Raw genomic sequence first — 114933 nt, 5'->3', positions numbered from 1 at the left:
AGCGGTCGGCCAGCATGCTCAGGGCGCCGTCGGAGCGGCGGAACAGCAGCCACTGCTCGCCGAGGACGGTGACCTTGCGCATCGCGCCGGGCGCGACGAACGAGGACGGGACGACCGGGTGCCACTGGCCGCGCAGGCCCGTCGCGTACAGGTGATCGGCGGTCAGGGTGGTCATGGCGGTCACGCTCCCAGTCGGTGCATCTCGGCGGTGAAGGACTCCTCGGTCCACGGCGACCCGTCGGGTGCGTGAACCTGGCGGGCGTTCAACCCGCGTACTACGTGGGCGAGTTCGTGGCCCTCCTTGGTGAAGACCTCTTCGAGGGTGGCGGCCAGCTTGTACTCGTAGGGGCTCGGCTCGTGCGTACGGGACTGGTGGATGTCCAGGTAGGGCCAGTCGGTCTCGGTGCTCATACGTGTCTCCGCGGTGGTTTCGGGACGGGGGTCACAGGTCGAGGACGAGGCGGCCCGACGCGCGGCGCGAGACGCAGATCATCATCGAGGTGTTGGCGGCGCGCTCGGCGTCGGAGAGAAGGAAGTCGCGGTGGTCGGGGGCGCCGGCGAGCACCCGCGTCTCGCAGGAGCCGCAGATGCCGTCGCGGCAGGAGCTGGCGACGTCCAGGCCCGCCTGCTCGGCTGCCGCGAGGATCGAGGTGTCCGCGCCGACGGTGAGGGTCAGCCCGGACGTGCGGCATTCGACCTCGAACTCGTCGTCGTCCGCCGCCCGTTCGGTGACGGGCGCCGCGAACCGCTCGACCCGCAGAAGCTCGGCCGGGCACACCGCCTCGACGGCGGAGAGCAGCGGCTCGGGCCCGCAGCAGTAGACGAGCGCGCCCTCGGGCACGTCCGCGAGGGTCGCGGCCAGGTCGATGTGGCCGAGCTCGTCCTGAGGTACGAGCGTCAACGCGTCGCCCAGTGCGGCGAGTTCCTCGGTGAACGCCATGGAGGCGCGACTGCGGCCGCCGTACACCATCCGCCACGGAGTGCCCTGCCGTGCCGCTTCCCGGGCCATCGCGAGGAGCGGGGTGACGCCGATCCCGCCCGCGACGAACACGTACGCGGCGGCGTTCTCCAGGGTGAAGCGGTTGCGGGGCTCGGAGACCGTGATCCGCTGGCCGGGCCGGAGCGATGTGTGCACGTGGCGTGAACCACCGCGCGAGGACGGCTCGTTGAGAACGCCGATACGGTACGTGCCCGTCGCCGCGGGGTCGCCGCACAGGCTGTACTGCCGGACCTGCCCCCCGACGTGCACGTCGACATGGGCACCGGGCGCCCAGGCGGGCAGCGGCTTGCCGTCGGGGTGGGTGAGCTCGACGGACAGGACGCCGTCGGCCTCCCAGGTCATCCGCCGCACGAGCAGGGACAGTTGACGCTCTTCGGTCGTCGTCATGGCGCGGTCTCCCTACGCGGTGGGGATCTTCACGGGCGGAGTGAACGGGTTCTTCATCGGACCGAGCGCCGCCAGGTCCACCTCGACGAGCGTCGGCCCGTCCGAGGCGACCGCTTCCTCGATCACCGGCCGGGCGTGCGCGGCGTCCGCGATGCGCAGGTAGGGCAGGCCGCAGGCGCGGGCGAGGAGCTCGAAGTCGGGGGTGGTCAGGTCGACGCCGGAGCGGCGCTCGCCGTAGCGGTCCTGCATGTTGCGCAGTACGCCGTAACCGCCGTCGTTGAAGACAACGACGGTCAGCCGGGGACGTTCCTGGGCGACCGTGAGCAGTTCGCCCAGGTGCACGGCGAGGCCGCCGTCGCCGGCGATGACCACGGTGGGCCGCCCGGGCGCGGCGAGCGCGGCGCCGATGCCCATGCCGAGGCCCTGGCCGATACCACCGCCGCGCGGGAAGACGTTGGCGTGCGGCTCGTACATCTCCAGGAGCCGGTTGCCCCAGCTGCTGGAGGGGATGGTGACGTCCCGGGCGACGACCGCGTCCCGCGGCAGCGCGGCGCGCAGCGCGTCGCAGATCGCGGCCTGTGGGCCGATGTTCTCGTGCAGCGCGGCGCGGACGTCGGCGCGGACCTGCCCGACCCGGCGCGTCCACTCCGGGTCGGCCGTACGGGCATGGGGGAGCAGGGCGGACAGGATGTCGGCGGCGTCGCCGTGCAGGGGGTGCGAGGCAGGGTAGGCGCGGCCGAGCGCCGCCGCGTCGATGTCGATCTGGATGTGGGCCGAGGGCAGTCCGAGCCCGTAGTCCGCCGTCTCGTTGGACCGGAAGTGGGTGCCGATCGTCAGCAGGACGTCCGCGTCGGCGAGCAGGGCGCGGCCCTGCGGGGTCGTCGCGAAGTTGCCGATGACCTGCGGGTGGTCCTCGGGGACGGCGCCGCGCCCCGAGTTGGAGGTGAGCAGCCCGGCGCCGGTCGCCTCGACGAGCGCGGCGAGTTCGGTACGGGCCCGGACGGCGCCGCCGCCGGCCCAGATCAGCGGACGCCGGGCGGTGGCCAACAGGGCTCCGGCGGCGGCCGGTTCGGTCGGTTCGGGCGCCGGGCGCGTCGGCTCCCGCACCGGGCCGGCGGCATCGTGCTGGACCGCGTACTGGAGGTCGATGGGCCACTCCACGCTCGCCGGGCCGCCCGGTGAGGCGAGGGCCGCGCGGGCCGCCTCCCGCAGCACCCGGCCCGCGTCCTCCGCGGAGCCGACCGTCGCGGCGTACGCGGAGACGGCCTTCAACATGCCGAGCTGGTCCTGTGTCTCGTGGATGAAGCCCCGCCCGCTGCCCAGGAACGCGGACTCGACCTGGCCGGTGACGTGCAGCACGGACGTGCCGGAGGCCAGCGCCTCGACAAGCGACCCGGCCGCGTTGCCCGCGCCGGTCCCGGTCGAGGTGAGCGCGCAGCCGATCGAGCCGCGGGCCCGCCCGTACGCGTCGGCCGCGTTCACCGCGCTCGCCTCGTGCCGTACCGGGACGAAGCGCAGCTCGCGGTCGACGGCCTCGACCAGCGGCAGATTGTGCACGGAGACGATCCCGAAGACCGTGTCGACGCCCAGTTCCTTCAGGACGGCGACGAGGAGGTCGCCCCCATGGGCGTACCGCGGGGTGGCGTGCTGCGGGGTGGCGTGGTGCATGCGAACTCCTCAGAGGATGCCGCGGCCGATGCCGCCGCAGACGTCGATGCCGGTTCCGGTGATGTACGAGGCACGCGGCGAGAGCAGGGAGACGACCGCGTACGCGACCTCATCGGCCCGGCCGAGCCTGCCCAGGGCGACGCCCCGGTCGGCGGCCAGTTCCGCCTGCCAGTCCGCGTAGGAGAGACCGGAGTCCGCGGTGGCATGGCGGCGCGTCCACTGACCGGTGTCGATGAGCCCGAGGCACACGGAGTTGACCCGGATGCCGTCCGGAGCGAGCTCCGTGGCGAGGGATTTGGAGAGGTTGAGGATGCCGGCGCGGGCCGCGCTCGTCGTGATGAGACGGGGCTCGGGCTGCTTGGCGAGGACGGCGTTGACATTGACGACGGACGCCGCGTCGGACGCCCGCAGGTGGCCCCGGGCGGCCTGCAGGGGGTTCAGCACGCCCGCGAACTTCAGCTCGAGTTCGTCGCGCCAGTCGTCCGGGGTCGTCTCGTCGAGGCGCTTCATGCGGGACTGTCCGGCGTTGTTGACGAGCCCGTCGATCCGTCCGCCGAGCGCGTCGGCCGACGCGGTCACGAAGTCCCGTACGGCATCGGCGTCGCGCACGTCGCACACGTCGGTGAAGAGCCGTTCGTGTGCGCCGATCCGCCGCAGCCGCTCGGCGTCACGCCCGCACGTGGCGACCCTCGCGCCCTCGTCGAGCAGGGCGCGGACCGTGGCCAGGCCGACGCCCGAGCTGCCTCCGGTGACCACGTAGGTCCGGTCGGCGAGGCCCAGATCCATAACTCTCGTCTCCAGTACGTCAGTTGACAGTCGATGGCAGTCGATTGGCAGTCAGTCGACTGTCAGTTCATCGTGAAGCCGCCGTTGACGGCGATCACTTGTCCGGTGAGGTAGCGCGACTCCTCGGAGAGGAGGAAGGACGCGAGGCCGACCAGGTCGTCGGGTTGCTGGGCCCGCGGGATCGCCCGGTTCGCCGCGTAGAGTCCGTGCCGCTCGGCGGGCACCGTCTCGGTCGCCTCGCCTTCGGTGAGGCCGGGCGCGAGCGCGTTCACGGTGATGCCGCGCGCACCCAACTCCCGTGCCATGGCCCGGGTGAGGGCGATGACAGCGCCCTTGGAGGCGATGTAGTGGGCAAGGCGAGGGGATCCGTAAAGGGCGGCGTCCGAGGCGATGTTGACGATGCGTCCGGTCGGGCCGAACAGTGGGTGCAGCGCCTTCGCGACGAGCCATGGGCCGCGCGCGTTCACCGCCATCAGGCGGTCCCAGGACTCGATGTCGATGTCCTGGAACTCCTTGCCGCCGACACCGTTGGCGAGCGCGGCGTTGTTGACGAGCCCGTACAACACGCCCAAGTCGCCCACAGTGGAGGCGAGTTCGGCGACCGAGGCCGGGTCGGCGACATCGCACCGCACGAAGTGCGCGTCGAGGCCCTCGGACCGCAGCTCGTCCGCCGCCCGGGAGCCGCGCTCCGCGTCGACCTCGGCGACGACGACCCGGAAGCCGTCCGCGCCGGCCCGGCGGGCCATGGCCAGTCCCAGGCCACGGCCCGCCCCGGTCACGACGACCAGAGGGGCGTCAGTCACGGGTGACGCCGTGCATCGGCGAGTACTCGGGGTAGGACGGGACCTGCGGCTTCTGCGTGCCGATCACGACACAGAACAGGGCGTCGGTGTCGCCCTCGTTCTTCAGCGAGCGGGTCACCCCGGCCGGCACCACGATCATGTCGCGGTAGCCGAGCGTGCGGTACTCCGCCTCCTCCGCGCCGCGGTGGATGCCCACGCGGACCTCGCCCTCCAGGACGAAGAACGCCTCCTCCACGTCGTGGTGGGTGTGGGCCGGGCCCTCGGCGCCGGGCGGCAGCAGCATGTTGGAGAAGGTGAAGCCGCCGGAGGGGAGGATCCGCTTGTCGCCCTCGTGGTTGCCGGTGGCGCCGGAGCCGACGTAGCGGATCTGCCCGCGGCGGTACTGCGGGCCCGCCTTCTCCTGGAAGGAGAGCGTGTCGAAGTCGGCGATCCGCGAGTCCTTCGAGGCGATCAGCGAGTCGGTGTACGTGCCGAGGTCGCCGCCGTTGTCGTACTCGGTGGTGGTCAGAGGCATGATGGCCGTCCTTTCAGGCAGTGACGATGTGCAGGTGGGACAGGACCCAGGCGTTGAACCGCTCGGGTTGCTCCTGGTTGGCCAGGTGACCGGCGTCCTTGACGATCACGAAGGCGGTCTTGTGCAGGGCCCCGGCGAGGACCTGGGAGGCCTCGACGCCGGTGACCGTGTCGCGGTCGCCGCACACGACGAGCGCGGGGGCGGCGACCGCGGACAGTTCGGGGCGCAGATCCGCGCCCGCCATGGCTTCGGCGGCGTACCCGTAGCCGGGCAGCCGGATCGAGTCGGCCATGGTGTCGACGACCCGCTGGACGAGGGCGGCGGGGGCGAGGTCCGAGACGAGGCGCGGCCCGCGCTTCTCGGCGAACGCGCGGGGCCCGAGCGCGGCCAGCTCCTCGGCGCGCGCCCGCATTCCGGCGGCCTTCGCCTCGCCGGTACCGGACCCGGCGCTGGAGTCGGCGAGCACGATCGACTCGACGAGCTCCGGGTGCCGGGTCGCGAGCCGCACCGCGATCACGCCGCCCCAGGACACCCCGAGCACATGTGCCGAGGTCCCGTACGAGCGGATCACGTCGGCCGCCGCGTCCGCGAAGCCGTCCAGGTCCAACGGGGCGTCGGGATCAGGGGACTTGCCGTACCCGGGAGCGTCCCAGGCGACGACGCGGACGTGCTCCGCGAGGGCGTCGAGCTGTGGGGCGAACGCGGCGGACGAGGAGCCGATCCCGTGCAGACACAGCAACAGCGGCCCGTCCGTGCCCGCCTCCTCCACGTGCACGGCGGTCGCACGGGCGGTGTTCGCTTGGCCGGTGGTCACCTGGGCGGCGTTCCTCCGGGCGGCGGTCACAGGATCTGCCCCGACCGTCCGGCCAGCGCCGCCACCGAGCGCAGCACCGCGTACGGCACGATCTGACTGGTCGCCGGGTTGGCGGGGTCCGGCCGGTGCGCCACCTCGAAGCGGTACGCGCCGTGCGGCCCGGACGCCTCGATCACATGCGTGGTCCGCTCGGCCGCCGGATCCGCGACGACCCGGACCCGCACAGCGTCCAGGTCGCCGACGGCGAGGGCGACCGAGGCCGCGACGTTCGTCGACTTCGGAAACTTCACGGGCACGTCCCGCGCGGTCCCCGACATGACCTCCAAGGGCCCGGACGCCGCACGCATCCGGTCCAGCAACTCCGGCTCCATCCAGGGCTGTTCGAGGGTCGACGGCAACTTCGTCGTCGTCAGCCGCACCTCGTCGAGCGGGCCGAAGGAGCGGACGGCCTGGAGCAGATCGAGGCCGCCGACGGCGCCGCTCGTGAAGTAGACCCGGCCGGGCCCGGCGGCGAGCAGCCGCTTGGCCAGCTCGTCGTCGGTGAGGGCCCCGGTCGAGGCCACGAGGAGATCGGTGCCGGAGCTGAGGACGCGCTCGCCCCATTCCCGTACGACACCCTGACCCGCCGCCTCCACGATCAGGTCGCACCGCTCGACGGCGTCCTCGAAGGAGACCTGCGGCGCGGGGGCCGCCTCACCGAGCGGCCGGTTGTCGACGATGCACGTCAACTCGGCTCCCTGGACGTCCTGTTGCGCCAGGGCGGTGCCGACGACGCGCCCGATGGCGCCCCAGCCGACGAGCCCGACCTTGAGTGCGCTGGTCATACGTGAACCCCTTCCGGTTGGCCGGCCATGTGGCAGCGGATCTCCTTCGACGGCGCGCCCGCCGTACCCCAGAGGTCGGACAGCTCGGGGACACGCCGCCACACCTTGGCGATCCACCGGTCCTCGACGATCTGCGCGACCTCGGAGGTGTACTCGCAGACGAGCCCCGTCGGGTCGGTGAAGTAGGAGAAGGTGTTGTTGCCGGGGCCGTGCCGCCCCGGGCCCCACTTCGGGACGATCCCGTGGTGCCGCAGGCGCCCCAGACCTCGCATGAAGTGGTCGACCGAACTCATCTCGTACGCGACGTGGTTGAGGGAGACCCACTCGGCCTGGTTGAACGCGACGCAGTGGTGGTCGGCGTTGCAGCGCAGGAACGCCATCTGGTGCTCGGACCAGTCGGAGACGCGCAGGCCGAGCACATCGCAGTAGAAGGCGACAGCGGCATCGATGTCGGGCGTGTTGAGGACGGTGTGCGTGACGCCGACCGGTACGGCCTCCGCGCGGCCGCGTGGCCGGACCGCCCAGGTCTCGGCGGACAGCTCGACGAGCCGGCCCTCGTGGTCGTGGAACCGGAGGCCGTACCCGCCGCCGACCTGGTCGAGCGGTCCTGGCCCGGCGACCGCCGCGATGCCGCGCGCTTCGAGCCTGCGCGCCGCCTCGTCGATCTCGGCCGGGGTGGCGACCGCGAACACGAGCCGGCCGAGGCCGGTCCGCTCGGAGCGGGTCAGTTGCAGGGCGTGGTGCTCGTCGCCGGTTCCGCGCAGCCAGCTCGTGCTGTGCTCGGACTCGACGACCTCCAGGCCCCACGCGTCCTCGTAGAAGTCGGTGGCCTCGGCGAAGGAGGGCGTGAGCAGTTCGACGGAGCGCAGGGCGCGCAGCCGGGCTATCGGGGGATGGGGCATGCGGAACTCCGGGGAAGGGGTGGTCAGTTGGCCCAGGGAAGCGGGGCGTCGGAGGTGCCCCAGTACAGGGACTTCTGGCGTTGGTAGGCGCGGATGGCGTCGCGCCCCTTCTCCGTGCCGAGTCCGCTGTCCTTCATCCCGCTGAACGGGGTGGACGCGCTGAACTGCTTGTACGTGTTGATCCAGACGGTGCCCGCGTCGATCCGGCGGGCGAGGCGCCAGGCGGCGCGATGGTCTCGGGTCCAGATCCCGCAGGCCAGGCCGTACACCGAGTCGTTGGCCTGGCGCACCAGGTCGTCCTCGTCGTCGTAGGGCAGCGTGACCAGGACCGGGCCGAAGATCTCCTCCTGGCAGGTGCGCGAGGAGTTGGGCAGGCCGGTGAGGACGGTGGGCAGGTAGTACGCGCCGTCGCGGTACTCCGGGCCCTCGGGGGCGCCGCCCCCGCACAGCACCTCGGCGCCCTCGGATCGGGCCAGGTCCACGTACGCGGCGACCGAGTCCCGGTGCTTGTGGTGCACGAGGGGCCCCACCTGGGTGTCGGGATCGGTGCCGGGGCCGACCCGCAATTTCCTTACTCTCGACACGAGTTCGCTCACGAACTCGTCGTGGATCTCGCGGGCCACGAAGAGCCGCGACCCGGCGATGCAGGACTGCCCGCTGGAGGAGAAGATCCCGAACATCACACCGGCCAGGGCCTGTTCGAGGTCGGCGTCGGCGCGCACGATCGTCGGCGACTTGCCGCCCAGTTCGAGCGAGGCCGGGATGAGCTTCTCTCCGGCGATCGCCGCGATGGAGCGGCCGGTCTCCGTGCCGCCGGTGAACCCGATCCGGCCCACCAGCGGGTGCCGTACGACCGCGTCCCCGACCACCCGGCCGCTGCCCGGCAGTACCGACAACAGGGCGGTGGGAAGGTCGAGTTCGGTCAGAGCCCGGGTGATGACGCGGCCGAGCGCGAGGGAGACGAGGGGTGTCCAGGCGGCCGGCTTGAGCAGCACCGCGTTGCCCGCCGCCAGGGCGGGGGCGACCTTCTGCGCGTCGCTGGCGACCGGGGAGTTCCAGGGGTTGATCGCGCCGACGACACCGATCGGCTCGTGCACGCTCATCGTGACGTACGCGCCGCGCGACGGGGTGAGCGTCTCCTCGGCGGTCTCCAGCGCGGCCGCCATATAGCGGAACGTGCCGGCGGCGCTGAGTGCGAGCGCCTTCGTCTCGGTGAGGGTCTTGCCGGTGTCCGCGGTCTGCGTGGCGGCCAGCTCGTCCGCGGCATCCTCCGTCAACTCCGCGATGCGGTACAGGAGCCGGGCCCGCTGGTGGGGGAGCAGCTCGCGCCAGGCCGGGTCGGCCGCGGCCCGCGCCGCCGCCCGCGCCGCCTCGTCGACCTCGTCGGCGGACGCGGAGTGCACGGTGGCGAGCACCTTCCCGGTGGCCGGGTCGACGGTGTCGAGGGGCTCGCCGCCGCCGCGGCGCCACCGGCCCGCGACGAGGATCTCGGTGAGGGGATGGGACACGGCGAGGCCTCCAGAGAGGATGGCGGGCTGGGCTGGAATCGTTGAGGTGCTAGAAATCTAAGCGCTTAAATGATTCTCCGCAAGACCTCTCGTCCTCACGCTTCGTGCGCGACGATTCGCCACTGTGCAGCGAGAGTTACGCGGGGGTGACGGTGGCATCACTCTCTATATGCCTAAGTGCCTAACCATTGACCACTTAGGCGTCGGCTCCTACTGTCTGCGGAACTCCTCTGTTCGCGTGTTCGCGGAAGGACCCCTCCATGACGACTGTGGCCGGCAAACAGGGCCTCGGCTCGATCGCAGCCAGGCTCGAACGGCTGCCGCACTCCCGCTGGCACGTCAAGGTGCGCTTTCTGATCGGCGCCGTGACGTTCTTCGAGGCCTTCGACCAGCTCCTGTCCGCCTCCGCGCTGCCCGTTCTGATGAAGGACTGGCACCTCACGACGGGCCAGGCGACCTTCGCGGTCACCGCCGGTTCCATCGGCATGCTCTTCGGCGCACTGATCGCGGGCTGGTTGGGGGACCGGATCGGCCGGGTGCGGACCGTCGCCCTCGGCGTGGCGATCACCGGCGTAGCCAGTCTGGCCGTCGCGCTGGCGAACGGGATCGAGCTGTTCTCGCTTTTTCGCTTCGTGCAGGGCCTCGGCATCGGCGGCGTCGTCCCCGTCGCGGCCACGTACATCAACGAGATCGCCCGCTCCGACAAGCGCGGCCGCTTCGTCCTGCTCTACGAGATGATCTTCCCGGCCGGGCTGGCGGCAGCAAGCCTCGTCGCCGTGTGGGTCGTCCCGAACCTCGGCTGGCGCGCGATGTTCGTGCTCGGCGCGCTCCCCGTCGTCGTCGCCGTCATGCTGCCCCGGCACGTCGCCGAGTCGCCCCGCTGGCTGCTCTCGCAGGGCCGGGTCGAGGAGGCCGAGCGGGTCATCGCCCGGATCGAGGCGGAGGTGGAGAAGACGGTCGGCGAACCCCTGCCCCAGCCCTCCGACGCGCCTGCCGAAGAGGTGACGCGGGGCCGCCTGCGTGACTTGTTCACCGGCCGCTATCTGCGCCGCACGACGGTCCTCTCGGCCCTGTGGTTCGTCGCGTACTACGTCAATCACGGCATCTCGACCTGGCTGCCGTCGCTGTACACGAAGAACTTCGGCCTCGACCTGACCACGGCGCTCGTCTACACCCTGCTGAGCAACGTCACCGGCCTGCTGGGCACGTTCGCCGTCGCGCTCGTCATCGACAGGATCGGCCGGCGCCCCGCCCTGGTCGCCGCGCTCGGCGGCACCGCGCTGGCCCTCGGCACACTGGCGTTCGCCGGGGTCACCTCGGGACTCCAGGTCGCCGTCTTCGCCTCCTGCACGACCTTCTTCGTCTACGCGATCAACGCGGGCCTCTATCTCTACTCGCCGGAGCTGTACCCGACCTCCAACCGGGCCAGGGGCGCGGCGTTCGGCGGCCTCTGGAACCGGCTCGGGGTGATCCTCGGCCCCATCACGGTCGGCGCGATCCTCGGCTCCGGCGGCAGCCTCAGCCTCGTCTTCGTACAGCTGGCGTGTGTGGCGGGGGCCGGCGCGGTGATCGCGCTGTTCGCCGTGGAGACGAAGGGGCGGACGCTGGAGGAGCTGAACGCGTAGGTGATCCCCTGATGGCGCCGGGCCCCGTGCGGAGAGCCCGGCGCCGTCACGCGTTCAGCGCGTCTTCACCCGCTTCAGCCCGCTTCAACCCATTCAACCCCTTCAACTCGTTCAACGTGTTCACGGGGAGGCGGCGGGTTCGGCGAGTGTGCGGTCCAACGCACCCAGCAGCAGCCGCAGTTGGCGCCGCTCGTCCGGCCGCAGGCCATCGAGCAGCTGCCGCTCCTGGGCCCGCCGCTCCTCGGCCACCCGGTCGACCAGGTCGAGCCCCGCCGGTGTCAGCCGCAGCCGCACGACGCGCCGGTCCCGCTCGTCCCGCTCCCGCTCCAGGAAGCCGGCCCGCTCCAGCCGGTCGGCGTGCTGTGTCATGCCGCCTGCCCCGACCGTGCCCGCCGCGGCGAGCTCGCCCATGGTGCGGCGGTACGGCGCGCCCGCCCGGCGCAGCTCGGTCAGCACCTCGAAGGCGGCCAGACCGATGCCGTGCCGCTTGACGACCCGGCCGATCAGGGCGCGGTAGCGGGTCGCGCACTCGGTGAGCGCGGTGAAGACACGGGTATCGGCGTCGGTCGCGGGGGCGGCCGGCTCCGTGGGTGCGTTCGGCGGCGGCGCCGTGCCGACGGCCGCCGCGAGCACGGCGGTGAGCAGCGGCTCCAACGTGTCCGTCGGCACCGAGCGGGCCGGCTCATGGGCGAAGAGATAGCGCTCCATGATGACGCCGAACAAGATGCTGCGGACCAGGCCGGTCCGGGCCCGGCCGTCCGCAGAGTCGCCGAGCACACCTTGGAGCGGCCGGGTCACGAGCCGCTCCAGCAGTTCGGCCAACTGCTCTGCGCTGGGCGGGTGGTTGAGCGCCGAGCGGATCAGGGCCGCGAGGGGATCCTGGGCGGAGAGCCGGTCCCAGCGGTCGAGGTAGGAGTGGGCGAGGGCCTGCGGGAGCCCGGCCCGGTCGTTGCTCGCCTCGTCGAGCACGTGCGCCGTGACGCCGGTGCCCTCACCGACGACGGCGCGGAAGAGTCCGTCCTTGGACCCGAAGTAGGCCATGACGAGTCCGGGCGTCACTCCGGCCTCGGTGGCGATCGCCCGGATGCCGACTCCCTGGTAGCCGTGGGCCGCGAACAGGCGCCGGGCCGCCTCCAGCACGGCCAGCCGGTTGTTCTCGGGGTCGCGCGCGTGGGCGCGCCGCCGCGTCCGCTCCGGGGATGTCTCGTGCTCTGCGTCCATCTCGCCACAGTAGACGACCGTCCGGCGCCTCTGAACGGACGTTCAAGGGTCCCGGTCCGGTGTGACTGTTAAACGCACGTTCAAGAGCCGCTGGGCGCGCTCCGTTCGCCTGCATACCTGCTGTGCAGGGGTGGTGCACCGTCAGTACATGTATCCTCCTGCCTCTTGCCAAACAGATAGTTCACCATCAATTATTTCAGCTACTAGATAGATTGCTCGCTCTCCCAGGGGGCCCGGCTTGAAACCCACACCCTTCGACTACAGCGCCCCGCACTCCGTCACGGAGGCCCTGGTTCTCCTCGCCGACGAGGACCGCGAGCCCAAGGTGGTGGCCGGCGGCCAGTCGCTGATCCCCATGCTGAACATGCGGCTCGCCCGCCCCGGTCTCCTCGTCGACATCACCCGCATCCCCGGCCTCGACCGGATATCCGTCGACGCGCAGGGCGCCCTGCACATCGGCGCGGCCGTCCGGCAGGCCCGCGCCGCGGCCGACCCCGCGGTACGCGACGGCTGGCCGCTGCTCGCCGCCGCGATCGGATACATCGGGCACCCCCAGATCCGCGCCCGCGGCACCGTCTGCGGCAGCCTCGTCCACCACGACCCCGCGGCCGAACTCCCCACCGCCGCCCTGGCCCTCGACGCCCGCTTCGTGATCGCGGGCCCGTCCGGCACCCGTACCGTCGCCGCCGAGGACTTCTTCGTCGCCACCTTCCAGACCGCCGTGGAACCGGACGAACTGCTCACCGAGGTCGTCCTCCCACCGCGCCGGAGCGGCTGGGCGTTCGAGGAACTCGCCCGCAGACACGGCGACTTCGCCACGATCGGCGTCGCCGTCCTACTGGAGCGCACAGACCACGCCGTGGCCGCCGCCCGCGTCGTCTTCTGCGGCGCCGGCTCCGTACCGGTCCGGCTGCCCGCCGCCGAGCAGGCGCTGACCGGCACCGACGCGGGCCCCGCCGCCCTGGACGCCGCACGCTCCGCGGCGCTCGACCGCCTCGCCCCGTCCGACGACGTCCACGCCACGGCCCGCTATCGCCGCGAAGCCGCCGCCCACCTCCTCGTCCGTGCCTGCACCACCGCATGGGAGCGCGCCCGATGACCTCCACCACACACCGCATGGGAGCGCACCCGATGAGCTCCACCACCCCCGCCCCGCCGCCCCGGACCGTGCGCACACCGCCGCTCTCCGAACCCTCCGGCTGGCACGAGCTCCACCTCACCGTCAACGGCGACCCCGTCACCGCCCAGGTCGAGTCCCGGCTGCTGCTCGGCGACTTCCTGCGCGACCGGCTCCGCCTCACCGGCACACACGTGGGCTGCGAGCACGGCGTCTGCGGCGCCTGCACCGTCCTCGTCGACGACGAACCCGTCCGCTCCTGCCTCACCCTGGCCGTCCAGTGCGAAGGCGCCACCCTGCGCACGGTCGAGAGTCTCGCCCCGGGGGAGGAGCCGCTCACCCCCGTCCAGCGCGCCTTCCACGAGTGCCACGGCATGCAGTGCGGCTTCTGCACCCCCGGCTTCCTGATGACGGCCACCGCCCTGACCGAACAGGACGAGCGCCCCGACGCGACCGAGGTCGCCGACGCCCTCAGCGGCCACCTGTGCCGCTGCACCGGATACCGCAACATCCGCCGCGCACTGGGCCAGGCCCTCGACGAGACGTACGAGCAGGGGGAGTGACCATGTCAGGCAACGAGTCCGGCGGCTGGATCGGCCGCCCCGTCCCGCGCGTGGAGGACGACCGGCTGCTGCGCGGCAACGGCCGCTATGTGGACGACATCGACCTGCCCGGCGCCGCCGAGGCAGCCGTCCTGCGCAGCCCGCACGCCCACGCCGCCATCGACTCCGTGGACGTGACGGCCGCACTCCGGGCCCCCGGCGTCGTCGCCGTCTGGACCGGCGCCGACGTCGCCCACCTGCCCGCCCTCCTCAACCGCGAGGAACTGCGCACCCCGCCCCGCCTCGCCGAACTCCTCGGCCCACGTGTCGCCATGACGCCGATGCCGCTGCTCGCGACCGACAAGGTCCTGTACGTGGGTCAGCCGGTGGCGATCGTCTTCGCGGACAGCCGCTACCTGGCCGAGGACGCCCTCGAACTCATCGACGTGCGCTACCGCCCGCTGCCCGTCCTCGTCGACCCCGACCTGGCCCTCGCGGACGACGCCCCGCTGCTCCACGACGACCTGCCCGACAACACCGCCGTCGCCGTCGCCGCCCGGGTCGGCGACCCGGACGCCGCGTTCGCCACCGCGCACACCGTGATCAGCGAGGAGTTCCAGGCGCACCGCTACGTCGCCTCGCCCATCGAGACCCGCGCCGTCGCGGCCCGCGTCGACACCTACAGCGGCGACCTCACCGTATGGTCCAACACCCAGACCCCGCACCGCGTCCGCGAAGCCATCGCGCACACCATCGGCCTCGACTCCGAGACCGTCCGCGTCATCGCCACCGACGTCGGCGGCGGCTTCGGACAGAAGGGCATCCTCTACGTCGAGGAGCTGCTGATCCCTTATGCGGCACGGGAGTTGGGGCGACCCGTCGTCTGGCGCGAGGACCGCAACGAGAACCTCACCGCGGCCTCGCACGCCCGCGAGCAGATCCACCGCATCGAACTCGCCGCCGACGCCGAGGGCCGACTGCTCGCCGTGCGCGACCGGATCACCGTCAACTTCGGCGCGTACAACATGACCGGCCTCGTCGTCCCGTACAACTCGCTGTGCCACCTCCTCGGCCCCTACCGCATCCCGAACGTCGACATCGACGTCCTCGGCGTCCTCACCAACACCGCCTTCGCGACGCCCTACCGCGGCGCGGGACGCCCCGAGACGGTCTTCGCCATGGAGCGGGCCATGGACCGCCTCGCGGCGCAACTCGACCTAGAACCAGCCGAGTTGCGCGCCCGCAACCTCATCGGACCCGACGACATGCCGTACACGACCGGCCTCGTCGACCGCTCCGGAAACCCCCAGTCCTACGACTCCGGTGACTTCCCCGAGCTGCTGCGCCGGGCCCGCGCCAAGGTCCAGGTCCCGTCCGCCCCGGGCCCTGGCAAGCGCATCGGTGTCGGCTACGCCATGTACATCGAGGCGACCGGGCTCGGCCCGTTCGAGACCGCCCGCATCGACATCGCGCCCAGCGGCCGCGTCAAGCTCGCCATCGGCGCCCCCTCCCAGGGCCAGGGCCACCGCACCTCCATGGCGCAGATCGCCGCCGACGCGCTCGGCGTCCCGCTCGACGTCATCGACGTGGTCGGCGGCGACACCGACCGGACCCCGTTCGGCGTCGGCACCATCGCCAGCCGCGCCCTCGTCAACGCGGGCAACGCCACGCACCGCGCCGGAAAGCTCGTCCGGGAGAAGGCCCTCGACGCGGCCGCTCGTCGGCTCGGCGTACCCGTCGGCGAACTCAGCCTCACCGAAGGGGTGTTCACGACCAGGACGCCCGACGGGCCCACCCTCGCGCTTGCCGAACTCACGGGCCGCGCCCCGCTGCCCGGCACTTCCGAACCCACCGACGGGCGGCACGGCACCGAGCTCAGCGAGACCGTCCACTTCCGCCCGCCCGGCTTCGCCGTCGCCAGCGGCGCGCACGCCGCCGTCGTCGAGATCGACGAGGCCACCGGCGAGCTGAAGATCCTCCAGTACGTCGTCGTCCACGACGCGGGCGTCATCGTCAACCCGCTCATCGCCGAGGGCCAGGTCACCGGCGGCATCGCCCAGGGCATCGGCGGCGCCCTCTACGAGGAGATGATCTACGGCCCCGACGGGCAGCCCCGCACCGGCACGTACATGGACTACCTCGTGCCCACCTCGTCCGAGATCCCCGACCTCGACATGGACGAGATCCACTCGCCGAGCCCCATGAACGACCTCGGCGTCAAGGGACTGGGTGAGGGCGGCGCCATCGCCCCGCAGGCCGTCCTCGCGAACGCCGTCGAGGACGCCCTGCGCCCCTTCGGCGTCGTCGTCCGCCGCGGCCCGCTCTCGCCCAGCCGCATCCGCGCCCTGCTCCGCACCGCCCCCGCCGCCACCCACTGACCCCTGCCCCACGATTGGACGATTCCGACCATGCAGCTCGACCACTCCTTCACCGTCCCGGCCGCGCCCGACGACGCCTGGAAGCTCTTCCACGACCTCGCCCGCGTCGCCCCGTGCATGCCGGGCGCGGTCCTCGACACCCTCGACGGGGACTCCTTCACCGGGCGCGTGAAGGTCAAGGTCGGCGCGGTGCAGATGAGCTACCGGGGCGAGGGCACGGTGGCCCGCGACGAGTCCGCCCGCAGCATGCGCCTCGCCCTCAGCGGCAGCGAGACCCGCGGCGCGGGCACCGTCTCCGCCGCCGTCACGGCGGAGCTCGTCGCCGACCCGGCAGGAACGCGCGTCCGGGTCCGCACCGACCTCGACATCACCGGCCGGCCCGCCCAGTTCGGCCGGGGCATCATGACCGAGGTCGGCGACCGGATCGTGGGCCGGTTCGCCACCCGGCTGGAGGAGTTGCTGAGTGCTCCGTCGGCCGTGCCCGACGGCCCCGCACCGGCTCCCGCAGAGCCGGAGGCCGTCGACCTCGGCGCCGCGGCCCTGCCGGTCCTCCTGAGGAAGGCCGCCGTCCCGGCCGCCGCCGTGCTCGCCGCGATCGTCCTGATCCGGGTGCTCGGCCGCCGCGGCCGCTGACAGTCCACGCCGTCCGACCGGCAGGACGCGGGCGCTTCAGGGGTAGAATTTTCAGGGGCGTAGGACTCCGCGCCCACCCGGGAGCAGCGCGAGGGGACGGGATGGCCGAGCGGAAGGCGACGCGGCAGGACGCCGTGACACAGATCGTGGCGGACTGGGCGCGCGAGCGGCCCGAGCTCGACACCGCCCCGCTGGAGGTGCTCGCCCGCCTGCACCGCTCGTTCCTGCGGTACAACACCAAGCTCAACGCGTCGATAGAGCGGCACGGCCTGTCCGTCGCCGGGTTCGACGTGCTGACCGCGCTGCGCCGCTCGGGCAAGCCCTACCGGCTCACCGCGGGACAGCTCGCCGACTCGGGGCTCGTCTCCTCGGCCGGTGTCACCCTGCGCATGGACCGCCTGGAGAAGGACGGTCTCATCGTGCGGGAGCGCGACGCCGACGACCGGCGCGTGGTCTACTCCCGGCTGACGGACGACGGGCTCGCCAAGGTCGACGAGGTGTTCGCCGAGCACCTGGACAACGAGCGCCGGATGCTCGCCGGGATCTCCCCGGCCGAACGGCGTCAACTCGCCCGTCTCCTTGCCAAGTTGGAGCGCTCGATAGTCGACTCGGACGAGGAGTAGTAGTCGGCGGCCCGGCCCGGTCGGGGGTGCTCACTCCCAGAGCCGGCTCGGCGCCTCCTCGCGCACCACGGGCGCGATCTCCTCGGCGAACCGCTGCAACGTCTCGATCTGCTCGCCCGTCCCCTGCCCGAAACCGTCCACGGTGATCGACTGCAGGTCGTGCCGGTACACCTCGTGGTACCCGAGGATCTTGTCGATGATCTGCTGCGGCGAGCCGATGAGCTGCGGCCCGTCGGCGATGGCGTCCTCGATCCGGCGGAACGGTGTGTTGTAGCCCGCCTTCCCGGCCAGGTGCGGTCTGAAGGACTGGGCGACCTTCGCCTCGTAGAGCTCCTTGTAGCGTTCGACGGCCCGCTCGTGCGTGTCCGCGATCAGCAGTCCGCCCGAGCCCGCCGCCACATGCGCCTTCGCCGGATCATGGCCGTACGCCTCGAACCGCTCCCGGTAATGGTCGATGAGCTTCGCGTACGCGGCCCGCGGCTGGACGGCGTTCGCGGTGAACAGCGGATCGCCGTGCCTGGCCGCCAGTTCGGGGGAGTTGAGCGAGGTCGCCGAGCCGTGCCAGACGCGGGGGAGTCCCGCGTACGGGCGCGGCACCGTCGTCACCGCCTTCAGTGCGGGCCGGAACTCGCCCTCCCAGTCGACGCCTTCCTCCGTCCACAACCGGCGGAGCAGCTCGTACTTCTCCTTCTGCAGATCCCACTGGCGCGCCTCGTCGAGCCCGAACAGGTCGAAGTGGCCCGCCTCCGCTCCTTTGCCGATCACCAACTCGACCCGCCCGTGCGAGAGTTGATCGAGCGTCGCGTAGTCCTCGGCGACCCGCACCGGGTCGAGGATCGCGACGACCGTGACGCCCGTCAGCAGCCTGATCCGCGCCGTGCGCGCCGCGAGCGCGCCGAGCACCACGGTCGGGCTCGACGACAGGAACGTGCCCGCGTGCCGCTCGCCGACCGCGTACGCGTCGTACCCGAGCCGCTCTGCCGCGACCCCGACATCGACGACCTGCGTCAACCTGTCGGCCGCGGAGGGGAGTTCCCCGGTCAGCGGATGCGGCGTGTGGCCGATGATGGACAGGACCTGGAACTTCATGGTGCCCCCTCGCTCGTCCTCCCCACTCTCGCTCCCGGGCGTTGCGGCTGTGTGTACACGGCATGGCAGCGCCCCCGGACACGCGGGAGGGGCGGCCCCCGGGTGGGAGCCGCCCCTCAACTCAAGGACCCGCGGGCCTACTTCTCTTCGAGAAGGGCCTGCACCTTGCCGCGTACGTCGTCCGTGGCGAGGCCGCGGATCGTCAGCGTGGTGCGGCGGCGCAGCACGTCGTCGGCCGTCTCGGCCCACTCGTGGTCGCGCGCGTACGCGACCTGCGCCCAGATCTCCGGCGCGTCCGGGTGGACCCGCTCGCCGAGTGCCGGGTTCTCGTTGGCCAGGCGCGCGATGTCGAAGGCCAGCGAACCGTAGTGCGTCGCCAGGTGGTTGGCGGTGTCGGCGGCCATCCGCGGGCCGGGCGCCGGATTGTCCACCAGGAGGCGGTGCGCGACGGCCCGCGGGTTGGCGACACCGGGGAGCGGCATCCGCTTCGGCAGCTTGTCGATCGGCTCGAAGTCGTCACCGAGCGGGTGGCCCGGCAGCGCCTCCAGCTTCTTCATCACCGTACGGCCGATGTGGCGGAACGTCGTCCACTTGCCGCCCGCGACGGACAGCATGCCGCCCCTGCCCTCGGTGACGACCGTCTCGCGCTTGGCCTTCGACGTGTTGCCGGGGCCGCCGGGCAGCACCCGCAGACCCGCGAAGGAGTACGTGATCAGATCCCGGTTCAGCTGCTGGTCGCGCACGGAGAAGGCGGCCTCGTCGAGGATCTGGTCGATGTCCTTCTCATTGACCGCGACGTCCGCCGGGTCCCCCTCGTACTCCTCGTCGGTCGTACCGAGCAGCAGCATGTCCTCCCAGGGGAGGGCGAAGGTGATGCGGTACTTGTCGATCGGAGTGGCCAGCGCGGCCTTCCACGGCGAGGTGCGCTTCAGGACCAGGTGCGCGCCCTTGGAGAGGCGGATGGAGGGGGCCGAGTTCGGGTCCTCCATCTTGCGCAGGTGGTCGACCCACGGACCGGTCGCGTTCAGCACGAGCCGCGCGCTCACACCGAACTCGTCACCGCTCGTGCGGTCCTTGAGCTCCGCGCCCGTGACCCGGCCCTTGGTGAAGCGCAGGCCGGTGACCTCCGCGTGGTTGAGCACGACGGCACCGGCGTCGACCGCGGCGCGCACCGTCATCAGCGCCATCCGCGCGTCGTTCATCTGGTCGTCGCCGTACACGGCCACGGCCTTCAGGTTCTCGGTGCGCAGCTCGGGCACGTCCTGCTGCGCCTTGCCGGGGGAGAGCAGGTGCCCGACGCCGTCACCGAACGCCGAAAGGGCGCTGTACGCGAAGACACCCGCGCCCAGCTTGGCCGCGCCGTGCGGGCCGCCCTTGTAGACGGGCAGGTAGAAGGTGAGCGGGTTCGCGAGGTGCGGCGCCACGTTCCGGGACACCGCCCGCCGCTCGAAGTGGTTCTCCGCGACCAGCTTCACCGCGCCGGTCTGCAGGTAGCGCAGACCGCCGTGGAGCAGCTTCGAGGAGGCGGAGGAGGTGGCGCCGGCGAAGTCGCCGGCGTCGACCAGAGCCACCCTGAGACCGGACTGCGCCGCGTGCCAGGCAGTGGAGATGCCCAGGATGCCGCCGCCGATCACCAGTAGGTCGTACGTCGCCTTGGAAAGCTGCTCGCGGGTCTCGGCGCGGCTCGGGTTGGAGCCGGCGGCCGGGTGCGTTCCGAGGGCAGGCACGGTCTGCAGGGTGGACTGGGTAGTCATGGTGGGGTCTTACTCCTCGACAGAGCTGTCTTCGAGCCAGCCCATGGACCGTTCGACGGCCTTGAGCCAGCTCTTGTACTCACGGTCACGGGTCTCCGCGGCCATGTTCGGGGTCCATTCCGCGGCCCGGCGCCAGTTGGCGCGCAGATCCTCGGTGTTGGTCCAGAAGCCGACGGCGAGACCGGCGGCGTAGGCGGCGCCGAGGCAGGTGGTCTCGGCGACCATCGGGCGCACCACGGGGGCGTCCAGGACGTCGGCCAGGGTCTGCATCAGCAGGTTGTTGGAGGTCATGCCGCCGTCGACCTTGAGGGCCGTGAGCTCGACGCCGGAGTCCTTCGTCATGGCGTCGCTGATCTCACGGGTCTGCCAGGCCGTGGCCTCCAGGACGGCGCGCGCGATGTGCGCCTTGGTGACGTACCGGGTCAGGCCGGTGATCACACCGCGGGCGTCGGGGCGCCAGTACGGTGCGAAGAGGCCGGAGAAGGCGGGCACGAAGTACGCGCCGCCGTTGTCCTCGACCGACGACGCGAGCGTCTCGATCTCGGCGGCCGACTTGATGAGGCCCATCTGGTCACGCATCCACTGCACCAGCGAACCGGTGACGGCGATGGAGCCCTCCAGGGCGTAGACCGGCTTCTGGTCGCCGATCTGGTAGCCGACCGTGGTCAGCAGCCCGGAGTAGGAGTTGATGGCCTTGTCACCGGTGTTCATCAGCATGAAGGTGCCGGTGCCGTACGTGGACTTGGCCTCGCCCTCGGCGAAACAGGTCTGGCCGAACAGGGCCGCCTGCTGGTCGCCGAGCGCCGAGGCGACGGGGACGCCGCGCAGGACGTCGCCGAGCGTGCCGCCGGTGACCTCGCCGTAGACCTCGGCGGAGGAGCGGATCTCGGGCAGCATGTTCATCGGGACGCCGATGGAGGAGCAGATCTTCTCGTCCCACTGCATCGTGTGCAGGCTCATCAGCATCGTGCGGGAGGCGTTGGTGACGTCGGTGACGTGCTTGCCGCCGTTCACCCCGCCCGTCAGGTTCCAGATGACCCAGCTGTCCATCGTGCCGAAGAGGATGTCGCCGGCCTCGGCGCGCTCGCGCAGGCCCTCGACGTTGTCGAGCAGCCAGCGGGCCTTGGGCCCGGCGAAGTACGAGGCGAGCGGCAGACCGGTCTCACGACGGAAGCGGTCCTGCCCGACGTTGCGCCCGAGCTCCTTGCACAGGGCGTCGGTGCGGGTGTCCTGCCAGACGATCGCGTTGTGGACGGGCTCACCGGTGTTCTTGTCCCAGAGGAGAGTGGTCTCGCGCTGGTTGGTGATGCCGATGGCCTTGATGTCGTCCCGGGTGATGCCGGCCTTGGTGACGGCACTGGCGACGACTTCCTGGACGTTGGCCCAGATCTCCTTCGCGTCGTGCTCGACCCAGCCCGGCTTCGGGAAGATCTGCTCGTGCTCCTTCTGGTCGACGGAGACGATCCGGCCGTCCTTGTCGAACACGATGCAGCGGCTCGACGTGGTGCCCTGGTCGATCGCCGCGATGAAGGGTCCTGCGGTGTGTGCGTCGGTCACGGGGTGCTCCTGAAGTTCTCGATGCTCGGGCGGGGTGCTCGCGGTGCCGGGCCGGTCTACTTGAACGCGATGTTGTAGAGGCCACCGGCGATGGCGCCGCCGATCAGCGGTCCCGCGACCGGGATCCAGGCGTACGACCAGTCGGAGCCGCCCTTGTTGGGCAGCGGCAGCAGCGCGTGCACGATGCGCGGACCGAGGTCACGGACCGGGTTGATCGCGTAGCCCGTGGGGCCACCGAGCGAGAGACCGATGCTGACCACGACGAGCGCGGTGATCAGGGCGCCGAGGGTGCCCAGGCCGTTGCCGCCGTCGTTCAGGCCCTGCGTGAGGATGGCGAGGACCAGGACGGCCGTCGCGATGACCTCCGTGATCAGGTTCTGCACGTAGTGCCGGATCTCCGGGCCCGTCGAGAAGACACCGAGCACGGGGCCCGCCTTGGGCGCGGCCTTCTGGTCGACCAGACCGTCCTCGTCCGGCTGCGCGGCGATGATCTCCGGGTCGGTCAGGTGCGCGTGGAACTGTCCGTAGTACGTCGCCCAGACCAGCACGGCGCCGATCATCGCGCCGAGGAGCTGTGAGCCCAGATAGAGCGGTACGTCGCTCCACTTGGTGCCGCCCTCGATGGCGAGGCCGATGGTGACCGCCGGGTTCAGATGGGCGCCGGAGACGCCGCTCGCGAGGTAGGCGCCGGTCAGGACCGCGAAGCCCCAACCGAAGGCGATGGCGACCCAGCCGGCCTCGTACGCCTTCGAGCGCTTGAAAGTGACGGCGGCGCACACGCCACCGCCCAGCAGGATGAGCACGGCGGTACCGATGGTCTCGCCGATGAAGATGTCGGAGCTGGACACCCGCGACTCCTTTGTCCTTCGTCCAGGGAAAACCGAACCCCGGGTCCGTCTCCGGTGGTCCGCGCCCTCAAGTGAGGGCGGTTTCGGCTGGCCTCGTCACACTCTAACGCTTATTGCCGGTAGGTGTTCGACAATGCCGACCGATGGACGCGAGTCTCGCTCCGGGGTTACTCGATCGTCAAGGGTTCTGTTATTCAAAGCACGATCGTTATTGATAGATCGTGGTTATCGGTGACTGTGTGGTGATGGATGTTCATCGATGGTCGCGCGGAAAGGTGCACGCTGCACCTTGAGAAGACCCCGCAACGGCGAAAGCCCCGTCCGAAGACGGGGCTGACGACAGGGCAGGGGCCGGGGCGGCTCAGAACCGGCTGGCACCCAGATCACGGGAGACGGCACGGGCGCAGTCCCGCACGGCGGCGATCAGCTCGGGCCGCAGCGCGTCCTTCTCGTCGGCCTTGCAGACCCGCTCGACCGCCCCGGTGATCCCGACCGCGCCCACCGGCATCCGGTGCCGGTCGTGGATCGGCGCCGCGACCGAGGCGACGCCCTCCCAGGTCTCCTCGACGTCCTCGGCGTACCCACGCGCGCGGGTCAGATCGAGCACCGTCTCGAAACCCGCGAGGTCGGACACCGTCCGCGCCGTGAAGTCCTTCCGCTCGGCCTCCATCGCCTCGCTGTGCGCCACCGGGTCGTACGAGGTCAGAACCTTGCCCAGGGCCGTCGAGTGCAGCGGCTGCATCGCCCCGACCTCCAGGACCTGCCGGCTGTCGTCGGGCCGGAAGACGTGGTGCACGATCAGCACGCCCTGCTGGTGCAGCACCCCCAGATAGACGGCCTCCCCGCTGGAGCGGGCCAGATCGTCCGTCCACACCAGGGCGCGGGCCCGCAGCTCGTGCACGTCCAGATAGCTGTTCCCGAGACGCAGCAACTCGGCGCCCAGCTGGTAACGCCCCGACGCCGTGTCCTGCTCGACGAAGCCCTCGGCCTGCAGGGTGCGCAGGATGCCGTGGGCCGTGCCCTTGGCGAGACCGACGGCGGAGGCGATGTCCGAGAGACCGAGCCGCCGCTCACCGCCCGCGAGGAGCCGCAGCATCGCCGCGGCCCGTTCGAGCGACTGGATGTTGCGTGCCATCGCAGTCCCTTCCTCCCTCGGTTCCTCTCGCGACAGGGGTCGCCAGGCATCGTTCGACAATGCTGAACAGTATCGGTCGTTGCCGACCTCCTGCTAATGCGGCGTGAGCCTATATTTCGGCCCGTTTTCTGTCAGGAACCCCCGCCGGCTGCCGCGGGCCCGTGTCGGCGCAGCGCGACGGGCGACATTCCACGCCGTGGACGTCTTCACGAACGGACCTTGGTCCCGGCTACCCTGGCCGGGTGCGCCTCCAGGAGTGGAGCCGCAAAGCCGACAGCCGTCGCACCTCAGGGAGCACTTTCATGGCCTCGTTGCCAACGCCCGCCACCGATTCCCGAGCCCGCGTGGACGCCCTCCGCGAAGCCCTCGCCACCCGCGTAGTGGTGGCCGACGGCGCGATGGGCACCATGTTGCAGGCGCAGGATCCCACCCTTGAGGACTTCCAGCAGCTCGAAGGCTGCAACGAGATCCTGAACATCACCCGCCCCGACATCGTGCGCTCCGTCCACGAGGCGTACTACGCCGTGGGCGTCGACTGCGTGGAGACGAACACGTTCGGCGCGAATCATGCCGCGCTGGGTGAGTACGACATCGCCGAACGCGTCTTCGAGCTGTCGGAGTCCGGTGCGCGAGTGGCCCGCGAGGTCGCGGACGAGTTCACCGCGTCCACGGGTCAGCAGCGCTGGGTGCTGGGCTCGATGGGCCCCGGCACCAAGCTGCCGACCCTGGGACACGCCCCCTACGAGACACTGCGTGACGCGTATCAGCGGAACGCGGAGGGTCTGATCGCCGGCGGTGCGGACGCGCTGCTGGTGGAGACCACGCAGGACCTCTTGCAGACGAAGGCGTCGGTCATCGGCGCGCGCCGTGCCCTGGACGCCACCGGCACGAACCTGCCCCTGATCTGCTCGGTCACCGTCGAGACGACCGGCACGATGCTGCTCGGTTCGGAGATCGGCGCGGCGCTGACGGCCCTGGAGCCGCTGGGCATCGACATGATCGGCCTGAACTGCGCGACCGGCCCGGCGGAGATGAGCGAGCACCTGCGCTATCTCTCCCGGCACTCGCGGATCCCGATCTCGGCGATGCCGAACGCGGGTCTGCCGGTGCTGACCAAGGACGGCGCGCACTACCCGCTGACCGCCGAGGAGCTGGCGGACGCGCAGGAGACGTTCGTGCGCGAGTACGGCCTCTCCCTGGTCGGCGGCTGCTGCGGCACCACCCCGGAGCACCTGCGCCAGGTGGTGGAGCGGGTCCGCGGCGCGCAGCCGACGCGGCGCGAGCCGCGCCCCGAGCCGGGTGCCGCCTCCCTCTACCAGACAGTCCCCTTCCGCCAGGACACCGCCTACATGGCGATCGGTGAGCGGACGAACGCCAACGGGTCGAAGAAGTTCCGCGAGGCCATGCTGGAGGCCCGCTGGGACGACTGTGTGGAGATGGCCCGCGACCAGATCCGCGAGGGCGCGCACATGCTCGACCTCTGCGTGGACTACGTCGGGCGGGACGGCGTGGCCGATATGGCGGAGCTGGCCGGCCGGTTCGCGACCGCGTCGACGCTGCCGATCGTGCTGGACTCCACCGAGGTGCCGGTGCTGCGGGCCGGTCTGGAGAAGCTGGGCGGCCGCGCGGTCCTGAACAGCGTCAACTACGAGGACGGTGACGGCCCGGAGTCCCGCTTCGCGAAGGTCACGCAGCTGGCGCGGGAGCACGGTGCGGCGCTGATCGCGCTGACCATCGACGAGGAGGGTCAGGCGCGTACGGTCGAGCACAAGGTGGCCATCGCCGAGCGCCTGATCGAGGACCTCACGACCAACTGGGGCATCCACGAGTCGGACATCCTGATCGACTGCCTGACCTTCACGATCTGTACGGGTCAGGAGGAATCCCGTAAGGACGGCATCGCGACGATCGAGGCGATCCGCGAGCTCAAGCGCCGCCGCCCGGACGTGCAGACCACCCTGGGCCTGTCGAACATCTCCTTCGGTCTGAACCCGGCCGCCCGGATCGTGCTGAACTCCGTCTTCCTGGACGAGTGCACGAAGGCGGGCCTGGATTCGGCGATCGTGCACGCCTCCAAGATCCTGCCGATCGCCCGCTTCGACGAGGAGCAGGTGCAGACGGCCCTCGACCTGGTCTACGACCGCCGCAGTGAGGGTTACGACCCCCTGCAGAAGCTGATGGCGCTGTTCGAGGGCGCGACGGCGAAGTCGCTGAAGGCGGGCAAGGCCGAGGAGCTGGCGGCGCTGCCGCTGGAGGAGCGCCTCAAGGCGCGGATCATCGACGGCGAGAAGAACGGCCTCACCGACGATCTGGCGGAGGCGCTGGAGTCGCGCCCCGCGCTGGAGATCGTCAACGACACCCTGCTCGAGGGCATGAAGGTCGTCGGTGAGCTGTTCGGGTCGGGGCAGATGCAGTTGCCGTTCGTGCTGCAGTCGGCCGAGGTGATGAAGAACGCGGTCGCCTACCTCGAACCCCACATGGAGAAGTCGGACTCCGAGGGCAAGGGCACGATCGTGCTGGCCACGGTGCGCGGGGACGTGCACGACATCGGCAAGAACCTGGTCGACATCATCCTGTCCAACAACGGCTACAACGTGGTGAACCTGGGGATCAAGCAGCCGGTGTCGGCGATCCTGGAGGCGGCCGAGGAGCACCGGGCCGATGTCATCGGGATGTCCGGGCTGCTGGTCAAGTCCACGGTGATCATGAAGGAGAACCTGCAGGAGCTCAACCAGCGCAAGATGGCCGCCGATTACCCGGTGATCCTGGGTGGTGCCGCGCTGACCCGCGCCTATGTCGAGCAGGACCTGCACGAGATCTACGAGGGCGAAGTCCGTTACGCGCGGGACGCGTTCGAGGGGCTGCGGTTGATGGACGCGCTCATCGCGGTCAAGCGCGGTGTGCCCGGCGCCACCCTGCCCGAACTCAAGCAACGCCGGGTCAAGGCGGGCAACGCCGTGATCGAGGAGCAGGACGACGAGGGGCCCGCGCGCTCCGACGTCGCCGTCGACAACCCGATCCCGGAGCCGCCGTTCCGCGGCACCCGCGTCATCAAGGGCATCCAGCTCAAGGAGTACGCCTCCTGGCTGGACGAGGGCGCCCTGTTCAAGGGCCAGTGGGGCCTGAAGCAGGCGCGTACCGGGAACGGGCCCACATACGAGGAACTGGTGGAGACCGAGGGCCGTCCGCGACTGCGCGGCTGGCTCGACGAACTGCACACCAAGAACCTGCTGGAGGCGGCCGTCGTGTACGGCTACTTCCCCTGTGTGTCCAAGGGCGACGACCTGCTCATCCTGGACGACGACGGGAACGAGCGGACCCGGTTCACCTTCCCGCGCCAGCGCCGCGGCCGGCGCCTGTGCCTGGCCGACTTCTTCCGCCCCGAGGAGTCCGGCGCAACCGACGTCATCGGTCTGCAGGTCGTCACCGTCGGCTCGAGGATCGGCGAGGCCACGGCCGAACTGTTCGCCTCCGACTCCTACCGCGACTACCTCGAACTGCACGGCCTGTCCGTCCAGTTGGCCGAGGCGCTCGCCGAGTACTGGCACGCCCGCGTCCGCTCCGAGCTGGGCTTCGCCGGCGAGGACCCGGACGCCATGGAGGACATGTTCGCCCTGAAGTACCGGGGCGCCCGCTTCTCGCTCGGCTACGGCGCCTGCCCCAACCTGGAGGACCGCGCCAAGATCGCCGCACTGCTCGAACCCGAGCGGATCGGCGTGCAGCTCTCCGAGGAGTTCCAGCTCCACCCCGAGCAGTCCACCGACGCGATCGTCATCCACCACCCCGAAGCGAAGTACTTCAACGCGCGCTAGCTGTGCATCTGCGCCCGGCAGCTTTGAAGCCAGGGCGGAGATCCAGCCGAAGTCGCGCCGGGATATATAACGACGCGCGGTATTCCGCGACAGTCGTACACTGGTCGGTCCAGTGCAGGCCGGTCGCTCTCCCGCTCAGGGAGGGTGACCGGCCTTCTCGTCCCTCATGGAGGTGTACTCGGATGACCAGTACGGTCCCCGCATTCGGTACCCGAACGGCCGAAGGCTCCACGCTGCAGGCTGTGCTCCTCGACATGGACGGAACCCTCGTCGACACCGAGGGCTTCTGGTGGGACGCCGAGAGCGCTGTCTTCGCCGACCTCGGCCACACCCTCGACCCCGCCTGGAAACAGGTCGTCGTCGGCGGCCCCATGACCCGCAGCGCGGGCTTCCTCATCGAGGCGACCGGTGCCGACGTCACCATCGCCGAAGTGACCGTGCTGCTCAACGACGCCTTCGAACGACGCATCGGCCAGTCGCTGCCCCTAATGCCGGGCGCCGCGAGACTCCTCGCGGAGCTGGCCGCGCACCAGGTGCCGACCGCGCTCGTCTCCGCCTCGCACCGGCGCATCATCGACCGCGTCCTGCACTCGCTCGGCGCGCAGAACTTCCGCCTCACCGTCGCCGGTGACGAGGTCTCCCGCACCAAGCCGCACCCCGACCCGTATCTGATCGCCGCCTCCGGCCTGAGCGCCGAACCCGGGCGGTGCGCCGTCATCGAGGACACCGCCACCGGCGTCGCCGCTGCCGAGGCCGCGGGGTGCCACGTTGTCGCCGTACCGTCCGTCGCGCCGATCGAGCCGGCCCACCGGCGCACCGTCGTCCCCTCCCTCGAGCACGTCAACCTGCCTTTCCTGCATGGCCTGATGACGATCTGAAGGCTGCCGGTTGGCTGAATCCCAGCGCTCACCAACCCAGTTGAACATGTGACCTTTCCCACTTGACAGGGGGTCGACAGCTCCGGTCGGCCATGCTGCGCAACGGCCCCGCGCGCGCCCTGGCGTGACCTTGTGTCCCGATTGGTCGCCCCCTGTGCCTAACCTTCCTCCTGAGGTGTTTTCGGTGCGTCCACGCCTGATTCCGCTGCGTGATGGGCGACCGGCTCCAGCGCCCGCGGGCCACGACGGCGAGCCCATTAATGTCGTCGCGAGAACATCGCCTTAACCCACCCGTTGGCCCGCGCGCATCACCCCTTGCCCAGGTCCACGGGATCGACAGCTCTGGAGAACTTCGAGCATGAACCGCAAGACTTTGGTGCTGCCGGCCGTCATCGGTCTGCTTGCCCCCGTGCTCGTCGCGTGCGGCGGGTCCGACAGTGGGAGCGAGAGCGGCGACGGGATCGCCGTGGGCACCACCGACCGGTTCGTGGCGTCGAAGTCCACCCCCGCCCCGTTCGACCCGGCCGACGCCTACGACGTCGGCTCCTGGAACGTGCTGCGCCAGACCGTGCAGACGCTGATGGCGATGCCCCGCAGCGGCAGCGGCGACCCGGTGCCCGACGCCGCCGAGAGCTGCATCTTCACCGACAGCGGCAGCGAGCGGTACGTCTGCAAGCTCCGCAAGGACCTGAAGTTCGCCAACGGCGATCCGATCACCGCCGCCGACGTGAAGTTCTCCATCGACCGCGTCCTCAAGATCAAGAGCGCCAGCATGGTGTACGGCCTGCTCTCCACGATCGACACCGTCGAGACGCAGGGCGACGACCAGGTGATCTTCCACCTGAACACACCGGACGCGACCTTCCCGTACAAGCTGGCCACGCCCGTCGCCGGCATCGTCAGCCCCGACGACTACTCGAAGAACGCGCTGCGCAAGGGCTTCGAGATCGACGGATCCGGCCCGTACACGATGAAGGCCGAGGTCAAGGACAACACCCTCGTCAAGGCCGTCTTCACCAAGAACCCGAACTACAAGGGTCAGTTGAAGCCGAAGAACAACGAGGTGTCCCTGGTCTCCTTCGACGGGGCGGACGCCATGGGCAAGGCGCTGGAGAAGGGCGACGTCGACGTGATGACGCGCGCCATGTCCCCGGAGCAGATCAACACGTATTCGACCAACCCCCCCAAGAACATCAACCTGGTCGAGACGCCGGGCATGGAGATCCGCTACATCGGCTTCGACACCGCCGCGGGTAACACCAAGGACAAGGCCGTCCGCCAGGCCATGGCCCAGATCGTGGACCGCGGCGAGCTGATCTCGAAGGTGTACGGCACCACCGCCGACCCCTTGTACTCGATGGTGCCCGCGGGTGTCACCGGTCACCAGAACTCGTTCTTCAACAAGTACGGCGACCCGGACAAGTCGAAGGCCGCGGCGGCGCTGAACCGGGCGAACATCACCACGCCGGTCAAGCTCACCCTGCACTACACGACCGACCACTACGGCTCGGCCACGAAGAAGGAGTTCGAGGTCCTGCGGAAGCAGCTGAACGCGAGCGGCCTCTTCGACGTCACCATCAAGGGCGACGTCTGGGACACCTTCCGCGCCGATGAGCTCAAGGGCAAGTACGACGTCTACGGCATGGGCTGGTTCCCCGACTTCCCCGACGCCGACAGCTTCCTCGCGCCGTTCCTCGACAAGGACAACACCATCGCGTCCCCCTACGCGAACGGCACCATCCGCAACGACCTGATCCCGGCCGAGCGCCGCGAGGCCGACCGGCTCACCGCGTCCAAGAGCCTCCAGCAGATCCAGAACATCGTTGCCGAGGACGTGCCCGTCCTGCCGCTCTGGCAGGGCAAGCAGTACGTCGCCGCGCGCGACGACATCACGGGCGTGGAGCGGGCGCTGTCCTCCTCCTCGGTCCTCCAGCTGTGGGAACTGGGCCGCGGCATCAGCGGCTGATCCCTCCACGGCACACACGAAGGCGGCGGTCACCCGGAGGTGACCGCCGCCTTCGCCGTACGTCGTCGGTGCCCGCGTGACTACTGGGCGCCCGGCCGGACGAGGCCGCTCTCGTACGCGTACACGGCGGCCTGCACCCGGTCGCGCAGCCCCAACTTCGTGAGCACATGGCCGACATGGGTCTTCACGGTCGTCTCGCTCACGAACAGATCGGCGGCGATCTCCGCGTTCGACAAGCCGCGGGCCACCAGCTTGAGCACCTCCACCTCACGCTCCGTCAGCGTGTGCAGCGTGTCCGGCACCGGCTCGTCACCCGACGGCAGATGGTCCGCGTACTTGTCGAGCAGGCGGCGCGTGATGCTCGGCGCGAGCATCGCCTCGCCGCCGGCGACCACGCGGATCGCCTGTACCAGCTCGTTCGCCGGGGCGTCCTTGAGGAGGAAGCCGCTGGCCCCCGCCCGCAGCGCCTCCACGACGTACTCGTCGAGATCGAAGGTCGTCAGGACGAGCACCTTCGCCGGACCGTCCCGCTCGGGACCGGTGATCTGCCGGGTCGCCTCGACACCGTCCATCCGCGGCATCCGGATGTCCATGAGCACCACATCGGGCTGCAGCGCCCGGACTTGATCGAGAGCCTGCAGGCCGTCTCCGGCCTCACCGACGACCGCGATGTCCTGCTCGGCCTCCAAAATCATGCGGAAGCCGGTACGCAGCAGCGGCTGGTCATCGACCAGTAGGACGCGGATGGCCACGAAACACTCCTTCGATAGTCCGGGCCCATTCTGCCCTGCTAGGGCCTGCCGGACTCGGCCACCCTGACCTCGAGCGGCTGCGCCACCTCCGGAGCGGCCCCGGGGCTCCCGGCCGGAGCGTCCGCGGACAAGCGCACCGGCAGCGGATAGGGCGGGGGAGTCCCCCCGAATTCAGGACAGACCGCCCGGTGATCGCACCAGCCGCACAGCTTCGTCCGGCGCGGCCGCCACTCGCCGGTCTCGGTGGCCTGCCGGATCGCGTCCCACAGCGCGTGCAACTTGCGCTCCATGCGCTCCAGGTCGGCGATCACCGGGTCGTAGGTCAGCACATCCCCACTCCCCAGATAGACGAGCTGCAGCCGCCGCGGTACGACCTCCTTCAGCCGCCACACCACCAGCGCGTAGAACTTCATCTGGAACAGCGCGCCCTCGGCGTACTCGGGCCGGGGCGCCTTGCCCGTCTTGTAGTCGACGATCCGCACCTCGCCGGTGGGCGCCACGTCGACCCGGTCGATGATGCCGCGCAGCTTGAGGCCGGACTCCAGCTGGGCCTCGACGAAGAGCTCCCGCTCGGCAGGCTCCAGGCGGGTCGGATCCTCCAGCGTGAACCACCGCTCGACGAGCCGCTCCGCATCGCCGAGCCACCGCGTCATCCGCTCGCCCTCGGCATCGTCGGCGAACAGCTCGCCCAGCTCAGGCCTGGACTCCCGCAGCCGGTCCCACTGGCCCGGGATCAGCGACTTGGCCTGCGGCGCGGTCCGCTCCCCGGCCGGCGCGTCGAAAAGTCTCTCCAGTACGGCATGGACCAGCGTGCCCCGCGTCGCCGCCTCGCTCGGCTTCTCCGGCAGCTTGTCGATCACCCGAAACCGGTACAGCAACGGGCACTGCATGAAATCGCTCGCGCGCGAAGGCGAGAGCGACGCCGGGGCGACGGCGGCGACGGCCTTGGCCGGGCCGCTCTCGGGCCCGGGCTCCGGGCCGCTCTCCGCGCCCGTCTCGGTACTGGTCTCCATGACCCACGACGATACGGCCCGCCACTGACAGTCAGGCACCTGCGCGTCCACGGCGTCTTGCGTAGCGTGGCCCGGGGGAGTCGACGGGGGCCACCGGACACCGTCCGCATACCATCGACGCCAGAACGTCCCGCCCCGGCGGGAAACGCTCGAACGAGGGGACCGAGGGATCACCGTGGACGAGAGCGGGCAGCCGCAGTCCGGCACCGGCGAGGCGACGCCGCCCACGCGGGACACCGGAGGGCGTCTCGCACAGGCCCGGCCCGACTCCGCCGCGCCATCCGCCCCGGAGAACTCCGCTCCGGTCGACGCGGACGCGCCCCGGCCGCAGGAGCCCCCGGCCGACGCGGCCCCCGATGACCCCGGCGCGGGCCAGGACCCCGCCGCCGCGCCCGCTCCGGCGGACCCGGCCCCGCAAGACCCGGCCTCGAAGGACCCGGCCTCGACGGACTCGGCCTCGAAGGACCCGGCCTCGAAGGACCCGGCCTCGAAGGACCCGGCCTCGACGGACCCGGCCTCGACGGACCCGGCCTCGACGGACCCGGTTCCGCAGACCGAGACCCCGCAGGACGAGAACCCGGCGCACCCCTACGACAGTCACCCCGACCGCGCCGCCGCCACCTCCGGCAAGCGCACACGCAAGGGACCTGCCAAGCGCCCCGAGCCCCGGGGCGGCATCCTCATGGGACGCCCCTTCGGCGTACCGGTCTACGTCGCGCCCAGCTGGTTCCTCGTCGCCGCGCTCATCACCTGGGTGTTCGGCGGCCAGCTCGACCGCGTCCTGCCCGAACTCGGCGCCGCCCGCTACCTGGTCTCCCTCTTCTTCGCGGTCGCCTTCTACGCCTCCGTGCTCGTCCACGAACTCGCCCACGTCGTCGCCGCCCTGCGCTTCAAGCTCCCGGTCCGCCGGATCATGCTGCAGTTCTTCGGCGGAGTCTCCGAGATCGAGAAGGAGTCGGAGACCCCAGGCCGCGAATTCGTCCTCGCCTTCGTCGGGCCCCTGCTCTCCCTCGTCCTCTCCGGCGTCTTCTACCTCGGCATGATGGCGGTCGAGCCCGGCACCGTCCCGGGCGTACTGCTGGCCGGACTGATGGTGTCCAACCTCATCGTCGCCGCGTTCAACCTGCTGCCCGGCCTGCCCCTCGACGGCGGCCGCATGCTCCGCGCCGTCGTCTGGAAGATCACCGGCAAGCCCATGAGCGGCACCGTCGCCGCCGCCTGGGTCGGCCGCGCCCTCGCCGTCACCGTCCTCATCGGCCTGCCCCTGCTCACCCAGTCCGGCGCCCTCGGCCAGAGCGCCGAGGACGTCAGCGGCATGGACACCGTCACCGACGCCCTGCTCGCCGCCATCCTCGCCGCGATCATCTGGACCGGCGCCGGCAACAGCCTGCGCATGGCCCGGCTCCGCGAACACCTCCCGGAGCTGCGCGCCCGCACCCTCACCCGCCGCGCCGTCCCCGTGGAAGCGGCGACCCCGCTCTCCGAAGCACTGCGCCGCGCCAACGAGTCAGGGGCCCGCGCCCTCGTCGTCGTCGACGTCGACGGCGAACCCCGCTCCCTGGTCCGCGAGGCCGCCATCGTCGGCATCCCCGAACACCGCCGCCCCTGGGTCGCCGTCAGCGGCCTCGCCCAGGACCTCACCGACGGCATGCGCGTCTCCGCCGAACTGGCCGGCGAGGACCTCCTCGACACCCTCCGCGCGGCCCCCGCGACCGAATACCTGGTCGTGGAGAACAACGGCGCGATCTACGGCGTCCTCTCCGCGGCAGACGTCGAACGCGCCTTCGTCAAGGCGATGGCCCGCCCCACGTAGAACATCCCGAAAGCCGCGTGGTCGGCGGCCACCGCGAGGCCCGGTAGGCTGGTCACATGTCCGAACCGACCGGTGCCGCCCGCCGACGCGGGCCCTTCAAGGTCGGGGACCAGGTACAGCTGACCGACCCCAAGGGCCGCCACTACACGTTCACGCTCGAGGCCGGGAAGAACTTCCACACCCACAAGGGTTCCTTCCCGCACGACGAGCTGATCGGCGCTCCCGAGGGCAGCGTTGTCCGCACCACCGGAAACGTCGCCTACCTCGCGCTGCGCCCCCTGCTCCCCGACTACGTCCTGTCCATGCCCCGCGGCGCCGCCGTGGTCTACCCCAAGGACGCGGGGCAGATCCTGGCCTTCGCCGACATCTTCCCCGGCGCGCGCGTCGTCGAAGCGGGCGTGGGCTCCGGCTCGCTCAGCAGCTTCCTGCTGCGCGCCATCGGCGACGAGGGCATGCTGCACTCGTACGAGCGCCGAGAGGACTTCGCCGAGATCGCCAAGGGCAACGTCGAGCGCTACTTCGGCGGCCCGCACCCGGCCTGGCAGCTGACCGTCGGCGACCTCCAGGACAACCTGACCGACGGTGACGTCGACCGCGTCATCCTCGACATGCTGGCCCCCTGGGAGTGCCTGGACGTCGTCAAGAAGGCGCTCGTCCCCGGCGGCATCCTCTGCTGCTACGTCGCCACGACCACGCAGCTCGCCCGCACCGTCGAGTCCATCCGTGAGATCGGCTGCTTCAACGAGCCCACCTCGTGGGAGTCGATGATCCGCAACTGGCACGTGGAGGGCCTCGCTGTCCGCCCCGACCACCGGATGATCGGCCACACCGGCTTCCTGCTGACCGCCCGCCGCCTCGCGGACGGCGTCGAGCCGCCCATGCGCCGCCGCCGCCCCGCCAAGGGCGCGTACGGCGACGACTACGACGGCCCCAACGCCGACGGCGGCAACCGCGGCCGCTGAGCCACCGGTCGGCCAGTCGTCAGGGATGTACAACCTCAGAACGCACCGGCGCCGCCGCCGAGTTCCCCACCGCATACGGGAACTCGGCGGCGGCGTCCGTTCGTTGACACAGCGGCAGCACCACAACCAGGAGCCACGGCGGAAAACCCCTGACCCCGGCGTTCCCCCGCACTGTGACGTATGGCACGATGCTCGCCATCCCCACCGGCACAGCCCTCACGGGAGACACTCCTAGTGCAGCAACCCGCCGTCCCGGAACTGGCGCACACCACCACCCGACCCATCCACTGGCTGGCCACCGCGGCAGCGCTCGCCGCCGTCGTCGCGGCCTCCGGCTTCCTTCAGCCGGGCGCCGCCACCGCCGCCCAGGCCGACTCCAAGACGCCCACCGTCACCTCCAGGGCCGTCGCCCCGCCCGATCCGGCCGGGGTCCACTTCCCGCTCAACTGCGGCCCGGTCAAGGTCGTCGTACAGAAGAAGGCCTCCGGCGACCTCGACGGCGACGGCAGACCCGAGACGGTCGCCGTCGTCCGCTGCGACGCCGGCTCCGGTACCCCGCCCAACGGGGTCTATGTCCTCACCCAGCCCCCCGGCGCCAAGCCCCGGATCGTCGCCACACTCGTCGACCCGAAGGACCGCTTCTCCGTCAGCGCCTTCCGCGTCCATGACGGAGCCGTCACCGCAACCCTCGACGGCTACTCGTCCGACGCGGTCCCGCGCTACCGCCCGGACGTCCACGACCAAGCCAAGTGGCAGTGGCAGGGAGGGCGGTTCGTCCGCTCCACCCCGGCCAGGGCCAGTAGCGTCTGACCGCTCGCAGGTACGGCCAGGGGCCCCGCACACCGACATTCCGGTGTGCGGGGCCCCTGGCCGTACCTGCAAGCGGTCACCGCGGCGTCACGCCGCGTCGGGACCGTACACCTCGACGCTGTCCGAAACGCGTCGTACATGGATGCAGTCACCCGGGCACTCTTTTGCGGACGCCACGACATCCGTGAGAAGCGGAAGCGGTACGGGTGTTGAGGCACCCACGTCCTGCAGCAGCTCGTCGTCCGCGCTCTTCACATATGCGAGACCGTCGATGTCCAGCTCGAAGACCTCCGGCGCGTACTGGGCACAGATCCCGTCCCCGGTGCACAGGTCCTGGTCGATCCACACCTCCAGCGGAACACTGCTGTCGGTGCCGGATCCGGCCTCTTGCTGCACGGTCATGTCTCCTGCCGTTTCCTGCGTCGTGGCCCCGGAAATCCGACTTCACAGGAGCAAGTCGGGCCAGGCCTGACGGGTGTTGAACAGTTCGACCCTACAACCGTCCGCTTTCCGATGTTGTTGGGTGGGTATTCACCTGACGTGAGGGAGAGCGCAAGGGTGAAGATCGGACACACCCCGACCGTCTTTGTGATCTAGGGGTTTCAATCAACACCCACCCAGGTAGGGTCTGGAAGCGTCCAGCTCCCCTTGGAGGAGGTGAGGACCGTGGCAGCCCACGACGACGACATCAACCGCGGCATCCGCCCGGGACGAGGGTCCGACGACCCCGCCGGGCAGATTGCCTATCTCGAGCAGGAAATCGCCGTCCTGCGGCGCAAGCTCGCCGACTCTCCGCGTCATACGAGGATTCTCGAAGAGCGGATCGTCGAGCTGCAGACCAACTTGGCCGGCGTGTCCGCTCAGAACGAACGGCTCGCCAACACACTCCGCGAGGCCCGCGACCAGATCGTGGCCCTCAAGGAAGAAGTCGACCGGCTCGCACAGCCGCCGGCCGGCTTCGGAGTCTTCCTCACCGCGAACGAGGACGGTACCGCCGACATCTTCACCGGCGGCCGCAAACTCCGTGTGAACGTGAGCCCGAGCGTCGAGCTCGACGAGCTCAGGCGCGGCCAGGAAGTAATGCTCAACGAAGCGCTCAACGTGGTCGAGGCCATGGAGTACGAGAGCGTCGGCGACATCGTCACCCTCAAGGAGATCCTCGAGGACGGCGAGCGAGCCCTCGTCACCGGGCACACCGACGAGGAACGGGTGGTACGGCTCGCCGAGCCGCTGCTCGACGTCGTCATCCGCCCCGGCGACGCGCTGCTTCTCGAATCCAGGTCCGGCTACGTCTACGAAGTCGTACCGAAGAGCGAGGTGGAAGAGCTCGTCCTCGAAGAGGTCCCGGACATCGGCTACGAGCAGATCGGCGGCCTGGGCAACCAGATCGAGCTGATCCGCGACGCGGTCGAGCTGCCGTACCTCTACCCGGACCTCTACCGGGAGCACGAACTGCGACCGCCCAAGGGCGTGCTGCTGTACGGGCCTCCCGGATGCGGTAAGACCCTGATCGCCAAGGCAGTCGCCAACTCCCTTGCCAAGAAGGTCGCCGAGGTGACCGGACAGGGCCAGGGCAAGAGCTTCTTCCTCAACATCAAGGGCCCTGAGCTTCTCAACAAGTACGTCGGTGAGACCGAGCGGCAGATCCGCCTCGTCTTCCAGCGTGCCCGCGAGAAGGCCAGCGAGGGCACTCCCGTCATCGTCTTCTTCGACGAGATGGAATCCCTCTTCCGCACCCGCGGATCCGGCGTCAGCTCGGACGTGGAGAACACCATCGTCCCGCAGCTGCTCGCCGAGATCGACGGTGTCGAAGGCCTGCAGAACGTGGTGGTGATCGGTGCCTCGAACCGTGAGGACATGATCGACCCGGCCATCCTGCGGCCCGGACGACTCGACGTGAAGATCAAGATCGAGCGCCCGGACGCCGAAGCGGCCAAGGACATCTTCGGGAAGTACCTCACCCAGCGCCTTCCGCTGCACTCCGACGACCTCGGCGAGCACGGCAGCGACCGGGGAGCCACGGTCCAGAACATGATTCAGACCGCCGTGGAGCACATGTACGCGGAATCCGAGGAGAACCGCTTCCTCGAAGTCACGTACGCCAACGGCGACAAGGAAGTCCTGTACTTCAAGGACTTCAACTCCGGCGCAATGATCGAGAACATCGTCGGCCGCGCAAAGAAGATGGCCATCAAGGCCTTCCTCGAGCAGAAGCAGAAGGGCCTCAGGGTCTCTCATCTCCTGCAGGCCTGCATCGACGAGTTCAAGGAGAACGAGGACCTGCCCAACACCACGAACCCGGACGACTGGGCCAGGATCTCCGGAAAGAAGGGCGAGCGGATCGTCTACATCCGTACCCTTGTCACCGGAAAGCAGGGCGCGGACACCGGGCGTTCCATCGACACGGTGGCGAACACCGGGCAGTACCTGTAAAAGACAGGGTGGCTGCGGGTGCCCGGACCGGGTATCCGCAGCCCATTGTTTTTCCAGGCAACTATCAAGCGGCCCCCGCTCGACGTCGGAGCGAAGCAATGACGCAAATGATCTCCCCACCAGCGCGGAGGCGTTCTAGGCTCTTCAATGCCGCCGAGTCGCGCCGTGCGGGGACGGGCACCGCACACGCACCGGAGAACCAGCGGTACTTGAGCGCCGCCCCCGACCGAGGGCGGCGCCGGGCAAGGAGGGCCGCATGACCGTACGGCGAGTAATGGGCATCGAGACGGAGTACGGAATCTCCGTCCCCGGCCACCCCAATGCCAATGCCATGCTCACCTCGTCCCAGATCGTCAACGCGTATGCCGCGGCGATGCACCGGGCCCGCCGCGCCCGCTGGGACTTCGAGGAGGAGAACCCGCTGCGCGACGCCCGGGGCTTCGACCTCGCGCGCGATTCCGCCGACTCCAGCCAGCTCACCGACGAGGACATCGGCCTGGCCAACGTCATCCTCACCAACGGGGCGCGCCTCTACGTCGACCACGCGCATCCGGAATACAGCTCCCCGGAGATCACCAACCCGCGCGACGCCGTCCTGTGGGACAAGGCGGGCGAGCGCATCATGGCGGAGGCGGCCGACCGCGCGGCCCAGTTGCCGGGCGCCCAGCCGATCCACCTCTACAAGAACAACACCGACAACAAGGGCGCCTCCTACGGGACGCACGAGAACTATCTGATGAAGCGGGAGACCCCCTTCTCGGACATCGTGCGCCACCTGACACCGTTCTTCGTCTCCCGTCAGGTCGTCACCGGCGCGGGCCGTGTCGGCCTCGGTCAGGACGGGCACGAGCACGGCTTCCAGCTCAGCCAGCGCGCGGACTACTTCGAGGTCGAGGTCGGCCTGGAGACCACGCTCAAACGCCCGATCATCAACACCCGCGACGAGCCGCACTCGGACGCGGAGAAGTACCGCCGGCTGCACGTGATCATCGGCGACGCGAACCTCTCCGAGATCTCGACGTATCTGAAGCTGGGTACGACGGCCCTGGTCCTCTCCATGATCGAGGACGGCTTCATCGCGGTCGACCTGGCCGTGGACCAGCCGGTCCGCACCCTCCACCAGGTCTCGCACGACCCCTCGCTCACGCATCTGATCACCCTCCGTAGCGGCCGCACGCTCACCGCGGTCCAGCTGCAGATGGAGTACTACGAGCTCGCAAGGAAGTACGTCGAGGAGCGCTTCGGTGCCGACGCGGACGACCAGACCAAGGATGTCCTGACGCGCTGGGAGGACGTCCTGGGCCGCCTGGAGAGCGATCCCATGAGTCTCTCCGGCGAGCTCGACTGGGTCGCCAAGCGCGAGCTCATGGAGGGCTACCGGCGCCGTGACAACCTCGACTGGGACGCGGCGCGGCTGCACCTGGTCGACCTCCAGTACGCCGACGTACGGGCCGAGAAGGGCCTCTACAACCGCCTCGCGGCCCGCGGCAAGATGAAGCGCCTGCTGACCGAGGCCGAGGTCGAGAGGGCCCGTACGGCGCCGCCCGAGGACACCCGGGCGTACTTCCGCGGGCGCTGCCTCGAGCAGTACGCGGACGACGTCGCCGCGGCCTCCTGGGACTCGGTGATCTTCGACCTGCCCGGCCGCGACTCACTGCAACGGGTCCCAACCCTCGAACCCCTTCGCGGAACGCGAAACCACGTGAAAGAGCTGCTCGACCGGTGTCGGACGGCCGAGGATCTGGTGCGCGTGCTGTCCGGCGGCTGATCCGCGGCTGAAAGCCTGGCGGCAGGGGAATCACAGAGATGGGTCCCGCACGTTCCACAAACTGCGGGGCCGATGTCGGGCCCGACTTGTAGGGTTCTGATCACGAACAGCCTGTACGACACGTACGACGTGTATGTCGAACCGAGCGGGGTGAGCTGGATATGGCGACCAAGGACACCGGCGGCGGACAGCAGAAGGCGACGCGCAACACCGAGGAGGTCGAGGAGCAGGTAGAGGACGCTCAGTCGACCGAGGACCTCAAGGAGCGCCAGGAGAAGCTGAGCGACGATGTCGACTCGGTTCTGGACGAGATCGACGACGTCCTAGAGGAGAACGCAGAGGACTTCGTTCGGTCATTTGTCCAGAAAGGCGGAGAATAGCCTTAATGTCCGATTCGGCCGTGCCGAAGAAGTGCTCGCGGTGCCAGGTGCTGAAATCGCGGGACGCCTTCGCTGGTAACAAGGCGGCCCGCGACGGCCTCCAGGCATATTGCCGAGAGTGCTGGGCGCAATACCACCAAGAGCGACAGGTTGCGCGGGGCGAGAACGTCAGGCCCCGTGTGGCGGCGCCAGAGGGGCACAAGTACTGCCGCACATGTGGCGAGATCAAGCCGCACAGTGAGTGGACGAAGAACAAAACCGCCTCGGACGGTCTCGCCGCGCTCTGCAAAACATGCAAGGCGGACAAGGGGCGTGCTCATCATCTCAAGCGCAACTACGGCATGACCGAAGCCCAGCGCGACGAGATGATCACCTCCCAGATGGGGATCTGCGTGATCTGCCTGAAGGCTCCCGCAGTTCATGTGGATCACTGCCGCGAGACGGGTAGGGTCCGTGGCGTACTGTGCTTCAACTGCAATTCGGCCATCGGCAAGTTGGGGGACGACCCCGACACCACTCGTCGGGCCGCCGCATACCTGGAAGGAAACGCGTGGAAGCCAACCCTCGTAGCACCGGGCGTCTACCGGCTGCCTTCCTGACGCCCGGGTCGTCGTCCTTCATGGACTTCCTGTCCGAGCACCAGCCCGAAATCCTGCCGGGCAACCGGCAGTTGCCGCCGACGCAGGGTGTCATCGAGGCCCCGCACGGCACGACCATCGTCTCCGTGACGTTCCCCGGAGGCGTCGTACTCGCCGGCGACCGGCGGGCCACGATGGGGAACGTGATCGCGCAGCGCGACATCGAGAAGGTCTTCCCGGCGGACGAGTACTCGGCCGTCGGCATCGCCGGCACCGCCGGTCTGGCCGTCGAGATGGTGAAGCTCTTCCAGTTGGAGCTGGAGCACTTCGAGAAGGTCGAGGGCGCCCAGCTGTCGCTGGAGGGCAAGGCGAACCGGCTCTCCACGATGATCCGGTCGAACCTCGCGATGGCCATGCAGGGGCTGGCCGTCGTGCCGTTGTTCGCGGGGTACGACGTCGACCGCGAGAAAGGGCGCATCTTCTCGTACGACGTCACGGGCGGGCGGAGCGAGGAGCACGGCTACGCCGCCACGGGTTCGGGTTCGGTCTTCGCGCGCGGAGCGATGAAGAAGCTCTACCGCGAGGACCTGACGGAGGAGCAGGCGACGACGCTGGTCATTCAGGCGTTGTACGACGCGGCGGACGACGATTCGGCGACGGGTGGTCCCGACATGGCGCGGCGGATCTTCCCGATCGTCACGGTGATCTCGCAGGACGGGTTCCGTCGGCTGACGGACGACGAGTCGTCGGAGATCGCTCGCGCGATCCTCGAGCGGCGTCTGGAGCAGCCGGACGGTCCGCGAGCCGCTCTGCTGTGAGCCGTCCGTTCGCTCTTCTTTCCCCACTGACGCGTTACTGACAGAAAGGGACGGATAGCCGGTGTCGACGCCGTTCTATGTCTCACCCCAGCAGGCGATGGCCGACCGCGCGGAGTATGCGCGCAAGGGCATCGCCCGCGGTCGCAGCCTGGTCGTGCTGCAGTATGCCGACGGCATCGTGTTCGTCGGCGAGAACCCGTCCCGTGCCCTGCACAAGTTCAGTGAGATCTACGACCGGATCGGCTTCGCGGCCGCCGGTAAGTACAACGAGTACGAGAACTTGCGTATCGGGGGCGTCCGTTACGCGGATCTGCGTGGGTACACGTATGACCGTGACGATGTGACGGCCCGTGGTCTGGCGAACGTGTACGCGCAGACGCTGGGCACGATCTTCTCCAGCGCGGCCGAGAAGCCGTACGAGGTGGAGTTGGTCGTCGCGGAGGTCGGGGAGACCTCCGAGGGGGACCAGATCTACCGGTTGCCGCACGACGGATCGATCGTGGACGAGCACGGCTCGGTGGCGGTCGGCGGTAATGCCGAGCAGATCAGCACCTACCTGGACCAGCAGCACCAGGACGGTATGACGCTGTCGGAGGCGCTGAAGCTGGCTGTGCAGGCGCTGTCGCGGGATACGAACGGGAGCGAGCGGGAGATCCCCGGGGAGCGTCTCGAAGTGGCGGTGCTGGACCGTACGCGGCCGCAGCAGCGCAAGTTCAAGCGGATCGCGGGGCGGCAGTTGTCGCGGCTGCTCACGGCCGAGGGTGCCGCGGCGACGTCGAAGGCCGCGTCCGACGCGGTGTCCGACGACTCCTCCGACGACGATTCCGCCGAGGAGTAGTCCGTAGTTCGTCATCCGTGTGCCCCGGCCGGTTTCCGCATCGGCCGGGGCACACGTGTGTCAGGACTCGGTGCGCGGTGGAGGTGCTGTCGAGCCGCGCACGATCAACTCGACCGGGAGGGGGGCGGTTTCGGGCTCGTGCCCCTCCAGGACGGCGAGGAGCGCTGCCATGCCCCGCTCGCCGAACTCCTCCGCGGGCAGCCGTACCGTGGTGAGTTCGGGTTCGACGGCGGTAGCCAGGGAGAGGTCGTCGAAGCCGGTGACCGAGAAGTGTTCGGGGATGCGCAGCCCCATGCGCCGGATGGCCTTGTAGGCGCCGGTGGCGAGCTTGTCGTCGTCGCAGACGATCGCGGTGGGCCGGACGGGGCCGCAGGTGTGCAGGGCCCGCTGTGTGGCCGCCAGGGCGTCCTCGACGGTGAGGGCGGAGCGGACGGTGCGGAGGGTGGTGCCGGGCTCCTGGGAGGTTCTCGTGGCCAGTTCGTGGGCGCGTACGTCGAAGGTCCAGGACTGCACCGCAGAGGCGATGTGCAGGAAGTGGCGGTGGCCGAGGCCCAGCAGGTGGTCGGTGAGCTGCCGGGTGCCGTCGGTGAGGTCGAGGTTCACGGTCGTGGCGCCGAGGCTGCCGGCCGGGTCGCTGTCGAGCATGACGAGAGGGAGGTCGTCGCCGCGCAGCGCGGTGACGGCGTCGGCGGTCATGGAGGAGGCCAGGATGCCGTCGAGGGCGGCGCGGGCGGAGGGGAAGGGGTCGCGGGCCGGGCCGATGCCGTCGGGGGAGGGGTAGAGGACGACGCCGAAGTCGTGCCGGGCGGCGATGCGGGCGGCTCCGGTGTAGACGCCCGCGAAGAATTCGTTGGTGAGGGCGGGGACGACGAGCAGGGCGGTGCGGGTGCGGCCCAGGCGGAGGTTGCGGGCGGCGAGGTTGGGGCGGTAGCCGAGTTCCCGGGCGGCCGCGCGGACGCGGTCGGCGGTGGTGGCGGCGACCCGGCCGCGCCATTTGTCGCCCATGACGAGGGAGACGGCGGCCTGGGAGACGCCTGCGGCGCGGGCCACGTCCCGGCTGGTGGGGCGGGTGGTGGCCGCTCCGTCCGTACCGCTGGTCACTGCTGCCTCCGTGTGGTGCGTGCCGAGGTACCCGACGGTATCGGGTGGCTCTCCGGGCCACGTACGTGGTACGTATAACCCTTCGACGTTATACGTAACACTTCAGGTGGGGGCGGGCGATGGCCGCGGGATATGCGGAGATCCTCAGGGCGCGGCACGCGATGCGGCTGCTCACGGGCACGCTGGTCGGCCGGCTGCCGAACGCGACGGCGGCGATCGCCATCGTGCTGTTCGTCCGCGCCGAGGGCGGCACCTACACGCTGGCCGGCGCGCTCGCGGCGGTGTACGGGGTGGCCAACGCGATCGGCCAGCCGGTGCTCGGCCGCCTCGTCGACCTGCGCGGTCAGCCGAAGGTGCAGCTGCCGGCCGCTGTCCTGTCGGCGCTGGCGATGAGCCTGTTCGCGTTCGTCGGCACCGACTCGCCGGTGTGGGCGTACGGGGCCGTGGCCGTGGCCGGACTGTTCACGCCGCCGCTGGAGGGCGGCCTGCGGGCGCTGTGGCCGGGCGTGCTCTCGCGTGAGGACCAGGTGCACACGGCGTACGCGATGGACGCGATCGCGCAGGAAGTCATGTTCACCGTCGGCCCGTTGCTGGTGACCGTGTGCGCGTCGCTGTGGTCGGCGCAGGCCGCGCTCGTCGTCCTGAACGTCATCGGGGTGCTCGGCGCCCTCTCCGTAGTGCTGTCGAAGCCCTCCCGTGAGTGGCGCTCGGCGCCGCGTGAGGCGCACTGGCTGGGCGCGCTGCGCTCACCGGGCCTGCTCGTCCTGCTCGCCACCTTCTTGTTCATCGGGCTCGCGCTCGGCTCGATCACGGTGGCCGGGGTCTCGTACGGGGACGGGAACGGTGGCGCCGATGGGAACACCGTGTACGGCTGGATGATGGCGGCGCTCGGGCTCGGCGCCCTCGTGGGCGGCCTCGGGTACGGCGCGCGGCAGTGGAGTGGCGCACCGGAGGCGCGACTTCGGTGGCTGGTGGCGCTACTGGCGTTGTTCTACGTGCCGTTGACGCTGATGCCGGGTCCGGTCGCGATGGTGGCGCTCACGGCGGTGGCCGGGGTGTTCCTCGCGCCGGCGATCGCCTGCGCGTTCATCGTCGTCGACCGGCATGCGCCGCGGGGGACGGTGACGGAGGCGTTCTCCTGGCTCGTGACGACGTTCACGGTGGGCGCCAGTGTGGGTACGGCCGTCGCGGGGCCGGTCGTCGAATGGGGCGGCACACGGTGGGGGTTCACCGTGCCGGCGGCCGCGGGGGCCCTCGCGTTGCTCGTGCTGCTGGCCACGGGCCGGGTTCTGCTGGCCCCGCGCACGTCCGGGCGTGTCGCGGCCATATCGGAAAATGATCCAAACCGTGCTGTCGAACCCCGTTTCAGCTCGGGGGATCGGGCGTAATGTTCAGTCATGGACCGCCGCATTTTCGGGCTGGAGAACGAGTACGGCGTCACATGCACGTTTAGGGGACAGCGACGTCTGTCTCCTGACGAGGTGGCGCGGTACCTCTTCCGCCGTGTCGTGTCATGGGGCCGCAGCAGCAATGTCTTTCTGCGGAACGGTGCCCGTCTCTATCTTGACGTGGGTTCGCATCCGGAATACGCAACACCGGAATGTGACAACGTGACCGAGTTGGTCACCCACGACAAAGCGGGCGAGCGCATTCTGGAAGGCCTGCTCGTCGACGCCGAACGACGCCTGCACGAGGAGGGAATCGCAGGCGACGTATACCTCTTCAAGAACAACACGGACTCGGCCGGCAACTCCTACGGCTGCCATGAGAATTACCTGGTGGCGCGGCACGGGGAGTTCTCGCGGCTCGCGGACATCCTCATTCCCTTCCTGGTCACAAGGCAGTTGCTCTGCGGCGCGGGCAAGGTGCTGCAGACTCCGCGCGGTGCCGTGTACTGCGTGAGCCAGCGGGCCGAGCACATCTGGGAGGGCGTCAGTTCCGCGACGACGCGCTCCCGGCCGATCATCAACACCCGGGACGAACCGCACGCGGACGCCGAGCGCTACCGCCGTCTGCACGTCATCGTCGGCGACTCGAACATGTCCGAGACGACCATGCTCCTCAAGGTCGGCGCCACCGACCTGGTGCTGCGCATGATCGAAGCGGGCACGGTGATGCGCGACCTGACCCTGGAGAACCCGATCCGGGCGATCCGCGAGGTCAGCCACGACATCACGGGCCGCCGCAAGGTGCGCCTCGCCAGCGGCCGCGAGGCCTCGGCCCTCGAAGTGCAGCGCGAGTACTACGAGAAGGCCGTGGACTTCGTGGAGCGCCGGGGCATCCGCACCGGCACCGTCGACCAGGTCCTCGAACTGTGGGGCCGCACGCTCGACGCGATCGAGGCGGAGGACCTCGACCGCATCGGCACCGAGATCGACTGGGTCATGAAGTACCAGCTCATCGAGAGGTACCGGGCCAAGCACAACATGACCATGTCGCATCCGCGGGTCGCGCAGATAGACCTCGCGTATCACGACATCCACCGCCGCCGAGGCCTCTACTACCTCCTGGAGAAGAAGGGCCAGGCCGCTCGGATCTGCAATGACCTGAAGATCTTCGAGGGCAAGTCGGTTCCGCCGCAGACCACGCGTGCGCGCCTGCGTGGCGACTTCATCCGCCGGGCTCAGGAACAGCGCCGTGACTTCACGGTCGACTGGGTCCATCTGAAGCTGAACGACCAGGCGCAGCGCACCGTGCTGTGCAAGGACCCGTTCCGCAGTGTGGACGACCGGGTGGAGAAGTTGATCGCCGGTATGTAGCCGCGCTCCGGGCTTCGTCCCGGTCCGACCGATCACGCGAAGGGCCTCGTACGAATCATTCGTACGAGGCCCTTCGGCCGTCCTTGGAAAAGGGGGGCGAGGGCCTAGAGTGGCCGAACCGTACTCGAGCGACTTGAGGATCACTGTGCGACGCCGACTTGCAGCTCTACTGATCGTGCCGGCACTGGCGCTGACCGCGACGGCCTGCGGCAGCGACGACGGCAAGAAGGATGCGACGGACAAGGCGGATTCCTCCTCGTCCGCCTCGCCGAAGGCGGCAGAGGTGCCCAAGGCGGTCGACACCGCCGCGCCGATGCCGAAGGTGACCGGCGACGTCGGCAAGAAGGCGTCGATCACGCTGCCCAAGGGCGACCCGAGCGGCAAGTTCGTCGTGCACACGGTCTCCGAGGGCAGCGGCGCTCAGGTGAAGAAGAACGACCTGGTGTCGATGAACTTCACCGGCAAGCTCTGGAAGGGCGGCAAGGACCTCGGGACCACGTACGGCGCGAAGGGCGGCGGCGACCAGATGGTGACCGCGGGCTCGGCGGGGCAGCTCCCGGCGTTCGCGCAGGCCGTGGTCGGGCAGAAGGAGGGCAGCCGCGTCCTCGTCGTGGCGCCGCCCGCGGCCGGCTTCGGCAGCCAGGGCAACTCCCAGGTCGGCGTCTCCGCCACGGACACGCTCGTCTTCGCGCTCGACATCGGCAAGGTGATCCCGAAGAAGGCCGAGGGCACGCAGGCCGCGATCCCGTCGAACCTGCCGCAGATCAAGGCCGACAAGGAAGAGCCGGCCACGATCTCCGTCCCGAAGAACGACCCGCCGAAGAAGCTCGTCGACCAGGTGCTGATCAACGGCAAGGGCGCCGAGGTCAAGAGCGGTCAGACGGTCACGATGCAGTACAGCGGTGCCGCCTGGAAGCCGAACGAGGGCAAGGCGAAGGCGGAGCTCTTCGACTCCTCCTGGAAGGCGGGCCAGCCGTTCTCGACCGCCATCGGCCAGGGCCAGGTCATCAAGGGCTGGGACACCGGCATCGTCGGCAAGCACGTCGGTGACCGGGTGCTTCTGGTGATTCCGGCCGACCAGGCGTACGGCAAGGAGGCCAAGGGCGCGACCCTTCCGGCCAACTCGACGCTGGTCTTCGTGGTGGACATCCTCGCCGCGCACTGACCGCCGGAGAAATGGCAGACTGTCCCGGTTGCCCAACCGCAAACAAGCAGGAGCACTTCACGTGAGCATCGACAAGCCCGAGATCGACTTCCCCGAGGGCCCGGCCCCGACGGACCTGGAGATCGTGGACCTCTGGGAGGGCGACGGCCCCGAGGCGAAGGTGGGCGCCACCGTCTCCGTGCACTACGTGGGCGTGGCTTTCTCCACCGGCGAAGAGTTCGACGCCTCTTGGAACCGTGGCACCCCGCTGCAGTTCCAGCTCGGTGCCGGCCAGGTCATCCAGGGCTGGGACAAGGGTGTGGAGGGCATGAAGGTCGGCGGCCGTCGTCGGCTGACCATCCCCGCGCACCTCGCGTACGGCGACCGCGGCGCCGGTGGCGGCCGCATCGCTCCCGGCGAGTCGCTGATCTTCGTCTGTGACCTGATCTCCGTCTGAGTTCGCCGGACATCGACCGCAAGCGGTCATCCGAGGGCCCATGCCTGTTGGCATGGGCCCTCAGCTTTTGCCAGTAGACCCCCTAGCGGTACGGTCATCCGTCGGGAGCTACATGAGGAAAGGGCGTCGATGGCCATTGCCAAGGCCGAGCGGCTGATGAATCTGGCGCTGTGTCTGCTCGGGACACGGCGGCCGCTCAGCAAGCGCGAGCTGCGGGGGTCCATCGAGGCCTACCTGGAAGCGGGCAACGACGACTCCTTCAACCGGATGTTCGAGCGCGACAAGGACGACCTGCGCGAGCTGGGCCTGGTCATCGAGACCGTGGAGAACCTGGACGGCGAGGTCGGCTATCTCGCCCGCCGCGACAGCAACCGGCTGCCGCCCGTCACCTTCGACGGTGAGGAGGCCGCCGCGCTCGGTCTCGCGGCGAAGGTGTGGCAGCAGGCCCGCCTCGCCGGTGCCGCCAGCGGCGCCCTGCAGAAGCTGCGCGCCGCGGGGATGCCCGAGGACGTGGATCCGTACGAGAGCCATGGTGCGCTCGAACCCCGGATTCCCGTGCACGAGGCGTCTTTCGAGCCGCTGATGCTGGCTTGCCGCGACCGCAGGCCCGTCGTCTTCGACTACCGCAAGGCGACCGCCGCCAGGCCCGAGCCCCGGCAGGTCGAGCCATGGGCCCTGGAGTGCTGGCGCGGCCACTGGTATCTGGCGGGCTGGGACCGCGACCGGCAGGCCGAGCGGGTCTTCCGGCTGTCCCGGATCACCGGCAAGGTCCGCTCGCGCGCCGCACAGTTCAAGGCGCCGGTGCCGGACGTGGTGACCGTGCGGGAGACCGTGGCGAGCTGGGCGGGGGAGAGCGCCACGCGCTCGGCGCTGATCAGGCTGCGCGCGGGCGCGGGCTACCCGCTGCGCGCCAAGGCCGCTTCCGTACGGGAACTGGGCGACGGCTGGGACGAGTTGGAGATTCCGTACGGGCACGGGCTCGACGCCTGGCTCGTGGAGTTCGGCCCCGACGTGGTCGTCCTGGAGCCTGCCGAGCTGCGGGCCGACGTGGTGGACCGGCTGCGCGCCGTGGCCAAGGGCTGAGGGGGAGAACGCGAGTATGGCTTCCAATGCCATCGACCAGACCCGGCGGATGCTGTCGCTGGTGACGTATCTGCGCGAGCGCCCCGGCGCACGCGTCGAGGACGTCGCTCGGGCCTTCGGCATCACCGAGGACGAGCTCATCTCCGACCTGGACGTGCTGCCGCTGTGCGGTACGAGCTTCCGGGGCGGTGACCTCCTCGACATCGACACCGACGGCGACCGCATCTGGTGGCACAACCCGGACGATGTGGCCGAGCCGCTGCGGATCGCCGCCGACGAGGCGACCGCGCTGCTGGTGGCCGCGCGCGCGGTGGCCACGCTGCCGGGGCTGCGCGAGAGCGACCGGCTCGCCCTGCTGCGGGCGACCGCGAAGCTGGAGGCGGCGGCCGGTGAGGTGGCGAGCGCGAGCGCCCGTCTGAACGTCACCTTCGAGTCCGAGGGCGGTGTCTTCGCGGACGTCGACCGCGCGATCTCCGAGCGGCGTCGGCTGTGGATCCGCTACTACTCGCCCGCGCGCGACGAGGTCACCGAGCGGGAGATCGACCCGATCCGTCTGGTCAGCGTCGGCCACACCTACGTAGAGGCGTGGTGTCGCAGGTCCGAGGCGCGGCGTACGTTCCGGCTCGACCGGGTCGCCGAGATCCGGGTCCTGGACGAGGCCGCGGCGCCGCCCGAGGTCGAACTGCGTGATCTTTCCGAGGGACTTGTGCAGCCCGCCGCCGAGGATCCCGAGGTGGTCGTCGAGGTCGGGCCCGGGGGGCGCTGGGTCGCCGAGTACTACCCGCACGACAGCGCCGAGGAGTTGGCGGACGGTGGTCTGCGGATCACGCTGCGTACGCCGGACCCTTCCTCGCTGCGCCGGCTCGCGCTGCGTCTGGGCAGGGACGGGCACATCGTGGCGCCGGTCGAGCTCGCCACCAGTGCGCGGGACGCGGCGCGGCGCGCGCTGGCCGCGTACGACGGGGCCGCGTGAGGGAGTTCGGCTGTCGGGCGCGACCTCGGGGATATACGGCGCAGAACGGATGAAAGGTGCGAAGGTGATCAAAATGACTGGTGTGGCCGGTTTCACTGATATCGCCACGATGTCCGCTACGGTCGCCGCTCCGGCGGCCGTCGTCTTCAAGGCGGCCTGCCCGGACTGCCGCGGCCGTTTCGAACTGGCCGCGACCGCGCTCCGGCTTGCGATCGGCGCCAGCCGCCGCACCACGTTCTACTCCTTCACCTGCCCCGAGTGCGGGACCGCGGTACGCAAGCCCGCCGGTGAGCGCATCATCGAACTCCTCACCGGTGGCGGGGTGCGCACGCTCCGCCTCCACCAGACCGTCTAGGCTCGGCGCATGTTCTGGGCGATGCTGGCCGTGGCTGTGGGTTTCGTGGGGCTTGCCGTGCTGGCCGTCTTCGCGATCAAGGTGTTCGTCGAGGCGCAGCGCCTCGGGCGTCAAGTCGCCGACACCACACAGCAGATCAACCGCGCCGCCGAGGAGCTGGAGCGGGCCGCGGTGAGTGTGGCGAAGGCCGGCGGTGACGCCGTCTGACCTGAGGCGCACCGCGGCACGGGATGGAAAGCGCTTTACCGCTGTGGCCTGTCGGTCGCCCATGTTCGGCGGGTACGCTCCTGTACGTGGCCTGGGAGCGAGGCGCGGGCCGCAACTGGGAGTACGCACAGGGATTGCCCCCTGTTCACCCCCACGGGATACGATCGCTGCCAGCATGGTGGTCGGACAACAGTCCGAAGTCCGATCGGTACCGGCAGTCCCGCCCCTGCCGCCTCAGTGAGAAGGTAAACGCATATGTTCGGTGGAAAGATCGGCGCCCCCGAGTTGATCATCCTGCTCGTGGTCGTCCTCCTCCTGTTCGGCGCGAAGAAGCTTCCGGACATGGCGCGCTCGCTCGGCAAGTCGGCCCGCATCCTCAAGAGCGAGGCCAAGGCCATGAAGAGCGAGGGTGGCAACAAGGATGCCGCTCCCTCCGACCCGCCGAAGCAGGACGACAATCAGCCGCCGGCCCAGCGCACCATCCAGGCCTCCCCGGGCGACGTGACCAGCTCGCGCCCCGTGTCCGAGCCGACCAACCAGACGACGCAGAGCTGATCAAGAGCTGATCGAAGGCCGCCTCTGCCACGGCGGCCTGTCGCACGAGATGAGGACGTGGGTTGCTCAACTCTGCCCGCAAGCAGGAGAAGGACCCCGAGGGACGGATGCCACTCGCGGAGCACCTGCGTGAGCTTCGCAACCGGCTCGGGAAGGCCGTCCTGGCCATCCTCGTCGTCACGATCGTCGCTGCCTTCTACTACAAGGACATCATCGAGTTCTTCACGAACCCGGTGCTGGATTCCGTCGGCTGCGACAAGACCTTCACGGAGCTGACGACCAAGGCCGCCGAGAACCCGGACGCCAATCAGCAGTGCGCCCGGATCGTGCTCAACGGCCTGATCACGCCCTTCACGCTCGCGCTGAAGGTGTCGCTGATGGCCGGTGTCATCGGGGCGTCCCCGGTCTGGCTCTACCAGCTGTGGGGCTTCGTCGCGCCCGGCCTGCACAAGCACGAGAAGAAGTACGCCACCGGCTTCGTGGCGACCGGCGTGCCGCTCTTCCTCGGCGGCGCCTTCTTCGCCTACAAGACGCTGCCGACGATGGCGCGGGTGCTGCTCGACTTCTCGCCGGCGAACATCGACAACCAGCTGCCGCTCGACGATCTGCTCGACCTGATCACCCGCATGGTGATCGTCTTCGGCCTCTCCTTCGAGCTGCCGCTGCTCCTGGTCATGCTCAACCTCACGGGCATCATCACCGGCAAGCGGATGCTCGGCTGGTGGCGCGGGATGATCATGGGCATCACGGTGTTCGCCGCGGTGGCCACGCCCAGTACGGACCCGCTCACCATGATCGCCCTCGCCGGACCGATCTGGGTCCTGTACTTCGCGGCGACGGCGTTCTCCTTGCTGAACGACCGTCGTAAGCGGCGGATCGAGGCGGCGGGCCCCGCCGACGACGAGGCGTCCGAGCTCGACCTCACCCCCGAGGACGTCGACGAGGTGGAGCCGGTCTCCGCCAGCCGGTCGCTGCCCGAGCAGTCCACGGGTGAGAACAGCCGGATCAACGGTTATGACGATGTGACCTGAGGCAACCCCCGCGCAGGGCCGGGCACTTGTTAGGGTCCGGCCCGTGACCAGCGAGATCACCCTCTTCGTCAATCCCACCGCGGGACGCGGCCGGGGCGCGGGCGCCGCGCAGCCGGCCGCTTCCGCGTTGCGGGCCGCCGGCTTCTCCGTGCGCAGCGTCATCGGGGAGGACGCCGCCGACGCACTGGTACGCGCGCGTGCCGCGGTGTCCCAGGGCACCGGCGCCCTGGTGGCCGTCGGCGGGGACGGCCTGGTGAACCTCGCCCTGCAGGCCGTCGCCGGCACCCGTACCCCGCTCGGGGTGGTCGCCGTCGGCACGGGCAACGACTTCGCGCGCTCCCTGGGACTGCCGGTGCGTGAGCCGGCCGCGGCGGGCGCGCTCGTCGCCGAGTCCCTCAAGGGCGCACGGATCCGCTCCATCGACCTGGGGCGGATCGGCGACCACTGGTTCGGCACCGTGCTCGCCTCCGGCTTCGACTCCCGGGTGAACGACCGCGGCAACCGGATGCGGCTGCCGCTCGGCCGGTTCAAGTACGACCTGGCGATCCTCGCGGAGCTGGCCGCGTTCAAGCCGGTGCCGTTCCGCCTGACACTCGGCGACGGTTCCGTGCGCGAGATCGCCGCGACCCTCGTCGCTGTCGGCAACGGCACGTCGTACGGCGGCGGCATGCGGATCTGCGCCGACGCCGACATGAGCGACGGCCTGTTCGACGTCACCGTGGTCGGGGAGTGCTCCCGTACGACCCTGCTGCGCGTGTTCCCCCGCGTCTACAAGGGGACGCATCTCACCCACCCCGTGGTCAGCTCCTACCGGGCGGCGCGCGTCGAGCTGGCCACCGGGGACGGGCCCGGCATCACGGGATACGCGGACGGGGAACCGGTCGGGCCGCTGCCGTTGGTCGCCGAGTGCGTGCCGGGGGCGGTGCGCGTCCTTACCGGATAATGATCGTCCGATGTCAGTGGTGGCCGGTAGGCTCGAAAGCACGATGACAGAGGACTTCTCACCGGCCGAGCGGTATGCGGCAGCCCGGAAGCGGGCCGTCGAGCAGGCCACCGCGCTCGCTTCCTTCCGCGAGATGTACGACTTCGGCCTCGACCCCTTCCAGATCGAGGCGTGTCAGGCGCTCGAGGCGGGCAAGGGCGTCCTGGTCGCCGCACCCACCGGCTCGGGCAAGACGATCGTCGGCGAGTTCGCCGTGCACCTCGCCCTTCAGCAGGGCAAGAAATGCTTCTACACGACGCCGATCAAGGCGTTGTCGAACCAGAAGTACCAGGACCTCGCCAAGCGCTACGGCGCCGACAAGGTCGGCCTGCTGACCGGCGACAACAGTGTGAACAGTGACGCGCCCGTGGTCGTGATGACCACCGAGGTGCTGCGCAACATGCTGTACGCGGGCTCGCAGGCACTGACCAATCTGGGCTACGTGGTCATGGACGAGGTGCACTACCTCTCCGACCGCACCCGGGGCGCCGTATGGGAAGAGGTGATCATTCATCTCCAGGAGTCCGTGACGCTGGTCTCCCTGTCGGCCACGGTGTCGAACGCGGAGGAGTTCGGCGACTGGCTCGACACGGTGCGCGGCGACACCGAGGTGATCGTCTCCGAGCACCGGCCCGTACCGCTGTTCCAGCACGTGCTCGCCGGGCGCCGCATGTACGACCTCTTCGAGGAGGGCGAGGGCAGCAGGAAGGCCGTCAACCCGGACCTGACGCGCATGGCGCGCATGGAGGCGAGCCGGCCGTCGTACCAGGACCGGCGGCGCGGGCGCGCCATGCGCGAGGCCGACCGGGAGCGGGAGCGGCGTCAGCGCTCCCGGATCTGGACGCCGGGCCGGCCCGAGGTCATCGAGCGGCTCGACGCCGCCGATCTGCTGCCCGCCATCACCTTCATCTTCAGCCGCGCCGCGTGCGAGGCGGCGGTGCAGCAGTGCCTGTACGCGGGGCTGCGGCTGAACGGTGACGAGGCGCGGGCCAGAGTCCGCGAGATCGTCGAGGAGCGGACGGCCTCCATCCCGGACGAGGACCTGCATGTTCTCGGGTACTACGAGTGGCTCGAAGGGCTCGAGCGCGGGATCGCGGCCCACCACGCGGGCATGCTGCCGACCTTCAAGGAGGTCGTGGAGGAGCTGTTCGTACGCGGCCTCGTGAAGGCGGTCTTCGCCACCGAGACGCTGGCGCTCGGTATCAACATGCCCGCGAGATCGGTGGTGTTGGAGAAGCTCGTCAAGTGGAACGGGGAGCAGCACGCGGACATCACCCCCGGTGAGTACACGCAGCTGACGGGGCGCGCGGGCCGCCGGGGCATCGATGTCGAGGGCCATGCCGTCGTGCTGTGGCAGCGCGGCTTCAGCCCGGAGCACCTCGCGGGGCTCGCGGGCACGCGCACGTATCCGCTCAAGTCGAGCTTCAAGCCGTCGTACAACATGGCGGTGAACCTGGTCGAGCAGTTCGGCCGGCACCGCTCGCGCGAGCTTCTGGAGACCTCGTTCGCTCAGTTCCAGGCCGACAAGTCGGTGGTCGGGATCTCCCGGCAGGTGCAGAAGAACGAAGAGGGGCTCGAGGGCTACAAGGAGTCGATGACCTGCCACCTCGGGGACTTCGAGGAGTACGCGCGGTTGCGGCGTGAGCTCAAGGACCGGGAGACGGAGCTGGCCAAGCAGGGCGCGGCCCAGCGGCGGGTGCAGGCGGCCGCGGCGCTGGAGAAGCTCAAGGCCGGGGACGTCATCCACGTACCGACGGGCAAGTTCGCGGGCCTCGCGCTCGTCCTCGACCCCGGGCTTCCGGCCGGGCGGACCAACGGGCACCGCGGATTCGAGCACCACGACGGCCCGCGGCCGCTGGTGCTGACCGCGGAGCGCCAGGTCAAGCGGCTGGCCTCGATCGACTTCCCGGTGCCCGTGGAGGCGCTGGAGCGGATGCGGATCCCCAAGTCGTTCAACGCGCGCTCGCCGCAGTCCCGGCGGGATCTGGCGTCGGCGCTGCGCACCAAGGCCGGGCACATCGTGCCCGACCGGCACAGGAAGGGGCGGGCGCCGGCCGCCGACGACCGGGAGATCACGCGGCTGCGGGCGGAGCTGCGGGCCCACCCCTGTCACGGGTGCTCGGATCGGGAGGATCATGCCCGCTGGGCCGAGCGCTACCACCGGCTGCTGCGCGACACCGGGCAGCTGGAGCGCCGGATCGAGGGCCGGACGAACACGATCGCGCGTACTTTCGACCGCATCGTGAAGCTGCTGACCGAGATGGACTACCTGCGCGGCGACGAGGTCACCGAGCACGGGAAGCGGCTCGCGCGGCTCTACGGCGAGCTGGACCTGCTGGCGAGCGAGTGCCTGCGCGACGGGGTGTGGAACGACCTGAACCCGGCCGAACTCGCCGCGTGCGTCTCGGCGTTGGTGTTCGAGGCGCGGGTCTCCGACGATGCGCTCGCGCCCAAGGTGCCGTCGGGCAAGGCGAAGGCCGCGCTGGGCGAGATGGTGCGGATCTGGGGCCGGCTCGACGCCCTGGAGGAGGAGTTCCGGATCAACCAGGCCGAGGGGGTCGGTCAGCGCGAGCCCGATCTCGGGTTCGCCTGGGCCGCGTACCAGTGGGCTTCCGGCAAGGGCCTCGACGAGGTGCTGCGGGAGGCGGAGATGCCCGCCGGGGACTTCGTCCGCTGGTGCAAGCAGGTCATCGACGTGCTGGGGCAGATCGCGGCGGCGGCTCCGCACGACGGATCGTCGACGGTGGCGCGTAACGCGCGCAAGGCCGTGGACCAGTTGTTGCGGGGCGTCGTGGCCTATTCGTCGGTGGGCTAGAGCACGTTCGAGGGGGAGGCCGAAGGGCCCGGGACACTCGTCCCGGGCCCTTCGGCTGTCACTTACGCCGCCGCGCGGGACGCGTCGCGCTTCGTGACCTCTTCGCGCGGACGAGCGGGGGTTCTCGATCTGCAGGGCGGTCTCGGCGAGGGGTTCGCCCCGCAGGCAGTAGATGTCGGCCTCCGCGCCGCCCCCACGTACGCCGCGGGGGAGGAGCCGCCGAACGAGACCTGTGGGTGCGGCTGTTGCACCGGGAAGGTGTTGCTACCGAAGTCGCGGATAGCGGTGGTGCGTGCGCTACAGGGCGGCGTGCGAGACGTTCAACGCCTGGTCCGGGGACGTGAGTTCGGACGGCCGGACGCGCTTACTCCATGTGTGCGAATCGCTGCTGAGCGTGCAAATGGGAGCGAGTGTATGCCTGCGGGGGGCTTATTTCAGGGGCTTGCCGAATATGACTCAGCGATGATCCGGTCGGACTAAGCTCGCCCGCAGCGCACCGAGTTGAGATGTATTCGGGCGTTTGTTCACCCGTGCGCTGATGGTTCGTTTTGATCCCGGAACGTAGCGCGGCGAATCATCGCAAACTTCCCCCGACCCGACCGTTCAGAGGGCATACATGGTGAGTGTTCAATCGCCTCCCGGTGGCCGAGACGTCCCCTACACACGCGTGCTGTTGCTGCCCGCCATGGTCATGGCCGCCGCCACCGGAGCGGCTGTCGCCCTGGTCACGCACCCCGCACGCCTCGCCGTCGCCCTGTGCGGCGCGCTCGGCACGCTCCTGGTGATCGCCGTCGCGGCCGAGGCCGTCCGGCGCGGCCGCCTCGTCAAGGGCCTGCGCGCCCGGTACGCGGGGGACGTCGCAGAGCTGGAAGCGCGCATAGCCGCCCAGGAACACCGGACGATGCGCGTCGCCAAAGAGGTGCTGCCGCACGCCCTGTACCGGATGCGCACCGGCGACAACCCGAGGGACGCGGTCCGCAACACCTGCGACTCCGACCCCGCCTTCCGCGACACCACCCAGGGCGAGCGCGAACTGCTCCGCCTGGCCCTCAAGGAGATCGACCGCGAGGAGGCCATGCGCGACGCAGCGCAGCGCGCCTTCGTCTCCATCGCCCGCCGCGTCCAGGCCATCGTGCACAAGCAGGCCCAGGAACTCCGCGAGATGGAGGAGGACCACGGCCGCAACCCCGAGGTCTTCGACGACCTCCTGCGCATCGACCACGGCACCGCCCTGATCGGCCGCCTCGCCGACTCCGTCACTGTCCTCGGCAACGCCAGGCCCGGCCGCCAGTGGCCCAAGCCGGTCAGGCTCTACAGCGTGCTGCGCGGCGCCATGTCGCGCATCCTCGAGTACCCGCGCATCGATCTGCACGCCATCTGCGACGTGGCCATCAAGGGCGTCTCCGTCGAGCCCCTCATCCACGCCTGCGCCGAACTCCTCGACAACGCCACCCGCTACTCGCCGCCGCAGACCCGGGTGCACGTCACCGCCGTCGAGGTACAGACCGGCATCGCCATCGAGATCGAGGACGGTGGCGTCAGCCTGGGCGAGGAGCAGCGCGCCAAGGCCGAGCGGATGCTCGACAAGGCCAAGTCCGGCATCGACCTCAACGACCTCGGCGAGAACCCGCGCCTCGGCCTCGCGATCGTCGGCCGGCTCTGCTCGATGTACGACATGCAGATCTCCCTGCGCCAGTCCGCGTACGGCGGCGTGCGGGCCGTCCTCGTCGTGCCGCGCGACATGATGAGCGTCGGCCCCGCGCCCGGCCTCGCCCACGGCATCGGCGCCACCGCCGTGCCGCGCGTCGACCACAACGGCGTACCGATCAAGGAAGAGCCGCGGTTGAAGAAGACGCGTCGGCCCACCACGGGACCGCGCCCCTCCGCCCCGCTCGTCGCGGCGGTGGAGGACGACGAGCCCGTGGTCACGGAGTGGCGGGAGAACGGGCTGCCGCAGCGCCGCAGGAAAGTCGACACGAAGGTCATCGAGAACCAGATCATCGTGACACCCCGGCACCCGGATCTGACGATGCCGGCGCCCGGTTCCCAGGGGGCGGCCGCCCCGCGGCCCGCCGCCCCCGTGCCCGGACCGTCCGTGGAGCCGGAGCACGAGCGGCCGGCGCAGCCCGAACCCGGACTGTGGGTCGAGGCGTTCATGAACGGCCTCAGGCCCGACGAGGCAGGGGGCGTGCCCCCGGGCGCGGACAAGCCGCACGACGACGCCTACAACCAACAGGCCGATCAGCAGACCGATCAGCGGGCCGATCAGCAGGCCGACGAGGGAGAGTGCCAGTGATCCAGCAACGCGCCAATTTCGACTGGATGCTCAAGGAGCTCGCCGACGGCGTGCCCAATGTGCGCCAGGTGGTGGTGCTCTCCGCCGACGGGCTGCGCATCGCCCGGTTCGGCGGGGATCCCGATGGCGCCGACCGGATCGCCGCTGCCTGCGCGGGACTTCAGTCCCTCGCCTCCGCCGTCGCCTCCGAGATCGCGGAGAGCAACGGCAAGATGAACATGGTCATCATCGAGGTCGACGGCGGCTTCTTCTACCTGATGGCCGCGGGCAAGGGCGCGTACCTCGCCGTCCTCGCCGACCCCTACGTCGACGCGGGCCTCATCAGCCACCAGATGCGCGATCTCGTCATCCGGATCGGCGCCCACCTCACCAGCCCGCCCCGGCGCAATGGCCAGACCGTATGACTCCGCGCTCCCTCGACCCCCCGTTCCGCGAAGAAGAACCGACTGCCCAGCGTGAGCGCCGTTCGCCGCAGGACCCCAAGGATCCCGAGCGGCTCTACGTTATCACCGGCGGCACCGACGGCGCCGAGCGCGCGCCGCTCGACCTGGTCACCCTGATCGTGGCCCGTGCCGACCCTCCGGTGGCCGCTCCGCCCGAACAGTCCGCCGTCCTGCGCATGTGCCGGGCGCCGCTGTCCACGGCCGAGATCTCGGCCTACCTCAACCTGCCGTTCAGCGTGGTCACCGTGCTGCTCGGCGAACTCCTCGCGGCCGAACTGGTCCAGTCGCGCGCACCGGTGATCCGCGGCGCCGTCGCCGACCGTTCCCTCCTCGAAGCGGTGATGCATGGACTACAGAAGCTCTGACGGGACCGGCGCCATGGACACGGCGGTCGGCGGCGTGCACATCCCAGGACCGCGGGCCGAGGACCGGATGCCCGAGACGGTCACCTCCGCCGTGAAGATCGTCATCGTGGGCGGCTTCGGTGTCGGCAAGACGACGATGGTGGGCTCGGTCAGCGAGATCCGCCCGCTCACCACCGAAGAGACCATGACGCAGGCGGGCATCGGCGTCGACGACAACTACGGCTCGGAGACCAAGACCGCCACCACCGTGGCCATGGACTTCGGGCGGATCAGCGTCACCGACGAACTCGTTCTCTACCTCTTCGGGACGCCGGGCCAGGAGCGGTTCTGGTTCCTGTGGAACGGCCTGTTCGAAGGCGCGCTCGGCGCCGTCGTGCTCATCGACACCCGCCGCCTCGAAGTCAGCTTCGACGTGATCGGGCGTCTGGAGGAGCGCGGCGTCCCCTTCGTCATCGCCAACAACGCCTTCCCCGACGGGCCGAGCTACCCCACCGACGAACTGCGCAACGCCCTCGATCTCGACGCGCACGTCCCGATCATCGAGTGCGACGCACGCCGCAGGGCCTCCAGCCGTGACGTCCTTCTGACCCTCATGCGCTACCTGCACGAGATGGCGTTGCGCCGCGCCTGAGAGCCGCCGCCAGGGCCCGAGGGCCATCAACTACCCGTTTTCAGCACCCAGTTGTCCATACGACCGGAGCCAGCACCGTGACGCCTCCCTCCCAGTCTTCCCCGTCGTCCGCCGGGTTCGACGACCTCGCAGACCCCTCGCTCGCCCCGCCGCCGGGCTGCCCCGCACACTCCCTCGGCGCGGACGGGATGCGCCGGCTCTACGGGCCCGAGGCCGACGCGGACCTTGCGTCCGTCTACGAGAAACTGCGCGCCGAACACGGCTCGGTGGCCCCGGCGCTGATCCACGACGACGTACGCGTATGGGCGGTGCTCGGCCACGGCGAGAACCTCCACATGGTCCGCTCCACCTCCCAGTACAACCGGGACGCCCGCAACTGGACCTCCCTGAAGAACGGCACCGTCAAGCCCACCCACCCGCTCGCCCCGGTCTTCGGCTGGCAGCCCATCTGCTCCATGGCCGAGGGCGCGGAGCACCTCAGGCTGCGCGGCGCCGTCACCCATGCCCTTGAGATCATCGACCACCGCAGCCTGCGCCGCGCCATCAACAAGGCCTGTCAGGAGATCATCAACCGGTTCTCCGAGCGCGGCGCGTGCGACGTCGTCAGCGAGTTCGCCGAGCATCTGCCGATGATGGTGATGCTGGACATCTTCGGTGCCTCCGAGGCCTACAGTGAGCGCTTCGTGCAGGCGGCCCGCGACATGATCAAGGGCACTGAGACGGCGATCGCCAGCAACGAATACATCATGGGCATCCTCATGGAGCTCACAGCCCGCCGTCGGGCCGCCCCCGACGACGACTTCATCAGCCGCCTCATCGCCGCCCCCGCAGCCCTCTCCGACGACGAGGTGGGCCAGCACCTGCGGCTCGTCCTCATCGCGGCGTACGAGGCCACGGCCAACCTCATCGCGAACGTGCTGCGCACCGTGCTCACCGACCCGCGCTTCCGTGCCCAGCTCAACGGCGGCCAGATGACGGTGCCGGAGGCGGTCGAGCAGTCGCTGTGGGACGAGCCGCCCTTCAGCGCCATGGTCGCGTATTACGCCAAGGTCGACACCGAGCTCGGCGGCCAGCACGTCCGGGCCGGTGACGCGCTGATCTTCGGCATCGCGCCGGGGAACGTCGACCCGGCCGTGCGGCCCGATCCGACCGAGCACATGCAGGGCAACCGTTCGCACCTCGCGTTCGGTGGCGGGCCGCACGAATGCCCCGGGCAGGACATCGGGCGCGCCATCGCCGACATCGGCGTCGACGCGTTCCTGATGCGGCTGCCGGATGCGGAACTCTCCGTCGAAGAGAGCGAGTTGAAGTGGCGGTCGACCATTCTGTCGCAGCATCTCGTTTCCCTGCCCGTGTCCTTCACGCCGCGGGCGCAGCAGGATGTCATCGCCAAGCCCAGCATGGTGCCGCCCCCTCGGCCCGACTGGCAGGTCTCGTCGGCCGCGCCGATTCCGGCCGCGGTTCCGGTCGCACCCGCTCCGGCCGCCCCCGCCCCCGCCGCGCCTGAACCGTCGCGGGCCGGCACCGGGGCCTGGCAGCGCTTCCTGCGGTGGTGGCGCGGCTACTGATCCCAGCTCTCGTACGACTCCCAGGCCCCCAGCTGCCGCTCGCTCACGAACCGGTGCTCCTGACCGGTCACCGGGTCCCTGAACTCCAGGGTGCGCGCGAGGAGTTGCAGGGGCCTGCGGAAGTCGTCGGGTGCGGTGGGCCCGGCGATCCGGGGGTAGAGCGGGTCACCCAGGATCGGCAGGCCCAGGGCGTTCATGTGGACGCGCAGTTGGTGGGTGCGGCCGGTGCGCGGTGTCAGGTGGTAGAGGGCCAGGGGGCCGCGGGCCGCCTTGAGGCGGACCGTGCTCTCGGCGTTGGGGGTGCCGCCCGGCACCTCGTATGCCGTGAGCACACCCCGGTCCTTCTCGATCCTGCTGCGGACCGTCACGGGGAGGTCCACGGTCGCGTCGTACCGCGCCACCGCTTCGTACTCCTTGCCCACCAGCCGGTCCCGGAACAGGGTCTGGTACTTTCCCCGCTCCTCGGGCCGTACGACGAACAGCACGAGCCCCGCCGTCAGCCGGTCGAGGCGGTGGGCGGGGCTCAGCGCCTCGATGCCCGACTCCTGCCGCAGCCGGGCCAGTACGGTCTCGGCGACGTGGCTGCCGCGGGGTGTCGTGGCGAGAAAGTGCGGCTTGTCGGCGATGAGGATGTGCTCGTCGCGGTACACGACGTCCACGGCGAACGGCACGGGGGTCTCGGGGGCCAGGTCCCTGTGGAACCAGACGTGGCCGCCGGGTTCGTAGGGCGTGATGGTGGTGACGGGGGTTCCGTCCGGGCCGACGATCCGGCCCTGCGCAATCAGGGCGTCGATCGTTCCGTCGCCGGCGGCGAGCCGCTCCACGAGGTGGTCCCGCAGTGTGGTCCAGGCTCCGTCGACCGGCATCCGTACGCGAACCGGGTCGATGCCGTTCCGCTGGGGGAGCGGGGAGGGCGGGGTGCGGTGCCTGCGGTGTCTCATCGGGGGTCAGCGTACGGGGCGCCGTGTGGGGCGGTGCGGACCCGGAGCCTGGGGCCCTTCTGACGCCGCGGAGATCCGTCAGAAGGGCCCTGAGTCAGGCGGTGGCCGTCGGGGTTTCCTGCTCTGCCTCCACCTGTGCGTTCCAGTCCCTCTTCGATGCCTGCCAGCCGTCCTCGTTGTGGCCCAGGCGCCAGTAACCGGAGATCGACAGGTCCTCGCGCGGGATCTGCCGGTCCACCCGCAGGTGGCGGCGCAGTTCCTTCACGAAGCCGGCCTCGCCGTGCACGAAGGCCTGCAACCGGCCCTCAGGGAAGTCCAGTTGGGTGACGGCGGCGATCAGCGCCTGGCCCACGGGACGGCCCGACCGGTGCAGCCAGGTGACCTCTACGGGGGCGTCGATCTTCTGCTCCTCCTCGGCGCCCTCGACCTCCAGGAAGACCTGCGCCCGCGCACCACTGGGCAGCGCCTCCAGGGCCGCGGCCACGGCGGGCAGCGCGCTCTCGTCGCCGACGAGCAGGTGCCAGTCCGCCGAGGCGTCGGGCGCGTAGGCGCCGCCCGGGCCCATGAAGTGGATGGTCTCGCCGGTCTTGACACTCGCCGCCCACGGTCCGGCCAGACCCTCGTCGCCGTGGACCACGAAGTCGAGGGTGAGCTCGCGGGCCCCCGGGTCCCAGGCGCGCACCGTGTACGTACGGGTCACGGGCCACTGCTCGCGCGGCTGCTCCTCCCGGATGCGCTCCACGTCGAACGGCTCGGCGTAGGTGACACCCGCCGGCGCGAAGAGCAACTTGACGTAGTGGTCGGTGTATTCGAGCTCGGGGAGGTCCGCGAGCCCGTCCCCGCCGAGCACCACACGCTGCATGTGCGGGGTCAGTCGCTCGGTGCGCACGACCTGAGCCGAGCGGGCCTTACGGGGCTTGCGTGCGGGACGCTCGGCCATGTGCGGTCTCCCTTGATCTGCGTAAGTTAGGTAACCCTAAGCTAACACTTCATCCTGAGAGAGTGGTGAGGAGACGGTGCAAAGATCCGCCCAAACCCCATCGCGTCCCCAACTGGGCGACCAGCTCCGGGTCGTGCGGCTCGCGCGGCAGTGCCGTGGCGACGGTGGGCAGGGGGACGTCCGCCGCCACCAGGACCACCTTCGGCGCCACCGCCAGGTACGGGCGTGACTCGTCCAGCCGCTTGCGCTGGGTCGGCGTCAGCCTGGACTTCGGGTCGTCGACCGCGGCCATGATCCCGGCCAGGTCCCCGAACTGCGCGAGCAGCTTCGCGGCCGTCTTCTCGCCGATGCCGGGCACTCCGGGCAGTCCGTCGCTCGGGTCGCCGCGCAGCAGCGCCATGTCCGCGTAGCCGGAGCCGTCCACCCCGTACTTCTCGCGCAGCAGGTCCTCGTCCGTGATCTGCAGAGTCCCGACGCCCTTGAGGGGGTAGAGGACGCGACGCTGCCGTTTGTCGTCGACGAGTTGGAAGAGGTCGCGGTCGCCGGTGACGATGTCGACCGGGCCGGTCGCCCGGCCGGTGAACGTGCCGATCACGTCGTCCGCCTCGTAGCCCTCGACCCCCACGCGCGCGATGCCCACCGCGTCGAGGACCGCCTCGATGATCGGTACCTGCGGGGAGAGCGTGTCGGGGATCTCCTCCTCGTCCGGCGTGCCGGCCGCCGTCTCCTCGGCGACGCGGTGCGCCTTGTAGGAGGGGATGAGGTCGACGCGCCACTGGGGGCGCCAGTCCGCGTCCATGCACGCGACCAGGTGAGTGGGGTGATGATCGTGGACGAGCCGGGTGATGAATTCGAGCAGCCCGCGCACCGCGTTGACCGGTGTGCCGTCCGGGGCCTTCACGGAGTCCGGGACCCCGAAGTAGGCCCGGAAGTACAGGGACGCGGTGTCGAGCAGCATCAGGCGCTGGGTTTCCTGGGTCACACCTCGCATCATGCCGTACCTCACTGACAGTCACTGGTTGTGCTGAATTCGTGGGCGAATATGGACGTAGTGTGAGCTGGGCCACTCTTTTGTTTGTTCCGCATAAGCCTGGGCAGGCGCCGACTCGGAGCGGACCCGGTCACACGTTCAACTAATGAACGATTGGCCGGTTCAAACGGGCAGACCCCGTACCGCACCACGGCCCGCCGGCGGGGGAGGCGGGCCGTATTGGTTCGACCCGAGAGGTGTATGTGTCCAGGCTTGAAGCCGAAGACCTGTACAAGGTATTCGGCAGACGACCCGTTGAGGCGGTGGAGGAACTCCGCCGCGGAGCCGACCGTGAGGAACTGCGCGCAGACGGCACGACGGCCGCTGTGATCGACGCGTCATTCACCGTCGAGCCCGGCCAGATCTTCGTGGTCATGGGTCTGTCGGGATCCGGCAAGTCCACCCTTCTGCGCATGCTGAACGGACTGCTGGAGCCCACCGCGGGACACGTTCGTTTCGACGGTGACGACCTGACGCAGTTGTCGCCGCGAGAGCTGCGAGAGGTCCGCTCGAAGAAGATCAGCATGGTCTTCCAGCACTTCGCGCTGTTCCCGCACCGCTCCGTCCTGGAGAACGCGGGGTACGGCCTCGAAGTGCAGGGCATGCCGCGCGCCGAGCGCGAGGCGAAGGCCACCGAGGCGCTGCGCCTGGCCGGCCTGGAGGGCTGGGAGAAGTCCTTCCCCGACGAGCTGTCCGGCGGTATGCAGCAGCGTGTGGGCCTGGCCCGTGCGCTGGCGACCGACGCGGACCTGCTGCTCATGGACGAGTCGTTCAGTGCGCTCGACCCGCTGATCCGGCGCGACATGCAGGACCAGCTGCTCGATCTGCAGAAGACCCTGAAGAAGACGATCGTCTTCATCACGCATGACCTGAACGAGGCCATGCGGCTCGGTGACCGGATCGCCGTCATGCGCGACGGGCGCATCGTCCAGATCGGCACCGCCGAGGACATCCTCGTCACCCCGGCCAACGATTACGTCGCGTCCTTCACCCAGGACGTCGACCGCTCCCGCGTACTGACCGCGGGCGCGATCATGGCCACGCCCGAGGCGGGGTACGCGGCGGCCGACGCTCCGGCGACGGTCACCGAGGACACCCCGATCATCGACCTGTTCACGCCCTGCTCGACCAGTGAGATACCCGTCGCCGTGACCGGCGAGGACGGCGCCGTCGTCGGTGTCGTTCCGCGGGAGCGGCTTCTCGCCGTTCTCGGTGAGCCGATGAAGTCCGTGGAGAGCACGGACGAGAACAACGGCGCGGCCAAGGGCCTCGTCAAGGAACCGAAGGACGCCGTCTCCGCGCCGCGTGGCGAGGGCGACGGTCCGGTGGAGAAGGTGAACGCCGGTGCCTAGGATTCCTTTCGGTGACTGGGTCAACGACATCGTCGACTGGCTGCTCAATCACGTCGCCTGGCTCTTCGACTTCTTCAAGACCGTCTTCGACGGCGTCTACAACGGCCTCACGGACGTACTGCAGGCCCCTGAACCGCTGTTGCTCGCGGGCATCTTCGCCGTGATCGCCTTCTGGCTGCGCGGCACGCTCGCCGGGGTGCTGACCTTCGTCGGATTCTGGTTCATCCAGAATCTGGAACTGTGGGACAACGCCATGATGACGTTGTCACTCGTCCTCGTGTCGACGGTCATCGCACTCATCATCGGCGTGCCACTGGGCATCTGGGCGGCCCGGTCGAATCGGGTCAGTGGCCTGTTCCGGCCGGTCCTCGACCTGATGCAGACGCTGCCGGCGATGGTCTACCTCATCCCGGCCATCCTGTTCTTCGGCTCCGGCGCCCCCGCCGGCATCGTCGCGACCCTGATCTTCGCGGTGCCCCCGGGCGTCCGCATGACCGAGCTGGGCATCCGGCAGGTCGACAAGGAACTGGTCGAGGCCGCCGACGCGTTCGGTACGAAGCCGAGCAACACCCTGATGCGCGTGCAGCTGCCGCTCGCCCTGCCGACGATCATGGCCGGCGTCAACCAGGTCATCATGCTCGGCCTGTCCATGGCCGCCATCGCGGGCATGGTCGGCACCGACGGCCTCGGCGGCGACGTCAACGAGGCCATCGGCCAGCTGAACGTGGGCCTCGGCGCCGAAGCCGGTGTCTCGATCGTCATCCTGGCGATCTACCTCGACCGTATGACCAGCTCGCTGGGTCAGCAGGTCTCTCCGATCGGCCGCCGCGCGCTCGCCAAGGTGCGCGCCGCGCACGGCCTGAAGATCTGGTCGTACCGTCCCCGCCCGGCCGTCGCCGTGGTCGGCGTCGTCGTTCTCGCGCTCGTCGCGGGCGGCATGGGCATGTTCGGCGGATCCACCACGTCGACCGCCTCGGACGACGGCACCAACGTCGGCCAGGGCAAGAAGATCTCCATCGGCTACATCCCCTGGGACGAGGGCGTCGCCTCCACGTACCTGTGGAAGGAGATCCTGGAGCAGCGCGGGTTCGAGGTCGAGGCCAAGCAGTTCGACGCGGGCCCGCTCTACACCTCGCTCGCCCAGGGCAGCGTCGACTTCGAGACGGACTCCTGGCTGCCGACCACGCACGCCGAGTACTGGAAGAAGTACGGCGACAAGCTCGAGGACCTGGGTTCCTGGTTCGGCCCCACGTCGCTGGAGCTGACCGTGCCCTCGTACATGAAGGGCATCGACTCGCTCGAGGACCTCAAGGGTCAGGGCGGCAAGTTCGGCGGCAAGATCACCGGCATCGAGTCGAGCGCCGGCGAGACGGGTCTGCTCAAGAGCAAGATCCTCAAGGCGTACGGCCTCGACAAGGAGTACAAGGTCGTCGACAGCTCCACGCCGGCGATGCTGGCCGAGCTGAAGCGCGCCTACGCCAAGAAGAAGCCGATCGTCGTTCCGCTCTGGTCCCCGCACTGGGCGTACAACGACTACGACCTCAAGAAGCTCAAGGACCCGAAGGGTGCCTGGGGCAAGGGCGACGGCGTGCACTCGCTGGCCCGCAAGGGCTTCGGCACCGACTTCCCCGAGGTCAACACCTGGCTCAAGGACTTCAAGATGAGCGAGAAGCAGCTCACGAGTCTTGAGGCCGAGATCAACAAGACCGGCAAGGGCAAGCAGCAGGACGCCGTCAAGGCCTGGCTGAAGAAGAACCCGGGCGTCGTCGACAAGCTGGCCCCGGTGAAGAAGCAGGGCACCGCGGGCGACTCCAAGGACCCCGTGAACGTCGCCTGGTTCCCCTGGGACGAGGACGTCGCCGTCACCTACCTGTGGAAGAACGTCCTGGAGGGGCGCGGCTACAAGCTGAACCTCAAGCAGATGGACGTCGGCCCCGTCTACACCGGTCTCGCCAGCGGTGACCTCGACGTCAACTTCGACGCGTGGCTGCCGTACGCGCAGAGCAACTACTGGAACAAGAGCAAGGACAAACTCAAGGACCTGGGCAGCTGGTACAGCCCGACCTCCTTGGAAGTCGCGGTCCCGTCGTACGTGAAGGGCGTCAAGTCCCTCGCGGATCTGAAGGGCAAGTCGAAGACCTTCGACGGGAAGATCATCGGCATCGAGCCGGGCACCGGCGAGATGCAGCTCCTGAAGAAGGACGTGCTGCCGGGCTACGGCCTGGACAAGGAGTACAAGGTCGTCGACGGCTCCACGCCGGCGATGCTGGCCGAGCTGAAGCGCTCCTACGCGAAGAAGGAGCCGATCGCGGTCGTGCTCTGGTCGCCGCACTGGGCGTACAGCGAGTACAAGCTGAACAAGCTGGCCGACCCGAAGAAGAAGTTCGGCGAGGGCAACACGATCCGGACGATCTCCAACAAGGACTTCCCCGGCAAGTACCCGCAGCTCACGAAGTGGTTCAAGAACTTCAAGATGAGCGAGGACGAGCTGGGCAGCCTGGAGGCCGAGATCAAGAAGCGCGGTCAGGGGCAGGAGGAGAAGGCCGTCTCCGCGTGGCTCGAGACGCACCAGGACGTCGAGAAGCGGATGACCGCTTCCTGATCCTGTGATCCCCCAGTCCCTGTCCGGGGTGGTGTCCCCGGAGGTCTGAACCGAGGGGTGGGTTCCGTCGCAGCAGTCGCTGTGAGGGAACCCACCCCTCGGTCCGTTCCCCGCGCACCGTCGTCTCCGTACGCTCGATGGCACCGTGACCGCCGCCCGGCTCCGTGCCTTCGCCGCCGGCGCGCTCGCCGCTCTCCTGCTCCTGACGCAGTTGCCCGTCGCCCGCGCCTTCCCGGCCTCGGCGGCCACTGCCCGTTTTGCGGCACTTGCCGCCGATGTCACCCAGGCGGACGGTCATCGGTACGGGACGACCGACGGTGGCGGGCGCACCATGGACGCCGCACAGGTCGTGCAGGGCGCCGACGGGGCGTATCTGGCCGTTTACCACACGATGCTGCCCGACGGCCGGTTCCACGCGGCCGTCGCCACCTCCGCCGACCTCGTGCACTGGCGGCGCCGCCACGATTTCGGCGCGGGATCCAGTCAGCCGACGCTCGCCGCCGACGGCCGGGGCGGCTATGTCCTCGCCTACGAGAAGGACCCGGACAACCACATCGCGGTCCGCGGATACGCCGGTCCGCGCGCACTGCTCGCCGGGCGTGCCGCGCACTCCTTCGACGCGCCCCGCACCCTGTCGTCCTGCGCCGAGGGAACCCCGGCGATCACGGCCGTGCACGGCGACACCGTCGAGCTGACCGGGCACTACCGCGCGGACTGCGACACCGACCGCCAACTCACCGCCACGCTACGGGACTTCACCCACTGGCAGGCGGCACCCGCGCCCCGCCCCGACCGGGCCGTGGCGGCGTACGGAAACACCGGCAACATAGGCGACCGCGCCCCGCTGGAACTGGCCGGGCGGCCCATGACGCTCATCGAGGGGCAGCGGCGGCGCGACGACTTCGCCGGCTGGTCCACGTACGCCTACGATCCCGCGTCCGGCCGAGCCGACCGGATCGGGTTGCGCACGGGCGGTGGATCGACGTCCTTCGCCAATCCGTCGGCGACCCTGCTCACCGACCCCGACGGCCATCCCGCCCTGCTGGTCGGCCTGTTCATCCCCAAGGAAGGGGCCGCGCCGGGGGAGTCCGGGCAGCTCCTGTACTGGCGTGAGCTGTAGCGGACGGCCCGATCGGAGCGCACGGCTTCCCCCGCTCGCATGAAACCCTTTGACGAACCTGCGTAGGGTGCATTTGAACGAGCAGGACGAACCGGTGGGAGGGAGCGGACGTCATGGACGAGCACAAGGAGCCACTGCGCGTGGGCGCGGCCGTCCGGCGCCGTCGCCGGACCCTCGAGCTCACGCTCTCCGCCGTGGCCGAGCGCAGCGGCCTGTCCGTACCCTTCCTCAGCCAGGTCGAGAACGAGCGGGCCAGGCCCAGCAGCCGCTCCCTGGAGAAGGTCGCCGACGCCCTCGGCACCACCGCGATCGAACTCCTCGCCGCCGCGGACCCGGCCCGCACCGTCGACCTGGTGCGCGCCGACGACACGAGCGTCGAGGACGTCTCCGCGGAGGGCGGCGGTGACTTCGTCGTACGTTCCCTCGTCCGCGGCCACCATCAGATGAACGCCCAGGAATTCGTCGGCGACCACGACCCGGGCCGCGAGTTCCAGCTGCGCAACGACGTCCTGATGCATGTCACCGAAGGCGCCGTCGAGGTGGAGGCGGAGGGCCGCGCGTACCGGCTCGTGCGCGGCGACACGCTGTATCTGACCGGTGGCGTACGGCATCGGTGGCGGGCGACTGTGGCGGAGGCACGCGTCCTTGTGGTGGCGGTCGCGGAGCACATCGACGCGGTCGACGAACCAGGACCGAAGTAGTGGCGGTGCGGGTCGTCTCCCTGGTCCCCTCGCTCACCGAGGCCGTCGCCGTGACGCTGCCGGGCGTGCTGGTCGGCGCGACCGACTGGTGCAGCCATCCTGCCGGGCTCGACGTGGCCCGGATCGGCGGCACCAAGAACCCCGACGTGGCCGCGATCGTGGCCCTGCGCCCGGACCTGGTCGTCGCCAACGAGGAGGAGAACAGGGAGCCGGACCTTGCGGCCCTGCGCGCCGCGGGGATCGAGGTCCTGGTCACCGACATCCGCCGACTACCGCAGGCGCTACGGGAATTGGACCGGGTGCTGCGCGCGTGCGGGGCGGCCGCACGGCCCCGCTGGCTGGACGAGGCCGAGGCGGCGTGGTCCGCACAGGCCGCGCCGGAGCGCCGGTCGCGGGCCGTCGTGCCGATCTGGCGCCGCCCGTGGATGGTGCTCGGCCGCGCCACCTTCGCCGGCGACCTGCTGGCCCGCCTCGGTGTCGACAACGTGTACGCGGAGCATGCCGAGCGCTACCCGCGCGTCCCGCTCGACGAACTGCGCGCCGTCGGAGCGGACCTGGTCGTGCTGCCCGACGAGCCGTACCGCTTCACCGCCGACGACGGCCCGGAGGCGTTCGACGTCCCCGCCGCGCTGGTCAGCGGGCGCCATCTCACCTGGTACGGGCCGTCGTTGGGGGAGGCGGTGGGGGTGCTCGGCGCCTCTCTTCGCGCCGCGCACCGATAGACGTCGACAGGCCGAGGTCAGGCTCGCGCGGGCACGGGCGCAGGCGCCGCGAGCAGACGGCGGCTGAGCAGGCCGCGCGTCGTATGCACCGCGGCCACCACCCAGGCCGCGACCAGGACGGCGTAGAGCACGACGGCCAGGGCGTCGAACGCGGCCAGGCCCGTGTGGTTGCCCAGGCCCTCCGCGCCGGTGACACAGGTGCCGACGGGGAAGGTGAACGCCCACCACGTCATCGCGAACCCCATCCCCCTGCGGCGGGCCCGCACCACCAGGGCGACGGCGAGCGCCAGCCACAGCAGGGCGAACCCCGTCACCGGCACGCCGTAGAGCACCGCGAACGCCGTGAAGCCATGGGCGTAGGAGTCGGGGAGGACACCGCCCGCGACATCGGCGAACTTGTTGGCGGCGGTCGTCGACTGGCCCAGCGGGCCGAGGACGAGGAACAGGGTCGGGGTCAGCGCGATCGGAAGCGGTCCCGCGGTGACGAGACGCGCGAAGATCACCGGCAGCATGACGAGGGTCGCGAGCAGGCTCATGCCGAACATGCCGTAACAGGCGAGGAGGAACGTCTGCTGCCACGCCCCGGACGGCAGATGCGGGACGAGCAGCGGTCCGACGGCGGCGGACACCATGGGCGCCACGACGGGCAGCAGCCACACCGGGGAGGCCTGGCCCGGCTCGATCCGGTGCCGGACCACCATCAGATACGGGATGGCGACGGCCGCGGCGAGTCCGGTCAGCGTGCCCGCGACGAAGAGCACCGTGTCGACGGCGACCGCCGCGTCGAGCCCGATCCACTCCCGGCCCAGCAGCATCGTGCCGCCGCCGACCGCGAGCAGCGCCATCGACAGGCAGCCGTAGAAGGGGGCCACCGCCGGGTCCAGGAGGTGCGCCCGCGCCTGGTCGCGGTGGTGTGTCCAGTGCAGGGCCCGCGCGGCGACGAGCGCCAGCAGCGCCACGAACGACAGCGCCCACACCAGTGTGCAGGCCGTCCGCAGCCCGGTGAAGCCCGTCGGCAGGGTCGCCCCGGCGTTCGCCACGATCGCGGTGCCCATGACGGACGCGTACCAGTTGGGGCCGAGGTGGCGGACGGCGGCGGCGCGGGGCGCGCTGTCGCGGGTGCCGAGGGCTGCGGTGGGGTGGGCGACGGTGACCATGGCTCCACCGTCGCGCGCGGCCGGGGCCCCCACCAGGGACGTTGTCACTATGGGGGCATAAGCTTCGTTTATGAGCAAGGAGCGCAGTGGGCCCACGGACCCGATGGACCCGCCGCCGGGCATGCTCGCGCACCGCGTCCCCGACCTCGGCGCGCTGGAGCTGCTGCTCGCCGTGGCACGGCTCGGCAGCCTCGGCGGGGCCGCGCGCGAGCTCGGCATCACCCAGCCCGCGGCCAGCAGCCGGATCCGCTCGATGGAGCGGCAGCTCGGCCTCGCCCTCGTCGACCGTTCGCCGCGCGGCTCCCGGCTCACGGAGACGGGCGCCCTCGTCACGGACTGGGCGCGGCGCGTCGTGGAGGCGGCGGAGGAGTTCGACGCCGGGGCGCAGGCGCTGCGCGACCGGCGGGACTCGCGGCTGCGGGTGGCGGCGAGCATGACGATCGCCGAGTATCTGCTGCCGCGGTGGCTGATCGCGTTGCGGGCGGCGCGTCCCGACACCGCGGTGTCGCTGCTCGCGGGCAACTCGGCGGCGGTTGCCGAGCGGTTGCTCTCCGGCGAGGCGGATCTGGGGTTCGTGGAAGGTCTTTCGGTCCCGGCCGGGCTCGACTCGACGGTCATCGCCCACGACCGGCTGATCGTGGTGACCGCGCCGAGCCACCCCTGGGCCCGCAGGCGCCGGCCGCTCACGGGGGCCGAGCTGTCCGCTACTCCGCTCATCCTCCGGGAGCAGGGGTCGGGTACCCGGCAGGTGCTCGACGCGGCGCTCGGGGGGCTTGCCCGGCCCCTCATCGAGCTGTCCTCGACCACGGCGGTGAAAGCGGCCGCGGTGAGTGGGGCGGGGCCCTCGGTGCTGAGTGAGTTGGCGGTCGGGGAGGAGTTGGCCGGGCGGCGGCTCGTCCGGATTCCGCTGGAGGAGGTTCGGCTGGCGCGGGATCTTCGGGCGGTGTGGCCGACGGGGCACCTGCCGGTGGGGCCTGCCAGGGATTTGCTCGGGTTGACCCGGTCGGCCTGAGTTCTCTGACGTGCGGGCGGTCTGTTCGGTGCGCGGCGTCGGTGCCGAGGCCTCGGGGCTCCGCCCCGGACCCCGCTCCTCAAACGCCGGAGGGGCTGGGTACGGGGCCTAAATCGGTGGCGCAGGTCGCCTCGCGTCCCGCACCCTCGCCCCATGACCCAGGTCAGCCAAGCACCGCCCGCCGGCGGCGACCGCGTGCCCTGGGCCGACCTTCCCGAGCACGTCAAAGAGGCCCTCGCCGACGCGCTCGGGGCGCCTGTCGTGGTGGCTCGGACGCAGGGCGGGGGGTTCTCGCCCGGGGTCGCGGCCCGGGTTGTGCTTGCCGATGGGCGGCGTGCCTTCGTCAAGGCCGTCAGTGCCGACGTGAATCCGGTGAGCCCGCACTTTCACCGAGCCGAGGCGAAGAACGCCGCCGCGCTGCCGCCCGAGGTGCCCGCGCCGCGGTTGCTGGCCACGTACGACGACGGCACCTGGGTGGCGCTGGCCTTCGAGGATGTGGATGGGCGGCAGCCTCAAGTGCCCTGGGTGGATGGTGAGTTGCGGCGGGTGTTGGACGCTGTCGAGCGACTTGGCCGTATCCTCACGCCCGCCCCGCTCCCGGCGCCCCGGGTCGGTGAAGCCTTCGCCGAGAATTTCGACGGCTGGCGCCGGCTGGTGGAGGAAAAGCGGGTGGAGCGTGCGGGCCTCGGCTCGTGGGCCACCCGGAACGCCCCCGCGCTCGCCGAACTCGCGGCGCCCTGGGCCGAGTTCGCGCACGGTGACACTCTTGCCCACGCCGACCTGCGCGCCGACAACATGCTCCTGACCGCGCAGGGCGTGGTCTTCGTCGACTGGCCGCATGCCGTGCGCGCCGCCGACTGGTTCGACCTGCTCATCATGTTGCCCTGCGTCCGCGCCCAGGGCGGGCCCGACCCCGAACTCCTCTTCACCGGGCATCCGTTGGGCCGCGCCGCCGATCCGGACGGCGTCACGCGGACGCTGGCCGCCGTGGCCGGCTTCTTCCTCGACCAGGCCGCGCGGCCGGCTCCGCCGGGGCTGCCGAAGCTCCGGGCGTTCCAACGGGCCCAGGGCGAGGCCGCGTTGGCCTGGGTCAGAAGCCGTGCGGAGCGGCAGCGGCTCGTACCAGGCCTTCGGTGACCCGCGTGTCCTCGCCCATCTCGGGGTGCCACTGCACCCCCATCACCCAGGTCATGCCGAGCAGTTCGACGGCCTCGACGGTGCCGTCCGCGGCGTGCGCCGAGGCCACGAGACCCTTGCCCAACCGGTCGACGGCCTGATGGTGGTAGGTCGGGACGTCCGACACCTCCGGCGCGAGATCCCCGTACCGGGTGCCGGGCACCGGCGTCACGGTGTGCCGCCCGAAGGTCCCGATCTCCTTCACGTGGCCGTCGAGGTGCTGCGTCAGCGTCCCGCCGAGCGCCACGTTCAGCAGTTGCATGCCCCGGCAGATGCCGAGCAGCGGCGTGCCGGACATCATCGCGGCTCGGATCAGGGCGAGCTCCCACCTGTCCCGCTCCGTCGCCGCCGGGCCCGTGCGGGGGTCGCGCTCGGCGCCGTACCGCGCGGGGTCCACGTCCGGGCCGCCCGCGACGATCACCCCGTCGAGCCGCGCCACCACCGACGGCGCGTGCTTCGGGTCGTCGGGCGGCAGCATCATGGCGAGGCCGCCCGAATCCTGCACGAGCCGGGGGTAGCCGGCCGGGAGGAGCGCCGCGGGCAGCTCCCACACGCCCCAACCGGCCTGCTTCTCCAGGTAGGTGCTGATACCGATCAGCGGCCTGCTCACCATGGTGCCGTGCTCCCCAGCCTCGGTCGTGCGGTCGCGCTCCGTGCGGTCGTACTCCGTACGGCTGTGCTCCGTGCCGTCATGCTCCGAACGGTCGTGTTCCGTGCGGTCGTCCTCCGTGCGGCCTCAGAGCGTACGAGATCGTCGCGCGGGACACCGTGACGTTCAGCATGCGGGCACCGAGGAGCCGATCCAAAGGCATCAGCTCATACCTTTGTCAGGTCAAGAAGCCGCGCAGCAGCGCCGCCGTGCCGCCGCAGTGCTCGCGCGTCATCTCCCGCGCGCCGTCCGCGTCCCCGTCGAGCACGGCTTCCACCAGGGCGGTGTGCTGGGCTTGCGAATGCTCCAGGTTGCGTACCAGGAGCGGGATGCAGTCGAGGAGATCGTTCACCGTCGCGCGCACCGCCGCGTACTGGGCGGCGAGGGAGGGGGAGCCGCACAGTTCGGCAAGGGTGAGGTGGAGGAGGGTGTCCCGGCGGCGATAGTCGGCGAGCGGTGCGTCGTGGGTGCCGGCGAGGGCGGTGCGCAGGCGGCCGGCCCGGACGGCGTCGAGCCCGTGCGCGGCGCACAGCCCGGCGGCGCCCACCTCCAGGACCTCCCGGAAGCGCAGCACGTCCTCGACGTCCACACCCTGGATGCGGCGCCGCAGCTCGTCCTCGCCCGCCGCGCCGGGGCGGGGCAGCACGAACGTGCCGCCGTAGCGCCCGCGCCGCGACTCGACCAGGCCCTGGTCCTGCAGAACCTTCAGAACTTCCCGGAGGGTGACCCGGCTGATGCCGAGCCGGTCCGCCAACTCCCGCTCCGACGGCAGCCGTTCGCCGCCCGGCACCAGGCCGAGCCGGACGACCTGGAGGATCTGTTCGAGGGCCTCCTCGAAGCCGTTGCCCGCCCGGACGGGCCGCAGCACCGTCGCGAGGCCGCCGTCGGCGTCCGTGTGCGACATCTGGCCCAACCCCCTTCCCAACCAATGGTTCCCGGCAATACCTTATGGCTCTCGGCCGACCCAAGGGACCCCTGGGCCCCAAGGAGGTTTTTCCCGTGGCAGACCGCACACCCCCGCTCGCCGTGGAGGAGCTGCACGCCCTCGTCTCGGGCGGCGAGATCGACACGGTCGTCCTGGCCTTCCCCGATATGCAAGGGCGGCTCCAGGGCAAGCGGTTCGCCGCCCGGTTCTTCCTCGACGAGGTGCTCGAACACGGCACCGAGGGCTGCAACTACCTCCTCGCCGTCGACGCCGAGATGAACACCGTCGACGGCTACGCGATGTCCTCCTGGGACCGCGGCTACGGCGACTTCGCGATGCGCCCCGACCTGTCCACCCTGCGCCGTGTCCCGTGGAACGAGGGCACGGCGATGCTGATCGCCGACCTCGCCTGGGAGGACGGCTCGCCCGTGGTCGCCGCGCCCCGGCAGATCCTGCGCCGCCAGCTCGACCGGCTCGCCGAGAGCGGACTGAGCGCCCAGGTCGGCACCGAGCTGGAGTTCATCGTCTTCAAGGACACCTACGAGCAGGCCTGGGACGCGAACTATCGGGGCCTCACCCCGGCCAACCAGTACAACATCGACTACTCCGTCCTCGGCACCGGCCGTATCGAGCCCCTCCTGCGCCGGATCCGCAACGACATGGCAGGCGCGGGCCTCACCGTCGAGTCCGCCAAGGGCGAGTGCAACCCAGGGCAGCACGAGATCGTCTTCCGCTACGACGAAGCCCTCGTCACCTGCGACCAGCACGCCATCTACAAGACAGGCGCCAAGGAGATCGCCGCGCAGCAGGGCGTCTCGCTCACCTTCATGGCGAAGTACAACGAGCGCGAGGGCAACTCCTGCCACATCCACCTCTCGCTGACCGACGCGGACGGCACGAACGTGATGGCCGGGCCCGACGGGATGTCCGGGACCATGCGCCACTTCCTCGCCGGACAGCTGGCCGCCCTGCGCGACTTCTCCCTCCTCTACGCCCCGCACATCAACTCCTACAAGCGGTTCCAGCCGGGCTCCTTCGCCCCGACCGCCGTCGCCTGGGGCCACGACAACCGCACCTGCGCCCTGCGCGTCGTCGGCCACGGCCGCTCGCTCCGCTTCGAGAACCGACTCCCCGGCGGCGACGTCAACCCGCACCTGGCCGTCGCTGGCCTGGTCGCCGCCGGCCTGTACGGCGTCGAGCACAAGCTCGAACTCCCCGACGCCTGTACGGGGAACGCTTACGAATCCGGCTACGAGCACGTCCCCACCAGCCTGCGCGAGGCCGCCGAGCTGTGGGAGAACAGCGCCATCGCCAAGGCCGCCTTCGGGGACGAGGTCGTCGCCCACTACCGCAACATGGCGCGGGTCGAACTCGACGCGTTCGACGCCGCGGTGACCGACTGGGAGCTGCGCCGCTCCTTCGAACGCATGTGAGGACCCAGCCGTTGCACCCGTCACTCGAGGTACTGAACCCGGCGACCGAAGAGGTCGTCGCGATTGTCCCCGCCGCCACCGCCGAGGACATCGGCGCCGCCGTCGAACGCGCCGCACACGCCCAACGCGGCTGGGCGGCAGCCGCTCCGGCGGACCGCGCCCGCCTGCTGCGCCGCTTCGCCGGCACCGTCGATGAACACCTGGAAGAACTGGCCCAGTTGGAGGTACGCGAGGCCGGGCACCTCATCGGCAACGCGCGCTGGGAGGCCGGGAACGTACGCGACCTGCTGCTGTACGCGGCCGGCGGCGCCGAACGTCTCAACGGGGCGCAGATCCCCGCTCCCGGCGGCTGGAACGTCACCTTCCACGAACCGCTCGGCGTCGTCGGCGTCATCGCCCCCTGGAACTTTCCGATGCCGATCGCCGCCTGGGGCTCCGCCCCCGCACTCGCGGCCGGCAACGCCGTCGTCCTCAAACCCGCCGAGACCACCCCGCTGACCGCGCTCCGGCTCGCCGAACTCGCCCTGGAGGCGGGCCTGCCCGAAGGGCTCTTCCAGGTCCTGCCCGGCCAGGGAAGCGTCGCGGGCCGCGCCCTCGTCGACCACCCCGGCGTCGCGAAGGTCGTCTTCACCGGCTCCTCGCGCACCGGCCGCGAGATCATGGAGCGCTGCGCGGCCCTGGTCAAGCCGGTCACTCTCGAACTCGGCGGTAAAAGCCCCAACATCGTCTTCGCCGACGCGGACCTGCCCCGCGCCCTCGACCCGTTCTCCTTCCTCGACAACTCCGGCCAGGACTGCTGCGCCCGCACCCGCATCCTCGTCCAGGAGTCCGTGTACGAGGAGTGCGTGGCGCTGCTCACGGACGCGCTCGGCGCCGTCGTCGTGGGCGATCCGCTGGACGAGAAGACACAGATGGGTCCGCTGATTTCCCGTCACCAGCTGGACCGCGTAAGGGAGTTCGTGCCGGACACCGCGGTCGGCATCCGGGGCGGCGCCCCCACCGGGCCCGGGTTCTGGTTCCCGCCGACCGTGCTCAACGGCGAGGCGGCCGACTCCGCCGCGGCCACGGAGGAGATCTTCGGGCCCGTCGCGGTGCTGCTGCCGTTCACCGACGAGCGGGACGCGATCCGCCTCGCGAACGCCACCCCGTACGGCCTCGCCGGCTCGATCTGGACCCGGGACCTGGGGCGCGCCCTGCGCGTGTCGACGGCCGTCCGGGCCGGGAACCTGTCCGTCAACTCGCACTCCGCCGTGCGCTATTGGACCCCGTTCGGCGGCTACAAGCAGTCGGGGCTCGGCCGCGAACTGGGCCCCGACGCCCTGACTGCCTTCACCGAGACCAAGAACGTCTTCATCAGCACGGACAGTACGGACAGCACGGACAGCACGGACAGCGCGGAGGCCTGAGCACCTTATGACTGAAGAGATCATCTGCCGCCGGCTCGTCGGCCGCACCGCCGTCATCACGGGCGCAGGCAGCGGCATCGGCCTCGCCACCGCGCGCCGCCTCGCGTCCGAGGGCGCCCACGTCGTGTGCGGTGACATCGACGAGGCCGCGGGCAGGAAAGCGGCCGAGGAGGTCGACGGGACGTTCGTGAAGGTGGACGTCACCGACGCCGAACAGGTGGAGGCGCTCTTCAAGACCGCCTACGACACCTACGGCAGCGTCGACATCGCCTTCAACAACGCGGGCATCTCGCCGCCGGACGACGACTCCATCCTGGACACGGGCCTGGAGGCCTGGAAGCGCGTCCAGGACGTCAACCTCACCTCCGTGTACCTGTGCTGCAAGGCCGCCATCCCGTACATGCGGCGCCAGGGCAAGGGATCCATCATCAACACGGCGTCGTTCGTGGCGCGGATGGGCGCGGCGACGTCGCAGATCTCGTACACCGCCTCCAAGGGCGGCGTCCTCGCCATGTCCCGCGAGCTGGGTGTGCAGTTCGCCCGCGAGGGGATCCGGGTCAACGCCCTGTGCCCGGGGCCGGTCAACACCCCGCTCCTGCGCGAACTCTTCGCGAAGGACCCGGAGCGGGCCGCCCGGCGCCTCGTGCACATTCCGGTGGGCCGGTTCGCCGAGGCCACCGAGATCGCGGGGGCCGTCGCGTTTCTCGCCAGTGACGACGCCGCGTTCGTCAACGCCACCGACTTCCTTGTCGACGGCGGGATCTCGGGCGCGTACGTGACCCCCCTCTAGGGCCCTCGGCCAGACACCTCTGCGGGAACCCTGTGGCGGCGTCACTCGTGCGTGTACGGTCCACTCACATGCGTAACAGTCATGTTGCCGCGTGGACTTCGGCCGTGGTCACCACCCTGGTGGCCGCGGCTCTCGTCTCCCCTGCGGCCGCCGCCACGTCCGCGCCCACCGCTTCCCGTGCCTGCCCGCAGCTGTCGAAGAAGCTGCCGTGGTACGGGAAGAACCGGGCTCAGCTCCAGCGCATGATCGACGAACGGGGCAGCTGCGCGGGTCACCGCGGCCCGCGTCCCGTCGCCGCGTTCGACTGGGACAACACCGTGTCCAAGAACGACGTCACCGACGCGACCATCGCCTGGTCCCTCAAGCACGACAAGATCCTGCGCCCCGCGAGCTGGAAGAAGACCAGCAAGTGGCTGACGGACGACGCCGACAAGGCGCTCACCGCGGCCTGCGGCACAGCCGTCCCCGTGGGCGCCCCGCTGCCCACCTCCACCGACACCGACTGCACGGACGAGATCTTCAACATCCGTGAGTCCGGCAAGACCATGAGCGGCACCGCCGCCTTCGCGGGCGAGTGGAACCACCGCCGTACCGTGCCCCAGTACGCCTGGGTTCCGCAGCTGTTCGCCGGGCACACCGTCCCGGAGCTGGAGTCGTACGCGGCCGCCGCCCGCAAGGAGGCCCTCGCCGCGCCGGTCGGCGCCACCCAGAAGCTGGGCACGCACACCATCCCCGGCTACGTCCGCTACTACGACCAGCAGCGCGATCTGATCCGTACGCTCCAGAAGGCCGGCTTCGACGTCTACATCGTGTCCGCCGGGTCCGAGCCGGTGACCGAGGTGTGGTCGCGCGGCGTCGGCATCGACCGCAAGCACACCGTGGCGATCCGCTCCGTCCTCGACTCCAAGGACCGCATCACCACGTACAGCACCGGCTGCGGCGGTGTCCCCGTGAGCCAGGGCGAAGCCATTCCGTACATCGACGGCAAACGCTGCTGGATCAACCAGGAGATCTTCCACATCAAGGGCAAGGCAGCCTGGCAGAAGCAGAGTTGGGGCAAGCGCATCGCGCTCGGTGGCGGCGACGCCGACACCGACGTCACGTTCGTCGGCGACGCGACCGGCTCCCATCTCGTGCTCAACCGGAACAAGAACGAGATCATGTGCCGCGCCTACGACAACGCCGACGGACGCTGGGTCGCCAACCCGATGTTCATCGAGCCGCTGCCGAAGAAGTCCGGCACGTACCCGTGCTCGACGGCCGCCGACAACCTCCCCGGGGGCGGATTCGGACCGCTGCTGAGGGACGACGGTTCGGTCGTGCCGGATCAGGCCGACTCGGTGTACTGACGCGCTACCGATCTCCGGGGCGGCCTACAGTGCCGGAATGAGCATGCAGCCGCCGCCCGGCTGGTACCCGGACCCCCGCGCCCCCGCCACCGAACGCTGGTGGGACGGGGCCGCGTGGACGCAGGCCCACAGGCCCGCGCCGGTGGCCCTCGCGCGGCCGCCGCGGAAGCCGGGCGCCGGGCGCGGAAAGGCCGTCGCCGTGGCCGCCACGGGGATCGTGCTCGTGGCGGCCATCGTCGCCGGTGTCGTCGTGGTCGTGTCCGGCGACGGCGGCGCGGGCGGCACCGAGGCGCGGAACGGGCCCACCGGGTCCGCTCCGGCGTCGGCGCCGCCCACCACCAGCGCGGCGCCGTCCCCGACCGAGGACGCCACCCGGGTCACCGACCAGCTCAACGGCATCACGCTGCCCGTCGTCGACGGCTGGCAGAAAGCGGAGAACGTCGCCGACGACGACGTCCTGCTGACCACACCGCGCACCTACACCTGTCCGTACGACGACGGCCTGTGCCGCCACGGCACCGTCGCCACGCGCACCGTGACCGGCGTGGCGGCCGGCGCGAGCGCACGGGCCCTGGCCACGAAGGACGTCTCCGACGCCGCCGACCTCGCGTACGACACCGACGCGATCGGGCAGCGGCCGTTCGGCGGCATGACGGGCCACAAGGTCGTCGCCGAACGGCAGATCGCGGTCGCCGGGCGCGCGGGCTTCCTCGTGCGCTGGAAGGTCACGACGGCCGAGGGGCCCGGCGGTTACGTGCAGTCCGTGGTGTTCCCGTCCAGCGTCGGCTCGCAGTCCCTGGTCGCCGTGCGCTGCACCCTCGACGCGAGCGACGCGTCCCCGCCGCTCGCCGACCTCGACACGATCGTCAAGGGCATCCGGCCGGTGGGCGCCACGGGCGGCGGCGGGGGAGTGGGCAGCAGCGTCGGCCCGACAAACTAGCCGCGCCGCCTACAGGAACGTATAGCCCTCGCCGCGATACGTGGGCACGGCCGCGGTCACCGCGTCGCCCTCCACGAGGTGCAGCACCTCGAACCGCTCGCACAGTTCCCCGGCCTTCGCGTGCCGGAACCACACCTTGTCCCCGAGCAGCAGATCGTCGGCCGCCGAGCCGAGCAGCGGCGTCTGCACCTCACCCGGCCCTTCCTGGGCGTCGTAGCGCAGCCCCTCCGGCAGATACGGCACCGGCAGCCGGTCGGGGCCCGCGGCGCCCGACGCCGGATACCCGCCGCCCAGCACGGTCACGACCCCGACCCCGGGCCTGCGCACCACCGGCTGGGCGAACAGCGCGGCCGGACGCCCCCTGAACGACGTGTAGTTGTCGAAGAGACGCGGCACATAGAGGCCCGACCCGGCGGCGATCTCCGTGACCGCGTCCTCTGCGGCGGTGTGCTGCACGCTGCCCGTCCCGCCGCCGTTCACGAACTCCAGGTCCGGCGCCACCGCGCGCACCGCCCGCACCACTTCGCCGCGCCGCGCGGCCAGCTCCTTGCGCGCGGCGGCCTGCATCAGGCGGATCGCCCGCGACCGCACCGGACGCCCCGTCAGCGCGTCCCCGACCCCGGCCACATGACCCTCGTACGCCATGATCCCCACGAGCCGGAAACCGGGTTTGCGTGCCACGGCCCGCGCCAGGTCGGCGAGTTGGGCCGGGGTGCGCAGTGGGGAGCGCAGGGCGCCGATCCGCACCCGGCCGCCCAGGACCCGCCACGACGTGTCGAGCTCCAGGCAGACCCGGATCTCCTCGCGGCCCCCGTCCCTGGCGTCGTCGATCAGCCGCAGCTGCGCCGGGTCGTCGATCATCACGGTCACGGCGGCGGCCAGCTTCGCGTCGTGCGCCAGCTCGGCGAAACCGGCCCGGTCCGCGGACGGATACGCGAGCAGCACGTCCTCGAACCCGGACCGCGCCAGCCACACCGACTCCGCCAGCGTGAACGACATGATCCCGGCGAACCCGGGCCGCGCGAGCACCCGCTCCAACAGGGCCCGGCACCGCACGGACTTGCTCGCCACCCGGATCGGCTTCCCGGCGGCACGGCGTACGAGATCGTCGGCGTTCGCGTCGAAGGCGTCCAGATCCACGATCGCCAGCGGGGCGTCGAGGTGTGCGGTGGCCCGGTCGAAGCGGGCCCTGTCGGCGGCGCGCGGTGTCATGACCGAAGCCTGCCAGACCCGATTACCGCAGGGTAGAGGGACGATCCGGGCAGATCGGCCAAGGCCGTGGACTGAGGGGCCCGGTCCATGGGCAGGCCCGTTAGAGTGACGCGCACGCTGGCTTGAGGAAACGGGGAGGCATGAGCACGGAAGCCCGACGTGTCCCGCCGCGTCCCACGACGCCACCGCCTCCGGCCGGCCCGCCCCGCCCGGCGCACGCACCCGCGCCCGCGCAGGAGGGCGACTCGCAACTCCCGGACGGCGCACCCCCGTTGCCCAGCACACCGCCCCCACCGGCCCCGTCGTCCCGCTTCCCGGACACCCCGCCGCGCCGCTCCCACCCCCTCCCGCCCGAGACGGGCCCCGCCGGGGGATCCCCTTCCCTCCCGCCCGAGGCAAGCCCCGCCAGGGGTGCGGGGAACGGCGCGAGCAACCACGACGGCACGGCACCCGCCCACACCACCGCGGCCCCCCACGGCGGCGCCGATGCGCACCAGAACGAGACCACCACTCGTCTGCGCCCCATACCCCCGGCCCCGGCGGGGCCCGCACAAGGCGCCCGGAGGGCGGTGGGCACCGTCGACCTCACCCCCCTCCCGGGCACGGCAGGCCGGCCCTTCGTCCGGTTCGCGCGCCCCGAGCACTACGACGACAGCACGACCCGGCTGCGCCCCATCGGCGCCCGCCTGCGCCCCCGCGCCGCGGCCGCGGCGGCCTGCCTCGTGCTCGGCCTCGGCCTGATCGGCGGCGCCGCGACCGGCTCCCTGCTCACCGGCGACGGGGCCGTCTCCGCGCAGACCGCCTACCGCGACGCCGCCGAACTGTGGCACGGCATCCCCGTCGACCGGCTCTTCCCCCGCACCCTGAACGGCGAGGGGGCAGGCCCCGGCGGCGCCGACCGCACCTGGACCCGGATCGGTGTCGCCCCCGACAGCGGCTGCGGCAAGGCCTTCGACCCGCTCCTGTACAAGGCGCTGCGCCCCGGCGGCTGCCTGCGCCTGCTGCGGGCCACCTACACGGACGCCACGCAGAGCAACGTCACCACCGTCGGCCTGATGTTCACCAGCGCCGACGCCGAGGCGGCCAAGGCGCTGCGCACCCGCTTCACCGAGGACGGCCTCGACCGGCGCCCCGACCTCGTGCCCCGCCCGTACGCCGTGCCGGGCACCGTCGCCGCGGACTTCGGTGACGCCCAGCGCGCGTCCTGGTCCATCAACGTCCTGACCGACGCCCCGGTCGTCGTCTACGCGGTCTCCGGGTTCGCCGACGGGCGCACCGTCGCGGACCCCGAGCCGGCCGTCGAGGCGATGAAGGCGGACGCCACCGAGGCTCCCGCCCAGGCCGGACTCGGCCACGAGGCCCAGGGCATCGCCGACCGCGTCGAACGAGGCCTGCGCAAGGCCGTCCAGAAGTCCACGGAGCAGCCGTCATGAAGCGCCCCCACCGGATCGCCGCCCTCGCGGGTGCAGCGGCCCTCGCCCTGCTCCCGTCCGCCGCCGCGCACGCCGACTCGGTCCGCTCCCAGCAGTGGGGCCTGGCGGCCATGCACACCCAGGACGCGTGGCGCACCACGAAGGGCAAGGGCATCACGGTCGCCGTCCTGGACACCGGCGTCGACGACCAGCACCCCGACCTCGCGGGCAACGTCCTCACCGGCAAGGACCTCATCGGCTTCGGCGCGGGCCGAGGCGACCGCCCCTGGGCCCGCCACGGCACCGCCATCGCCGGCATCATCGCGGGCCACGGACACGGCACGGGCAACGGGGACGGCGTCATCGGCATCGCCCCCGAAGCCAAGATCCTCCCCGTCCGGGTGATCCTGGAGGACGGCGACGCGTCCCGCGCCAAGGCCCGCGAGACGCGCGGCAACGCCCTCGCCGACGGCATCCGCTGGGCCGCCGACCACGGCGCCGACGTCATCAACCTCTCGCTCGGCGACGACTCCCCGACCGCGCACGCGGAGGCGGGCGAGGACGAAGCCGTCCAGTACGCGCTGAAGAAGGGCGTCTCTGTCGTCGCCTCCGCGGGCAACGGCGGCAAGAAGGGCGACCACATCTCCTATCCGGCCGCCTACCCCGGCGTCATCACGGCCACCGCCGTCGACGCGGCGGGCAACCGCGCCTACTTCTCCACCCGCCGCTGGTACGCCACCGTCGCCGCCCCCGGCCGGGGCATCGTCACCGCCGATCCCGACCGCCGGTACTACTCGGCGTGGGGCACCAGCGCCGCCTCCGCGTTCGTCTCCGGCGCCGTCGCCCTGGTCCGCGCCGCACACCCGGGCCTGAACCCCGCGCAGATCAAGCAGCTCATGGAGGACACCGCAGAGGACCCGCCGACCGGCGGCCGCGACGACTCACGCGGCTACGGCATGGTCGACCCGGCCGCCGCGATCCGCGCCGGCGGGAAGCTGAAGCCGCAGGGGCTGACTTCGGCCGCGTACGGCGAGAAGTACTTCGGTCCGGGACCGGACGACCCGGACGAGGACGGACCGGCCGGCTGGGTCGCCCCGGTCGCCTACGTACTGGGCGCCCTGCTGCTCGGCGCGGCCGTCCACCTGTGGCGCGGCCACCGGCTCAGCCGTCGTCGCTGAGCGCCTGCACGGCGGCCTTCGCCACGTCCTCCACGAGTGAGATCCCGGCGTCCTTGGTGACTTGGCCGTTGGAGAGCACGGCCACCAGATACTGCTTGCCGTCCACGCTGACCCGGCCGACGCTGTTGATGTCCCACAGCCCCGTGGTGCTCCGCTGCAGCCACCCGTTCTTCAGCTCGGCTCCGGCCGATCCCGCCGCGGAGACGCCCCACGCCTGATCGCTCTCGACGTTCCCCATCAGCTCCTGGACGTACGCCTGCGAGGCCGCGCTCAGTGCGCTGTCCCCGGTGTCCCCTGTGTCTCCGACCCCGAACACCTGCTTGAGCAGGGCGAGTTGATCGTCGGCCGTGGTCTGGGTGAGTCCCCACAGCGGTCCGTCGCCGCCCGTGGTGCTGGTCAGTCCGAGGCGCTCGTTCGCCGCGTCGAGCCCGTCCGCCGTGCCGATGGCGTCCCACAGCGCGGTCGTCGCCGCGTTGTCACTCTTCTCGATCATCGCCGTGGCGTATGTCTTCTCCTGCGCGGTCAGTGTCCGCCCGTCGTCCTGCGCCTGCAGCAGCAGCGCGGCCAGCACGTCGACCTTCACGATGCTCGCGGTGTCGTAGGTCCCGTCGCCGGACGCATACGTCGCACTCGCGCCGTCCGTCACGTCGAGCACGGCCACGGAGACGTCGCCGTCGTGCCCGTCGGCCGCGGAGCGCACGGCCTCGGCGAGCCGGTCGTCCCGGTCCACGGTGGGAGAGGGAGAAGGTGTCACGGAACCCCCGGTGGCTGCGGCGACCTTCGACACGAGGGCAGTCGCGTCGTGCGCCTGCGCCTTCACATAGACCGTAGTGCCGGCGGTGGCGGCGAGAAGCACCGCGGAGGCGACGGCCGCGTGGACGAGGGGACGCCGGCGACCGGTACGTTCCCGCCGCCGTCTTGTTCCGTGGGACATGCGACCGATGGTCCGGCGCGGTCCTGTGCGGACCATGAGCCGCACCTCCGGGTCCGCTGAGAACCCGGATCCGTCCGCTCGGTAGGGTCGGTGAACGTGGCGAACAAGAACATTCCCGACCCCGGCTTCTCCGACGACGACGGCACGGCGGACCCGCGCCTCGCCGACGCCCTGGCCGCCTGGTCACAGGAGCGCACGGCCCATGGGCCGGTCCTGGCGGCACTGAAGGACGCCCGCCTGCTGGTCCCCGTCGTCGCGGTCCTGGGCGAGGTCGAGGAGGACGAGAACGGCCTGCGCCGGGAGAAGACCAGCGACATGGCGGTCCCGACGCTCAAGGCGGGCAACCGCACCGCACTGCCCGCCTTCACCTCGACCCGCTCCCTGGCCCTGTGGGACCCCGAGGCCCGCCCGGTCGCCGTCCCGCTGCACCAGGCGCTCCAGGCCGCTGCCCACGAAAAGGCGGACACGGTCGTCCTCGACCTCGCGGGCCCGGTCCCGTACGAGATCACCGGCGCCGCGCTCTACGCACTCGCCGAGGGCCGCAGCAATGCCGACCCGCTGGCCGACCCGGCGGTCACCGGCGCGGTCCGCGCGGCGGTCGCCGCCGAGCCCGCCGTGCGCCGCGCCCACCTGGGCCCCGGCGCGGCGGACGGCGTCCTCGCCCTGGTCATCGAACCGGGCGCCGACCCGGCGACGACGGCACAGGCCGTGGCCCGGCGCATCGCCGCCGACGAAACACTGAGGGCCCGCCTGGTGCGCGGCCTCGACCTGGCACTTCTGCCGGCCGGGGCGACGCCACCGGGCGAGCCCTTCTACGTAAGGGAGAGCGACCAGGGCCTGTCCTAGCCGTACACGGGCCCCGTGTACTTCTCACCCGGGCCCTGCCCCGGCTCGTCCGGCACGACCGACGCCTCGCGGAACGCCAGCTGCAGCGACTTCAGACCGTCACGCAGCGGCGCCGCGTGGAACGAGCTGATCTCCGTCGCACTGCCGTCGAGCAGTCCGGCCAGGGCGTGGATCAGCTTGCGGGCCTCGTCGAGGTCCTTGTGGGCGTCGCCCTCCTCGGTAAGGCCCAGCTTCACCGCGGCGGCGCTCATCAGGTTCACCGCGACCGTCACGATGACCTCGACGGCGGGTACCTCGGCGATGTCGCGGGTCAGCGCGTCGTAGTCGGGACTCTGGGGGGAAGCCCCCGAAGGGGCTGCGGGGGTGGCGTCACTCATGCCCCACACGATATGCCGCCCGCGCACCCGGTTGGGCGCACCCCCCAAGTGCTGCTAACCTTGTGTAACGACCGGCCGGATACCCACGTCCACAGGACCTGAGTGACCGGCCCACAAGTGGAGGCTCCGATCTCCCACCTGATCGCCCTGGCGGGCGGCGGGTCACCGGTCAGATGGTCCCCATCGTTCCGTACGGACGATGGAGCCGTCCGAGTTTGCGCCCCGCGGTCCACCGTGGCGGTGCTCCGGTAGTTCTTTGGAGCCCCGCGTGTGTACCGTCCGGGGCATTTTTTATGCGTCGGCACGGTTGGTAGTCACTGAAAATACGCGGCGGTCCGCCAGGCCGTCGTGTGGTGCTAACCGAGGAGGATCCATCAGCGCCGAGCCCCGCATCAACGACCGGATTCGCGTTCCCGAAGTGCGTCTTGTCGGTCCAAGCGGCGAGCAGGTCGGGATTGTTCCGCTTGCCAAGGCCCTTGAGCTCGCTCAGGAGTACGACCTCGACCTCGTCGAGGTGGCGGCGACAGCCCGTCCGCCCGTCTGCAAGCTCATGGACTACGGGAAGTTCAAGTACGAGTCGGCCATGAAGGCCCGTGAGGCGCGCAAGAACCAGGCGCACACGGTCATCAAGGAGATGAAGCTCCGGCCGAAGATCGACCCGCACGACTATGACACCAAGAAGGGTCACGTTGTCCGGTTCCTCAAGCAGGGCGACAAGGTCAAGATCACGATCATGTTCCGTGGTCGCGAGCAGTCCCGGCCGGAGCTCGGCTACCGACTGCTGCAGCGTCTCGCGAACGACGTCGAAGACCTCGGGTTCATCGAGTCGAACCCGAAGCAGGACGGCCGAAACATGATCATGGTTCTCGGCCCGCACAAGAAGAAGACCGAGGCGATGGCCGAGGCTCGTGAGGCGCAGGCCGCCCGCAAGGCCGACGCCAAGGCCAACCCCGGCAAGTCGCAGAACGCGGCTGAGGACGAGGCCGACATCGAAGGCATCGAGGACGCTGCGGCGCCCGCCGACGTCTCTGCCGAAACCCCCGCCGAGGCTCCTGCCGAGGCATGATCCGGCGGCGTACAGCCTGTGCGCCACGGATACCCACCGACACGTATGACGTTCCCCCGCTGCCGGTTCGAGCCACGGCGCGAACCGGCAGGGAACGCCACTGACGAGGAGAGAACGGCGCTATGCCGAAGAACAAGTCGCACAGCGGGTCCAGCAAGCGCTTCAAGATCACCGGCTCCGGCAAGGTGCTCCGCGAGCGTGCCGGCAAGCGCCACCTGCTCGAGCACAAGTCGTCGCGCGTGACGCGCCGTCTGACCGGCAACGCCGAGATGGCCCCGGGCGACGCCAAGAAGATCAAGAAGCTTCTCGGCAAGTGACGTACCGGCGCCTCGGCGCCGCGCACGTCACCACCGGGACCTATTCGAATTCGGGCCGGGTGAGTCCAACCCCGGCCCCGCTACAAGGAGTTAAAAAGTGGCACGCGTCAAGCGCGCGGTAAACGCGCACAAGAAGCGTCGGGCGATCCTCGAGCAGGCCAGCGGCTACCGCGGTCAGCGCTCGCGTCTGTACCGCAAGGCCAAGGAGCAGGTCACCCACTCCCTGGTCTACAACTACAACGACCGCAAGAAGCGCAAGGGCGACTTCCGTCGGCTGTGGATCCAGCGCATCAACGCCGCTGCCCGCCAGAACGGCATGACGTACAACCGCCTCATCCAGGGTCTGAACGCCGCCAACATCGAGGTGGACCGCAAGATCCTCGCGGAGCTGGCCGTCAACGACTCCAACGCGTTCGCCGCGCTGGTCGAGGTCGCGCAGAAGGCGCTGCCGGCTGACGTCAACGCGCCGAAGGCTGCGGCCTGACGCTCCGCTGAGCCGGTGTAATCGGACCCGCAGGTCAGCCGGCCTGCGGGTCCGATGCGTTCGGTATCCCGTCTGCCCTCGTCTGCCTTGTGCCGTGCGCCGGTCCGTTGTGGTTGCTCGCGCGGTTCCCCGCGCCCCTTTCGGGGCGCTCCTTTCCTAGGTGAGTTCCTATGGTTGCTGCTCCCGAACTGATCTCTCCCAAGTCACCCCGCGTCTCCGCCGCCCGGCGGCTGGCCAAGCGGAACTTCCGGGGGAAGGAGCGGCTGTTCCTCGCCGAGGGGCCGCAGGCCGTGCGGGAAGCCGCGGCCCATGGGGCGCTCGTCGAGATGTTCGCGACCGTCGAGGCCGCCGAGCGCTACGCCGACATCGTCGCGGAGGCGCGCGGCGCCGACGCCCGGGTGCACCTCGCCGACGAGAGTGTCGTCGCCGACATCTCCACGACCGTGACACCGCAGGGCCTGGTGGGCGTGTGCCGGTTCCTGGACACACCGTTCGAGGAGATCCTCGCGGCCCGGCCCAAGCTCGTCGCCGTGCTCGCGCACGTACGCGACCCCGGGAACGCCGGAACCGTGCTGCGGTGCGCCGACGCCGCGGGCGCCGAGGCCGTGGTGCTCACGGACGCCTCCGTCGACCTGTACAACCCCAAGGCCGTACGCGCCTCGGTCGGATCCCTGTTCCATCTGCCGGTCGCCACGGGCGTGCCCGTCGAGCACGCCGTCGCCCGGCTCAAGGACGCCGGTGTACGCATCCTGGCCGCCGACGGAGCCGGCGACGACGATCTCGACGACGAGCTGGACAAGGGCTCCATGGGCACCCCGACCGCCTGGGTGTTCGGCAACGAGGCGTGGGGCCTGCCCGAGGAGACCCGCGCCCTCGCGGACGCCGTCGTCCGCGTGCCCATCCACGGCAGGGCCGAGAGCCTCAACCTCGCGACGGCGGCCGCCGTGTGCCTGTACGCCTCCGCTCGCGCCCAGCGCGCCCCCGGCGGATGCCGTAGCTGACCTGCGCCGGTCCGCACGCCGGTCCCGCGCGCTCTCTCTGCGTCACCGGTGACTGGTAGTCCGTCACCCCCGACTAGTAGGGTGACGAACTCGGGGCCCACTGTGCCGTTGCGAGAGGTGGGGTACGGGGAAATGACGGTCCGCACCAGCAGGACACCGGGGGTGAGCACACCCCCTGGGGCGGCCACGCCCGGTCCCGCCGGAGCCGGCCTCCACCCCGACGACCTGCCCGACGGACTCGTCGTCGCCGACGAGAGCGGCCACGTCGTCACGTTCAACGCCGCCGCGGAGCGCATCACCGCCGTCCCCGCCGCCGACGCCCTCGGCGCGCCGCTCGACCGGGCGCTGCCCCTGGAGGACCTCGAAGGCCGGCGCTGGTGGCAGCTGACCGATCCGTACGGCGGTCTCGCCACCCGCGTGGGACAGCCCGAGCGGAACCTGCTGCTGCCGGGCGGCCGGGAAGTCCTGGTGACCGCGCGCTATGTGCGGACCCGCCCCACAGGACCCGTGGGCAGCGTTGTCGTGCAGATCCGCGACACCGAGGCCCGGCGGCGCACCGAGCGCAGCCACGCCGAGCTGATCGCCACCGTCGCCCACGAACTGCGCTCACCGCTGACCTCGGTCAAGGGGTTCACGGCGACGCTGCTCGCCAAATGGGAGCGGTTCACCGACGAGCAGAAGCGGCTGATGCTGGAGACCGTCGACGCGGACGCGAACCGGGTGACGCGGCTGATCACCGAGCTGCTCGACATCTCGCGGATCGACTCGGGCCGGCTCGAACTGCGCCGGCAGCCCGTCGACATCGGCGCCGCCGTCTCCCGGCACATCCAGTCCCACGTCGCCGCAGGTCAGTCGGCCGAGCGGTTCCTGCTCCGGGTCGAGCAGCCGCTGCCCGACCTGTGGGCCGACCCCGACAAGGTCGACCAGGTGCTGAGCAACCTGCTGGAAAACGCCGTGCGGCACGGCGAGGGAACCGTCACCATTGACGTAGAGCCCTCCACGACGGCCAGGGAATCGACCTCGGTCACCGTCAGCGATGAGGGCCCCGGCATCCCGGAGGAGTCCATGAACCGCGTCTTCACCCGCTTCTGGCGGGGCAGCAAGCGCGGCGGCACCGGCCTCGGCCTCTACATCGTCAAGGGCATCGTCGAGGTCCACGGCGGCACGATCACCGTCGGGCGGGCGCCCGGTGGCGGCGCCCAGTTCCGATTTACGTTGCCCGTGGCGGCGCCGGCGTACCTCAACGCCTGAGCATCGGCCCCCACGGGCGCATTCACACATGTCACCCCCGGTAGACTCGACCTTTGGCGTTCCCAAGTCCGGGACGGTTCCCCAACGAGTCGGACGGGGCCATCCGCCAGCCAATCGGAAGCACGGGAAGAGATGTCGGCACCGAACAAGTCGTACGACCCGGTCGAGGTCGAGGCACTGAAACCGGAAGAGATCGAGCGCGTGCGGGACGAGGCGCTCGCCGCCTTCGCCGCCGCGGACTCGCTCGAGGCGCTTCAGGAGGCCAAGGTCGCGCACACCGGCGGCACTGCCCCCCTGTCGCTCGCGAACCGCGAGATCGGGGCGCTGCCCCCGCAGGCGAAGGCCGAGGCGGGCAAGCGCGTCGGCCAGGCCCGCGCCGCGGTCGGCCGGGGCCTCGCCGCCCGCCAGACCGAGCTGGAGGCCGAGCGCGACGCGCGCGTCCTGGTCGAGGAGGCCGTGGACGTCACGCTGCCCTACGACCGCACTCCGGCCGGCGCCCGCCACCCGCTGACGACCATGATGGAGCGCGTCGCGGACGTCTTCGTATCGATGGGATACGAGATCGCGGAGGGGCCCGAGGTCGAGGCGGAGTGGTTCAACTTCGACGCCCTGAACTTCACGCCGGACCACCCGGCGCGGCAGATGCAGGACACCTTCTTCGTCCAGGGCCCCGAGGGCACGACGGGCGACGAGAGCGGGGTCGTCCTGCGCACGCACACCTCCCCGGTGCAGGCCCGCTCGCTGCTCGACCGGGAGCCGCCCGTCTACATCGTCTGTCCCGGCCGCGTGTACCGGACCGACGAGCTGGACGCCACGCACACCCCGGTCTTCCACCAGATCGAGCTGCTCGCCGTGGACGAGGGCCTCACCATGGCCGACCTGAAGGGCACCCTGGACCACATGGTCAAGGCGCTCTTCGGCGACGACATGAAGACCCGGCTGCGGCCCAACTACTTCCCCTTCACCGAGCCGTCCGCCGAGATGGACATGGTCTGCTACGTCTGCCGCGGTGAGTCCGTGGGCAACCCGGACCGGCCCTGCCGCACCTGCGGCAGCGAGGGCTGGATCGAGCTGGGCGGCTGCGGCATGGTCAACCCGCGCGTGCTGACCGCGTGCGGTGTCGACCCGGAGAAGTACAGCGGATTCGCCTTCGGGTTCGGCATCGAGCGGATGCTGATGTTCCGCCACAACGTCGAAGACATGCGAGACATGGTCGAGGGTGACGTCCGGTTCACCCGGCCGTTCGGGATGGAGATCTGATGCGGGTCCCGCTTTCCTGGCTGCGGGAGTACGTCGATCTCCCCGCCACCGAGACCGGCCGTGACGTGCAGGCCAAGCTCGTCGGTGTCGGCCTCGAGGCCGAGAGCGTCGAGCAGCTCGGCGCCGACCTCAAGGGCCCCCTCGTGGTGGGCAAGGTGCTGACCATCGAGGAGCTGGAGGGCTTCAAGAAGCCGATCCGGTTCTGCACGGTCGACGTCGGCACCGCCAACGGCACGAGCGAGCCGCAGGAGATCGTCTGCGGCGCCCGGAACTTCGCGGTGGGCGACAAGGTCGTCGTCGTGCTGCCCGGCGCCGAGTTGCCCGGCGGCTTCGCGATCGCCGCGCGGAAGACGTACGGCAAGACCTCGCACGGCATGATCTGCTCCACCGACGAGCTGGGCATGGGCGACGACGGCACGCACGGGATCATCGTGCTGCCGCCGGAGCACGAGGCCGGCACCGACGCCATCGAGCTGCTCGAGCTCGTCGACGAGGTGCTCGACATCGCCGTCACGCCCGACCGCGGCTACTGCCTGTCGATGCGCGGCATCGCCCGCGAGACCGCCACCGCCTACGGGCTGCCGCTGCGCGACCCGGCGCTCCTCGACGTCCCCGCGCCGAACGCGTTCGGTTACCCGGTCCAGGTCTCCGACCCGATCGCCTGCGACCGCTTCACCGCGCGCACGGTCACCGGGCTGAGCCCCGAGGCGCGCTCGCCGATCTGGCTGCAGCGCCGCCTGCAGAAGGCCGGCATGCGCCCGATCTCGCTCGCCGTCGACGTCACGAACTACGTGATGCTGGAGCTCGGCCAGCCGCTGCACGCCTACGACCGCTCGCTCGTCCAGGGCTCGATCGGCGTGCGCCGCGCACTGTCCGGCGAGAAGTTCAAGACCCTCGACGGCGTCGAGCGCACCCTCGACTCCGAGGACCTCGTCATCACCGACGAGCGCGGCCCGATCGGCCTCGCCGGTGTGATGGGCGGCGCCAACACGGAGATCGCGGATCAGACCGATGCTGCCGGGGCCGCCGGGACCACCGACGTCGTCATCGAGGCCGCGCACTTCGACGCGCTCACCATCGCCCGCACCTCGCGCCGCCACAAGCTGTCCTCCGAGGCGGCCAAGCGCTTCGAGCGCGGCACCGACCCGCAGGCCACCTCCGCCGCGGCCCAGCGCGTCGTCGACCTCCTCGTGCTGCTCGCGGGCGGCACCGCGGAGGAGGGCGTCACCGAGGTCATCTCCCCGGGCGCGCCGCGCACCATCACCATCCCGGCCGACCACCCGGACAAGGTCGCGGGCGTCACCTACGGCCGCGAGACCGTCGTACGTCGACTGCAGGAAGTCGGCTGTGACGTCTACGGGCAAGACACGCTCACGGTCACCGTGCCGTCCTGGCGGTCCGACCTGACCGACCCGAACGACCTGGCCGAAGAGGTCATCCGTCTGGAGGGCTACGAGAACCTGCCCTCCACGCTGCCGAAGCCCCCGGCGGGCCGCGGCCTGACCGAGCGTCAGCGCACGCACCGCCGCGTCGGCCGCGTCCTGGCCGGCGCCGGATACGTCGAGGCGCTGAACTACCCGTTCATCGGCGAGGCCGTCTTCGACCAGCTCGGCCTGGAGAAGGAGGACCCGGCCCGCCGCGTCGTCACCCTCGTCAACCCGCTCTCCGACGAGGAGCCCGCCCTCCGTACGACGCTGCTGCCGGGCCTGCTGTCCGCGCTGCGCCGCAACGACGGGCGGGGCAGCCACGACCTGGCGCTGTTCGAGACCGGCCTGGTCTTCCACCCGCAGGACGAACTGCGCATCGCGACCCGGCTGCCCGTCGTCCGGCGTCCCACCGCCGAGGAGGTCGCGTCCCTGACGGCCGCGCTCCCGAACCAGCCCCGGCACGCCGCGGTCGTCCTCGCCGGCGCCCGTGAGCAGAGCGGCTGGTGGGGCAAGGGGTATCCGACGACCTGGGCCGACGCCGTCGAGGCGGCCCGCGTCATCGCCCACGAGGCAGGCACCGAACTCGCCGTGGAGCAGGGCCAGTACGGCCCCTGGCACCCCGGCCGGTGCGCCGCTCTGTACGTCGCGATCGACGGGGTCAAGACCCTCGTCGGCCACGCCGGTGAGCTGCACCCGCGCGTCGTCAAGGCCTTCGGTCTGCCGGCCCGCACCAGTGCCATGGAGCTGAACCTGGACCTCGTGGAGCAGGCGAGCGCCGGGGTCGTGCAGGCGCCGCGGATCTCGACGTTCCCCGTCGCCACCCAGGACGTCGCGCTCGTCGTCGACCAGGGCACCCCGGCCGCGGCCGTGGAGAGCGCGCTGCGCGCGGGCGCCGGTGAACTCCTCGAGTCCCTCCGCCTGTTCGACGTGTACGAGAACGCGGAGCAGCTCGGCGCCGGCAAGAAGTCCCTCGCCTACGCGCTGCGTTTCCGTGCCGCCGACCGCACGCTGACGGTCGAGGAGGCCAGCGCCGCCCGCGACGCGGCGGTCGCCCGTGCCGCCGAGAGCGCGGGCGCGGTGCTGCGCGGCGCGTAACGGCGCAGGTAGGAGCCTGTTGAAGGGCGCATCCGGACCTCCGGGTGCGCCCTTCACTCGTTCGGGTGAGGATTCGCCATGATCCTGGCAGACAGGGGCATGTGGCCATAATGCGTACCAAGACCAGGGCGCCCACCCGTACCTTCCGTACTTCCCTTCGCACCTCCCTCCGCGCGCGCCTCGCCAAGGCCGTCCGCGCCGAACCTCCGCGGTTCCGGCGCGTGTTGACCTGCGGTCTGCCCATGGTCTGGGGCGCCGTCGCCATCACGTACAAGCTGACCTGCCCGCTCGCGTGGCAGAGCGGCCTGGACGCCCGCATCGTGAGCAGTGCCGTCTTCTTCTTGGTGGGCAGCGGGCTGATTCTTCACGTACGACGAGGCCTGACGCGGGAGCTGCGGGACATCAAGGCCGTCGCGGGCGCCGCCCAGTCCGCGCTGCTGCGACCGCTGCCGCCCCGGCTCGACGGGCTCGCCCTGGCCGCGGGCCGGCTCGCCGCCGACCGCGGCGCCAGCGTCGGCGGCGACCTGTACGACGTCGTCGCCACCGATCACGGCGTCCGCGTGGTCATGGGGGACGTGCGCGGACACGGGCTCGGCGCGCTCGCCACCGTGGGCGCCGTCCTCGGCAGCTTCCGCGAGGCCGCGCACGACGAGCGCGAACTCGGCTGCGTACTCAGGAGGTTGGGGCGGACCCATGCACGGCATCTGCGCCAGAGCGCGCGTGCCGAACACCCGGCCGTCGCGGGGAGCGATCCGGAGAACGCCGAGGAGTTCGTGACCGTGCTGCTCCTGGAGATCCGGGCGGACGGCGCGGTGTACGCCCTCAACTGCGGCCACCCCTGGCCGTATCTGCTGCGGCCCGGCGTGGTGCGCTGCGCCGAGCCGATGGCCGGCGGCGACCCGCTGCCGCCGCTCGGCCCGTTCCCGCTGCCCGCCGAGCTCGTGCCCGTACGGTGCGGACGGATCCTGCCGGGAGAGGGGCTCCTGCTGCACACCGACGGCATCGAGGACGCCCGCGACGCGCATGGCCGGTTCTTTCCCTTGCAACGCGAGCTCACCGAGACGGTGCGCGGCCGGCCGGTCGTGCCGAAGGCCGTCATCAACGCCGTGTACGAGCGGCTCCTCAGCCATGTCGGCGGACCTCCCGGCGATGACGCCACGCTCCTCGTGCTGCGCAACGACCGTGGATACGTACCCGTCCAGCACGGTGAGCCCGTCGTGCGCACCGCTTACACGGTTCTCTGACCTCACGCACCGCCAGGGGCGTCGCCCGCCCGCCGCGGGGTTGTGGGCAGGCGAGCGGGCGGACGACGCGGGATCGATCGGACCGCCGTCTGAATGAGGGGGAGCCGACGGCCCGGCCGGCCTCTTGCGAGGCACTTCAGTCAAGCGGGGGGAATCCGGCCACAACAGAGTGCACGGCGCCCGGAGTTGGGCATTCCGATCACACCCCGTGTGAAGGCGTCGGGACTAGGCTTGGAATACCGAGCCAACGGAGGGCACCCATGCAGCCCAACACCCTGCTCGACGCGATTCTCGACGAAGCCGGGATCTCGCATGCGGGCCTTGCCGCGCACGTGAACCACGCGGGCAGAGCCCGCGGGCTCGCCCTGCGCTACGAACACACCGCCGTCGCCCGCTGGCTGAAAGGCCAGCGGCCGCGCGGCCAGGTCCCGGACCTGATCTGCGAAGTGCTCACCGGACGCCTCCAGCGGCACGTCACCCTCGACGACATCGGTCTCGGCATCCCCGGCGGGCCGGCCGCCCCGCACAGCTCCTCGCTCTCCGGTTTCGTGGAGCGCGCCACCGCCCTGTGGCGCTCCGACGAACAGCAGCGGCGCCACATCCTCGACGCCCCGGCCGTCACCGGCACCCCCGCCGTGATGCCCGTGTGGGAGTGGGAGAACCCGCCGGAGGACACCGATGTCTCGCGCGGCGGACGCCTTCTGGTCAGCCCCGCCGACATCGAGATGATGCGGTCGGCCCGCACCCACTACGAGCAGATGTACCGCAAGGCGGGCGGCGTCGGGACGCGGACCCGCATCGTCGGCTTCCTCAACGCCGAGGCGGCGCCCCTGCTGCGCGGCAGGTACACCGATGCCACGGGACGCCAACTGCACCGCGCCACCGGCGGGTTGGTCGCCATCGCAGGCATCTGCGCGTACGACTCCGACGCGCACGGCCTCGCCCAGCGCTACTTCCACCAGGCTCTGCGGCTGGCAAAGGCCAGTGGGGACAGGGGACTTGGGGCGTACGTGATAGCGCTGCTCGTCAACCAGTCGCTGCACATGCGCGAGCACCGCCAGGCCGTCGCCTTCGCCGAGGCCGCGCTGCGTGCCGCAGGTCGGCACATCACCCCGGCGCTCGCCTCCGACCTGTACGCGATGCAGGCGAAGGCGTACGCCCACCTCGGCGACGGCACGAGCGCCCTGGAGTGCATCCGGCGTGCCGAGTCCGCCGCCGGGCGCATCCGGCGCGGGCGCGAGCCGGACGAGACGGGATACGTCCAGCCCGGATTCGTCAACGTACAGATCGCGGAGGCCCTGTTGAGCCTCGGCGACTACGCGTCGGCCAGGGAGCACGCCACCGAGGCCGTGCACACCCCGGCGCACGACCGGGGCCGGGTGCACCGGCTCGCCGTGCTCAGCCAGATCCAGCTCCGCCAGGGCCAGGCCGAACAGGCCGTGGCCTCCGCCGTCGAGATGGCCGAGACCGCGCGGGGGATGGAGTCCCAGCGCCTGCGCGACAGACTCCGGGCGGTCCGCGAGCACTTGGTGCGCAGCGGCTGCGCCGGCACGGCCGAGGCCGCCGAACTCATCGACGGGGCGCTGCGCGTACCGCTCTGAACCCGTTGAACCCTTAGCCAGGACGCCCGGGGCCGCCGCTGCTGCGATATTGCCATCAACTAAGCGGAAGGTGGCAGAACCGTGCAGTGGACGAAACAGAACGAACAAACTGTGTATGAAAACCGCTGGTTCAGCGTCAACCTGGCCGACGTTGAGCTCCCGGACGGCCGGCATCTGGACCACTTCGTCATACGGCTGCGGCCGGTGGCCGTCGCCACGGTGGTGAACGAGGCGAACGAGGTGCTGCTGCTGTGGCGGCACCGCTTCATCACCGACAGCTGGGGATGGGAACTGGCGGCAGGCGTCGTCGAGGACGGCGAGGACATCGCGTACGCGGCCGCCAGGGAACTGGAGGAGGAGACCGGCTGGCGGCCGGGACCGCTGCGCCATCTGATGAGCGTCGAACCGTCGAACGGCCTCACGGACGCCCGGCACCACATCTACTGGACCGATGAGGGAACGTACATCGGCCACCCCCAGGACGACTTCGAGTCGGACCGCAGGGAATGGGTCCCGCTCAAACTCGTCCCCGACATGATCGCTCGCGGAGAGGTCCCGGCCGCCAACATGGCGGCCGCGTTACTGCTGCTGCATCATCTGCGGCTGGGCTGACGCCTCCCGCACAGCGCCCGCACTCTAACGCCCGAGCGCCTGCCATATCGTGATGGCCAGTGCCCCGACCGTGGTCAGTGCCGCGACCGCGGGCAGGGGCCAGCGGGTGTGCTCGAGTGCGGCGATCCGCGCGTTCAGATCGTCCTGATCCTTGACGGTCTGATCGTCGCGGTGGGACAGCAGGGCGAGTTGGCCGTCGACTCGGGTCAGTCCTACCTCGACAACACGGCGTAACTCCGCGAGTTCTTCTGGGACCACGGAATGCTCCGGGTCGGTGGTCACTGGGCCGCTCCTTTCCGTAGCGTCACATCTTTGATGTGCGCATTGGAAGTCAACTCGCCTGGTGGACGCGGCGGGAGCGTGTGCGAAAGGCATATGCGAGTCCCCCGCTCACTCCCCGTGCGAATGAAGTGGGCCCGGTGCTCCGAAGAGCACCGGGCCCACTGGCGAGCACGGAGTGTGATCAGGGGTAGGTGTAGAAACCCGAGCCGGACTTGCGGCCGAGGCGGCCCGCGTCGACCATGCGCTGGAGCAGCGGGGGAGCGGCGTACAGCGGCTCCTTGTACTCGGTGTACATCGAGTCCGCGATGGAGGCGATCGTGTCGAGACCGATCAGGTCGGAGAGCTTCAGCGGGCCCATCGGGTGGGCGCAGCCCAGCTCCATGCCGTTGTCGATGTCCTCGCGGCTGGCGATGCCGGACTCGAACATCCGGATCGACGAGAGCAGGTACGGCACGAGGAGTGCGTTGACCACGAAGCCCGAGCGGTCCTGGGCGCGGATCGCGTGCTTGCCGAGGATCTTCTCCACCAGGGCCTGGGCACGGCTGATGGTGCCCTCGGACGTGGTGAGCGCCGGAATCAGCTCGACGAGCTTCTGCACCGGGGCCGGGTTGAAGAAGTGGATGCCGATCACGTGGTCCGGGCGGGACGTCGTCACGGCCAGCTTCACCAGCGGGATGGACGAGGTGTTCGAGGCGAGGATCGCGTCGCGCCGGGTGACGACCTGGTCGAGGACCTGGAAGATCTCCGTCTTGACCTGCTCGTTCTCCACGACCGCCTCGATGACGAGGTCACGGTCGGAGAACTCGCCCAGGTCCGTGGTGAAGGTGAGCCGCTCCTGCGTCTCGGCCAGCTCCTCCTCGGTGATCTTGCCGCGCTCGGCCGCCTTGGCGAGGGAGTTGAGCAGCCGGGTGCGGCCGATCTCCAGGGCTTCACCGGTGGTCTCGGCCACCATCACGTCCAGGCCGCTGCGGGCGCAGACCTCTGCGATCCCGGCGCCCATCTGGCCACAGCCCACCACGCCGACGCGTGTGATGTCAGTCAAGGTGTCTGTCACCCTCTGCCTTTCGCTGTTCGTCCGGGGTTGCCGGCAGGCAGGATCCTCCCGGGGCTTTCGGATCTGCACGTTACCCCGTAGACATGGGACGGGTGGAGCCCGGGTTAACGGCTGTTCATCCCGGCAACACCGTGGCACAGGAATCAGGGGGGAACCATGGGACGTATCTCACGTCGAGCCGTGACGATCGGGGCCGCGCTCACGCTGGCCGGACTGACGGCGGGGGACGCCGTCGCCGGAGGACCGCACCGGGGCCGCCCCCGGCACGAGATGCGGGGGATGTGGCTGGCCACCGTCGCCAACCGCGACTGGCCTTCGCGCCCGGGGCTGACCGTCCCCGAGCAGCGCGCGGAGCTCCTCGCGCACTTGGACACGGCGGTACGCCGCCGCCTGAACGCGGTGATCTTCCAGGTGCGGCCCACGGCCGACGCCCTGTGGCCGTCCCCGTACGAGCCCTGGTCCGACGTCGTCACCGGCACCCAGGGCCAGGACCCGGGCTGGGACCCGCTGGGTACCGCGGTGACCGAGGCGCACCGCCGCGGCCTCGAACTGCACGCCTGGTTCAACCCGTACCGTGTCGCCAATCACACAGACCCGAGCCGGCTGATCCCGACGCACCCGGCGCGCGTCCACCCCGACTGGGTCGTGCCGTACGGCGGGAAGCTGTACTACAACCCGGGACTGCCACAGGTCCGGCGCTTCGTGCAGGACGCGATGCTCGACGCCGTGAAGAAGTACGCCATCGATGCCGTCCACTTCGACGACTACTTCTACCCGTATCCGGTCGCGGGCCAGACCTTCGACGACGATGAGGCGTACGCCACGTACGGCGGCGGCTTCGTGGACCGGGCGGCCTGGCGGCGCGACAACATCGACCGGCTGGTCCGCGAGACCGCGCACCGCATCAAGCGGACCCGGCCCCGGGCCCGCTTCGGGATCAGCCCGTTCGGGGTGTGGCGCAACAGGGCGACCGATCCCGAGGGGTCCGACACGACGGCCGGGGTGCAGACGTACGACGACCTGCACGCGGACACCCGCAGGTGGGTGCGTGAAGGATGGATCGACTACATCTGCCCGCAGGTGTACTGGAACATCGGCTTCGCCGCCGCCGACTACGCGAAGCTCGTGCCGTGGTGGGCCGACGCCGTGCGGGGCACCGGGGTGCGCCTCTACATCGGCGAGGCTCTCTACAAGGCGGGCGATCCGGCGCAGCCCGCCGCATGGCAGGACCCCGCGGAGCTGTCGCGTCACCTCACCTACGCGGCAGGCTTCCCCGAGGCCCGCGGGCACGTCTTCTTCTCCGCGAAGGAGGTCGGACAGGACCGGATCGGCGCCATGGCCCGGGTCGTCGCGGACCACTACGGGAGGTACTGAGTACCGGAGCTACTGAGTACGGAAGCTACTGAGTACGGGCGCCACCGAGTCCGGTCACTCCCGTCGGCCGACGACGGGCCGCACGACCGCGTCGGGGCCCGGCGACATGATCGCCTCGTGGCCGTCCTCGAACCGGACGCGGAACGGGGGACCGCCGTCGGTGCCGAGGACTTCGATGATCTGGGCGATCCTGTCGTGCTGACCGACGATCCGGCCGTGCACCAGGAGCCGGTCGCCTACGGTTGCGCGCATCAGGAGTGACCTCCTCGCCATGCCGTGAGTTCCGGCAAGTCTACGGCGGGGGCGGGGAGTTGAGACCCCTGACGGCCGCTCAGACGCGGGCGCGCTGGGTGACCGCGATACAGACGAGGACGGCGCCCGCCGTCAGCGGCGCCGCGACCGGCAGCGACTCGCCCAGCAGGAACACCGACCACACGAGTGTCAACAGGGGCTGGGCGAGCTGGAGTTGGCTCGCCTTCGGGATGCCGATCAGCCCCATGCCCTTGTACCAGACGACCAGGCCGAGGAACTGCGAGCCCGCCGCCACCCACAGCAGGCCCGCCACCGCGTGCCCGGTCAGCCGTACCGGTTCGTACGACAGCGCGACCGCCGCGCCCGCCACGGCGACCGGCAGGCACAGCACCAGCGCCCACGCGATGACCTGCCAGCCCGGCATGACCCGGGCGAGCCGGCCGCCCTCGGTGTAGCCGGCCGCGCAGATCAGCAGCGCCCCGAACAGGTACAGGTCGGCCCGGGTGAGGGCGCCGCCGCTCTGCTGCACCGTGAACGCGATCACCGCGGCCGCGCCCGCACACGCCGCGATCCAGAAGGCGCGGGAGGGCCGGGCCCCGGTGCGCAGCGAGGAGAACACGGCCGTGGTCAGCGGCAGCAGGCCCACCACGACCGCCGAGTGCGCGGTCGTGGCCGTCCGCAGGGCGAGCGTGGTCAGCATCGGGAAGCCCAGGACCACACCGGCCCCGACGACCGCGAGCCCCGCCCAGTGCCGGCGCCGCGGAAGCGGGACGCGCAGGGCGAGCAGGCACGCGCCCGCGATCACGGCCGCGAGCACACTGCGGACGCTCACCAGCGACCAGGGGCCGAACCCTTCGAGACCCCAGGCGGTGGCGGGGAAGGTGAGGGAGAACGCGACGACGCCGAGAGCGGCGAGCGCCGTGCCGGTAGCGGCCGGGCCGCGGGTCGTCCCCGATGCCGGGCCCGGGGCGGTGCCAGGGGGAGCTGATGGATCGGACCGCTCGGCAACTGCTATCGCGATGTTCTCGGTAGCGCTATTCTCACTCGTCATGCATGAGCGTAGCAGCGTGGGCGAACTGGCGAAACGGTTGCGGGACGAGCTGAACCGCTACTCAGATGGTGAGAAGCTGCCGTCGAGCCGGGCTCTCGTCGAGCGGTTCCGGGTCAGCCCGGTGACCGTCTCGCGGGCGCTCGCCCAGCTCGCCGCCGAAGGACTCGTGGTGACGCGGCCGGGAGCCGGTGCCTTCAGGGCCGCACCCCGCGCCGCCGCCCCCGCGGGCGACACGTCGTGGCAGGAGGTCGCGCTGAGCGCCGACTCCGCCACGGAACCGGTGCCCCGCGCGGTGGACGCCTCGGGCGTGCTGGTCACGCTGGCCGCCTCGCCGCCCGGGGTCGTCGAGTTCAACGGCGGCTATCTGCACCAGGTGCTCCAGCCCGTCGGCGCGATGGCCGCCGCGCTCGCCCGCGCGGGACGGCGCCCCGGCGCGTGGAACCGGCCGCCCGTCGACGGACTGCCCGAACTGCGCGAATGGTTCGCCCGCGGCATCGGCGGCGCGATCACCGACGCGGAGGTGCTGATCACCTCCGGCGGCCAGTCGGCGCTCGGCACGGCGCTGCGGGCGCTGGCCCCGCCCGGCGCCCCCGTCCTGGTCGAATCGCCCACGTATCCCGGCATGTTGGCGATCGCGCGGGCCGCGGGCCTGCGCCCCGTGCCGGTGCCCGTCGACCGGGACGGCGTCCGCCCGGACCTGCTCGCCCAGGCCTTCAAGGCGACCGGCGCCCGCCTGTTCGTGTGCCAGCCGCTGTTCCAGAACCCGACCGGCGCGGTGCTCGGTGTGGAGCGACGCCCGGAGGTGCTCCGCATCGCGCGCGAGGCCGGCGCGTTCATCGTCGAGGACGACTTCGTGCGTCGCCTCGTGCACGACGACGCGGGCCCGCTGCCCCGCCCCCTGGCGACCGACGACCCCGACGGCGTCGTCGTGCACGTCTGCTCGCTCACCAAGGCGACCTCGCCGAGCCTGCGCATCGGCTGCCTGGCGGCCCGCGGCCCGGTCCTGGAGCGGCTGCGCGCCATCCAGGTCGTCGATCAGTTCTTCGTGCCACGCCCCTTGCAGGAGGCCACGCTCGAACTCGTCGGGTCCCCGGCCTGGCCGCGCCATCTGCGTACGGTGGCGGGGGAGTTGAGGATCCGCAGAAACGCCCTCGCCACCGCCCTCGCCGCGCGGCTGCCCGAACTGTCCCTGCCGTACATCCCGGTCGGCGGCTACCACCTGTGGGCGCGGCTGCCCGACGGCACGGACGAGCGCCGGCTCGTCGCGGGCGCCCTGCGCGCGGGCGTCGCCGTGGCCCCCGGCCGGCCGTACTTCGCGGCCGAACCCCCGGCCCCGTACCTCCGGCTGAGCTTCGTGGCGGTCGCCGGGACGGCCGAGATCACCGAGGGCGTACGCCGCCTCAGGACGGCCTGCGACGAACTGCTGCCCGGCTCTTAGAGCCGGCGGTAGTCCGTCGTGAGGACCAGGTCCTTCGCCGGTCCTTTCACGCGCCACACCGTCCGCCAGGTGTCGGCGTCGTACACCTCGAACTCGCCCCGGTAGAGGTCGGCCGAGCAGGGGTGGTCCGCGATGTGCCGGCCGTCGCGCAGATCGAGGCCGTGGAAGAAGCGGCCGTCCGCGAAGCGCACCACGGCCGTGCCGGGCGTCTCGCCCGGCAGATAGCGCAGGGTCCGCTCGGCGGGGCGCACCACTCCGTGCCACGCGAAGGTGCCCGACTCGAAGTGCAGCAGCCCCCCGTCGTCCGTCGCCGTGAAGTCCGTGGTGCCGGTGAACGTGCCGGTCACGTCGTCGGCGAGATCCCGCACGGTCCGCTCCACGCGCCAGCTCCCGGCCAGGAACACCAACACGTCGGAAACCGGCCAGAGTTCACTCGTCACGCACACCACTCCCGTACACCTCTGCGCGAACCGTTGACGCGCGTACCGCCACTTCCTATCTTGCCGTTCGGAGTTTAGGACACAGTACGAAATCTCGAACATCCGCCAGGAACAATCCGGCTATGGATCAAGGGAGCGCGCATGACGCGTGGACGACGCAGGCGCTGGAGAATCGGGCTCGGGGCCGCGGTGGGCTCGCTGCTCGCCGGGACCGCCGTGCTGCCGTCGTCGGCCGCCGACGCGGCCGCCGGCACGGACGCGACAGCCATCACCGACTACGCCGTCACCGTCGATCCGAGCCGCACCGGCGCGACCATCGACGATTCCATGTACGGCGTCTTCTTCGAAGACATCAACCGGGCCGCCGACGGCGGGCTCTACGCCGAGCTGGTGCAGAACCGCTCCTTCGAGTACACGACCGCCGACAACAAGGCGTACACCCCGCTCACCGCATGGGCGACCACCGGCACGGCCCGGACCGTCGACGACGACGGCAGGCTGAACGCGCGCAACCGCACCTACCTCTCGCTCGGCGCCGGCGCGTCCGTCACCAACTCCGGATACGGCACCGGCATCACGGTCGCCAAGGGCAGGACGTACGACTTCTCGGTCTGGGTCCGCGCCGACACGGCGCTGACCGTCACCCTCACCGACGCGGACGGCGCGCTGGCCGCACCCGAGCGGGTCGCGACGAAGGGGAAGTGGGCCAAGTACACAGCGACGTTCACCGCGCGCCGCGCCAGCGCGACCGGCCGCCTCTCCGTCGCCACCACGCGGGCCGCCGCCCTCGACATGGTGTCCCTCTTCCCCCGCGACACCTACAAGGGCCGCGAGAACGGGCTGCGCAAGGACCTCGCCGAGAAGATCGCCGCCCTGAAGCCCGGCTTCGTGCGCTTCCCCGGCGGCTGCCTCGTCAACACCGGCTCCATGGAGGGCTACGACGCGGCCTCCGGCTACCAGCGCGCCCGCTCCTACCAGTGGAAGGACACGGTCGGCCCGGTCGAGCAGCGCGCCACGAACGCCAACTTCTGGGGCTACAACCAGAGTTACGGACTCGGCTACTACGAGTACTTCCAGTTCGCCGAGGACATCGGGGCGATGCCGTTGCCCGTCGTGCCCGCCCTCGTCACCGGCTGCGGCCAGAACCAGGCCGTGGACGACGACGCGCTGCTCGAGCGGCACATCCAGGACACGCTCGACCTCATCGAGTTCGCCAACGGGCCCGTGACGAGCGAATGGGGCAGGAAGCGCGCCCAGATGGGCCATCCGAAGCCCTTCCACCTCACGCACCTCGAAGTCGGCAACGAGGAGAACCTGCCCGAAGCGTTCTTCGCCCGCTTCAAGCAGTTCCGCGCTGCCATCGAAGCCAAGTACCCCGACGTGACGGTCATCTCCAACTCTGGTCCCGACGACAGCGGTTCGGTCTTCGACACGGCGTGGAAGCTCAACAAGGACGCCGACGTCGCCATGGTCGACGAGCACTACTACAACAGCCCGCAGTGGTTCCTGCAGAACAACGACCGCTACGACTCCTACGACCGCAGCGGCCCCAAGGTCTTCCTCGGCGAGTACGCGTCCGGCGGGAACACCTTCGCCAACGCCCTCTCCGAAGCCGCCTACATGACGGGACTCGAACGCAACGCGGACGTCGTGAAGCTCGCCTCCTACGCGCCGCTGCTCGCCCGCCAGGACACAGTCCAGTGGCGGCCCGACATGATCTGGTTCGACGACCAGAAGGCGTGGGGCTCCGCCGACTACGAGGTGCAGAAACTGTTCATGCGCAACGTCGGCGACCAGGTCGTCCCGTCCACCGCCACGAACACCCCCTCGACGACCGCGCCCATCACCGGCGCCGTCGGCCTGTCCACCTGGGCGACCAGCGCCGCCTACGACGACGTACGCGTCACCGGCGCCGACGGCACGAGCCTGCTGAGCGACGACTTCAGCGGTGACGCCGGCCGGTGGAGTACGTCCGGCAGCGGAAACTGGAGCATTCAGGACGGGCAGTACGTCCAGTCGGACGAGGCCGCCGAGAACACCATGGTCACCGCGGGCGACCCGAGCTGGCACGACTACGACCTGCACGCGAAGGCCACCAAGAAGTCCGGCAAGGAAGGCTTCCTCGTCGCGTTCGGCGTCAAGGACACCGGCCATTACTACTGGTGGAACCTGGGCGGCTGGAACAACACCCAGTCCGCCGTCGAACAGGCCGTGAACGGCGGCAAGTCGACCCTCGTCGCCAAGGCGGGAACGATCGAGACCGGCCGCGCCTACGACATCGACATCAAGGTGCGTGGCCGCCAGGTGACCCTCTACCTCGACGGCCAGGAGTGGGGCTCGTTCAAGGACGACAAGCCAGCGGAGCCGTTCCGCCAGGTCGTCACGCGCGACAAGAAGACCGGCGACCTGATCGTCAAGGTCGTCAACGCCCAGGACGCGCAGGCCCGTACGACGGTGAAGCTCGGCGGCGCGAAGGTCGCGAAGTCCGCGGCCGTCACCACGCTCGCCGCCGCTCCCGACGCCGAGAACACCGCGGACGCGACCCCGGTGAAGCCCGTGACCTCGACCTTCGCCGGGGTCGCCGACACCTTCACGTATACGTTCCCGGCGAACTCGGTGACCTTCCTCAGGATCAAGAAGCGCTGAACCCGTCGTGGCCCTGAGCCACGAAAGGCGCCGCCGGAAACGCCGTGACCGGGCACTCCACGCGGGCCGTGCAGCCGGTGTCCCCGCACTCGCAGGAGAACGGGGCCACCGCGTCGCCCACGTCGCCGCGCGACCAGGGGCGGGCGAAGAACGCCGTGTACTGCGCCACGACGGCCTCATTGGCCTCGCGGAGCAGTGCGCGGCGTTCCGCGCGGGAGGTGGCGCCCGGCCCCGCGGCGAGCGGGCCCGCCCAGCGCGCCGCCACCTCCTCGGTGACATCGGTGTCGACATCGACGGTCAAAAAGGGCGCGCCGGACATCCGTACCTCGTCCTCGATGACGTCGGCCAGGCGCCGGTACAGGGCCAGCGGGCCGGCCCTCAACTCCCGCTCCGCCAGCCGCTTTTCAAGGAGCTCGGGAGTGGGCAGCAGCCACAGGGCCGCCCGGCCGGGCAGGGCCCGGACCGACTCCGGGGTGATCACCGTGCCCTCGGCCACGGTCAGCGGGGCCGCGGGCAGGGCCCGTACGTCGTCCGCGACCATCCGCCCGCGCTCATGGTGCAGGGACATCGCGAGCAGGTCCGGCACAGGCGCCGCCCAGCGCTCCTTCGGCGAGAGCGTCTCGAAGCGGAGCGCCGCCCGCCATCCCGCGGCGAGGGCCCGGTCGCGGTGCGCCCACGTGCGGGTGTCCGCGTGGTAGCGGCGCAGCCCGTGCCGCCGGGCCAACCGCTCGGCGACCGTCGACTTCCCCACCCCGGGCGGCCCGCCGAGCCACACAACTGCCGTCACTCGATCAGCCGTTCACGAACTTCATGCTGCTGTCGTCGTAGCGGGCGCCCGCCACCGCGCCCGCGGGTGCCGCCGCGTCGATCGCCGCGAGGTCGTCGGCGGACAGCTCCAGCGTGGCGGCCGCGACGTTCTCCTCCAGGTAGGTCCGGCGCCGGGTGCCGGGGATCGGCACCACGTCGTCGCCCTGGTGCTGGACCCACGCGAGCGCCAGCTGCCCGGCCGTGACGCCCTTGCGGTCCGCGATCTCCTCCAGGCGGTCGACGATGGCGAGGTTGCGCTCCAGGTTCCCTTCGGCGAACCGCGGCTGGCCGCGCCGCATGTCCCCGTCCTGCAGACCGTCCGTCGACTTGTAGCGGCCGGTGAGGAAGCCCCGGCCCAGCGGCGAGAACGGCACCAGGCCGATACCCAGCTCCCGGCACACCGGCAGCACGTCCGCCTCCACGTCGCGCGTCCACAGCGAGTACTCGCTCTGCAGGGCCGCGATCGGGTGCACGGCGTACGCCCGGCGCAGGGTGTCCGGGCCGGCCTCCGACAGACCGAGGTGGCGGACCTTGCCCTCCTTCACCAGCTCGGCGAGCGCGCCCACGGTCTCCTCGATCGGCACGTCCCGGTCCACGCGGTGCACGTAGTACAGGTCGACGTGGTCGACGCCGAGCCGCCGCAGGGACGCCTCGCACGCCGCACGGACGTACGCCGCGTCGCCGCGGATCGCGATCGCCTCACCGAGCTTGTTCGAGAAACCGAACTTGGTGGCCAGCACCGCCTGCTCGCGCCGTCCCGGCGCTTTGAGGGCCCGCCCGATCAGCTCTTCGTTGTGCCCGGCGCCGTAGAAGTCGGACGTGTCGAGCAAGGTGACGCCCAGGTCCAGCGCGCGATGGATCGTGCCGATCGACTGTTCGTCGTCGGACGCGCCATAGGCGTGGCTCATGCCCATGCAGCCGAGGCCCTGCGCGGAGACGGTGAGCGAGCCGAGGCGGCGAGTGGGAAGGTCCGTCATGAGTGCTGCCTCCTGTGAAGATGTCGGTGCGGAACGCGTACTCGACGCTATGACCTGGAGTGCACTCCAGGTCAAGCGGACGGCTCCGGTACGAAGCGTCCGGGGATCACTTGATTGCATAAACGTGCATCACGACGTATAGTCATGCCATCTAGGAGGAGGGTTCCATGGCGGTACGCGCAGCAGTGGCGGGAGCGAGTGGATACGCGGGCGGCGAAGTGCTGCGCCTGCTGCTCGCGCACCCCGAGGTGGAGATCGGCGCCCTGACGGGCAACTCGAACGCGGGACAGCGGCTCGGCTCGCTGCAGCCGCACCTCCGCCCGCTCGCCGACCGCGTCCTCCAGGAAACCACCCCCGAGGTGCTCGCGGGGCACGAGGTCGTTTTCCTTGCGCTGCCCCACGGGCAGTCCGCCGCCGTCGCCGAGCAGCTCGGCCCGGACGTCCTCGTCGTCGACATGGGCGCCGACTTCCGGCTCCAGGACGCGGGGGACTGGGAGAAGTTCTACGGCAGCCCGCACGCCGGCACCTGGCCCTACGGGCTTCCCGAACTGCCGGGCGGCCGGGCCGCGTTGGAAGGCAGCAAGCGCATCGCGGTGCCCGGTTGCTACCCGACGGCCGTCTCGCTCGCGCTGTTCCCGGCGTACGGGGCGGGGCTCGTGCAGAGCGAAGCCGTCGTCGTCGCCGCGTCCGGCACCTCCGGCGCGGGCAAGGCGGCCAAGCCCCACCTCCTCGGCAGCGAGGTCATGGGGAACATGACGCCGTACGGCGTCGGAGGCGGCCACCGGCACACCCCCGAGATGATCCAGAACCTCAGCGCGGCCGCCGGGGAGAAGGTCTCCGTGTCCTTCACGCCGACGCTCGCCCCGATGCCGCGAGGCATCCTCGCCACGTGCAGCGCCAAGGCCAAGGACGGCGTCACTGCCGAGACGGTCCGCGCCGCGTACGAGAAGGCGTTCGCCGACGAGCCCTTCGTGGAGCTGCTGCCCGAGGGGCAGTGGCCCGCCACAGCGGCGGTGTACGGATCGAACGCCGTGCAGATCCAGGTCGCGTACGACGAGGCCGCGGGCCGCGTCATCGTCATCAGCGCCATCGACAACCTCACCAAGGGCACCGCCGGCGGCGCCCTGCAGTCCATGAACATCGCCCTGGGTCTCGACGAGACCACCGGGCTCTCGACGATCGGAGTCGCGCCGTGAGTGTGACGGCAGCCAAGGGATTCCAGGCCGCGGGCATCACCGCGGGAATCAAGGACAGCGGGACCCCGGACCTGGCCCTCGTGGTCAACCGTGGCCCCCGCCTGGCCGCCGCGGGCGTCTTCACCTCCAACCGCGTCAAGGCCGCCCCCGTCCTCTGGTCCGAGCAGGTCCTCAAGGGCGGACTCGTCTCGGCGGTCGTCCTCAACTCCGGTGGGGCCAACGCCTGTACGGGACCCAAGGGCTTCCAGGACACGCACGCCACCGCAGAGAAGGTCGCCGAGGTCCTCGACCTGAACGCGGGTGAGGTCGCGGTCGCCTCCACCGGACTCATCGGCGTCCTGCTCCCCATGGACAAGCTGCTCCCCGGCGTGGAGACCGCGGCCGGCAAGCTCTCCGAGCACGGCGGCGAGAAGGCCGCCATCGCCATCAAGACCACCGACACCGTGCACAAGACCGCCGTGTACGAGGGTGACGGCTGGACCGTCGGCGGCATGGCCAAGGGCGCGGGCATGCTCGCCCCCGGCCTCGCCACCATGCTCGTCGTCCTCACCACCGACGCCGACCTCGACAGCGAGGTCCTCGACAAGGCCCTGCGCGACGCCACCCGCGTCACCTTCGACCGGGTCGACTCCGACGGCTGCATGTCCACGAACGACACGGTGCTGCTGCTCGCCTCCGGCGCCGCCGAAGTCGCCCCGCAATACGCCGAGTTCGCGGAAGCCGTCCGCTCCGTCTGTGACGACCTCGGACGCCAGCTCATCGGCGACGCCGAGGGCGCCAGCAAGGAGATCAAGGTCGAGGTGATCAACGCGGCGAGTGAGGACGACGCCGTCGAGGTCGGCCGCTCCATCGCCCGGAACAACCTCCTCAAGTGCGCCCTCCACGGCGAGGACCCCAACTGGGGCCGTGTCCTCTCCGCCATCGGCACGACGCAGGCAGCCTTCGAGCCTGACCGGTTGAACGTCGCGATCAACGGCGTCTGGGTCTGCAAGAACGGCGGCGTCGGCGAGGACCGCTCCAAGGTCGACATGCGCTTCCGGGAGGTCACCATCACCGCCGACCTCGCGGCCGGCGGCGAGACGGCGACCATCTGGACGAACGACCTGACCGCCGACTACGTCCACGAGAACAGCGCGTACTCCTCATGAACCAGCCCGCAGCGCGGAAGCACACCGCGCTCCCCAAGGCTCAGACCCTCATCGAGGCGCTGCCCTGGCTGACCCGCCACCAGGGCAAGACCGTTGTCATCAAATTCGGCGGGAACGCCATGGTGGACGAGGAGCTGAAGGGGGCCTTCGCGCAGGACGTCGTCTTCCTGCACCACGCAGGCCTCAAGCCCGTCGTCGTGCACGGCGGCGGCCCGCAGATCAGCAAGGCCCTGGACAAGCACGGCATCGTCAGCGAGTTCAAGGCAGGGCTGCGGGTCACCACCGAGGACGCCATGGACGTCGTACGGATGGTGCTCGCCGGACAGGTCCAGCGCGAGCTCGTCGGCCTGCTCAACCAGCACGGACCGCTCGCCGTCGGCCTCACCGGCGAGGACGCGCACACCATCACCGCCACCAAGCACCAGCCCCGTATCGAGGGCGAGTTGGTCGACATCGGCCGCGTCGGCGAGATCACCGAGATCGACACCGGCGCCATCGAGGCCCTGCTCGCCGACGGCCGCATCCCGGTCGTCTCCTCGATCGCCCGCTCCCAGGACGATCACCATGTCTACAACGTCAATGCTGATACGGCGGCTGCGGCACTCGCTGCTGCGCTGGACGCCGAGACGCTGATGGTGCTGACCGACGTCGAGGGCCTCTACGAGGACTGGCCCCACAGCGACGAGGTCATCAGCCGGCTCACCGCCACCGAACTCGAGAAGCTGCTCCCGGACCTGGCGAGCGGCATGGTCCCGAAGATGGAGGGCTGCCTGCACGCCGTGCGCAACGGTGTGCACACCGCCCGCGTCATCGACGGCCGCGTCCAGCACTCGATCCTGCTGGAGATCTTCACCGACGAAGGCATCGGCACGATGGTCGTGCCCGACGCACCGAACCACGGGGAACAGGGGGACGCAGCATGACCGGCACCGCGAACCAGGAGCTCACCCAGCGTTGGCAGGGCGCTCTGATGAACAACTACGGCACGCCGCGACTGCCCCTGGTCAAGGGCGCCGGCACCAAGCTGTGGGACGCCGACGGCACCGAGTACCTGGACTTCGTCGGCGGCATCGCGGTCAACGCGCTCGGCCACGCCCACCCGGCGGTCGTCGAAGCGGTCAGCACCCAGATCGCCTCCCTCGGCCACGTCTCGAACCTCTTCATCGCCGAGCCGCCCATCGCGCTCGCCGAGCGGCTCCTCCAGCTCTTCGGCCGGGACGGCGCCGTCTACTTCTGCAACTCCGGCGCCGAGGCCAACGAAGGCGCCTTCAAGATCGGCCGGCTCACCGGGCGGCGCCACATGGTCGCCACGACCGGCGGCTTCCACGGCCGGACCATGGGCGCCCTCGCCCTCACCGGCCAGCCCGGCAAGCAGGACGGCTTCACGCCGCTGCCCGGCGACGTCACGCACGTCCCGTACGGGGACGTGGACGCGCTCCGGGCGGCCGTCACCGAGGACACCGCCTTCGTCATCATCGAGCCGATCCAGGGCGAGAACGGCGTGGTCGTGCCCGGCGACGGATACCTCAAGGCGGCCCGGGAGATCACCCGCGCCACCGGCACCCTGCTCGTCCTCGACGAGGTGCAGACCGGCGTCGGCCGGACCGGCCACTGGTTCGCGTACCAGGCGCAGGAAGGCATCGATCCGGACGTCGTCACGCTCGCCAAGGGCCTCGGCGGCGGCCTGCCGCTCGGCGCGACCATCGCCTTCGGCGAGACGGCGAAGCTCCTCAAGCCCGGACAGCACGGCACGACGTTCGGCGGCAACCCCGTCGCCTGCGCCGCCGGACTGGCCGTACTCGACACCATCACGGCCGAGGGCCTGCTGCAGAACACCAAGAGCATGAGCGAGAAGCTCACGGCCGGAATCGAATCGCTCGGCCACCCGTTGGTCGGCCATGTCCGGGGCGCGGGCCTTCTGCTGGGTATCGTGCTCACCGGGCCGCGCGCACCCCAGGTGCAGCGAGCGGCCCAGGACGCGGGCCTCCTGGTGAACGCGCCCGCACCCGACGTCGTCCGGCTCATGCCCCCGCTGAACCTGACCGACACCGAGGCGGACGCGTTCCTGGCGGCGCTGCCCGCGGTCCTGGACGCGGCCGCGGCCGACGGGGAAGCAGGAGCCTGAGGAATGGGACGACGACGATGAGCAGCAAAGCGGAGCACACAGAGAACCTTGAGCGGGCCGCGACGAACGCCGCACTCGCCCACGGCCCCGCCGTGCCGCAGACGCGCACCGCGCGGCACCGCCGGATCGTGGACATCCTCAACCGGCAACCGGTGCGCTCGCAGAGCCAGTTGGCGAAGCTGCTCGCCGACGACGGACTCAACGTCACCCAGGCCACGCTCTCCCGTGACCTGGACGAGCTGGGCGCGGTCAAGATCCGCAACACCGGCGGCGAGCTGATCTACGCCGTGCCCAGCGAGGGCGGCTTCCGCACCCCGCAGGCCCCGCTCGGCGAATCGGCCAAGGAAGAGCGCATGCGCCGCCTCGCCGGTGAACTGCTCATCTCGGCGGAGGCCTCGGCGAACCTGGTGGTGCTCCGCACACCGCCGGGCGCGGCCCAGTTCCTCGCCTCCGCCATCGACCAGGCCGAACTGCACGTCATCCTCGGCACGATCGCCGGCGACGACACCCTGATGCTGATCAGCAGGGACCCGGCGGGCGGCCAGGCCCTGGCGGACCACCTGCTGCGCGTGGCCCAGAACGACCACTAGCGGGTCGGCGGAATCAAGCCCCTCCGGCGATTGAGGAGCGGGGTCCGGGGCAGAGCCCCGTGGCCCGAGCGACAGTGCCGGGGGAGCGTCAAAGCAGGCGGAGCTCGGCAGCCAGCGCAGGCCCGACGAACGAGGCAAGCTCCCCCCGGGTGGGCCCGGTCGCAGGCCCCCGCCGGGTAACGGCAAGAGCCGCGGCCGCATTCGCCCCCCGAGCCGCATCAACCGCCGAAACCCCCCGCCCCAGCAACGCCAAGAACGCCCCGACATGCGCATCCCCGGCCCCATTGCTGTCCACGGCCTCCACGGGGAACCCGGCGACATGCACGACCTCCCCCGACCCGGGCGGAGCCAGAAAGCACCCGTCCGCATCGGCCCGCACCAACACCCCGGCCCCGTCCCGCAACCGCCCGCGCAGCGCAAGCGCAGCCTCCCGGGGCTCGGCCACACCGGACATCAGACGGGCCTCCCGCGCGTTGCAGGACAGCCAGTCCGTACGGGCCAGCACCGGATCGAGGACCTCGGCCGGAATGTCCGCCACCAGGGGCGCCGGGTCGAAGCAGACCCGTACATCGTCGGGAAGGCCCGCTACCAGCGCGGACAGCAGCGGCCCGTTGACCTCCATCACGAGGCCGTACCCGGAGACCTGGAGGAGGTCGCCGCCGCGCACGGAAGCGGCG

Annotated in this window: 105 protein-coding genes and 2 pseudogenes (2 of these 107 cut by a window edge); 68 read left to right on the top strand and 39 right to left on the bottom strand. The window is 70.6% G+C overall.

Annotated features, from left to right (window positions below; all coding sequences use genetic code 11):
* The 11 genes from ACIREE_RS10020 to ACIREE_RS09970 form a co-directional block, all read right to left on the bottom strand.
* Positions 1-175 carry the 5' end (the start) of a Rieske 2Fe-2S domain-containing protein gene (locus ACIREE_RS10020; RefSeq protein ID WP_404148923.1) on the bottom strand. It extends 827 nt beyond the left edge of the window, so only the first 175 of its 1002 coding nucleotides appear in the window; it begins with the start codon at positions 173-175; its stop codon lies off the left edge, out of view.
* Positions 176-180: 5 nt separating this feature from the next.
* Positions 181-411, bottom strand: a complete 231-nt coding sequence (locus ACIREE_RS10015; RefSeq protein WP_404148920.1) for a recombinase-like helix-turn-helix domain-containing protein — start codon at positions 409-411, stop codon at positions 181-183.
* Between the two features lie 31 nt (positions 412-442).
* Positions 443-1387, bottom strand: coding sequence for a PDR/VanB family oxidoreductase (locus ACIREE_RS10010; protein WP_404148918.1), 945 nt, complete (start codon positions 1385-1387; stop codon positions 443-445).
* A gap of 12 nt (positions 1388-1399) precedes the next feature.
* Positions 1400-3055: a thiamine pyrophosphate-binding protein gene (locus ACIREE_RS10005; RefSeq protein WP_404148916.1), complete on the bottom strand. Its 1656-nt coding sequence runs from the start codon at positions 3053-3055 to the stop codon at positions 1400-1402.
* 9 nt (positions 3056-3064) lie between these two features.
* The gene (locus ACIREE_RS10000; protein WP_404148913.1) at positions 3065-3841 is read right to left on the bottom strand and encodes an SDR family oxidoreductase; all 777 of its coding nucleotides are present in this window, start codon (positions 3839-3841) and stop codon (positions 3065-3067) included.
* Positions 3842-3903: 62 nt separating this feature from the next.
* Entirely contained in the window at positions 3904-4644 is a 741-nt protein-coding gene (locus ACIREE_RS09995; RefSeq protein ID WP_404148911.1) for an SDR family oxidoreductase, read from the bottom strand.
* Positions 4637-5158, bottom strand: a complete 522-nt coding sequence (locus tag ACIREE_RS09990; protein ID WP_404148908.1) for a cupin domain-containing protein — start codon at positions 5156-5158, stop codon at positions 4637-4639. Before ACIREE_RS09990 ends, ACIREE_RS09995 begins: the two co-directional genes overlap by 8 nt.
* Positions 5159-5171: 13 nt before the next feature.
* Positions 5172-5972: an alpha/beta fold hydrolase gene (locus ACIREE_RS09985; protein ID WP_404148905.1), complete on the bottom strand. Its 801-nt coding sequence runs from the start codon at positions 5970-5972 to the stop codon at positions 5172-5174.
* A 26-nt stretch (positions 5973-5998) separates the two neighbouring features.
* Entirely contained in the window at positions 5999-6796 is a 798-nt protein-coding gene (locus tag ACIREE_RS09980) for an aspartate dehydrogenase domain-containing protein (protein WP_404148902.1), read from the bottom strand.
* A complete protein-coding gene (locus tag ACIREE_RS09975; protein WP_404148899.1) occupies positions 6793-7698 on the bottom strand; it encodes a VOC family protein in 906 nt (301 codons plus the stop codon). Before ACIREE_RS09975 ends, ACIREE_RS09980 begins: the two co-directional genes overlap by 4 nt.
* A gap of 23 nt (positions 7699-7721) precedes the next feature.
* Positions 7722-9245: an aldehyde dehydrogenase gene (locus ACIREE_RS09970; protein WP_404149396.1), complete on the bottom strand. Its 1524-nt coding sequence runs from the start codon at positions 9243-9245 to the stop codon at positions 7722-7724.
* Positions 9246-9466: 221 nt separating this feature from the next.
* Between ACIREE_RS09970 and ACIREE_RS09965 the strand changes: the two genes are divergently transcribed.
* The gene (locus ACIREE_RS09965; RefSeq protein WP_404148896.1) at positions 9467-10831 is read left to right on the top strand and encodes an MFS transporter; all 1365 of its coding nucleotides are present in this window, start codon (positions 9467-9469) and stop codon (positions 10829-10831) included.
* Positions 10832-10951: 120 nt separating this feature from the next.
* Here ACIREE_RS09965 and ACIREE_RS09960 read toward each other — a convergent pair whose 3' ends face one another.
* Positions 10952-12052, bottom strand: coding sequence for a TetR family transcriptional regulator (locus tag ACIREE_RS09960; RefSeq protein WP_404148893.1), 1101 nt, complete (start codon positions 12050-12052; stop codon positions 10952-10954).
* A gap of 238 nt (positions 12053-12290) precedes the next feature.
* On the opposite strand from ACIREE_RS09960, the gene ACIREE_RS09955 reads away from it, so the two are divergent.
* The 5 genes from ACIREE_RS09955 to ACIREE_RS09935 all read left to right on the top strand — a co-directional run bounded on the left by ACIREE_RS09955 (position 12291) and on the right by ACIREE_RS09935 (position 17345).
* Positions 12291-13151, top strand: a complete 861-nt coding sequence (locus ACIREE_RS09955; protein WP_404148890.1) for an FAD binding domain-containing protein — start codon at positions 12291-12293, stop codon at positions 13149-13151.
* 32 nt (positions 13152-13183) lie between these two features.
* Complete coding sequence (locus tag ACIREE_RS09950) at positions 13184-13732, top strand: (2Fe-2S)-binding protein (protein WP_404148888.1); 549 nt, start codon at positions 13184-13186, stop codon at positions 13730-13732.
* Between the two features lie 2 nt (positions 13733-13734).
* Complete coding sequence (locus ACIREE_RS09945; protein WP_404148885.1) at positions 13735-16089, top strand: xanthine dehydrogenase family protein molybdopterin-binding subunit; 2355 nt, start codon at positions 13735-13737, stop codon at positions 16087-16089.
* Between the two features lie 30 nt (positions 16090-16119).
* Positions 16120-16722: an SRPBCC family protein gene (locus ACIREE_RS09940; protein WP_404148882.1), complete on the top strand. Its 603-nt coding sequence runs from the start codon at positions 16120-16122 to the stop codon at positions 16720-16722.
* 101 nt (positions 16723-16823) lie between these two features.
* Positions 16824-17345, top strand: a complete 522-nt coding sequence (locus tag ACIREE_RS09935; protein WP_404148879.1) for a MarR family winged helix-turn-helix transcriptional regulator — start codon at positions 16824-16826, stop codon at positions 17343-17345.
* A gap of 30 nt (positions 17346-17375) precedes the next feature.
* On the opposite strand, the gene ACIREE_RS09930 is transcribed toward ACIREE_RS09935, so the two are convergent.
* The 5 genes from ACIREE_RS09930 to ACIREE_RS09910 all read right to left on the bottom strand — a co-directional run bounded on the left by ACIREE_RS09930 (position 17376) and on the right by ACIREE_RS09910 (position 23728).
* The gene (locus tag ACIREE_RS09930) at positions 17376-18434 is read right to left on the bottom strand and encodes an LLM class flavin-dependent oxidoreductase (protein WP_404148876.1); all 1059 of its coding nucleotides are present in this window, start codon (positions 18432-18434) and stop codon (positions 17376-17378) included.
* A gap of 137 nt (positions 18435-18571) precedes the next feature.
* Positions 18572-20188, bottom strand: coding sequence for an FAD-dependent oxidoreductase (locus tag ACIREE_RS09925; protein ID WP_404148873.1), 1617 nt, complete (start codon positions 20186-20188; stop codon positions 18572-18574).
* A gap of 9 nt (positions 20189-20197) precedes the next feature.
* Complete coding sequence (gene glpK, locus ACIREE_RS09920; protein ID WP_404148870.1) at positions 20198-21745, bottom strand: glycerol kinase GlpK; 1548 nt, start codon at positions 21743-21745, stop codon at positions 20198-20200.
* A gap of 56 nt (positions 21746-21801) precedes the next feature.
* Positions 21802-22593, bottom strand: a complete 792-nt coding sequence (locus ACIREE_RS09915; protein ID WP_404148867.1) for an MIP/aquaporin family protein — start codon at positions 22591-22593, stop codon at positions 21802-21804.
* Between the two features lie 361 nt (positions 22594-22954).
* Entirely contained in the window at positions 22955-23728 is a 774-nt protein-coding gene (locus ACIREE_RS09910; protein ID WP_404148864.1) for an IclR family transcriptional regulator, read from the bottom strand.
* Positions 23729-24030: 302 nt separating this feature from the next.
* Between ACIREE_RS09910 and metH the strand changes: the two genes are divergently transcribed.
* The 3 genes from metH (at position 24031) to ACIREE_RS09895 (ending at position 30384) form a co-directional block, all read left to right on the top strand.
* A complete protein-coding gene (gene metH / locus ACIREE_RS09905) occupies positions 24031-27540 on the top strand; it encodes a methionine synthase (protein WP_404148862.1) in 3510 nt (1169 codons plus the stop codon).
* 182 nt (positions 27541-27722) lie between these two features.
* Positions 27723-28418, top strand: coding sequence for an HAD-IA family hydrolase (locus tag ACIREE_RS09900; RefSeq protein WP_404148859.1), 696 nt, complete (start codon positions 27723-27725; stop codon positions 28416-28418).
* Between the two features lie 358 nt (positions 28419-28776).
* Entirely contained in the window at positions 28777-30384 is a 1608-nt protein-coding gene (locus tag ACIREE_RS09895) for an ABC transporter substrate-binding protein (RefSeq protein WP_404148856.1), read from the top strand.
* Positions 30385-30464: 80 nt separating this feature from the next.
* On the opposite strand, the gene ACIREE_RS09890 is transcribed toward ACIREE_RS09895, so the two are convergent.
* Both ACIREE_RS09890 and ACIREE_RS09885 read right to left on the bottom strand, forming a co-directional pair.
* A complete protein-coding gene (locus ACIREE_RS09890; protein ID WP_404148853.1) occupies positions 30465-31136 on the bottom strand; it encodes a response regulator in 672 nt (223 codons plus the stop codon).
* A gap of 38 nt (positions 31137-31174) precedes the next feature.
* Positions 31175-32149, bottom strand: a complete 975-nt coding sequence (locus ACIREE_RS09885) for a RecB family exonuclease (protein WP_404148851.1) — start codon at positions 32147-32149, stop codon at positions 31175-31177.
* Between the two features lie 175 nt (positions 32150-32324).
* On the opposite strand from ACIREE_RS09885, the gene ACIREE_RS09880 reads away from it, so the two are divergent.
* The 3 genes from ACIREE_RS09880 to ACIREE_RS09870 all read left to right on the top strand — a co-directional run bounded on the left by ACIREE_RS09880 (position 32325) and on the right by ACIREE_RS09870 (position 35734).
* Positions 32325-33962: a site-2 protease family protein gene (locus tag ACIREE_RS09880; protein WP_404148848.1), complete on the top strand. Its 1638-nt coding sequence runs from the start codon at positions 32325-32327 to the stop codon at positions 33960-33962.
* A gap of 56 nt (positions 33963-34018) precedes the next feature.
* Positions 34019-34924 carry a tRNA (adenine-N1)-methyltransferase gene (locus ACIREE_RS09875; RefSeq protein WP_404148845.1) on the top strand — a complete coding sequence of 302 codons (906 nt, stop codon included), beginning with the start codon at positions 34019-34021 and terminating at the stop codon, positions 34922-34924.
* 234 nt (positions 34925-35158) lie between these two features.
* Positions 35159-35734, top strand: coding sequence for a hypothetical protein (locus ACIREE_RS09870; RefSeq protein WP_404148843.1), 576 nt, complete (start codon positions 35159-35161; stop codon positions 35732-35734).
* An 87-nt stretch (positions 35735-35821) separates the two neighbouring features.
* Here the strand turns inward: ACIREE_RS09870 and ACIREE_RS09865 are convergent, their stop codons facing one another.
* On the bottom strand, positions 35822-36136 hold the full coding sequence (locus ACIREE_RS09865) for a ferredoxin (protein WP_404148840.1): 315 nt from the start codon (positions 36134-36136) through the stop codon (positions 35822-35824).
* A 264-nt stretch (positions 36137-36400) separates the two neighbouring features.
* Here ACIREE_RS09865 and arc point away from each other — a divergent pair, with 264 nt between their 5' ends.
* The 6 genes from arc (at position 36401) to prcA (ending at position 42549) form a co-directional block, all read left to right on the top strand.
* Positions 36401-38167 (top strand): proteasome ATPase, encoded by a 1767-nt coding sequence (arc, locus tag ACIREE_RS09860; protein WP_404148837.1) that lies wholly within the window; start codon positions 36401-36403, stop codon positions 38165-38167.
* 256 nt (positions 38168-38423) lie between these two features.
* Positions 38424-39935: a depupylase/deamidase Dop gene (dop, locus tag ACIREE_RS09855; protein ID WP_404148834.1), complete on the top strand. Its 1512-nt coding sequence runs from the start codon at positions 38424-38426 to the stop codon at positions 39933-39935.
* Positions 39936-40096: 161 nt separating this feature from the next.
* A complete protein-coding gene (locus ACIREE_RS09850) occupies positions 40097-40315 on the top strand; it encodes a ubiquitin-like protein Pup (RefSeq protein WP_404148832.1) in 219 nt (72 codons plus the stop codon).
* Between the two features lie 5 nt (positions 40316-40320).
* Positions 40321-40914 carry an endonuclease VII domain-containing protein gene (locus ACIREE_RS09845; protein ID WP_404148830.1) on the top strand — a complete coding sequence of 198 codons (594 nt, stop codon included), beginning with the start codon at positions 40321-40323 and terminating at the stop codon, positions 40912-40914.
* Positions 40866-41711 (top strand): proteasome subunit beta, encoded by an 846-nt coding sequence (prcB, locus tag ACIREE_RS09840; protein ID WP_404148827.1) that lies wholly within the window; start codon positions 40866-40868, stop codon positions 41709-41711. Before ACIREE_RS09845 ends, prcB begins: the two co-directional genes overlap by 49 nt.
* A gap of 61 nt (positions 41712-41772) precedes the next feature.
* Positions 41773-42549 carry a proteasome subunit alpha gene (prcA, locus tag ACIREE_RS09835; RefSeq protein ID WP_404148825.1) on the top strand — a complete coding sequence of 259 codons (777 nt, stop codon included), beginning with the start codon at positions 41773-41775 and terminating at the stop codon, positions 42547-42549.
* A gap of 60 nt (positions 42550-42609) precedes the next feature.
* Here the strand turns inward: prcA and ACIREE_RS09830 are convergent, their stop codons facing one another.
* Positions 42610-43650: a LacI family DNA-binding transcriptional regulator gene (locus tag ACIREE_RS09830; protein ID WP_404148822.1), complete on the bottom strand. Its 1041-nt coding sequence runs from the start codon at positions 43648-43650 to the stop codon at positions 42610-42612.
* 119 nt (positions 43651-43769) lie between these two features.
* Between ACIREE_RS09830 and ACIREE_RS09825 the strand changes: the two genes are divergently transcribed.
* The 12 genes from ACIREE_RS09825 to ACIREE_RS09770 all read left to right on the top strand — a co-directional run bounded on the left by ACIREE_RS09825 (position 43770) and on the right by ACIREE_RS09770 (position 56011).
* Positions 43770-45038, top strand: a complete 1269-nt coding sequence (locus tag ACIREE_RS09825; RefSeq protein WP_404148819.1) for an MFS transporter — start codon at positions 43770-43772, stop codon at positions 45036-45038.
* A gap of 9 nt (positions 45039-45047) precedes the next feature.
* On the top strand, positions 45048-46409 hold the full coding sequence (pafA, locus tag ACIREE_RS09820) for a Pup--protein ligase (protein ID WP_363194979.1): 1362 nt from the start codon (positions 45048-45050) through the stop codon (positions 46407-46409).
* A 145-nt stretch (positions 46410-46554) separates the two neighbouring features.
* Entirely contained in the window at positions 46555-47574 is a 1020-nt protein-coding gene (locus ACIREE_RS09815; RefSeq protein ID WP_404148816.1) for an FKBP-type peptidyl-prolyl cis-trans isomerase, read from the top strand.
* A 61-nt stretch (positions 47575-47635) separates the two neighbouring features.
* Complete coding sequence (locus ACIREE_RS09810; protein ID WP_404148813.1) at positions 47636-48010, top strand: FKBP-type peptidyl-prolyl cis-trans isomerase; 375 nt, start codon at positions 47636-47638, stop codon at positions 48008-48010.
* Positions 48011-48139: 129 nt separating this feature from the next.
* Complete coding sequence (locus ACIREE_RS09805; RefSeq protein ID WP_404148811.1) at positions 48140-49093, top strand: helix-turn-helix transcriptional regulator; 954 nt, start codon at positions 48140-48142, stop codon at positions 49091-49093.
* Positions 49094-49109: 16 nt separating this feature from the next.
* Positions 49110-50066, top strand: a complete 957-nt coding sequence (locus ACIREE_RS09800) for a helix-turn-helix transcriptional regulator (protein WP_404148808.1) — start codon at positions 49110-49112, stop codon at positions 50064-50066.
* A 109-nt stretch (positions 50067-50175) separates the two neighbouring features.
* Complete coding sequence (locus ACIREE_RS09795; RefSeq protein ID WP_404149394.1) at positions 50176-50421, top strand: hypothetical protein; 246 nt, start codon at positions 50176-50178, stop codon at positions 50419-50421.
* Between the two features lie 9 nt (positions 50422-50430).
* Complete coding sequence (locus ACIREE_RS09790; RefSeq protein ID WP_363194974.1) at positions 50431-50628, top strand: hypothetical protein; 198 nt, start codon at positions 50431-50433, stop codon at positions 50626-50628.
* 255 nt (positions 50629-50883) lie between these two features.
* Positions 50884-51183 carry a Sec-independent protein translocase subunit TatA gene (tatA, locus tag ACIREE_RS09785; RefSeq protein ID WP_404148806.1) on the top strand — a complete coding sequence of 100 codons (300 nt, stop codon included), beginning with the start codon at positions 50884-50886 and terminating at the stop codon, positions 51181-51183.
* A 62-nt stretch (positions 51184-51245) separates the two neighbouring features.
* Complete coding sequence (gene tatC / locus ACIREE_RS09780; RefSeq protein WP_404148803.1) at positions 51246-52214, top strand: twin-arginine translocase subunit TatC; 969 nt, start codon at positions 51246-51248, stop codon at positions 52212-52214.
* A 43-nt stretch (positions 52215-52257) separates the two neighbouring features.
* Positions 52258-53157, top strand: a complete 900-nt coding sequence (locus tag ACIREE_RS09775; protein WP_404148801.1) for a diacylglycerol kinase — start codon at positions 52258-52260, stop codon at positions 53155-53157.
* Between the two features lie 43 nt (positions 53158-53200).
* Positions 53201-56011 (top strand): DEAD/DEAH box helicase, encoded by a 2811-nt coding sequence (locus ACIREE_RS09770; protein ID WP_404148798.1) that lies wholly within the window; start codon positions 53201-53203, stop codon positions 56009-56011.
* Between the two features lie 102 nt (positions 56012-56113).
* Here ACIREE_RS09770 and ACIREE_RS09765 read toward each other — a convergent pair.
* A pseudogene (locus ACIREE_RS09765) lies at positions 56114-56286 on the bottom strand (alkanesulfonate monooxygenase); the annotation flags it as partial.
* A 341-nt stretch (positions 56287-56627) separates the two neighbouring features.
* Here ACIREE_RS09765 and ACIREE_RS09760 point away from each other — a divergent pair.
* From ACIREE_RS09760 to ACIREE_RS09740, 5 genes are all read left to right on the top strand, one after another.
* Positions 56628-58307, top strand: coding sequence for an ATP-binding protein (locus ACIREE_RS09760; RefSeq protein WP_404148795.1), 1680 nt, complete (start codon positions 56628-56630; stop codon positions 58305-58307).
* Complete coding sequence (locus ACIREE_RS09755; RefSeq protein ID WP_363194967.1) at positions 58304-58711, top strand: roadblock/LC7 domain-containing protein; 408 nt, start codon at positions 58304-58306, stop codon at positions 58709-58711. Before ACIREE_RS09760 ends, ACIREE_RS09755 begins: the two co-directional genes overlap by 4 nt.
* Positions 58708-59115: a DUF742 domain-containing protein gene (locus tag ACIREE_RS09750; protein WP_404148792.1), complete on the top strand. Its 408-nt coding sequence runs from the start codon at positions 58708-58710 to the stop codon at positions 59113-59115. Before ACIREE_RS09755 ends, ACIREE_RS09750 begins: the two co-directional genes overlap by 4 nt.
* On the top strand, positions 59096-59746 hold the full coding sequence (locus tag ACIREE_RS09745; protein ID WP_404148789.1) for a GTP-binding protein: 651 nt from the start codon (positions 59096-59098) through the stop codon (positions 59744-59746). Before ACIREE_RS09750 ends, ACIREE_RS09745 begins: the two co-directional genes overlap by 20 nt.
* Before the next feature lie 188 nt (positions 59747-59934).
* Positions 59935-61314 (top strand): cytochrome P450, encoded by a 1380-nt coding sequence (locus tag ACIREE_RS09740; protein WP_404149392.1) that lies wholly within the window; start codon positions 59935-59937, stop codon positions 61312-61314.
* Here the strand turns inward: ACIREE_RS09740 and ACIREE_RS09735 are convergent.
* The 3 genes from ACIREE_RS09735 to ACIREE_RS09725 all read right to left on the bottom strand — a co-directional run bounded on the left by ACIREE_RS09735 (position 61308) and on the right by ACIREE_RS09725 (position 64186).
* Positions 61308-62255, bottom strand: coding sequence for a pseudouridine synthase (locus tag ACIREE_RS09735; RefSeq protein WP_404148786.1), 948 nt, complete (start codon positions 62253-62255; stop codon positions 61308-61310). The two genes, ACIREE_RS09740 and ACIREE_RS09735, sit on opposite strands and share 7 nt — an antisense overlap.
* A 94-nt stretch (positions 62256-62349) precedes the next feature.
* Positions 62350-63195, bottom strand: a complete 846-nt coding sequence (locus ACIREE_RS09730) for a siderophore-interacting protein (RefSeq protein WP_404148783.1) — start codon at positions 63193-63195, stop codon at positions 62350-62352.
* A gap of 49 nt (positions 63196-63244) precedes the next feature.
* Complete coding sequence (locus ACIREE_RS09725) at positions 63245-64186, bottom strand: 5'-3' exonuclease H3TH domain-containing protein (protein ID WP_404149389.1); 942 nt, start codon at positions 64184-64186, stop codon at positions 63245-63247.
* 242 nt (positions 64187-64428) lie between these two features.
* On the opposite strand from ACIREE_RS09725, the gene ACIREE_RS09720 reads away from it, so the two are divergent.
* The 5 genes from ACIREE_RS09720 (at position 64429) to ACIREE_RS09700 (ending at position 70722) form a co-directional block, all read left to right on the top strand.
* Entirely contained in the window at positions 64429-65577 is a 1149-nt protein-coding gene (locus ACIREE_RS09720; RefSeq protein WP_404148781.1) for a glycine betaine/L-proline ABC transporter ATP-binding protein, read from the top strand.
* On the top strand, positions 65570-68179 hold the full coding sequence (locus tag ACIREE_RS09715) for an ABC transporter permease/substrate binding protein (RefSeq protein WP_404148778.1): 2610 nt from the start codon (positions 65570-65572) through the stop codon (positions 68177-68179). The genes ACIREE_RS09720 and ACIREE_RS09715 overlap by 8 nt, the downstream gene beginning before the upstream one ends.
* 145 nt (positions 68180-68324) lie before the next feature.
* Complete coding sequence (locus tag ACIREE_RS09710) at positions 68325-69299, top strand: hypothetical protein (protein ID WP_404148775.1); 975 nt, start codon at positions 68325-68327, stop codon at positions 69297-69299.
* Between the two features lie 113 nt (positions 69300-69412).
* The gene (locus ACIREE_RS09705; RefSeq protein WP_404148772.1) at positions 69413-70000 is read left to right on the top strand and encodes a helix-turn-helix domain-containing protein; all 588 of its coding nucleotides are present in this window, start codon (positions 69413-69415) and stop codon (positions 69998-70000) included.
* A gap of 5 nt (positions 70001-70005) precedes the next feature.
* The gene (locus tag ACIREE_RS09700; protein ID WP_404149386.1) at positions 70006-70722 is read left to right on the top strand and encodes a helical backbone metal receptor; all 717 of its coding nucleotides are present in this window, start codon (positions 70006-70008) and stop codon (positions 70720-70722) included.
* Between the two features lie 17 nt (positions 70723-70739).
* Here the strand turns inward: ACIREE_RS09700 and ACIREE_RS09695 are convergent, their stop codons facing one another.
* Positions 70740-71879 (bottom strand): TDT family transporter, encoded by a 1140-nt coding sequence (locus ACIREE_RS09695; protein ID WP_404149383.1) that lies wholly within the window; start codon positions 71877-71879, stop codon positions 70740-70742.
* Positions 71880-71949: 70 nt separating this feature from the next.
* Between ACIREE_RS09695 and ACIREE_RS09690 the strand changes: the two genes are divergently transcribed.
* Positions 71950-72891: a LysR family transcriptional regulator gene (locus tag ACIREE_RS09690; RefSeq protein ID WP_404148769.1), complete on the top strand. Its 942-nt coding sequence runs from the start codon at positions 71950-71952 to the stop codon at positions 72889-72891.
* Between the two features lie 153 nt (positions 72892-73044).
* Positions 73045-74028 (top strand): aminoglycoside phosphotransferase family protein, encoded by a 984-nt coding sequence (locus ACIREE_RS09685; RefSeq protein ID WP_404148766.1) that lies wholly within the window; start codon positions 73045-73047, stop codon positions 74026-74028.
* On the opposite strand, the gene ACIREE_RS09680 is transcribed toward ACIREE_RS09685, so the two are convergent.
* Together ACIREE_RS09680 and ACIREE_RS09675 are read right to left on the bottom strand one after the other, a co-directional pair.
* Positions 73982-74677, bottom strand: coding sequence for a gamma-glutamyl-gamma-aminobutyrate hydrolase family protein (locus ACIREE_RS09680; protein ID WP_404149381.1), 696 nt, complete (start codon positions 74675-74677; stop codon positions 73982-73984). The two genes, ACIREE_RS09685 and ACIREE_RS09680, sit on opposite strands and share 47 nt — an antisense overlap.
* A 217-nt stretch (positions 74678-74894) precedes the next feature.
* Positions 74895-75620 (bottom strand): FadR/GntR family transcriptional regulator, encoded by a 726-nt coding sequence (locus tag ACIREE_RS09675; protein ID WP_404148763.1) that lies wholly within the window; start codon positions 75618-75620, stop codon positions 74895-74897.
* Positions 75621-75715: 95 nt separating this feature from the next.
* Between ACIREE_RS09675 and ACIREE_RS09670 the strand changes: the two genes are divergently transcribed.
* The 5 genes from ACIREE_RS09670 to ACIREE_RS09650 all read left to right on the top strand — a co-directional run bounded on the left by ACIREE_RS09670 (position 75716) and on the right by ACIREE_RS09650 (position 81559).
* On the top strand, positions 75716-77074 hold the full coding sequence (locus ACIREE_RS09670) for a glutamine synthetase family protein (RefSeq protein WP_404148760.1): 1359 nt from the start codon (positions 75716-75718) through the stop codon (positions 77072-77074).
* A gap of 11 nt (positions 77075-77085) precedes the next feature.
* Positions 77086-78480 carry an aldehyde dehydrogenase family protein gene (locus tag ACIREE_RS09665; RefSeq protein ID WP_404148758.1) on the top strand — a complete coding sequence of 465 codons (1395 nt, stop codon included), beginning with the start codon at positions 77086-77088 and terminating at the stop codon, positions 78478-78480.
* A 7-nt stretch (positions 78481-78487) separates the two neighbouring features.
* Positions 78488-79270, top strand: a complete 783-nt coding sequence (locus tag ACIREE_RS09660) for a 3-oxoacyl-ACP reductase (protein ID WP_404148757.1) — start codon at positions 78488-78490, stop codon at positions 79268-79270.
* A 68-nt stretch (positions 79271-79338) separates the two neighbouring features.
* On the top strand, positions 79339-80619 hold the full coding sequence (locus ACIREE_RS09655; protein ID WP_404148755.1) for a haloacid dehalogenase-like hydrolase: 1281 nt from the start codon (positions 79339-79341) through the stop codon (positions 80617-80619).
* 37 nt (positions 80620-80656) lie between these two features.
* Positions 80657-81559 carry a DUF2510 domain-containing protein gene (locus tag ACIREE_RS09650; RefSeq protein ID WP_404148752.1) on the top strand — a complete coding sequence of 301 codons (903 nt, stop codon included), beginning with the start codon at positions 80657-80659 and terminating at the stop codon, positions 81557-81559.
* Positions 81560-81568: 9 nt separating this feature from the next.
* Here the strand turns inward: ACIREE_RS09650 and ACIREE_RS09645 are convergent, their stop codons facing one another.
* Positions 81569-82771 carry an amino acid deaminase/aldolase gene (locus ACIREE_RS09645; RefSeq protein WP_404148750.1) on the bottom strand — a complete coding sequence of 401 codons (1203 nt, stop codon included), beginning with the start codon at positions 82769-82771 and terminating at the stop codon, positions 81569-81571.
* A gap of 140 nt (positions 82772-82911) precedes the next feature.
* Here ACIREE_RS09645 and ACIREE_RS09640 point away from each other — a divergent pair, with 140 nt between their 5' ends.
* Both ACIREE_RS09640 and mycP read left to right on the top strand, forming a co-directional pair.
* A complete protein-coding gene (locus ACIREE_RS09640) occupies positions 82912-84204 on the top strand; it encodes a hypothetical protein (RefSeq protein WP_404148747.1) in 1293 nt (430 codons plus the stop codon).
* Positions 84201-85361 (top strand): type VII secretion-associated serine protease mycosin, encoded by a 1161-nt coding sequence (gene mycP, locus ACIREE_RS09635; RefSeq protein WP_404148744.1) that lies wholly within the window; start codon positions 84201-84203, stop codon positions 85359-85361. The genes ACIREE_RS09640 and mycP overlap by 4 nt, the downstream gene beginning before the upstream one ends.
* On the opposite strand, the gene ACIREE_RS09630 is transcribed toward mycP, so the two are convergent.
* Positions 85345-86295, bottom strand: coding sequence for a serine hydrolase (locus ACIREE_RS09630; protein WP_404148741.1), 951 nt, complete (start codon positions 86293-86295; stop codon positions 85345-85347). The two genes, mycP and ACIREE_RS09630, sit on opposite strands and share 17 nt — an antisense overlap.
* 96 nt (positions 86296-86391) lie before the next feature.
* Here ACIREE_RS09630 and ACIREE_RS09625 point away from each other — a divergent pair, with 96 nt between their 5' ends.
* Positions 86392-87141 carry an SseB family protein gene (locus ACIREE_RS09625; RefSeq protein ID WP_404148738.1) on the top strand — a complete coding sequence of 250 codons (750 nt, stop codon included), beginning with the start codon at positions 86392-86394 and terminating at the stop codon, positions 87139-87141.
* Here ACIREE_RS09625 and ACIREE_RS09620 read toward each other — a convergent pair.
* The gene (locus ACIREE_RS09620) at positions 87138-87518 is read right to left on the bottom strand and encodes a DUF1844 domain-containing protein (protein WP_404148735.1); all 381 of its coding nucleotides are present in this window, start codon (positions 87516-87518) and stop codon (positions 87138-87140) included. The two genes, ACIREE_RS09625 and ACIREE_RS09620, sit on opposite strands and share 4 nt — an antisense overlap.
* Positions 87519-87866: 348 nt before the next feature.
* Between ACIREE_RS09620 and infC the strand changes: the two are divergent.
* From infC to ACIREE_RS09570, 10 genes and pseudogenes are all read left to right on the top strand, one after another.
* Positions 87867-88584: pseudogene (infC, locus tag ACIREE_RS09615) on the top strand (translation initiation factor IF-3).
* Positions 88585-88706: 122 nt separating this feature from the next.
* The gene (rpmI, locus tag ACIREE_RS09610; RefSeq protein ID WP_059419477.1) at positions 88707-88901 is read left to right on the top strand and encodes a 50S ribosomal protein L35; all 195 of its coding nucleotides are present in this window, start codon (positions 88707-88709) and stop codon (positions 88899-88901) included.
* Positions 88902-88998: 97 nt separating this feature from the next.
* Entirely contained in the window at positions 88999-89385 is a 387-nt protein-coding gene (rplT, locus tag ACIREE_RS09605) for a 50S ribosomal protein L20 (RefSeq protein ID WP_404148732.1), read from the top strand.
* A gap of 170 nt (positions 89386-89555) precedes the next feature.
* A complete protein-coding gene (locus ACIREE_RS09600) occupies positions 89556-90386 on the top strand; it encodes a TrmH family RNA methyltransferase (RefSeq protein WP_404148729.1) in 831 nt (276 codons plus the stop codon).
* A 132-nt stretch (positions 90387-90518) separates the two neighbouring features.
* Positions 90519-91637 (top strand): ATP-binding protein, encoded by a 1119-nt coding sequence (locus tag ACIREE_RS09595; protein WP_404148727.1) that lies wholly within the window; start codon positions 90519-90521, stop codon positions 91635-91637.
* 132 nt (positions 91638-91769) lie between these two features.
* The gene (gene pheS, locus ACIREE_RS09590; protein WP_404148725.1) at positions 91770-92897 is read left to right on the top strand and encodes a phenylalanine--tRNA ligase subunit alpha; all 1128 of its coding nucleotides are present in this window, start codon (positions 91770-91772) and stop codon (positions 92895-92897) included.
* Positions 92897-95419: a phenylalanine--tRNA ligase subunit beta gene (gene pheT, locus ACIREE_RS09585; protein ID WP_404148722.1), complete on the top strand. Its 2523-nt coding sequence runs from the start codon at positions 92897-92899 to the stop codon at positions 95417-95419. The genes pheS and pheT overlap by 1 nt, the downstream gene beginning before the upstream one ends.
* Positions 95420-95529: 110 nt before the next feature.
* Positions 95530-96663 carry a PP2C family protein-serine/threonine phosphatase gene (locus ACIREE_RS09580; protein ID WP_404148719.1) on the top strand — a complete coding sequence of 378 codons (1134 nt, stop codon included), beginning with the start codon at positions 95530-95532 and terminating at the stop codon, positions 96661-96663.
* Positions 96664-96923: 260 nt separating this feature from the next.
* Positions 96924-98264 (top strand): transcriptional regulator, encoded by a 1341-nt coding sequence (locus tag ACIREE_RS09575; RefSeq protein ID WP_404148716.1) that lies wholly within the window; start codon positions 96924-96926, stop codon positions 98262-98264.
* A gap of 81 nt (positions 98265-98345) precedes the next feature.
* A complete protein-coding gene (locus tag ACIREE_RS09570; RefSeq protein ID WP_404148714.1) occupies positions 98346-98876 on the top strand; it encodes an NUDIX hydrolase in 531 nt (176 codons plus the stop codon).
* 24 nt (positions 98877-98900) lie between these two features.
* Here the strand turns inward: ACIREE_RS09570 and ACIREE_RS09565 are convergent, their stop codons facing one another.
* A complete protein-coding gene (locus tag ACIREE_RS09565) occupies positions 98901-99158 on the bottom strand; it encodes a hypothetical protein (protein WP_404148711.1) in 258 nt (85 codons plus the stop codon).
* Positions 99159-99339: 181 nt separating this feature from the next.
* The gene (locus ACIREE_RS09560; RefSeq protein ID WP_404148709.1) at positions 99340-100200 is read right to left on the bottom strand and encodes a 3-hydroxybutyryl-CoA dehydrogenase; all 861 of its coding nucleotides are present in this window, start codon (positions 100198-100200) and stop codon (positions 99340-99342) included.
* A 168-nt stretch (positions 100201-100368) separates the two neighbouring features.
* On the opposite strand from ACIREE_RS09560, the gene ACIREE_RS09555 reads away from it, so the two are divergent.
* The gene (locus tag ACIREE_RS09555) at positions 100369-101586 is read left to right on the top strand and encodes a glycoside hydrolase family 10 protein (protein ID WP_404148706.1); all 1218 of its coding nucleotides are present in this window, start codon (positions 100369-100371) and stop codon (positions 101584-101586) included.
* Between the two features lie 54 nt (positions 101587-101640).
* Here ACIREE_RS09555 and ACIREE_RS09550 read toward each other — a convergent pair whose 3' ends face one another.
* Together ACIREE_RS09550 and ACIREE_RS09545 are read right to left on the bottom strand one after the other, a co-directional pair.
* On the bottom strand, positions 101641-101838 hold the full coding sequence (locus ACIREE_RS09550) for a DUF1918 domain-containing protein (protein ID WP_404148703.1): 198 nt from the start codon (positions 101836-101838) through the stop codon (positions 101641-101643).
* A 79-nt stretch (positions 101839-101917) separates the two neighbouring features.
* A complete protein-coding gene (locus ACIREE_RS09545) occupies positions 101918-102889 on the bottom strand; it encodes a DMT family transporter (protein ID WP_404148701.1) in 972 nt (323 codons plus the stop codon).
* On the opposite strand from ACIREE_RS09545, the gene ACIREE_RS09540 reads away from it, so the two are divergent.
* Positions 102888-104327 (top strand): PLP-dependent aminotransferase family protein, encoded by a 1440-nt coding sequence (locus ACIREE_RS09540; RefSeq protein WP_404148699.1) that lies wholly within the window; start codon positions 102888-102890, stop codon positions 104325-104327. The genes ACIREE_RS09545 and ACIREE_RS09540 overlap by 2 nt on opposite strands.
* Here ACIREE_RS09540 and ACIREE_RS09535 read toward each other — a convergent pair.
* On the bottom strand, positions 104324-104767 hold the full coding sequence (locus ACIREE_RS09535) for a DUF6314 family protein (RefSeq protein ID WP_404148696.1): 444 nt from the start codon (positions 104765-104767) through the stop codon (positions 104324-104326). The genes ACIREE_RS09540 and ACIREE_RS09535 overlap by 4 nt on opposite strands.
* 141 nt (positions 104768-104908) lie before the next feature.
* On the opposite strand from ACIREE_RS09535, the gene ACIREE_RS09530 reads away from it, so the two are divergent.
* Entirely contained in the window at positions 104909-107413 is a 2505-nt protein-coding gene (locus tag ACIREE_RS09530) for an alpha-L-arabinofuranosidase C-terminal domain-containing protein (protein WP_404148694.1), read from the top strand.
* On the opposite strand, the gene ACIREE_RS09525 is transcribed toward ACIREE_RS09530, so the two are convergent.
* Positions 107400-108200: an AAA family ATPase gene (locus tag ACIREE_RS09525; RefSeq protein WP_404148692.1), complete on the bottom strand. Its 801-nt coding sequence runs from the start codon at positions 108198-108200 to the stop codon at positions 107400-107402. The two genes, ACIREE_RS09530 and ACIREE_RS09525, sit on opposite strands and share 14 nt — an antisense overlap.
* Positions 108201-108204: 4 nt before the next feature.
* Positions 108205-109197, bottom strand: coding sequence for an aldo/keto reductase (locus ACIREE_RS09520; protein ID WP_404148689.1), 993 nt, complete (start codon positions 109195-109197; stop codon positions 108205-108207).
* Positions 109198-109364: 167 nt separating this feature from the next.
* On the opposite strand from ACIREE_RS09520, the gene argC reads away from it, so the two are divergent.
* The 5 genes from argC to ACIREE_RS09495 are packed head-to-tail and all read left to right on the top strand — an operon-like array spanning position 109365 to position 114256.
* Positions 109365-110393 (top strand): N-acetyl-gamma-glutamyl-phosphate reductase, encoded by a 1029-nt coding sequence (argC, locus tag ACIREE_RS09515; RefSeq protein ID WP_404148686.1) that lies wholly within the window; start codon positions 109365-109367, stop codon positions 110391-110393.
* Positions 110390-111541: a bifunctional glutamate N-acetyltransferase/amino-acid acetyltransferase ArgJ gene (gene argJ, locus ACIREE_RS09510; protein WP_404148684.1), complete on the top strand. Its 1152-nt coding sequence runs from the start codon at positions 110390-110392 to the stop codon at positions 111539-111541. The genes argC and argJ overlap by 4 nt, the downstream gene beginning before the upstream one ends.
* A complete protein-coding gene (gene argB, locus ACIREE_RS09505) occupies positions 111538-112464 on the top strand; it encodes an acetylglutamate kinase (RefSeq protein ID WP_404148681.1) in 927 nt (308 codons plus the stop codon). The genes argJ and argB overlap by 4 nt, the downstream gene beginning before the upstream one ends.
* Positions 112461-113666, top strand: coding sequence for an acetylornithine transaminase (locus ACIREE_RS09500; protein ID WP_404148679.1), 1206 nt, complete (start codon positions 112461-112463; stop codon positions 113664-113666). Before argB ends, ACIREE_RS09500 begins: the two co-directional genes overlap by 4 nt.
* 17 nt (positions 113667-113683) lie before the next feature.
* Positions 113684-114256: an arginine repressor gene (locus ACIREE_RS09495; RefSeq protein ID WP_404148677.1), complete on the top strand. Its 573-nt coding sequence runs from the start codon at positions 113684-113686 to the stop codon at positions 114254-114256.
* Positions 114257-114344: 88 nt separating this feature from the next.
* Here the strand turns inward: ACIREE_RS09495 and ACIREE_RS09490 are convergent, their stop codons facing one another.
* Positions 114345-114933, bottom strand: the 3' portion of a protein-coding gene (locus ACIREE_RS09490; RefSeq protein ID WP_404148674.1) for a PfkB family carbohydrate kinase. It continues 377 nt past the right edge of the window; the window shows 589 of its 966 coding nt (coding positions 378-966); its start codon lies beyond the right edge, outside the window; it ends in the stop codon at positions 114345-114347.

Origin of the sequence: Streptomyces sp. NPDC102467 (genome assembly GCF_044765445.1) — a bacterium.
In the GTDB taxonomy this organism is placed as follows: domain Bacteria; phylum Actinomycetota; class Actinomycetes; order Streptomycetales; family Streptomycetaceae; genus Streptomyces.
The sequence above is the reverse complement of the archived record's forward strand: the minus strand, read 5'-3'. Positions and strand labels throughout refer to the sequence as shown.

What these genes read in the sequence shown, in the direction of transcription:
- ACIREE_RS10015 (WP_404148920.1), bottom strand. Translation starts at nt 411, where the DNA reads ATGAGCACCGAGACCGACTGGCCCTACCTGGACATCCACCAGTCCCGT.
- ACIREE_RS10010 (WP_404148918.1), bottom strand. Translation starts at nt 1,387, where the DNA reads ATGACGACGACCGAAGAGCGTCAACTGTCCCTGCTCGTGCGGCGGATG.
- ACIREE_RS10005 (WP_404148916.1), bottom strand. Translation starts at nt 3,055, where the DNA reads ATGCACCACGCCACCCCGCAGCACGCCACCCCGCGGTACGCCCATGGG.
- ACIREE_RS10000 (WP_404148913.1), bottom strand. Translation starts at nt 3,841, where the DNA reads ATGGATCTGGGCCTCGCCGACCGGACCTACGTGGTCACCGGAGGCAGC.
- ACIREE_RS09990 (WP_404148908.1), bottom strand. Translation starts at nt 5,158, where the DNA reads ATGCCTCTGACCACCACCGAGTACGACAACGGCGGCGACCTCGGCACG.
- ACIREE_RS09980 (WP_404148902.1), bottom strand. Translation starts at nt 6,796, where the DNA reads ATGACCAGCGCACTCAAGGTCGGGCTCGTCGGCTGGGGCGCCATCGGG.
- ACIREE_RS09975 (WP_404148899.1), bottom strand. Translation starts at nt 7,698, where the DNA reads ATGCCCCATCCCCCGATAGCCCGGCTGCGCGCCCTGCGCTCCGTCGAA.
- ACIREE_RS09965 (WP_404148896.1), top strand. Translation starts at nt 9,467, where the DNA reads ATGACGACTGTGGCCGGCAAACAGGGCCTCGGCTCGATCGCAGCCAGG.
- ACIREE_RS09960 (WP_404148893.1), bottom strand. Translation starts at nt 12,052, where the DNA reads ATGGACGCAGAGCACGAGACATCCCCGGAGCGGACGCGGCGGCGCGCC.
- ACIREE_RS09950 (WP_404148888.1), top strand. Translation starts at nt 13,184, where the DNA reads ATGAGCTCCACCACCCCCGCCCCGCCGCCCCGGACCGTGCGCACACCG.
- ACIREE_RS09945 (WP_404148885.1), top strand. Translation starts at nt 13,735, where the DNA reads ATGTCAGGCAACGAGTCCGGCGGCTGGATCGGCCGCCCCGTCCCGCGC.
- ACIREE_RS09940 (WP_404148882.1), top strand. Translation starts at nt 16,120, where the DNA reads ATGCAGCTCGACCACTCCTTCACCGTCCCGGCCGCGCCCGACGACGCC.
- ACIREE_RS09935 (WP_404148879.1), top strand. Translation starts at nt 16,824, where the DNA reads ATGGCCGAGCGGAAGGCGACGCGGCAGGACGCCGTGACACAGATCGTG.
- ACIREE_RS09930 (WP_404148876.1), bottom strand. Translation starts at nt 18,434, where the DNA reads ATGAAGTTCCAGGTCCTGTCCATCATCGGCCACACGCCGCATCCGCTG.
- ACIREE_RS09925 (WP_404148873.1), bottom strand. Translation starts at nt 20,188, where the DNA reads ATGACTACCCAGTCCACCCTGCAGACCGTGCCTGCCCTCGGAACGCAC.
- ACIREE_RS09910 (WP_404148864.1), bottom strand. Translation starts at nt 23,728, where the DNA reads ATGGCACGCAACATCCAGTCGCTCGAACGGGCCGCGGCGATGCTGCGG.
- metH (WP_404148862.1), top strand. Translation starts at nt 24,031, where the DNA reads ATGGCCTCGTTGCCAACGCCCGCCACCGATTCCCGAGCCCGCGTGGAC.
- ACIREE_RS09900 (WP_404148859.1), top strand. Translation starts at nt 27,723, where the DNA reads ATGACCAGTACGGTCCCCGCATTCGGTACCCGAACGGCCGAAGGCTCC.
- ACIREE_RS09895 (WP_404148856.1), top strand. Translation starts at nt 28,777, where the DNA reads ATGAACCGCAAGACTTTGGTGCTGCCGGCCGTCATCGGTCTGCTTGCC.
- ACIREE_RS09885 (WP_404148851.1), bottom strand. Translation starts at nt 32,149, where the DNA reads ATGGAGACCAGTACCGAGACGGGCGCGGAGAGCGGCCCGGAGCCCGGG.
- ACIREE_RS09875 (WP_404148845.1), top strand. Translation starts at nt 34,019, where the DNA reads ATGTCCGAACCGACCGGTGCCGCCCGCCGACGCGGGCCCTTCAAGGTC.
- ACIREE_RS09865 (WP_404148840.1), bottom strand. Translation starts at nt 36,136, where the DNA reads ATGACCGTGCAGCAAGAGGCCGGATCCGGCACCGACAGCAGTGTTCCG.
- dop (WP_404148834.1), top strand. Translation starts at nt 38,424, where the DNA reads ATGACCGTACGGCGAGTAATGGGCATCGAGACGGAGTACGGAATCTCC.
- ACIREE_RS09850 (WP_404148832.1), top strand. Translation starts at nt 40,097, where the DNA reads ATGGCGACCAAGGACACCGGCGGCGGACAGCAGAAGGCGACGCGCAAC.
- ACIREE_RS09845 (WP_404148830.1), top strand. Translation starts at nt 40,321, where the DNA reads ATGTCCGATTCGGCCGTGCCGAAGAAGTGCTCGCGGTGCCAGGTGCTG.
- ACIREE_RS09825 (WP_404148819.1), top strand. Translation starts at nt 43,770, where the DNA reads ATGGCCGCGGGATATGCGGAGATCCTCAGGGCGCGGCACGCGATGCGG.
- pafA (WP_363194979.1), top strand. Translation starts at nt 45,048, where the DNA reads ATGGACCGCCGCATTTTCGGGCTGGAGAACGAGTACGGCGTCACATGC.
- ACIREE_RS09805 (WP_404148811.1), top strand. Translation starts at nt 48,140, where the DNA reads ATGGCCATTGCCAAGGCCGAGCGGCTGATGAATCTGGCGCTGTGTCTG.
- ACIREE_RS09800 (WP_404148808.1), top strand. Translation starts at nt 49,110, where the DNA reads ATGGCTTCCAATGCCATCGACCAGACCCGGCGGATGCTGTCGCTGGTG.
- ACIREE_RS09795 (WP_404149394.1), top strand. Translation starts at nt 50,176, where the DNA reads ATGTCCGCTACGGTCGCCGCTCCGGCGGCCGTCGTCTTCAAGGCGGCC.
- ACIREE_RS09790 (WP_363194974.1), top strand. Translation starts at nt 50,431, where the DNA reads ATGTTCTGGGCGATGCTGGCCGTGGCTGTGGGTTTCGTGGGGCTTGCC.
- tatA (WP_404148806.1), top strand. Translation starts at nt 50,884, where the DNA reads ATGTTCGGTGGAAAGATCGGCGCCCCCGAGTTGATCATCCTGCTCGTG.
- ACIREE_RS09770 (WP_404148798.1), top strand. Translation starts at nt 53,201, where the DNA reads ATGACAGAGGACTTCTCACCGGCCGAGCGGTATGCGGCAGCCCGGAAG.
- ACIREE_RS09760 (WP_404148795.1), top strand. Translation starts at nt 56,628, where the DNA reads ATGGTGAGTGTTCAATCGCCTCCCGGTGGCCGAGACGTCCCCTACACA.
- ACIREE_RS09750 (WP_404148792.1), top strand. Translation starts at nt 58,708, where the DNA reads ATGACTCCGCGCTCCCTCGACCCCCCGTTCCGCGAAGAAGAACCGACT.
- ACIREE_RS09745 (WP_404148789.1), top strand. Translation starts at nt 59,096, where the DNA reads ATGGACTACAGAAGCTCTGACGGGACCGGCGCCATGGACACGGCGGTC.
- ACIREE_RS09740 (WP_404149392.1), top strand. Translation starts at nt 59,935, where the DNA reads ATGCGCCGGCTCTACGGGCCCGAGGCCGACGCGGACCTTGCGTCCGTC.
- ACIREE_RS09735 (WP_404148786.1), bottom strand. Translation starts at nt 62,255, where the DNA reads ATGAGACACCGCAGGCACCGCACCCCGCCCTCCCCGCTCCCCCAGCGG.
- ACIREE_RS09730 (WP_404148783.1), bottom strand. Translation starts at nt 63,195, where the DNA reads ATGGCCGAGCGTCCCGCACGCAAGCCCCGTAAGGCCCGCTCGGCTCAG.
- ACIREE_RS09725 (WP_404149389.1), bottom strand. Translation starts at nt 64,186, where the DNA reads ATGCGAGGTGTGACCCAGGAAACCCAGCGCCTGATGCTGCTCGACACC.
- ACIREE_RS09705 (WP_404148772.1), top strand. Translation starts at nt 69,413, where the DNA reads ATGGACGAGCACAAGGAGCCACTGCGCGTGGGCGCGGCCGTCCGGCGC.
- ACIREE_RS09695 (WP_404149383.1), bottom strand. Translation starts at nt 71,879, where the DNA reads ATGGTCACCGTCGCCCACCCCACCGCAGCCCTCGGCACCCGCGACAGC.
- ACIREE_RS09690 (WP_404148769.1), top strand. Translation starts at nt 71,950, where the DNA reads ATGAGCAAGGAGCGCAGTGGGCCCACGGACCCGATGGACCCGCCGCCG.
- ACIREE_RS09685 (WP_404148766.1), top strand. Translation starts at nt 73,045, where the DNA reads ATGACCCAGGTCAGCCAAGCACCGCCCGCCGGCGGCGACCGCGTGCCC.
- ACIREE_RS09675 (WP_404148763.1), bottom strand. Translation starts at nt 75,620, where the DNA reads ATGTCGCACACGGACGCCGACGGCGGCCTCGCGACGGTGCTGCGGCCC.
- ACIREE_RS09660 (WP_404148757.1), top strand. Translation starts at nt 78,488, where the DNA reads ATGACTGAAGAGATCATCTGCCGCCGGCTCGTCGGCCGCACCGCCGTC.
- ACIREE_RS09655 (WP_404148755.1), top strand. Translation starts at nt 79,339, where the DNA reads ATGCGTAACAGTCATGTTGCCGCGTGGACTTCGGCCGTGGTCACCACC.
- ACIREE_RS09650 (WP_404148752.1), top strand. Translation starts at nt 80,657, where the DNA reads ATGAGCATGCAGCCGCCGCCCGGCTGGTACCCGGACCCCCGCGCCCCC.
- ACIREE_RS09645 (WP_404148750.1), bottom strand. Translation starts at nt 82,771, where the DNA reads ATGACACCGCGCGCCGCCGACAGGGCCCGCTTCGACCGGGCCACCGCA.
- ACIREE_RS09640 (WP_404148747.1), top strand. Translation starts at nt 82,912, where the DNA reads ATGAGCACGGAAGCCCGACGTGTCCCGCCGCGTCCCACGACGCCACCG.
- mycP (WP_404148744.1), top strand. Translation starts at nt 84,201, where the DNA reads ATGAAGCGCCCCCACCGGATCGCCGCCCTCGCGGGTGCAGCGGCCCTC.
- ACIREE_RS09630 (WP_404148741.1), bottom strand. Translation starts at nt 86,295, where the DNA reads ATGTCCCACGGAACAAGACGGCGGCGGGAACGTACCGGTCGCCGGCGT.
- ACIREE_RS09620 (WP_404148735.1), bottom strand. Translation starts at nt 87,518, where the DNA reads ATGAGTGACGCCACCCCCGCAGCCCCTTCGGGGGCTTCCCCCCAGAGT.
- rpmI (WP_059419477.1), top strand. Translation starts at nt 88,707, where the DNA reads ATGCCGAAGAACAAGTCGCACAGCGGGTCCAGCAAGCGCTTCAAGATC.
- ACIREE_RS09600 (WP_404148729.1), top strand. Translation starts at nt 89,556, where the DNA reads ATGGTTGCTGCTCCCGAACTGATCTCTCCCAAGTCACCCCGCGTCTCC.
- ACIREE_RS09595 (WP_404148727.1), top strand. Translation starts at nt 90,519, where the DNA reads ATGACGGTCCGCACCAGCAGGACACCGGGGGTGAGCACACCCCCTGGG.
- pheS (WP_404148725.1), top strand. Translation starts at nt 91,770, where the DNA reads ATGTCGGCACCGAACAAGTCGTACGACCCGGTCGAGGTCGAGGCACTG.
- pheT (WP_404148722.1), top strand. Translation starts at nt 92,897, where the DNA reads ATGCGGGTCCCGCTTTCCTGGCTGCGGGAGTACGTCGATCTCCCCGCC.
- ACIREE_RS09580 (WP_404148719.1), top strand. Translation starts at nt 95,530, where the DNA reads ATGCGTACCAAGACCAGGGCGCCCACCCGTACCTTCCGTACTTCCCTT.
- ACIREE_RS09575 (WP_404148716.1), top strand. Translation starts at nt 96,924, where the DNA reads ATGCAGCCCAACACCCTGCTCGACGCGATTCTCGACGAAGCCGGGATC.
- ACIREE_RS09555 (WP_404148706.1), top strand. Translation starts at nt 100,369, where the DNA reads ATGGGACGTATCTCACGTCGAGCCGTGACGATCGGGGCCGCGCTCACG.
- ACIREE_RS09550 (WP_404148703.1), bottom strand. Translation starts at nt 101,838, where the DNA reads ATGCGCGCAACCGTAGGCGACCGGCTCCTGGTGCACGGCCGGATCGTC.
- ACIREE_RS09540 (WP_404148699.1), top strand. Translation starts at nt 102,888, where the DNA reads ATGCATGAGCGTAGCAGCGTGGGCGAACTGGCGAAACGGTTGCGGGAC.
- ACIREE_RS09545 (WP_404148701.1), bottom strand. Translation starts at nt 102,889, where the DNA reads ATGACGAGTGAGAATAGCGCTACCGAGAACATCGCGATAGCAGTTGCC.
- ACIREE_RS09530 (WP_404148694.1), top strand. Translation starts at nt 104,909, where the DNA reads ATGACGCGTGGACGACGCAGGCGCTGGAGAATCGGGCTCGGGGCCGCG.
- ACIREE_RS09520 (WP_404148689.1), bottom strand. Translation starts at nt 109,197, where the DNA reads ATGACGGACCTTCCCACTCGCCGCCTCGGCTCGCTCACCGTCTCCGCG.
- argC (WP_404148686.1), top strand. Translation starts at nt 109,365, where the DNA reads ATGGCGGTACGCGCAGCAGTGGCGGGAGCGAGTGGATACGCGGGCGGC.
- argB (WP_404148681.1), top strand. Translation starts at nt 111,538, where the DNA reads ATGAACCAGCCCGCAGCGCGGAAGCACACCGCGCTCCCCAAGGCTCAG.
- ACIREE_RS09500 (WP_404148679.1), top strand. Translation starts at nt 112,461, where the DNA reads ATGACCGGCACCGCGAACCAGGAGCTCACCCAGCGTTGGCAGGGCGCT.
- ACIREE_RS09495 (WP_404148677.1), top strand. Translation starts at nt 113,684, where the DNA reads ATGAGCAGCAAAGCGGAGCACACAGAGAACCTTGAGCGGGCCGCGACG.